Origin of the sequence: Vibrio sp. L5-1, from assembly GCF_021728315.1 — a bacterium.
Lineage (GTDB): Bacteria > Pseudomonadota > Gammaproteobacteria > Enterobacterales > Vibrionaceae > Vibrio > Vibrio splendidus_K.
On the sequence record NZ_JAKKCQ010000008.1, the window covers coordinates 57,672 to 162,726 of the forward strand.

Genomic DNA, 105,055 nt, shown 5'->3' on the forward strand with positions numbered 1-105,055 from the left:
CCCTAAATACAATTTCTTTTCAAACTGTTAAGCATGGCTTATTCCAGAAAGACATAACCTTCTTTATGAGATAGCACACGTAAAAGATAAGTGCCCAATCAAACCTAAGCCACATAACGGTTAGTACGAAACATGATTTAGTCACGACATGCCTACAGGTTAAAGAAAGCTGTGATAAAATCGGGACATTACAATTGATAAGGATTAGGCAATGTCTTCAGATTACACTGGCTCGAGTGCAGCGTACGCTCGCCAAGAGAAAGGCTACCGCGAAAAAGCACTGAAACTGTACCCTTGGGTTTGTGGTAAATGTGCACGTGAATTTGTTTACTCAAACTTGAGAGAGCTTACCGTTCACCACGTGGATCACGACCATACAAACAACCCTGAAGATGGCAGCAACTGGGAACTACTGTGCTTGTACTGTCACGATCATGAGCACTCAAAATACACGGATCATGACCGTTACGGTGTTGATGCAAAAGCCCGTTTAGACGACCATCAATCAGCAACGCACAATCCCTTTGCCGATCTAGCGAAGTTGATGAAGAAGTAACACGCGTTAAGAACTGTATTTGCTAGATGATAGCGGCTAGATAAATAACAAGAAACCCCAGTATGTCACCATACTGGGGTTTCTTTTATCTGCCTTATAGCTAGAGTTCACTCAAGTTAAGGCCAGATCAAAAAGAGCCTTCCGAAGAAGGCTCTTTATAGAATTCTGTATTAGGTCTGCAATTATGCAGCCGCTTGCTTGCGGGACTCTTCTACCTGCTTAGCGCGCTTTTTAAGCGTCAACTTATCGCGGTATGCAAACCAAACGTAAGACACAACCACTAAGAAGAACAGGTATGACAATGAGAAAATGAACGGCGATTGAATGATATCGTTCGAGATCCCCCAAGAAACACCGACAACTGTCACTGCAATTTTCGCGAAGAAGCCACACATTAATAGCATCAAAGCCAACTGTGGGAAGCGTGTGCTGCGGAATGCAAGCCAGTAACAACTACCCACCGCTAACGCAGCGATATAGAAGCCGAATAAGAAAGAGTGAATATGGTCAGCTGCCGCTAAACCACCAGAAATTGACATCAATAGAATTAAAAACAGTTTCATAATACTCGCCTCACCATAAGTTGGAAACGCATCCTTTCAAATTTGGAATCTTTGTTTGCGTACTATTTTCCCACTTTTCACGGACAACACAACCCCTTAAATCGAACAAAATGCAAGCAAAGGTGCTAACAAAAACCAACTGTAACAACTGGTTAACATTTTGTTTTTAATAGAACTCCGTTACTCCTTGTCTCATATGGACAAAGCTCCACTTAGATTTATTTTGTTACACAAAATTAACCTTAGAAAATAATTAAAATAATTCGTAACTCTGTGATATCCGCACGGAATACGTGGCAATTCAGAAATACTTATCGAAGAACACCTTAAAAAATAGGCTCGCCACGTTAAAAAGAACAAAACAGAAAGGTATTAAATACAATTGCAAAACCAATAAAAAACAATTTATTAACAAGTTTGAGTTTATTTACCAAAAATGGAAAAAGAGATTCCAATCACATTTTTATTGGTTATAATCCGCGCTCTTTTGCGCTGTCTGTTGATAAACGCAAACTAATTTTGAAGAAACAATCACAATAACCCGTCTTTAGTTAAGTGGCTCACCACTGACCAACGACAAAACTGAGAATAAAAATGAGCAAGATTGATAAAGCATCACGTATCCTGCTAGCAGGCTTCTGTATCAACCTTTGTCTTGGCATCCTGTATGCTTGGAGTGTATTTAACAAGGCGCTAGTCACCGAAGCTGGTTGGAGTGCTGCTGAAGCATCTGCACCTTACGCTATTGCAACTATCACATTCTCTGTTTGTCTTCTTGTTGCGGGCATCCTACAAGACCGTATGGGTCCACGTAAGATCCTTATCTTAGGTACAGCGCTTACTGGCCTCGGTATGATTGCTTCTGGTTTCGCTACGACTCCTATGATGCTAAATCTAACGTTTGGTGTGATGACAGGTGCTGGTATCGGCTTTGGCTACGCATGTCTTTCACCATCAGCAATGAAATGGTTCCATTCTTCTAAGAAAGGTATGGTTAACGGTCTAATCGCTGCAGGTTTTGGTCTTGCTGCTATTTACCTAGCACCACTCACTTCTGCGCTAATCGACAGCATGGGTATTCAAACAAGCTTTATGATTCTTGGTGCCGGCGTGCTTGCGATTGCAGTACCTCTAGCAGCAACAATCAACAACCCACCAGCGGATTACACGCCAGCTGAGCCTAAAGTAAAAGCAGGCCAAGCACCTAAGGCAGTTAAGAAGACTGAAGACCTAACGTGGAAAGTAATGCTGAAGACTCCTCAGTTCTACTCTCTATGGATCATGTACGCATTTGCAGCTTCTGTTGGTCTTATGATCATCGGTAACATCACTACGATTGCTAGCGTTCAAGCGAACCTACCAAACGCAGTTTACCTAGCGTCTATCCTTGCTGTATTCAACTCAGGCGGCCGTGTTGCTGCAGGTATGCTTGCAGATAAAATCGGTGGCGTACGTACTCTACTTCTAGCGTTCATCCTTCAAGGTGCGAACATGGCTCTATTCGCTACGTTCAACTCTGAATTCACGCTAATCATTGGCACGGCTATCGCAGCTGTTGGTTACGGTACGCTTCTAGCAGTATTCCCAACACTTACTGCTGAGTTCTACGGCCTGAAAAACTACGGTACTAACTACGGCGTGCTTTACACGGCATGGGGTATCGGCGGCGCTATCGGTGCAGCAGTTGTTGGTTACTCAATGACAAACGGCGAAGGTTACGGCCTAGCTTACACAATCTCTGCAGCTATGATGGCAGTGTGTATTGTTCTTGCAATCGTCACCAAGCCAATCTCTGAAGCTAAAGTTTCTGAACTAAAAGCATCTCAAGCTTAATCGTCAGAAAAGATTGAATTTGTTACTGAAGAGCTTAACCTTAGGGTTAGGCTCTTTTTGTATCAAGCGACTAACCCATTGACGATAGAAACCACTCCTCAGCTCTCCCCTACTTATTATCTCGACAACTTCAATCGACTGATTGAACACGCTCAAACACTCTATCCCGATCTTCTGAGTGACGATGAATGTCGTTGGTTGTCCGCATACAAACGTCTTTCCGTTTCAAGTCAATGCTTAATAATTCGTTTGCTTTCTCGTAAAGGCCGTTGGTTTCGCAGCGATAAACTCAACTATGTTGAGATCACTGATCTAAATACCGCACTACAAGAGCTCAGCACCGCAGGCTTTATTGCGTTGAGTCATCCCGCCGAGCGACATGACCTTGTCGTTAGCAATGTCGAACTCGGATTGCACTTGCTCACCAAACCAGAGCTGTTGAATTTATTCCCTGCCTTTAAGAGCAACAAAACTGCGAAGAAAGACGAACTCTTGGCGTTGCTCGATCACCAACCTTTTGATCAGTTCCAAAGCCTAGCATTCGATTGTATTTACGTTGTCGAATCTGAAGTTATTGATGTCTTGCTGTTACTGTTTTTTGCTAATACTTATCAAGACTTAAGCCAATTCGTCTTAAGCGATCTTGGGCTCAATACCTTTGAGAACTATTCATTAAGCAAGCAGCGCCGCTTCTTCACTTCCAGAGAGCAACTCAATCAATTGTTCCAGATGCGCGATGTTCAACGCTTGTATTCAGAAGGTGATCGCAAAGACAGTGAGTTTCTTGAGCAGCTTTTACAGTCGATACCTGCGGAATCAGAACACAGAAGCATTGCCAGAAAACGATCGCGTTTGATCAATGATATTGCTCGCGATCTTGAAAGGCTTAGCCTAAACGACCAAGCTGTCTTTTGGTTCAAGCAATCTACACTTCCACCCAGCAGAGAGCGACTTGCTCGCATCTACGACAAACAAAGTGAGCTAGACTTAATGTGTGACATTGTCACGCAAATGAAAGCTACTCCATCGGATGTGTCAGAGTTGGAAGTCGCTATTAAGCTTGAAGACAAGCTACTGCGGAAACAGGGGCACAAAGTTTCACGAACCATAAAACCGAGCTGCAAAGAGATAAAGCTGGAATTAGACCTCAGCCAAACGCGGGTTGAGCTTGCAGTAAAGCAACACTTTGAAAGCCAAGGATGGGATGTTTACTTCTCTGAGAACAGTTTTCTATGTGGCTTATTTGGTTTAGCCTTTTGGGAGGTCATTTTTGCAGATGTTGAAGGCGCCTTTATCAATCGATACCAACATCGACCACTGGATCTGTACCATTCCGATTTTGTAGACAAGCGAGCCGAACAGGTCGAAGCGGTGTTTCAGACTATATTCAAGCATGAGCTGAACCAGTTACTCAATATCTATGACCAGAAGCGCGGTATCGCCAATCCATTTGTTAATTGGAACTACTTCCCCAGATCACTCGTCGAGCACAGTATGGAGGCTATTCCCAACGCCTTGATTGTTGATCTTTTCAAAGTGATATTGAGTGATTTGAAGCTATTTAGAACTGGGATGCCCGATTTGATTACATTCAAGGACAAAGAGTTTCACTGGGTTGAAGTCAAAGGCCCCGGAGACAAACTGCAAGACAACCAATGGCGCTGGATCAAAGAGTTTGAGCGATTATCTGTCCCTTTCTCTGTTTGTTACGTCAATCAGTAAGCCTTAGTTCGACACTCCAAACTCGGGTGAGTGACTCACCTCGATAAGTTGCTCAGTCCCATCAAGAACTTATCTATAAGATTGTTAGAACATGAGCATTTTCAATCATTTTCGATATAATTAGAGAAAATGCTTAATATATAAATACGTATGAATTTGAAAAAACTCTTCATTTTAGCTTTTGTTAGCGTCTTCTCAGGTTGTGCCGTCTACGCGGGTTTAAACTTCGACGAACTGTTTGGTAAACAACAAGTTCGCGATCGCCAAGCGCCTATTCTGTCGGCTCAAGCACAGCACTTCATTGATGAAGTAAAGCCCATCATTGATAACCGATGTGTGGTTTGTCACGCTTGCTATGACGCACCTTGCCAGCTCAAAATGTCTTCGGTAGAAGGTATAGACCGAGGTGCGAGCAAAGCACTCGTTTATCAAGGCACCCGTTTAACCGCCTCAGCCCCTACTCGCTTGTTTGAAGATGCTTTAACCACACGAGAGTGGCGCGATGCGGATTTTCATCCAGTTCTCAACGAACGTATGCAGAACTCAACGGCTAACCTGGATGCTGGTCTTGTTTCTCGAATGTTGATCCAAAAAGAGAACCACCCACTTCCAGATCAAACCCAGCTTGAAGGTTTCGACTTTTCAACCGACCGCGACCAACAGTGCCCAACTATTGAGGAGTATGCCCAATACGAGAGAGATTACCCGACTTGGGGGATGCCTTATGGGATGCCGAACTTAGATAAAACAGAATACGCGACTTTAATGAGTTGGTTGGAAAATGGCGCGTTAATGAACGACCACATTCCACTGAATGATGCGGAGCAAGAGCTCGTTAATGTCTACGAAAGCTTTCTCAATAAGAGTGACAATAAAAGCCAACTTTCAGCACGTTACATCTATGAGCACCTGTTTCTATCGCATGTCTACTTCTCTGATTTGGCGCAGCCAACGCGTTTCTTCACACTTGTCCGCTCTGCAACGCCTCCAGGTGAAGCGGTGCAGCGCATCACGACTCGTCGCCCTTACGACGATCCAAAAGTAGAACGTGTTTACTACCGCCTGATTCCAGAACAAGGCACCATCGTCGACAAAACGCACATGCCTTTCGCACTCAATAAAGAGCGACTACAAAAGTGGAACACTTGGTTTGTCGATGCTAATTACTCTGTGAAACAACTCCCTAGCTACAACATTGATGTCGCAGCTAACCCTATGACTTCGTTTGAAGCGCTGCCAGTGAACTCGCGCTTCCATTTCATGTTGGACAATGCGCAAAACACCATCATGGCTTTTATCAAAGGGCCAGTGTGTCGTGGTCAACTTGCCTTGAATGTGATTAACGACCGTTTTTGGGTTTTCTTCATTGATCCAGAGAAAGCCGATTTACCAGAAATAAACGCTTTCTACGCCAGCCAGAAGAAAAACTTAAAACTCCCCAGTGAACTGAAAAGTAACACCGTACCAGCGACTAACTGGGTGCGCTACTCTAAGCAACAGGCTCGATACCTAAATGCGAAATCAGACTTCACCAACCAATGGTTCGATAGTGGCGTGAACCTAGACACCGGTATAATTTGGGATGGCGATGGCATCAACCAAAATGCCGCTCTCACCATCTTTAGACACTTCGATAGCGCTTCGGTAGTTCAGGGTTTAGTTGGTTCACAGCCTAAGACAGCATGGATCCTTGATTACGCCTTACTAGAGCGCATTCATTACCTTCTTGTAGCAGGTTTCGATGTGTACGGAAACTTCGGCCACCAGCTGATTACGCGCATGTTTATGGACTTCTTGCGCCTTGAGGGCGAGAGTAACTTCTTAACCCTTCTTCCTAAAGATGTTCGCCATATTGAACACTCAAGCTGGTACAAAAACCAAAGTGCACAACTGAGCGATTACTTGCAACGCAATATCGCCCCTTTCGACCAACCAACAAGTGTGGTTTACAAAACGGCCGATCCTAAGCGTGAACTGCTCAATATGATCAAAGATAAGCTCGCGCCTGTCCTCGATAGTCGTTTTGATATTGTCGAAACAGGTTTTGGTCGAAAGAACGAAGCACTGCTTAACCAAGTGAATTTGATAAAGGGAGTCGGCCTGCGTCATGTTCCTCAATTAGTGATGATCATGATTGAAGGCAAAAACGGCGAAGAACAACTGTTCACCATGATTCACAATAACGCTCACAGCAACATTTCAAGCTTGTTTAATGAAGAAGGTAACCGCGATTACGCCAATGATGACTTAACACTCGTACGAGGCGTTGTCGGTAGCTACCCTGCCGCCTACCTGTCTTTAACCGAAAGCGAGATACCGACTCTGGTGAAAACGCTGCAAAACTTAAACACAGAAGAAGATTACGTGGCGCTGCTGGATAAGTTTGCGGTACGACGCAGTTCTAGCGAGTTCTGGCCGTTCAGTGATCGCGTGCATCGTTGGTATCAACAAGACCAACCGATCGAGTTTGGCTTGTTGGATTACAACCGCTTTGAAAATAGGTAGTAAGCGATAAGCCTTGGTTAGCTTTGAATGGTTAGCCTTTCAGAAAGAACGCTGACTTGCGCGGTATAAAAAATCCTCTGACGAATATTCGTCCAGAGGATTTTTTTGACTTGTTGATTAGATCAAGTTTAAAGCAAGCTCACGTCATTAAGCGGAAACATAAGTTAGTAGCGACTCTAACGAGTCTTTAACCAATTCAGATAAAGCGTGGTCGTTATCTCGGTACTGTAACAATGGTTGTTCGCTAGCTTCAATACTCTGACACAAATTGTACAGCGCTAATAAACCCAAACTGCCCGCCGATCCTTTGAGCTTATGCGCCAAAGACTTCACTTCTCGTCCGTTATCAGCTTCGCTTGCCTCAACTAATTCATTCAAGGTAAGGTTACTGCTCTCCTCGAACAGCACAACGATCTGTTTCATTTTATCCAATCCAAGAATCGACAAGTCACCCTCTATCACTTTGGAATCAATCAGTTTCACTGGAGTGTCTCCTTCATCTTGGGAATCAGTTGTCGTCGTGTACTTGGCTAAAACATCTACCATCTGTGTCGAGCATTCATCACTGTTACCCTTAATCATACGGTTACCCTTAATCATACGGTTACCGTTTTGCTTACAAACAGCATCGTTTGGATCAGGCTGTGGCAACAATAGTGTTTTACCATCGAGTTGAGCAACAATGAGCTGAGAAAGTGCTTCCTTCTCTAGCGGCTTAGGCAAGAAGCCATCAAAGCCAGACGACAAGTAGCTTTCCACTTCTTCGTTAAACACGTGAGCCGATACTGCGATCATTGGTGGTACTTTGCGTGTTACGTTTTCTTCATGCTCATGCTGAAGCGCATCGTCTTTGAGTTGTTGAATTAACTCGACGCCATCGCAGTCAGGTAAATTGATGTCCACCAGCGCAATATCAAACTCTTGTTCACTGAATATTACTCTCGCTTCTTGTCCGGTTGTCGCTATCACAACATCGTGGCCCAGGTTATTCAAAAAGCCTTCGGCAACAATACAGTTCACAGGGTTGTCTTCAATCAGAAGTACCTTCGCTCGGATACAAGCTTCAATAACCATTGCTTTCGTTTCAATTTTCTCACCTACTTCAAGTGGCAATGAGAACCAAAACTGACTGCCCTCGCCTTCTTCGGAATGAACACCAATGTCACCATTCATTGCCAACATGATGCTTTTACTGATCGCTAATCCAAGCCCTGTGCCACCGGTTTTGTTGCGACCGCTATTGGTTTGAGTAAAGGCATCAAACAGACAAGCTTGTTCGCTAGCGTCAATACCGACACCGGTATCTGACACTTCAAACATCACTCGATTTTCATCTTCGATATCTAAGCTGATAAAGATATCGACCGAGCCACTTTCCGTAAACTTAATCGCGTTTCCGACTAAATTATTCAAGATTTGACTGATTCGCGTTACGTCACCACGCCAATAGCGTTGCACATCACTTTCAATGTGAAAATCAAAATTAAGCTTCTTCTCAGCGGCGCGCCCTTCCATTAACTGATAGGTATCTTGAACCATCTGGTAAAGGTCAAAAGAAGCCGCGCGTATTTCTAGATGTCCCGCTTCGATCTTTGAATAGTCCAGTACGTCATTCAAAATCGCGAGTAGATTCTTACCACTGCGGTTAATGATGTCCGCATAGCCTGATTGCAGCGGGTCTAAGCCGGTATCTTTAAGCAATCGAGCCGTGCCTAATACGCCATTCATTGGCGTTCGTATTTCATGACTCATCGTCGCGAGGAAAGCAGACTTGGCACGGCTTGCTTGTTCTGCCGCATTGCGAGCTTTAGCGTGGTTACCCACCTCGACATTCAACTTCTCATTGGTCTTTTGCAGTTGATAGGTTCGGTCTGTGACCAACTCTTCTAAGTGCTCTTTGTGCTCTTCCAGCTCACGTTTTGCCTTAGCTTCGCCAACCGCGACCACTTGTAATGCTTGCGCGGTGTTTCTGGCGGTGATGATTGCCTCGCCCATATGAGCTAACTCATCATTACCCTTAACCGAGATATCAATATTCAGGCGACCTTGTGCGATAGACATCAAGGCAGATGAGTATTCAGTAAGGCGTTTGACAACCGAGATATACACCACTCGCCAAACGATAAATGCGACGATAACCAAACCAATAACCGAAATCACAGACAGCGACCATTGAGCCAAGTTCAAGGTTGACGTTAGCTCATCAACCGCTTTTTTTGTGCTTCGGTTTGAATCATCAACCAGTTGGTTAACCGTTGTATTCAGCTGAGAGAACAGCTCCAACGTATTTTGCATCAGAAACTCTGACTTCTTGGTGTTCTCATATTGTTCTAGCGAGATATCGAACACGACCTGGCGTTTTCTCAACTCTTCAAGCAACTGAGACATCTGCGCAGAACGAGTCGGATCTTCCACCGCTTTGACGCGGCGCGCCATGATTCTTAGGTTGGATTCGAACTCAGACTGGATTTGATGAATACGTTCAACATTGGTGACGGTCTGAGTTTCTTCAATTTGATTGAGCATCTTGAACGCCAGCAAATGCAATTCGTGCAGGCGCTCAGACAAATCAAGATCAACTTCAACAAGTGCGTCTAAGGCTTGGTAGGCTCTATCGGTTTCTTTGGTTTCTAGCAGGTCGTAGATGTGCGTTACGTTAGCAACCGCAATGGTAGCCGTGTTCAAAACTTGGGTTCGCGTGAGCTGCTCTAACTCTTCTGCGAGTAGACGCATCTCTTCAACACGAGACGTCAATTCCTTGCTTAACCAAAGCTTACGTTCGACCGAGACACCCAGTTCAGCCAGTGTGTTAATAACGCTTTGAACATTGTTTTCGAGTTTATTGAGAAGTTGGGAATCAAAACTGTCGACACCAAGCTCTTTGATATGCTGAAGAAGTGCTTCAAGCTGGCCAAACAACACAGTGCCAGCCTCTTTCCGTTCGGCCTCGTTTCTCGCATTAGAAAGCGTTTGTACCGACGAAATAATACGGTTACTCAACTCAGAAACTTGACGAGCTTCGATCATGGCAGGAAGCGCTGAATCGACGACGTTTCTTTCCGTTTTTGCTACAAAGCTAAAACCAGAAACACCGATCAATGCAGACAATAGAACCAACAGTGCCATCACTAAGAATGAGGCCAGTAACTTGCGTCCAATACTCGCTGAGGCTAACAACATAAACTTTAAACCTTAAAACGTTCTTCTTTACCCATGCAGAATACGCTATATTTTGCAGTGTTTCTTATCTAAAACCAATAAAACGGCAATTCATGCTATCTAGACCTTTAGCTTCAAAAATCATTCTCTCACTACTGGCCTCAGTAACCTCTGTCGCGAGTGCTAGCGAGCCTTTGAGCCCAATAAAACCTGCCGAAGCCACATCACATAAAGAGAAAATTTGTGCCATTTATCCGCACCTAAAGGATTCTTACTGGTTGTCTGTTAACTACGGCATGGTCTCTGAAGCAGAAAAGCAGCAAGTTGAGCTAAGAGTATTAGAAGCTGGCGGGTACCCAAACATTGGTAAGCAAGCCTCACAGCTGGTGCTTTGCACACAATGGGGAGCCGATGCCATTATTTTGGGCACAGTTTCACCCGATGCTTACCATGACAATCTTACGGATTGGGTTGGCTCGACGCCTGTGTTTGCTACGGTGAATGAGTTAACCGTCAATGAAGAACAACAGAAGGTACTGAAAGGTACGGTCGGTGTCGACTGGTATCAAATGGGATTTCAAGTCGGAGAGTTTTTGTCGAAACGACATCCGAAAGGATCCGGCGAAACACCTATCGCCTTGTTACTTGGCCCACAATCAAGTGGCGGTACTAAGCCTGTAGCTCTTGGGTTTTATGATGCAATCAAATCGAGCGATATCAAAATTGCGATAAGCTATTGGGCAGACAACGATAAAGAACTGCAAAGAAACTTAGTACAACAAGTCATCGAGCAGCCGGATATTCAATATATTGTCGGAAGCGCAGTCGCGATTGAAGCTGCGATAAGTGAGCTGAGAGCAGCCGGTAAAACCAAAGAAATTGGATTAATTTCAAGTTACCTAAGTCACGGAACCTACCGTGGCTTGCTTCGTAACAAGGTGCTTTTTGCACCAACAGATAAAATGGTTGAGCAAGGTCGCTTATCGGTAAAACAAGCCACCAGTTACTTACGCGGTCAACCTTATGAACAACACAGTGCACCCATAATTGAAGCACTGACACCTGCAACACTCAAAGATCAAATTATCGCCGACTCATTGTCACCTTCTGAGTTTCGTCCGGTATTCAGTGTGAACCCTTAGTGCTATATTGGCTGAAGAACTCAAAACAATAAAAACGAAACAATCATTTAGGGAACATTCATGCAAAAAACGACGCGTACTATGCCAACGCATAAGAATATCGCTTTGGTCGCTCATGACCATTTCAAACCTGAGCTACTTAGATGGGTCAAAGAGAACAAAGAAAAACTACAAAAGCACTTCCTTTATGCAACGGGCACAACGGGTTCTCTACTCAGTAAAGAAACAGGCCTAGCAATTAAGAGCATGATCAGCGGCCCAATGGGCGGTGACCAACAACTTGGTGCGCTTATCTCTGAAGGTAAGATCGATATGATGATTTTCTTCTGGGATCCATTGAATGCCGTACCACATGACCCAGATGTAAAAGCACTTCTTCGTATCGCAAGTGTTTGGAACATTCCAGTGGCAACCAACCGCGCTACCGCTAACTTCCTATTTAACTCTTCACTGCTTGAAGAAGAAGTGATCATTGAGATCCCAGACTACGAAGCGTACCTAGCTGAGCGAACTTAATGGTTCAGCGCTCTTAACTAAGCAGATCGCTTCGTTAAGAACTAAGAAAAACGCTTAGTTAAGAACCAAAATAACGTCAAAGACTAAAAAGCCTGCTTCATCGCAGGCTTTTTGTTCACCAGAACCTTAACTCGCTACTTGTCACTCCATACCGCCATTTCGTTGCCACTTGGCTCTCTAAAGTGGAAACGTCGCCCGCCGGGGAAACTAAATATCTCACGATTTACCTCGCCACCAGCATCAAGCACGTCACGCTCGATTTGCTCAAGATCTTCGCTATAGAAAACCATCAGCGCTGCGCCAATTTCAGCATTCGACGCCAGATCCGCTAAATAGAACCCACCCATTAAGCCTTTACCTTCAAAAGCAGAATACTCAGGGCCATAGTCTTCGAAGGTCCAACCAAACACTTGGCTGAAAAACGCCTTAGTTGCGGCGATATCTCGCGCAGCAAATTCAATGTAGTTAATAGAGCCGTGTTCCATAGCGGATTCCTTCTGCTTTATGCCTTTTCCTAATGATAATATCTTACGCCCTAATAAGAATAGGTAGCGGGCTTGAAGATCTAATCTTAGACAACTACGCCAAGTGACATCACTTTTTACGAACGACGGGGTAATCAGATCCATGCAGTTCTTGTACAAAACCAGAACCGTCGCCACTGTGTGTGATCCATACTTTCTCTTTTGCTCGCGTCATTGCCACGTAAAATAAGCGACGCTCTTCTGCATAAGGGAAGGCGTCTGATGATTCAGTCAATGCGCCATCAATATGCAGCTGTTTCTTCTTCGTCGGGAACTGCCCTTCATCAACACAAAGAATAATCACAAAATCTGCTTCTTTGCCTTTACTGGCGTGGCAAGTCATAAAATTAATGTTGATGGATGTGAAGATTTTTTTCCAATCTTCCAGCAATTCTGGTTTGTGGTAATGGTTACGTCCAAGTAGCAATACTGACTTGCTGGCTTTACCTTTTACTTGCCTATTAATCTGATCCAGGATCTTCTCAACTTCTTTGCTTGGCGCACTGTACACCGCCTTCTGCTTCTGTTGTTTGAAGCTGTTCAGTTCTTTCGGAAGCTGAATCGGGTTTTCCTGCACAAAACGATTGGCAACTGCACCTAACTGATTGTTAAATCGGTAAGTCGTATCTAGGTGATGAATCGTCGAGCTCTCAAAACGATCCTTAAAGCCCGTCGTTAAATCCACATCTGCGCCCGCAAACTGGTAAATCGACTGCCAATCATCACCTACCGCAAAAATAGAAGCTTGGTGTTGCGCTTTCGACTGATTACACAGTGCCTCAACCAAGGCAAGGCGATCTGGCGAGATGTCTTGATACTCATCGATCATGATAAACTTCCAAGGCGAGATAAACTTGCCCTTTTCGACATACTGAGTCGCTCGGCTGATCATGATTGAGAAGTCGATGTGATTCTGTTCTTTCAGTTCTTTTTGCCATGCTGTCACGCATGGCCAACACAGTGAAAGCTCGCTGTTGAGACGCGTGTAGTCTCTGTGATCAATCAACTGCTGTTGCACTTCCTTCTTCGATAAACCCGATGCATTCAACTGCTCAAGCTGCTTTTCAAGCCAACCTATCAACTTGAGGTTTGAAACATGACTACCAAGTTCGTCATCACCGGTTAAATAAGCGATTGGCCACTTAGACAGGTGCTTTTGCCAGCGTTTGAAGTTAGTCGGCGTCATCCAGTGCTTTTTCAACCAATCAATGCACCATGCTTGGCGTTGATTGTCATCGAGCGCTAACGGAGAGATAACCACACGTTCAGGTTCAACCTGATTAAGGATCTTTAGACCCAACTGGTGGAAAGTACTCACTTGCACCTTCTCTGCTGATAAACCAATTTTGCTGTTAAGGCGCTGTTTCATCTCTTCCGCGGCTTCGCGACCAAATGCGAGCAATAACAACTCTTCAGCTTGAGCTTGATGACTTTGCAGTAAATACGCGACGCGAGCTGTAAGAACACTGGTTTTACCCGAGCCAGCGCCCGCTAATATAAGGTTGTGATCATCATTCATCAAGACCGCATATTGCTGAGATAAATTGAGTGGTGACGATTCACATTGAGCAAACAATACTTCCCAGTTTTGTCTTTCTGTTTCTAACCACTGCTGATTTCTTTCGGCTTGCTTAATTTCCGTCTCAGACAACCATGGCTGCATTCGAGCAATGCGGTTTGGCATACGCTGCGCCGCTTCTTCTAAAGTCATCGTCATGTTTTCTAAACTTGAGTTAACCATGTCGACCCAAGTCTTAACTTTAGAATGCGCTAGGAAAGCAGGAAGTTGCTCAAGACGTGTCAATTCAGCTTCCCATTGAGGAACGTGTTCAGCCAATTGTTCACATTGAGTGTCATGCCACTTCTGATAAGCAGCAACCGATGCGCGTGCAAATTGACGGCATTGTTCCCAAGGTAGACCTTGTACTAACCAGCTGCGCTGTTTGCCATCTTGTTGATTAGCAAAGAACTGTAACGATCCCCAAAACAATCCGCGTTTTATCGCGATCTTGCCACTCCAAATAGTAAACGGGATTCGTTCTTCACTGCCTACTGAAGATAACAGCAGGCGTGGACCATCAAGTTCGACTTGATGATATTCATTTTGAATAAAAAACTGTGCAGTCTTGTTAGCGCTTAGCTGCATTGGAGTGTGCTCTCTAATTGGGAATATTGAATTTATATCATGATGCTGTGAGAATTAATAATGTCTCACATCTTATCGATGCTTTCATGACCATCTAGGGGCAATTATGGATAAGTATCAAATTCTTGTGCTTGATTTCTGTTAGGATTATGGTTTTAGTGTGTCAAGTGAGCGACTGTGGACTTCTCAGCCAAATTGCGCCTCTATTGGGCGAATAAAACCATAAATTACAGCGTACTAATTCTCATCACTCTACTCGGTGTTGTGGTTCCTGCTTGGTATTATGGACAAAACACACTCATCACACCTTTGATCTTAGGTGTTATTGCTGCGGCTCTTGCTGAAAGTGACGACAGCTTTACCGGGCGTTTGAAAGCACTCACGCTAACCTTTATCTGTTTCGCTGTGGCCGCTTTCTCTATTGAGATCCTGTTCGATACACCGTGGCTGTTCGCGATAGGGCTTTTCGTTTCAACCTTCTCTTTTATTATACTCGGTGCAATAGGCCCTAAATACGCCAGTATCGCGTTTGGTTCGCTGCTTGTTGCTATCTATACCATGCTCGGCGCCCATGAGAGCACCAACCTTTGGTTTCAACCGCTTCTACTTTTAACCGGCGCCGCTTGGTACTACTTCATGTCGATGATTTGGCAGATTGTCTGGCCGATGCAGCCCGTACAGCAAAACCTAGCCACGGTGTTCGACCAAATCGGCAATTACATCGGATCAAAAGCGGAACTCTTCTACCCTGTATCTGACCTTATTCCTCAGCCACATCGCATTATTGAAGCTAAGTTAAACGCCAGTACCGTTAATGCACTCAACATGTGTAAAGCAACACTGCTTAACCGGTCTAAGCGCGGACACATTGATGGTCCGAGTGACCGATTCCTAAATACCTATTTCATCGCACAAGACATTCATGAGCGCGTGAGCTCTACCCACTACCGCTATCAAGAGCTGGCAAAGCACTTTGAACGCTCTGATGTGTTGTTTCGATTCAAGTATCTACTCGAAGCCCAAGCCACAGCCTGTAAAGAAGTGGCGAGCTCATTGAAAGTCGGAGCTGAATACCAGCATGGCGATAAATCTGTATTAGCACTTGATGAGTTAATGTCTTCGCTTAACCATCTTAACCAACAGAACAAGCCCGAGTGGAAATCACTGCTCAACCAATTGGATTACTTATTCAATAACCTCGCTACCGTCGAAAAGCAGCTCTCGAATATCAGTAACCCGGATGCGGAAAAGTTGGAAGAAGATGTATTGGACGATACCAACCCTCATACTTTGACGGCAATGTGGCACAAGATCAAAGCCAACCTGAATACCGACTCGATGCTGTTTCGTCATGCGATTCGTATGGCAATCACATTGACGCTCGGCTACGGGATCATTCAAGGTTTTGACATAGAGCGTGGCTATTGGATCTTGCTGACGACACTGTTTGTATGCCAGCCAAACTACAGTGCAACCCGTCAAAAGCTGACGGCTCGTGTCATTGGCACCGTCGCAGGCTTGTTGATTGGCGTACCACTACTGACCTTCTTCCCGTCTCAAGAGAGCCAGTTAGTTTTCATTGTGATCAGTGGCGTGATGTTCTTTGCATTCAGAATCAATAACTACGGGTTCGCGACCGGCTTTATCACGCTGCTTGTACTCTTCTGCTTTAACCAATTAGGGGAAGGCTACGCGGTGGTATTGCCAAGACTAGCGGATACCTTTATCGGTTGTGCCCTCGCCGTACTTGCTGTCATTTACGTGTTGCCTGATTGGCAATCAAAGCGATTGCACAAAGTCATGGCAGATGCGCTCGATTCCAATAAGAACTATCTCGCTCAGATCATTGGCCAGTATCGTGTAGGTAAAAAAGACACCCTTAATTACCGTATTGCGCGCCGCAGTGCACACAATAACGATGCCAACCTGACTGCGGCCATCAGTAGCATGTTGGTTGAACCAGGTAAGTATCGTACCTCTGAAGATGAGAGTTTCCGATTCCTAACCCTTAATCATGCTCTACTCAGTTATATCTCTGCTCTAGGTGCTCACAGAACGCGTATCGATGATGAAGCAACACATAAACTAGTATTAGATGCACACAGAGTAATACATGAACATCTCGACGCTCTAAATGATCAACTCTACTCCCACCAAGAACAGTGTGAAGTGAAAAACGCTTACGACCCTGAACTGGATAAACGTCTGAGTGAGTGGCGAGAAGAAGACGAGAGTTCTGTCAGAATGGTTCTACAACAGCTGCATTTGATCTATCGAATGCTTCCAGAATTGCATACCTTAGCGACCAAGTTTGCGGTTAAGGTAAAGATAGATAAGCCGTTTGAAACAGAAGCTTCTTGAACAACAAACAAAATACTGTAAAAACAAAAAGATACCGCCAATCGTTCACCTTTTGATCATTGAGTGTGTTTATACATTGCTCTATCCATACCCCAAACTGGGTAGAGCAATTGCTTACCTACCCTTTCATTACAAGGGATGCGGGGATTTTTACATTGTAGGAATTCTCTGACTTTGATTGACCCAACCATAACTTTGCCTAACATTTCTCGGACAAAAAACGACCACAGAAATTTATAGTTGTCTTAGTTTTAGGAAACTTCAAACTTCATTTAATATTCACTTAATCTTGTTTGATTTCCTGAATCAGTAGGCTATGCTCTATAGAGCATATGGATTTGAACAAAGGTCACATTATGAATACACAGCAATTTGAAGTATTTAAGCAGCAAATACAGCTTCTTAGCCCACAGCAATTGAAAGCACTTCAAGGTGAAATCGACGGCAACCTTGAGACGGACCAGCCTTCTCTGCTTACTGATGAAGAGTTAAACGCACTAAATGACCTGTTTAATTAATAGACAGACGTCACTATTTTAGCTTAAGTTCACCGTTTCACCGTAAATTTCACCTGTTAACCATTGCGCTCAAAATATCGTCCGCCTAGACTCATTCAATACGTCAATAAAAGGTTCTGCTATGTCGATATCTGGTATTCAATCTGGTTACGCCATTATTCAGCAGTCAACCAACATGGCTGAAGAAGCCGCAATTGAGCTCAACCAAGCCTCCAAACACTCTCTAGAGTCCGATGACGCTTTCCAAACTAGCGATTTCAGCTTTAACCAAATAGAACCTGAACAATCCATTTCGTTTAAAGAGAAAGAACCGGAACCATCTTCATCCTCAACTGATGCACTTATAAAACTGACTCAAAGCGCAAGTTATAACCGCGTTGGTGCGAGTGTGATTGATCGTCAAAACGAAGCCATCGGCAGCCTTCTCGATATCCATATCTAGTTCAATCTCATAGTGAGCATTTTTTGACGAAGTTGTCTTGCTTAGGCGAACAAATTGCTGCTAAACCCATACAAACTGTAACTCATTATATCAGGCGCTTGTTTCTGGCTTATTACTCGGTAGAATCAGCGCAAACCAATTTGCTGCACAAACTTTACTTCATACTATTTATGCCAAAACTAAATCTGCATCGCCGTGACTATGTTTCTATTTTAGGAGGCGACATCTCCGCAGACGCATTAGAAAAAAAGCTTCAGCCTCATTTTGAAAAGCCAGTAAATAAGCTGACACCTAGCCCCTATCTGACAGAAAAAAATCTAGCACGTCGCTGGACAGCTCTCGACAATTTAGATTCTCAACAAGAGCTCCTCGACCCTCATACACAAAGTCAGGTCCAAGCTTATGAGAAAAACATTGAGCACTTTATCGGCACAGTTAAAGTCCCTGTGGGAATATCTGGCCCTTTAAGAGTCAATGGCCTATTTGCTACGGGCGATTACCTCGTCCCACTCGCAACTACAGAAGCAGCGCTTGTTGCGTCTTACAATCGTGGTTCTAAGTTGATTACGGCATGTGGTGGCGCAAGTGCTATGTTGCTCAATGAAGGTGTAACACGTACTCCTGGTTTCGCATTCCAAGGATTAGTTGAAGCCGGACAGTTTGTGGCTTGGGCTGTGACCCAATATGACCAATTTAAAACCTTGGCTGAATCAACAACATCACATGGCAAGCTTACCGACATCAATATCAACATCGAAGGTAACCATGTTTATTTGGTGTTTGAATTTCTAACTGGTGATGCTTCTGGTCAAAACATGGTGACCATCGCCACCAATGCAGTCTTTGAGTACATCATAGAAAATACGCCGGTTAAGCCCGATCATGCTTTCTTAGATGGTAACTTGTCAGGCGATAAAAAAGCCAATACTCAAACCTTGCGCAGCGTTCGTGGTAAAAAGGTCACAGCCGAGGTTAATATCTCTGCCGAGCTTGTCGCTAAGCACCTCCACACCACACCAGAGAAAATGGTGCAGTTCGGACAAATGACCACAGTCGGTGGTGCTTTGAGCGGCACGATTGGTATTAATGCTCACTATGCAAATGCACTTGCTGCGCTCTACATTGCTTGCGGACAAGACGCAGCCTGTGTTGCTGAATCTGCGATTGGTATGACTCGTATGGAACTCAATAAAGAAGGCGGTTTGTACGCGAGCGTCACACTGCCTAACTTAATGCTAGGGACTGTTGGCGGTGGTACCAGCTTGCCAAGTCAAAAAGCATGTTTGGACTTGCTTGGGCTTCATGGCAACGGTAAATCACAAGCACTCGCTGAAGTTTGTGCTGCACTGTGTTTGGCGGGTGAACTATCGATTGTCGGTGCATTTTGTGCTGGCCACTTTTCACGAGCGCACCATAAACTAGCTCGTTAATAACCTTTGTCAGATTGGCTTGTTGTTTTGTGTGTTGCACCAAATATCAAGCCATTCTCAATGTATGAGTCATAAATGGATTACTTACACTTATCTAGAGTCAGCCTTAAGCACCTCACTGCGCTTCATATTATGCTGAATACCCACAGCGTTACTCAAACCTCAGAGCAACTCTGTGTAAGCCCTTCGAGTGTGAGCAAAACCTTGTCTCAACTACGTGACATACTTAATGACGAACTGTTCTATCGAGATGGCACCAAGCTGATCCCGACGCCATTTGCCTTGCAGGTAGCTCCGACTGTTCACGCGATTCTTTCAAGCATGAACGGACTGCTTCATCAGAAGAGCTTTACCCCTCAAGAATACCAAGGCAGCTTTTCACTTTCGATGCGCGAAAGTACCTTTGAAGTATTCGCGTCAAAGCTCAGCAAAATTACCACTGAACTCGCACCAAAAGCCAAACTCAACATCTATTCAAAGCAACAGCTGGGTTTTGATGCTTTGCTTAGCGGTAAGATCAACTTGATCTTATTGCCCCATGATATTTCCCAGCCACCGACCGATAATAAGGAGTTGGTTTGGGAAACGATTCTTCCAGACGAAATGGTTTGTTTGATGGGCGCAGACCACCCTCTTGCTCAGCAAGAACTGACGATTGAAGGCTACTTAGATTACAAGCACATTGGGATTTTAGATAACGAACTGTCTCAGCCTTACTTTGAGCAAAACTTAGTTCAATGTCATAAGCCAAGAGATATGGCAATATCGGTAGCGGACTTCGGTGCAGCGGCTGTACTGTGTCACCACACGCCTTTCCTATTCACCAGCTCTAAACAGTGGGCTGAACATGCTAAGCAAGCTCAGGGCTTAGTGAGCAAACCCTTGCCTTTTGATTACGGCAAAGTGGCGTATAGCTTGGTGTGGAACAAGCCCAACATGAATGATCAAGCGATCAAATGGTTGTGTGACCTATTTTTAGAGGCTTGATATTTTTAGAGACTTTACGTTCTTAGAAACCTGATTGACCGCAGAAGAAACTTAGAGGTTAAGTATAAACCTCTGGGGTTTGCATTGGCCTTTTAACGATCGTGTAGAGCTTATCGTGAAAGCTCTGCATCTGTTGTTCGGTACATTTAGGCCAATCTAACGCTTCACCAATCACACCATGATGTTGAAACGCATTCAGTCGAATTCGAACATCATTTGGTAGCGTCTTCAAGTAACGCCCCACTTGTTCAATTTCATCTTCAAGATCGCTTTTATTCGGAATATGCAGCAACCTAACTTCATGCAGCTTTCCTTTGCCTGCAAGATAATTGATGGTTTCAAACACTCGATGGTTTCCTCTGCCCACCAGCCATTGGTGCGTTTCAGATTGCCATGATTTTAGGTCAATCATCGCGCCATCAAGGTAAGGCAACACCTTGTCCCAGCCTTGCTGTGACAACGAACCGTTACTATCAATAAAGCACGTAAGGTGCGCTAGCTGCGGATCACTTTCAATAGCTTGAAATAGCTCAATGATAAACGGCAACTGCATGGTCGCCTCGCCACCTGAAATAGTGATTCCGCTTAAGAAAAATTGGTTATGCCTGACGAGTTCAAGCACCTCTGAGACCGTCATCGTGGTAATTTTCGGGCTCGACTTATGATCGCAGACATCAATGCACTGATCGCAGTTGGTGCAAACTTCTGGCTCCCACTTAACTTTGCCATCAATCATGCTTAAAGCATTGCTTGGACAGCCACTAACGCAGTCTCCACAATGGTTACAGTGATTGATTGTATGAGGGTTATGGCAAGTAATGCAGTCAAAATTGCAGCCCTGAAGAAACAGCACCAAGCGGTTTCCCGGGCCGTCAACACAAGAAAAGGTCAGCACACGGCTGACCTTCGCTTGTTTTTCTGTCTTATTATTTTTAACCCTAGCCATTTGAGTTGTTAGATCAGAAACTTTCATAATTCACATTGTTCGTATTCGAAACGCCTCACGCACGTTAGAGCTATTCGTATGTCGGCGACATCTCTAAGCTCGCTACACGTGGTTTACGCTCTAATATGCCCGTGTTCTTCGCAGCTTCAGCACCTAAGAAGGTGGTATTAGTACGTGAGCCTTGCTCATCGTATTTCGCAATATCAGACAGTTTGACCATGTAACCCGTCACACGAACCAAATCGTTTGATGCAACGTTAGCCGTGAACTCACGGTAACCCGCCTGAATCGCGCCTTTACACAGGTTAAACATCGCTTCAGGATTTGATTTCACTGTTTCGTCGATGGTTAGAATGTCACTGATACCCGAGGTGTAGAACTTATGGTGACCCGCGGTAGCACGAACGTAAGAGACTGGATCCGGTTCGGTGCCATAAGGAATACGGACACCAGGAGTCACATCTTCATCTAAACTAATACCGCCTTGAGCATGCAGCAGAGCTTTACCTTCCAGCCCATATTTCACTTCAGAGCTTTCGACGATCTCAGCCAGCTTTTCAGAAATGCAATGACCAAGCTGATTCGCCTGTTCATCGTGACCATAGCGCCCTGCTTGGCCCTCTTTCTCCAGCAAGATGTTGACGGCTTCCGCCATGCCATAAATACCAAACATTGGCGCAAAGCGGTCTTCTTCGATAAGGCCTTCTTTGGTCAGGAAGCCGTCAAAAAAGTTAGACTCTTCATGCAAGAAGCGGCTACGTGCGTTCATCAGTTCGATCATGATGTTGCTGTAGTTAGGCAACACTTGCTGCAAGAAATCTACGCTGTCCTCAGATTTTAGAGCCACTTGCTTAAGGTTCATACGCACCAAGGTGTTTGAACCACCCGCTAAAGGCAAAGAGTTATAGCAGCTCACAATACCAAAACGCTTGTCGCCGTAAGCCTCGGCATGCGCTGGATAGTTTGCGATATGTGGTTTACTGCACTCGCAGATATTGCTTGCCGCATGACGAAGTAGATCATCAGGTGTCACAGCAGGGTCATACATAAAGGTTAGGTTTGGTGCGATCTGCTTCAGTTCAGCATCTACGCGCAAAATCGTACGACACACAATGTTGTCGGTCGGGCCGATATTCACATGCATAAAGGCATCTGGCAGTGTGCGGTCCAACATAATCCAGAACAGCTTAAGCTTTTGATATACCTGCTCGTCAGTTAAATCACCAACAAATGGCATCAACACATCATCCAATTGACCTAAGTAAACCGGAATCGACGTCACTGAAGGAACGTGATGGTAGATAATGGTTAGCATGTTCAATGCTTCATCGAAATTGGTTGCCGCGCTAAGCTCTAAATACTCTGAGCCTTGATGTAAGTATTTAGAATAGTCGGGAAGTACATAGCGCGGCTTAAATGGGGCGTGCCCTTCAAACATGTCACATAGCACACCTTGTTGTAAGGCTTGCTCTACTTCATTGCTAACCGGCATATACGGTAGGCTGGCTTCAGCTTCTAAGGCAAGATAGCTCGACTTCTGTTTTGGTGACAGGTGAGCATCTGAAATGATATTGCTAAAGCGCTGTTGTTGCTCTGAAAGTTGTGGAGAAGCAGATTGGTGGCTCATGATGAAACCCTTAATATTATTATGGGCTTATTTTATATCTCACTGTTACATTTCCACTAATGAAATGTATGCAAGACTATATTTCCAAAATGGAAATGAGTGATTTGTTAATTGCCTGAAATTTGCTTATCCATGAACGAAATGGGAAGAAAGAAGCCAGTGTTGGCGTTGGTAGTGATAGTGATAGTGAAGATCTTGAAAGCACTCACTGGCTCGCCTGTTTGAAATACAAACGACTAAAAATAGAAAACCCACATAACTGACCTTAAGATCGTTGATGTGGGTTTCGTTATTTTAGATGAGCATTACCGAGGCTAGCTCTAGGCATACACACGATTACAGATAAGGAAGCACTTGTTTACGTCCAACACCCATCAATACCTTTAACTCTCCTTGTGGAGTGTTGATCGAGAACGGCGTTGACACTTCAACCACTGCAAAGCCAGCTGCACTCAATACATTCTCTGAGCGCTGTTGGCTTACACCGTAGTCTTCGCTGTCGTTCTCTAAGTACCAATCCCAGTGTACAAACGTGCCGTCGTTTTCAAGCAGCGTGTAAATCAGACTGACTGTGTCTTGTAGGTTCGGGATAAAACCACACACCGAAGAAGCTACCACTAGGTCAAACTGGTTTCTGAATGCTGGATGCTGCGCTGCAAGCCCGCGCGATAAAAGATCAACAACAGGTTCAACGTTGGGTAACTCTTTCTTATCTAACTCTTCAATCATCCCTTCAGAGATATCAAGTGCGATGATCTCTTTTGCTAAAGGAGATATTTTCTGGCTGAGTAGTCCTGTACCACAACCAAAATCAAGGACACGGGTTCCGTTTAAATCAACGAGCGGTGTTAACTGGTCAAATACGGACTGTGCGAATACTGCGGTCGCGGGATCTTTATCCCAATCAACGGCGTACTCGTCCCATTGTTTCGCCATCATGGCCTCCATCTTTACTTCTTGTAGGTTCGGAACTTCCCCAGAATAAACCAAATTAGTCAATTCGTCATAGAGTTATCATGCAAAGATGGACTATTTCTAAGATAGTCAGCACAATATTCAGATAATATGCACCGACCCCCGCTCAATATGGAAATGAAATGAACCTTTCTCAAGTCCAAGCCTTTTGTTCCGTTGCTGATTTAGGATCAGTGTCTGAAGCTGCACGCCAGCTAGAATGCAATCGAACCAAACTCAGCATGTCGATTAAAGCCTTGGAAAAAGAGTTAGATGTCGAGCTGTTCGTGCGCAGCGGAAACCACGTTGAACTTTCTGAAGCGGGCAAAGCCATTTACAAAGATTGCGAAGGCTTGTTGGTGACAGCAGCGCGTATTAAACAGACCTGCTTGCATGTTTCAGGTGAATTTAACGCGGAAATTTGGATTGCACGAGATGACTCCCTACCCGATGGAATGTGGCAGGATTTATCTCACGCCTTAAATAACAAGTACCCTTCTACCTCATTCAACTTCGTTCTCGCGTCGAGCGGCGACTTAGCTAACTTGGTTGAAACTCAGCAAGTCGACTTCGCATTTGGCGTCGATTACGAACGTGTCGATGACCCAAGAATTATCTACAATCCACTTGGTAAGATTCGAATGATGTCTGTGTGTAAGAAAGGACATGATCTAAGTGCGATGCGACGAGTGTCGGATGAAGTATTGAGAAATTCGATGCAAGCGACCATGGTTTATCTCAATGAGAAGGATAATCCTGAGCTTGAGCCCTTCTCTCGCCGTTATATTGGTTTCTCTAGCTTTGACTTCATGTTGGATACAATTTTGCGTGAAGAGGCGTGGGGCGTAATGCCAGAACCATTGATTCGCCATTTATTGCGTGAACAAGAGCTAGCAGTGATCAAACACACGTACGGCTTAACACAAGAAGACTATTGTATGTTTACCGCCGCTGGGATGGCTGAACACCCAGGTATGAATTGGTTAGCGGATCAGATCAGCGATTACTTGTTTGATTTTTAAAGTGTCAGATAATGTTCTATCTCGACACTTTAAATCATCTAACAGATAGAGAGCCCTCTCTTTAAAAGACCATCACGTGATCAACTAAATAGCGTCCGTCTTCTTCAACCAACACCATTTCAGCCACAAACTCGCCTTTCGCAATGGTATACGCTTGCTTCCACACAAAGGCGATAGAGTCTGAGCGTCTAAATAGTGCGACCTGCTTTCGTTCAGCAAAAAAGCCATTGCTGTGTTGATAATGGTGACATACCTTTTCTAAATATTCCGGCGTAACAATGTCTTTCATCCTTTGGGTAAAGTCTCGACAGTGCTGAGCATGATCAACCTTAGTTGAACCGTCCATCAAGTTATCCATGATCGGGTTAGCAATCACCCACAGTTCGTTATCATTGATATCGTCAAACTTCATATTGATCCATTCCTTGTCCATTCCAATCCGTGCAGTCTCAGTCTCAGCAGAGTCTAGGAAATCAATGAGACCCTAGCGACTAATGTGTTTTATTAATCATAAACGATCCTATTTCAGTTGCACACCATCCCCAAGAAACACTCAACGTCAATTTTACTGACACCTCAATTTATCAATAAGTAATTGAATAATAACAACTTGAATATAAAATGGGTTGCCGACATATAAACATCATCAGATAAAGTTTGTAAAGTTAGCTCAATATTAGAACAATGAAGTTATCAAAAACATCTGGAAAATTTTATGTGTGACAGGAAAAGCCAAAACGAAAATCGAGTACTATTGTTCTCAGCCCTTTTAGCATCAGGCTTCGCAGTTGGCGGATTGGTGTTGGGTCTTCTCGTTGGCTCTCTGGTCATAGTATTTGACGGTGTTTATTCTCTTATCAGCTTACTGCTAACTTTATTGTCACTAGCTGCATCGAAATACATTAACCGTCCTTCAGATACCGAGTTCCCGTTTGGTCGAGCTATCATTGAACCAATTGTGATTGCGATTAAAGCAATTGTGATTCTGCTAGTGGTTAGCTATTCACTTTACTCTGCGATTGGTGCGTTGATGACGGGTGGTCGTGAAGTCGATGCTTCTATCGCAACTCTGTTTGGTATTTTCAACGTATTGGGTTGTGGTTACGCTTGGTGGTACATCGCCAATAAGAGCAAACGTATTTCTTCAGGTTTGATTCAAGCTGAGTCTAAACAGTGGCAGATGGATACACTTTTGAGTGTGGCAGTTACGGCAGGTTTCGTTGTTGCTTGGTTGGTGGCTTACTCTCCGTTTGCTGAATACGCAGTATATGCCGACCCAATGATGATGTTACTGATGTCTTTCTACTTCATCAAAGTGCCGTTCGACATGTTACGTGAAGCAATGCGCGAACTGCTGATGATGTCGGCAAACAAAGATATTTGTGACGCGGTAGATAAGAACGTTGTCGCGGTAGACAAAGAAGCGGATCAAGATTTGGAGCTGATGGGTGTGACTAAGGTTGGCCCAGAACTAAGAATTAACGTTGATATTCATACCAACGACCAAGACGCGATTGCGGTCGATGATATTGAACGAACGCGCCGCCAGCTTAAGCGACGCCTATCTAAGATGCCTTATGAGCTTCAATTGAATCTCAATGTTGCGAGTTAAGTTTTCCATAGCAAGCGAGGACACACCTCACCTGAGTACATAAACTCAAATTAAGAGTGAGATTGAACCTTTTTAGAAGCCGACGCCTTTACCGTCGGCTTTTCTCTTGTTACCCACCAGCAAGCGAGTGAACCAACGGTTACCATACAAACGCCCTGCCAAAATGTCATGGTCAACGACAAGCCTAAAATCAACGAAGAGAGTACGGTTGCGAAGATTGGAGTAAAGTACGACATGGTCGCAAGAAATACCATATTCCCCCCCAGAATCGCCGTGTTCCAAAGCGCATAGCCTGCGCCCATACAAGCGCCAGCTAACGCTAAGTCAATCGCCGCACTCGTTGTCATCACCATGCCTGTTTCATCACTCAACGCGTATTTAATCCACAGAGTGATCGCCGTAGCGATAAAGAAAAGCACAATCGCATTCTGTCCTTTAGCAACGCGCTGTGTGTAGTTGCAGTAAACAGCCCAAATAATCGCACCAAAAAACGCCATAGAATAGGTTTTAGGATTAGTCGCAATGTTGGCAGCAATTTGATCAACAGATAGACCTTGATCACCACTGATGCTCCAAGCCACACCGAAGAATGCCAAAAAGATACTTGGATAAACCAACCAGTTAATCTTTTTGTCACTCAGCAGCACAGCAAACAACACCGTCAGTGCCGGCCATAGATAGTTGATTACTGCCATCTCTATGGCTTGATGTCGGCTGTTCGCCATTCCCAAAGCCAGAGCCAGGAAAATCTCATAACAAACGAACAAGGCGCCGCCAATCAGCAAGTAAGATTTAGAAAATCGTGACAGTTTTGGTAAACCCATAACACAGACCAACAAAAGCGCACTTACCGTATAAAGACTGGCTGCACCACCAATTGGACCTAGCTGTTCTGAGACACTACGAGACAGAGCAATCAAACAGCTCCATAATAAAATGGCGATAATACCGTAGCAGCTATAACGATGAGATTTCAGCACGCCTTTTCCTTCTCTTTATTGTAATTGGTTAATCAAAATGAGCTTAAAGCAAAGATAAGCTTAAACACCACTATCGATAAGTTGCAGTAAGTAAAAATAAGTAGCCGAGCACATAACTGTACTCGGCTATCAATCATTCACTCAAAAATCTAAAAGCAGTTAGCAGTTATGCCAACAAAAGTGCTTGCAGGTCAGCCAGAGACTTAACCTGATAATGAGGGTTAATTCCTGCTGGCGTCGCTTTCTCTTGGCTGTTCAACCAACAGGTCTCAATACCAAAATCCAAGCCACCTAAAATATCAGAGTGTGGGTTATCCCCGACCATCAATATTCTTTGTTTCGATGGCAATCCAATCAGCTTATGTGCATGTTCAAAAATTTCCGCGTCTGGTTTAGCAACACCGACTTCCTCAGAAATGATCACATGGTCAAAGTAGTCCGTCATTCCGGTACGCTCTAAACGGATAGACTGAAGCTCTGTAAAACCGTTAGTAATGATGCCCATATTCACTTTGCCTTTTAAAGACTCCATCAACTCTTGTGCACCCGGTAACAAAGAACAGATATCCGCCATTGCCGTTAAAAATGCACTGTTTAAAGCAGCGGTTGTTGTTTCAAGTTTTTCAGCCCAGCTTTCGAAGCGCGTATGTTTCAGTTGATCTGCAGTAATGCGGCCATCTTGGTAATCGACCCAAAGTGGTAAGTTAACCTTTTGATAAGCCGAATAATCTTGCTCGCTGAAATCCACACCAAAGCGAGAAAACATAAGCTTCATTCCTTGATAAGCATCAAAATGGAACAAAGTTTCATCTGCATCAAAGAATATCCAATCGTACTTCATTTTATGTCCTATTATTCGCGCTGTTGAGCAGTGCATGCACTGTTTTTGTCGTTGTTTTTATCGTTGCCTCAAAGGGCGGAGCATCACTTTACCCTCAATTTTGTGAGCCTGTATATAAATCTAATAATTTATAGAAAACAAGTCACAAGTCATGATGTATCGCAAATTTTGCCACATATTAAACCAATACCATACAAGAAATACACTTAGGTACCGGGAGGTACTATGAAGCACTTTTTACCGTCGTCTGTCATGCTCACCCCTTTTCTTGTCAAATACTATGACGAGGAGCCAGAAGACACGCTTGATTCTGAAGAGTCACAAGAGCCTCAAATTGAATGCGGTGACAACTCAGATAAAAAGTCGACACAAGCCTAACTAGAGCAGCTTTCAATGAAAAACCTTACTTTTCATTGTTATAGAACACCACTCTGCTCTTGGTTGAGTCAATTTATCACTATCCATTACTGACAAAGAACACAACCAAAAACCATGAAAACGATTGCTATATGAGCCCTATCACAACGACTAGCCACAAAGTGGTAGTTCGGAATCAAAGTTGTTCCAGATCAATGGTCAACCACTTGAATGCCGACAACATGTAGGAAATTAAAAATCATAATTAACGGAGTTTTCCAATGTCTACTGCATTTTACATCCCTACAATCAACTTCATGGGTACTGGCTGTTTGAAAGATGCTGCTGATAGCATTCAGTCTCAAGGATTCAAAAAAGGTCTGATCGTTACGGATAAGATCCTGAATCAAATTGGCGTAGTTAAGCAGGTACAAGATCTTCTTAGCCAGCGTGGCGTAGACGCAGTTATATTCGACGGTACTCAACCAAACCCAACCATCACTAACGTGAACGATGGCCTTGAATTGCTGACTGACAACAATTGTGATTTTGTTGTTTCTCTAGGTGGCGGTTCTCCACATGACTGTGCAAAAGGTATCGCTCTGGTTGCTTCTAACGGCGGCAAGATTGCTGATTACGAAGGCGTAGACCAGTCTGAAAAGCCAATGATGCCACTGATTGCTATTAACACTACGGCTGGCACTGCATCTGAAATGACACGCTTTTGCATCATTACTGATGAAGCTCGCCACATCAAGATGGCTATTGTTGATAAGCACACAACACCACTAATCTCAGTAAACGATCCTGAGTTGATGCTTGCTAAACCTGCATCACTAACGGCTGCAACAGGCATGGATGCGTTGACGCACGCAATCGAAGCTTACGTTTCTATCGCAGCAACGCCAATTACAGACGCTGTAGCAATTAAAGCAATCGAGCTTGTGCAAGCACACCTAAGAACCGCGGTAGCGCACGGCGAAGACATTGAAGCTCGTGAGCAAATGGCTTACGCGCAGTTCATGGCGGGTATGGCTTTCAACAACGCTTCACTGGGCTATGTTCACGCAATGGCTCACCAACTAGGCGGTTTCTACGACCTTCCTCACGGTGTATGTAACGCTATCTTGCTTCCACACGTTCAACGCTACAACGCACAAGTTTGCCCTGAGCGTCTACGTGATGTGGCAAAAGCAATGGGTGTAAATGTTGAAGGCATGACTGCAGAACAAGGCGCAGAAGCAGCAATCAACGCGATTGTTCAACTTGCAAACGACGTGAACATCCCAACAGGTATCGCTCAACTTGGTGCGAAGCTAGAAGATATCCCAACTCTGTCTGACAACGCACTAAAAGATGCTTGTGGTTTCACTAACCCTAAACAAGCAACACACGAAGAGATCTCAGCAATCTTCGAAGCGGCAATGTAATCTAGATACAAGTCACTTCTTATAGCTAACACAAACGGGCTCACCTTCTGAGCCCGCTTTCTTATTTCTGTACGATGCCTTTCAAATCTTTTCCTTTTCCACTAGCCACTAATCACTAATCACGAAAAAGTCGCATTGTTGCAATCGCTTAGTTATAGTTAAACTATTGATATATAGAATGACAAACAGGTTCCATTGAGTCGTAAGATAGCTAGCACCTCATTATTAGCATCACTTCTTGCATACTCCGCTCAAGCAGAGGAGCAAAATGAGTGCCACAGTCAGCCGTTAGAAGACGTCCCTGTCGAAAAAGCTTACCATTTCCTAAACAGTAAATTTTGCCAACCTGCTCTGTGGTTTGACAGCTTTTTTGTTGATGACCGCATTACCGAAGATGCCAGAGCTGGCACGTCCGTCCGTTGGTATAATGATTTTATTTACTCGGAAGGTGGCGAGGTCGACTACTCAACAAAACTCAAGGCGCGCCTGCATCTTCCCTTTGTGAGTAAACGCCTAAAGTTGATCTACGAGTCTGTCAGCGATGAAGAGTTCTTGGATTTTTTTCCGAATGATTCAGATGAATTGGAAAGTGCGTTAGGCCTGCGCTACGACGCCTATGCCAAGGGATATAGCAGCTTCAATATTAAGGCAACATTACGACCACGCATTGAAGCTCGCTATCGTTTTACCTACCCTCTCACAACCGATGTGGTATTCAGACTTACCCAGCGGGTATATCAAGAAAAACAAGAAACTGGCGAGATCACTGACGTCGATTTTGATCTTTCTTTAAGTGATGATTTCTTGGCTCGATGGTCAAGCTTTGCAGGGTACAACGACGATCTCAAAGGTTGGAACTATGGTACGGGATTAACCTTGTATCACTACCTTGCCCAAGACCAAGCACTTCAATATAGCGCTACAATTAATGCAACGGATGAGCCTCATAATCATTACGAATACGCTCAGGTTTCGGTTACTTACCGACAAAACGTATGGAAAGAGTGGCTGTTCTACGAACTCATTCCTCGTTATCAATGGGAACGAGAACCCCATGAGAAACATACCGAAGAAGCCAACATCACCCTTCGGCTTGAAGTCCTGTTCAATAATGTGTAGCTCTATAATGTTTAGTTCAACAACGTATAGTTCAACAGTCTCTAGCTCAACAACGCCTAGTTAGTGTTTGAGATATAAGCATCGAGAGATAAGAACAGAGGCACAAAAAAAGCACATCATACGATGTGCTTTTTCAGTTCGATCAAGGCTTAAACTGTAATCTTAACCTTTGTAATTTCTTACTCGCGCCGCTTCTGCTTCACGTTTATCGACAACTGTCTTACCGATTGGCGCTAGCGAGATAACCGCGAGCTTAAGATGTTGAATCGCGAACGGAATACCAATGATGGTAATGAAACACGCCACAGCTGACATGATGTGACCGATTGCTAGCCAGATACCCGCAAATAAGAACCAAATCACGTTACCAATCACGCCTAGCGGGCTCGTACCTATGTCCATTTCATTGGTCAGCTCATCACGAGATATGGCTTCCTGACCAAATGGGAAGAATGAAAAGTTACCCATAACAAAACACGCTCTACCCCATGGAATACCAACGATGGTAAGGAATGCGAGTAGTCCGAAGAACCACCAAGCTAGTCCCATAAATACGCCACCGAACAGAAACCAAATGATGTTTCCTATTGTTTTCATTCTGTATTCTCCAAATCTTGTAATACTGTTTATTTCATATGCCGAGTAAGGCAATACTTGTTCTAATAGGTTCATTATTGTTGAACCTTTATGAACCGTTTATGAATCACTTACATTTTATGTGATTGATACACGCCACGAAACGCCAAATCCACATAGGGCTCATCGATTTTATTTGATACCATGCTCTTAGATTTTTAGTACCACAAAGCTAAACAGCTACAACAACTAATTGAAGGCCGAATTTATGAACAACACTGAGCAACCTAAAAAGAAAATGAAAAACTGGGTGCCAATCGTCTTCTTCGGACTTCTCAGCACAGTCCCAGTGTTCATGTTCTTAGTCGACGTGTACATCAACCAGTATATGTAACAGAGCCGGACATCCTAGCTGTATAAATGGATATAAGAACCCTTTCCTGTATCCATTTCAGTTCCAATTAGATCAGTTCTTCTTCAGTCAGCTCTTCTGTAATCAATTCAACTCTTCTGCGATCAAATCAACTCTTCGTTAATTAAATCAGCTCTTCGTTAATTAAATCTAGAATGTCGATCAGCTCATGATCTGGCAAGTTTAATAAGTTATCACCCACATACCATTCAATCTTACATTGGGTTGGCAGTTCGCTGATCGCTGGGTTTCCTATCCAAACCTTGTGCTTCTTAGCTATATTGTCGCGCAGGATAATACCATCCTCAAAACTCACCGGTAAATAGAGGTGAAGCATGTTTACTTGGGGTTGCTGCGGGTTCACTTTGAACTGCGGGTAATCTTGTAAGATTTGATAGATTTGCTTGGTACGCTCATACAATGCTGGCATCAACTCGATCCGTTGATCAAACTGCATTGCTGCCGAAACCACGTAAGGCGTGCGATGATAAATATTTCCGCCCTGACGCTTCATCCACGCTGAAGCTTTTGCTACGAAAGCCTTGTCACCTAATAAGAGTGACCCACCAAGACCATTTAACCCTTTATAGAGCGAAACATAAGCCGTATCGAACCCCTTAGCAATCTCGCTATATGGCTTTTGATAATACGCGCCGCACTCCCACAAACGAGCACCATCCATATGCAGGTGAATCGATTGTTCTTTGCAGTACTGCTTTATAGCTTCAAGCTCTTCCCATTCAGGTAATTGCCCACCAATCTCTCGCATCGGTAGTTCATACAATGCCGCGGCAATCTCATCAGGCCAAGCCTTTAAGTCGTCGACATTCCAAGTGCGAAATACATTACCAACCGGAAGTACATTGAAACGGTTCTGGAGCTGATACCCTTGACGTTCATGGCGCATAATATGACTCGATTCATGCATCGCCACTACTGGGTTTCTCTTCTCTTGGCACGCAATTTCTAATGCTGTTGGTTGATTCATGGTGCCGGTAATCACAAATACAGCCGCTTCATAACCTAGCAGTTCCGCGACTTTGTTTTCGAAGCTCTCGATAAACTCACCATCGCCATAGCTATCATGGCTCACATTGTGTGTCTCACACCATTCAGCCATCTGAGCGAATGTTTGTGCTGGAGTCGGTTCTAGGTGGCCGGAAAGCAACAAATCACATTGTTGACGCAAGTCCATGCTCATAGTTTTTCCTTTATTCATTGTTGTTCTATGTAGGGTGATTGAATTATTTACGTTACACGCCAACGGTGACATAAAGTGCACCTATTCGCTTTTATTATTAGCGAATAATTAGTTTTACTTAGTCATCGGCGGCTTGTGCCGGAAATACTCAAATTGACGGATGTTTTATATAATTAAGTCCCTAAAAACACACGCATCTAAATAGATAAGTATGGGCTAATTCGTTGTTGTTCAACCATTCTTCTATTATTGTATATCTATAATTCCAATAAATATTATTCGTTAATGGACAAAGAGGGCTATATGTCGAAAAATCGAGTCTTGGTGCTATTCGCCCACCCTTCTCAGCATCGCTCTGAAGCTAATAAACCCTTATTTGAGCAAGACAAACGCATTAACGGGGTTACCTGTGTCGACCTCTATGCTGAGTACCCAACCTTCAAGATCAATATCGACCGTGAACAGAAACGCCTGTTGGACCATGACATCATCATTTTTCAGTTCCCACTATATTGGTACTCAACACCTGCGATTCTTAAAGAATGGCAAGACCTTGTTCTCGAATATGGTTTTGCCTACGGTACCGACGGTAATGAACTGCAAGGTAAAAGCTTGTTATGCAGTATCACCGCTGGCGGTAAAAAAGATGCTTATCAGACTGACGGTTATAACCACTTCACCATACGTGAACTGCTTCACCCAATCGAACAAACAGCATCTTTGTGCGGTATGAACTACTTGGCTCCATTGGCTTTATTTGGTTCACGTACTGCGTTGGAAGAAGGCCGAATTCAAGATCACGTAAATAGCTATAAAGTGCTTTTAGAAGCTTTTGTTACGGGCGAAGTCGACCTTAAAAAAGTAAGTAAGGCTGAAAAGCTAAACCACTACGTTGATGAACTGATGAGCAGAGGTTAGATCATGACAGGATATTTTCTACAAGCATTTATCTATTTGCTCGCGGCAGTCATCGCGGTCCCTATCGCCAAGAGGCTTGGCCTCGGTTCTGTGCTTGGCTACCTGATTGCAGGCGTTGTGATTGGGCCAATTATTGGATTAGTTGGCGAAGAGACCACGACCATTCAACACTTTGCCGAATTCGGTGTGGTTATGATGCTGTTCTTGGTCGGGCTTGAACTTGAACCTAAGATGCTTTGGGCAATGAGAAACCGACTTATGGGTCTTGGGGGTCTGCAAGTTGGCGGCACTACCGCGATTGTTATGGGTATTGCTCTGTTCTTTGGGCAGCCGTGGACGATCGCACTCACCATCGGTTTGATCTTCGCACTGTCATCAACCGCGATTGTTCTACAAACATTCAATGAAAAAGGGTTGTCCAAAACCGAAGGGGGCAAGAACGCTTTCTCTGTTCTACTTTTCCAAGATATTGCCGTCATCCCTATGTTGGCGTTCATTCCTCTATTAGCGTTGCCAGAATTAATTGAAGCAGCACAAAGCGCAGTCGCTTCCGCTTCTGATCACCATGAAGAGTTAAGTCTCGTTGCTGGCCTACCCGGTTGGGCTTATGGCCTTGTGATCACGGCATCTATTGCTATTGTTGTTGTCGGCGGACACTTCTTGAGTCGTCCACTGTTCCGCTTTGTTGCAAGCTCAGGCCTGCGTGAAATCTTCACTGCAACCGCACTAATGTTGGTGATTGGTATTGCTGCACTAATGAGCCTAGTCGGCCTATCACCGGCTTTGGGTACCTTCCTGGCGGGTGTGGTATTGGCGAACAGTGAATTCCGCCACGAACTTGAGTCTAATATCGACCCGTTTAAAGGGCTTCTACTTGGCTTGTTCTTTATTACCGTAGGTGCAGGCATCAACTTTGATGTTCTATTCAACGACTTTGGTTTGATCATTGGCCTAACCCTTGGCGTTATGCTACTCAAAGCTTTGGTGCTATTCACACTGGCGTTAATCTTCAAAATCAAAAACAGTGACCGTTGGCTGTTTACATTGAGCTTAGCGCAAGCCGGTGAATTCGGTTTTGTACTACTGAGCTTCTCAGCCCAAAACCATGTACTGCCCTCAGATATTGTTCAAACACTATCGTTGGTTGTCGCCCTTTCGATGTTCTTAACTCCTGGCTTGTTCATACTGTTTGATAAAGTAATTCTGCCTCGTTACGAGCAAAAATCTAACGACCGTGAAGAAGATACTATCGAAGAGAAAGGTACGGTCATCATTACTGGTATTGGCCGATTCGGTCAGATCGTTAACCGTTTATTGGTATCGAATGATGTCAATACTGTGGTTTTGGATCACCAAGCCAACCAAGTAGATTTATTACGCTCCATCAATATTAAATCTTACTTTGGTGATGCGACTCGTCATGACTTATTGCATACCGCAGGAATCGAAGAAGCCGCAATGCTTGTTGTCGCGATAGACAACCAGGACTCAAGCGTTGAACTGGTGAAGTACGTTAAACACACCTACCCTAAAGTGAAAATCTTAGCGCGAGCATTCGACCGTGGTCACAGCTATCGCCTAAGAGAAGCCGGTGCAGATTTTGTAGAATCAGAAACGTACCACTCGGCGCTTGAAATGGGCGCAGAAGCCTTGCGTTCTTTGGGTCATCACCCATTCTTTGTTGAACAACAAAAATCGACGTATCAACGTGTTGAAAGTCGTAAGTCTGAAAAGCTCTACCAAGCTTGGTCTGAGGCAGAAGAGAACCCGCGCTACGACAACAACTACCGACAAATCTTCATTCACCTTGAAGAAGCAATGAAAGAAGATATGAAAAAAGACCGTTCAGACAAGCACTCTCGATCTGAGCGAGGTTGGACACCGCCACCGAAAGGCTATGCAGATGGCTTTGAGGAAGAAGAGTCCTAAGCACAACTCTAAATAACGGCGCTAGATAACCATACTAGGCAACCATCAAAAGCGGCTATTTAGGCCGCTTTTTCTTTCATTGCCCCCCTACAAAACGTCAAATGAGCATGAGTAGCGGGTGCTAAAACTCGTAATTCAAAAGATTTATGTGATCTAGCTAAAATTTTTAATTTCTGACCACATGGCAAAAGTGAATTCACTTTTTACATTATTGAAACATTCCAACCTCGCATAAACCACACCATAAACATGGCTATATATGCACTCATTTAAGTCATTCAATCATCGCCCCAATTCATAGCGACCACCCTCTAAGGTTTGAGTTACATTGCATATATCTAAATACGCTGCACAAGCCCCAACCTAACCATTCACCACGCAAATATGTAACGCGCTACATTCACAAATTCAAACCGTTAAAATTAACATAAACATTTCAAAATATGTCTATCGTTACAATTTGTAACGAATAGCGGTTATCGGTATAGTCCTGCAATTCAAAAAGTGAGACCTTTGCGCTCACCTTAAAGGAGATATAATAATGATTACTAATGATGCTGTAATAATGGGCATGTTAGCTGTTATTCTTGGCGGTGTTTTTATCACGGAAAGTAGCCAAAATAGCGCACTGAAAAAATTCTACTCGTTCGTTCCGGGTCTATTGCTCTGTTACTTTGTTCCTTCTCTACTGAACAGTTTAGGCATCATCGACGCATCAAACTCTAAGTTATACTTCGTTGCAAGTCGCTACCTCTTACCAAGCGCACTCGTTCTACTGATCATCTCAGCAGACCTACGTAAAATTTTTGGGCTAGGTTCAAAAGCCGTCATCATGTTCCTGACAGGTACTGTCGGTATTATCATTGGTGGCCCATTGGCTATCTTGATCATCGACCAAATTAACCCTGACCTTGTATCTGGTGATGTATGGCGTGGCCTAACAACGGTTGCAGGTTCTTGGATTGGTGGTGGTGCAAACCAAGCCGCAATGAAAGAAGTGTTTGAAGTAGACGACCAACTGTTCTCTGCGATGATTACTGTAGACGTAATCTGTGCCAACATTTGGATGGCAATATTACTTATCATGGCTGGCCGTCAGAAGAAGATTGATGCGTGGTTAAAAGCCGATACTTCATCTATCGAAGACCTAAAAGAAACCGTTTCTAAGTACCAAGAAGAAAACGCTCGCCCGACGACGACGACTGATCTCATGAAGATCACGGGAATCGCATTTGGTCTTACGGGCTTAGCACACTTTTTCAGTGACATGATCGCACCATGGATCTCAACTAACGCTCCTGAGCTAGCGCAATACAGCCTGACTTCTGGGTTCTTTTGGTTAATCGTAATGGTGACTACGTTTGCGCTGATCGCTTCATGTTTCAAATCAACGCGCAGCCTTGAGCACAGTGGTGCATCTAAAGTAGGCTCAGCATTCATCTACATCTTAGTTGCAACCATTGGTATGCAAATGGATATCACGGCTATTTTGGATAACCCTGGTTACTTCTTCATCGGTATCACTTGGTTAACTATTCACGCGATTATCATGATTGTGATGGCAAAGCTAATCCGTGCACCATTGTTCTTCATGGCTGTAGGTAGCCAAGCTAACGTAGGCGGTGCTGCATCGGCTCCTATCGTAGCTGCTGCATTCCACCCAGCATTAGCTCCAGTAGGCATTCTAATGGCTGTACTTGGTTACGCACTGGGTACATACGGCGCTTACATCTGTGGCCTAATCATGCAGGCTGCTGCACTAGGTTAATAAGCCTCTTAAAACAAAGATGGCTAAAGCAACAACAAGAAAGGCTGAACGATGATCGTTCAGCCTTTTTCGTTTCTAAAACTGTATTTCAAATAACGGCTTAATCGAACAAAGACGCCAGCTTATTTTCCACAACTGGGCTGATATTAAAGCTCAATATAAAATCTGGACGCGTTTCTTCGTCTTTCTCAAGGTAATAATTCGCTTCAATTCCAAACTTCCAAGGACGCCCATTCAACACCGTTGTTTTAGTTACGCTTATATTTAACGGAATTTCCGCCTGATTATTATTCCAATCATACGAGAATGTCGGCGCAGAACCTATCGTCCAACCTCCTCCTAATATCTCCACCCAAAAGACTTGTGTCGATGTCTTGTTGATTCGAGTATCAGAATGGTCGGCTCCGTCTCCAGAAATACCATACAAGTGGTTGGGAAACATACCAACCACTCGCTCACTACTCGCCTTCCCGAACATAAATTCAGGCCCGACAGCAAATTGATCAGCCGTTAAGTCATTACTGCCCGTTGGCAAAGAAGCAAAGAGACCGAAAGCGACAATAGTGCCGCCCTCCATTTTAGGCGCATAAGCTAAATCAAATGAGATGTCTGTAACGCCTGACTGATCCATATGTTGGGAACTTGTCGGCGTATCCGTATTGAAATCATTCTGAACATAAGAGATAGCAGGGCGGAAGATGACTTTGTCGCCATTATCCATTGGAAACGGTAATGTCGGCTGTAATACGGTCGCGAAAGCATCCCCTCCACCATCGTAACCACCTGAATACTGAAGCTTTAAATTAAGGCTAGCGTAAGCTGTGTTTGGGTTTGCAAGTTCCTTTGCTGCCTGTTCTGCCGCTTGATCGCTTTCAGATTTCGAAATGTCGACCTTAGCGCTAGCAAAATTCGGCGTTAATAATAGTCCAGTTATTATCAGTGCAAGTGGTTTACAAGCCATTGGAGCCCTCTTTAAAAATTAAACGCAGTGTATTGCGCGTATTTTAAAGACTAATGAGAGACAAAATGGCCATTCAGTGACATCAATAATTAATCGATGTCCAGAAAACAAAAAATGCCCCAAATTTCTTTGGGGCATTTCATTTTGGAATAAACTAAGGGTCTCCCCTATTCGTTTATTCCCAATCTAGGGTTACTTTGCCTGACATACCCGATCGCATCATGTCGAAGCCTGAATTACATCACCTTGAATGCTCAAAGTACCTGAGTTAACTAGCTCCAACAATATTGATTCAGTTCGGGCTTTCATAGCCTTACTTGTACTCGAGAAGCCTAAAACTTCTGTGACTGACTTTACTAAATCATCGCTTGATATTGAGAAAGTATCTTTAACGGTATCTATTGCGGCTTTCGCAATCTCTCCGTCATAGATGAGGTCATACTTACGTTCATTTGATGGCAAATCAACTCGGCTACGAATCGTAATTTCGTCTTGGCTTTTGGCAACAATGAACTCACCATCTAATTCGACTTTACCTTGTCTATTGAGTAAGCCAACCCCATCTAGAATTGCTCGATTGATACGTGCGCCACTTCGTGAACTGCCAACCGCTGACAACAGACGAATGCTTAGTTGTTTAACGTGGATAGGAGATTCAAAATCGATCACTTTCAAAATATCTTCCGCCAAGGTTGCCGTGCTGACATCCGGGATCGCATCACCAAGCCCTAGGTACAATTTTTCTGTTGGTAAAACTTGATAAACAGCAGCAGATGCTTGATGTTCGACCTCTACCCTTTCAATGGCTGCCTTAGGTTTTGATTTTGTCACCTCTTCAGCAACAAGCTCAGAGTCATAGGCTTCATAATAAGCGATAGCGGACTTGATAGAATCACCTAGCCTTTCAGTCTCTTTGTGGCGATTGCGGAACCAATCAGTACTCCAGATACGGTGGAAACGCCAACCTAACCCTTCAAGCACACTCTGACGGATGCGATCTCTGTCTCGCGCACTCTTAGAGCTGTGATAAGTTGCACCATCACACTCGACTGCAAGCATATAGCGACCAGGTTTATGTGGATCTCTCACTGCAATATCAATATAGAAACCTGCACAACCGACTTGTGGTTGAACTTGATAGCCTAACGAACGAATTGAAGAGATAACTTCTTCTTCAAATGGCGAATCAGGCCCTTTACCTGTTTCTTCTCTCTTAACCAAGTCACCTGTCTCAGCGTAATGTAAGAAGTTTTTCAGCGCTCGTACACCAAATGGAGATGCGTCAGTGGTTGGCATCTCCTCACCTTTAAAGTTGCTGAATACTTCCATGCACATACGAGCACGTGAAATAAGAACGTTAAGTCTTCGCTCGCCACCTTCACCATTAAGTGGCCCAAAACTCATTGGTAAACGCCCTTCATTCGTCTTGCCATAACCGATGCTTATGTAGATAGTGTCACGTTCGTCACCTTGTACGTTTTCAAGGTTCTTAACGAAGAAGTCCTCTCCTTCTTCATGCTCTCCAAAGAAGTGTTCGAGATCTGGGTTCGCCTTTCTCAATCGTTCAACTTCTAGCAAGATTGCATCACGTTGGGCTGTACTGAATGCAACAACGCCCAGTGTTTGGTTTGGTGTTGTTTTAGCGTGTTTAATTACCGTCTCTGCAACGGCTGCGGCTTCATCTATGTTGCTTCTTGAACCACCTCGGTCATAAGTGGTACTCGGCAAGTAATTGAGGCTCAAGCCTTTTGCATTAGGGTTAATTCCAGATGACGGGAAAATCATCAGTTTGTTGTCATAAAATTCTTGGTTTGACACCGCGATTAACGACTCATGGCGACTACGGTAGTGCCATTTAAGCATTTTTTCTGGCGTACCTGACGCTAAGAACATCCCCAAAATACTTTCCATATCAGCCGTTAAGCTCTCTTCAGCCTCATCATCGTCAAGGACTAACTGCTTGCCAAAGAAGCTGGTTGGTGGCATCTGTTTCGTATCACCAACAACGATAACCTGTTTACCACGCAGAATGGCTCCAAGTGCATCGGCAACTTTAACCTGTGACGCTTCGTCAAAGATAACCAAGTCGAAATCAACAACGCCTGGCTCTAGATAGGTTGCAATCGACATAGGACTCATCATAAAGACAGGTTTGATCTGCTGGATCACTCGACCCGACTTATTGAGCAGACGTCTAATCGGCATTTGGCGGCGTTTCTTATTAAACTCACGTCTTAGCGTTTCTACCTCACCTCTTGCTGATGGGTTCGGTAGATTATCGTAAAGCTGTTTGACCAAAGATTCTTGCGAAAAATGGAACAATTGACCGTCAATATCACTGAACTGTTCAATTTGTTTTTCATGCTCAACACGATCAAAGTAGCGAATTTCATCTCGTGCATCATATTGGTAATCGACAAGCGAACTGTAGTAAGTGGATTTAAAGCAATCTTGAATAAGTGTGGACTCTTGCGTCCAAGTGAATGCCTGTTGTCTCCAATCAGAAAGTCCAACGGCATCAAGATCTGAGCCTAAACGATTAAAACGTGTTAATGGGTAGAACTTCTGAATATCACTCTCAATCGTTTCAACTTCCTCACATTGCAGGGCATCACATCGTTCAACAAAGGAACTGAGGTCCAATTCCAGCAGTGATGCGAGTTCATTGATTACGTTCGTGCGCTTTTCGATAAGTGCATTAACCTTATCAAGCTCTGTGGTAGTAAAAGAAATTTCCTTTGATGGGTCTAGGTATTGCGCTGCACTGTGGTCTAACGTTCCCGACTTAATGCCTGAGTGGCACTGCTGCACCCATTGAAGCGGCTTTAGTATCGCTTTCCAATCGGTACTCTCATTTTTAAAATGACTGCCGATAGTATCAATTGCCAGTTGTGCAGATTCAATAAAGCTTTTTTGAGTCGAGCGATACTCCAGTATCGCATCAATCTTCTCAATCCATTCACTTGCGCCACCAGCAAGCCCATGTTTACACATGCCTGCATAGGTGCTTTTTGCTTTACCGTAATCGCCAGATAGGAATCGCCACCACTTTTGACCTGTTGTAAGCAACGAGCCACGAATTGGCATCCAATCATAATCTAATGCAATATCGACAAAGTGCTCTGAAAGCTCGGATTTTTGATCTTGTAGCGTTGCACCTTGAAGCGCAAAATCGAGTATCGTATCGCCTTTCGACTCCCAAGCAGGAGCGTTTCCATCAACACTCTCAAGCTCGGGTCTATCTGCAATAAGGGATAGGCCACCAAGCACTGAAATACAATCTGTATAGGTAGCGATCGGTGAGACGTAACCAGCACAGGCATGAAGAGCTTTAACTTGGTCAATGATCTCTTGCTGTGTTTGCACGACTTCAGCAACAAGCTTTTGTGCCGACTTGTCATCTGATGGCGAATAATCTTTAAGATTAGTAGATGAAAACAGATTCAGGCTTGGTGCAGCGTGCTCAGTTAAGTAATCAACGACCTCCGTGATCTTAACAAGAGCTGACAGGTAGTAACTCTTATCCCAAACGTTTAAATCAAAGTCGATACGAGGCAGCTCATCTAACTCGATTGAAGCATCGGTAATGATTCGCTCTAACTGTGAGCTATAACCTAGAGCATCATGATAGCTGACATCTGTATTGCCGATGCTCTCATTCACCGACTGGCAGTAATCATCCAATTTATTACGAAGAGAAACCAAGCGGTCAATATCTTCACTCCTCTCAGGGGTAACAGGAGCATGCTGCATCAGTGTATTTTCTAATGAAGAAAGAACTGCCTTCTTGTTCGCCTTGTGTGAGTGAAGCTCTAAAACTGAATCACCAATGTGACAGTTATCTAATCGGCGTTTAACGACATCAAGCGCTGCCATTTTCTCAGCAACAAACAGCACCTTTTTATTGTCAGCTAAAGCTTGAGAGATGATGTTGGTGATGGTTTGAGATTTACCTGTACCTGGAGGCCCTTGAATCACAAGATTCGCCCCTGACTTCGCAGCTAGAACCGCCTCTGTTTGACTTGAGTCAGAATCTAAAACAAGTTGAACTTCTTCAACACGGTTTACGTCCATTGGTGTTGAATCAAGCAAGGTTGCATCACGCTCAAAACCTTCGGTGAACAGCTTTTGGATCAAGCTATTTTCCGATGGTTTCTTACCCTCAGGCCAAACATCATCTGATAAGTCTTGATACATCTGGAATTTACCAAACGAGAAGAAGCTCAGTACGATTTTATTGCTCTCGACTGACCAACGCTTTTCTCCTGCAATAGCCGCAGCAACCAGATCTAAGTACCCTTGGAAATCATAGCCATTATCTCCCTCTTCAAATTCGGGTAGAGCAATACCAAACTCCATCTTCAGTTTGGCTGCAAGGGTTAGGTTTGTTCCTAGCTCATTTTCTGTATAGCTAATTTTGTATGAATCACCCGCATCTTCTCGAAAAATTTCGACAGGAACTAGCACTAAAGGAGCGTATCTAGGCTTGTCTGAATTATCATCTTCAAACCACTTAACAAACCCCATCGCAAGATAAAGAAGATCAACCCCTTGCTCTTGCACAAATATGGTGGCTTCTGTGCTTAGTTTTAGTAATCGAGTGTCTAATGGCTTTCTAAATAACTGAGTTTGTAAGGCATTATCTGAGTGCCTCTTGTCACCATTCTGTTCTTCAAGATGAGTAGTCAAATCAGTTAAAGATATCGACTTGTTGTCCTCTGTATCCAGAGAGTCAGGAGCTGGTAGGAATGACATCATTTTTGACTCATCAACCAAGTGCTCAAACACCTGCTCAGACTTTTCGTCAACAATGTCTAGAATCTTGGCTCCCTTGCCGACATTAAGTAATGTATTCCCTCTAAGCCCCATATCAAGGAGTTCTTGACGGCTTTTATCGAATATATCTTTAAGGTTTGAATTCATATCGTATTAAAACTCGCAATTGTATTAACCGAATTCTATACCAAATGACAAAGTGATTTATATAAGCTGGATCAATTTAATTTTTATAAATGTTAGGGATGGATATGACATGAGGTTGGATGGACAGCTTGAGATAAAATTTAGACACAAAAAAGGCGACAGTAATAACTGTCGCCTTTCTAATATCTTGTTACTCAGTTAAAGATTATTCCCAATCTAGGATTACTTTACCTGACATACCAGAGCGCATCATGTCGAAGCCTTTCTGGAAGTCGTCCACTTTGTAGTGGTGAGTAATGATTGGTGTTAGATCTAGACCTGACTGAATTAGTGAAGCCATTATATACATTAGCGAAATAAGTTTTTTGAAAGCAAGTATTTAAAAAATTTCAGGAGAACAATGGCGACAAAGTGGCGACATATATAAAAACAGGTCACCCATATGTCTCTATTGGCATAAAGTGACGAAAAATTCGTTCACACTCAGCTAGCAGACACCGAGTTTGTGAAAAGCACAAAAAATACCCTCGAAAACGTCGAGCAACTTATCGATGAACTTAAAGCGATTAAGCTACAGCATTTTGGCGAAGATAATGAAGCACAAGAGCCAGGCTTACGTTGTATAGCAGCTCCAGTTTACGACCGTTTTGGTACCGTAATTGCCAGTGTCTCAATTTCATTTCCTACCATTCGATTTGATGAAGAGAAAAAAGCTCACTATGTGGAGCTACTGCATAAATATATCCAAGCAATTAGAGTTTAATGGTTACCCAAGCAAGTAACAATAAAGGTTACGGTGACAGTGACAATAAAGGTTACGGTGACAGTGATATCACGATAAAACTTGCATCGTTAGAAAGGTAACTTCTTTTACGTTACCGCAGAGTTCAATGGTTTTATGTAAGCAAGAGCGCGCGTAACTCTTGCCTTACATACTCTCAGCTAAAATCCACAATATTAAACAATTTCCTAACGTTTATAATTTTTATCTCGCTCCCCCCTCACTTAATCTCCAATTAATACCGATAAAAAATGCCTCTCTCCACATCAATAATTTAAAGAAAAATAAGTATCTCTAATAATAGTTTTAATATTAGATTTTATTCTATACGACTAGTTTCGTTCGTACCCACTTATCACTGTTTCATCGAAATGGAAAACAAAATCATCATGTAACTCAATATCCAACGAATTCGATGGATATAGTCCTCTATAAGCGATTATCACAATAAATCGAACTCCGTTATCGTTGCATTCATCAAACAAATAGAGAACAGAACCATGAACACAATGCCACATGAACTTGTGTGGGGTGAAGTCTACTTCCCACCGCTGTTATTGGTTATCGCACTGGCTTACATATTGACAATGCTAACAGGGTCAATCGCTACCAGGTTTGGCCTTCATAAGTACGTCGCCTTTCCTGCAATAGCAGAACTGAGCTTGATCGTGATTTTTACTGGCGCTATCGGCCATTTTATTACCATTTTTTGAGGCACTTACTGTGATCAAACGTTATCTCATCACACTTTTATTATTGGCTGCTGCGGGAACTGTGGTTTATAGCTATTACCAGTCGTACTCAAGTAACCCATGGACCAGAGACGGACAAGTGAGTGCTTATATTGTCTCGATTACACCTCGAGTCACGGGTCAAGTGATTGAAGTGCATGTCGAAGACAACTCGAAAGTAAAAAAAGGCGATCTTCTTTTTGAAATCGATCCGAGTATTTACAAAGCGACCTACAGAAAAGCACTTGCGACTCAAAAACAAGCGTTTGCCCTACTCGCCAAAGCCAAAAATGAAGAACAACGCGCGTTGAATTTAGAGAAAAGAACGCCCGGTGCTGTGCCCGTTCTTACTCTAAACAACTTAAACAACGCAGTAGAAACTAGCACCGCGAATGTGGAACTGGCAAAAGCTAACGTAGAAGAAGCACATCTAAATCTTGAGTACACCAAGGTATACGCGCCGACTAACGGCTACATCACTAATCTGAGCCTACGCGTGGGCTCTCAAGTTGTCGCGAATTCACCTGTGGTTGCGTTAATTGATGAAGATAGCTTTTGGATTGAAGGGTATTTCAAAGAGACAGATTTAGTCGGCGTCGACGCTCAGGATACAGCCTATGTCACCTTGATGATGCACAACAATGTTCAACTAGAAGGTCATATCAAAAGTATAGGTTTTGGTATAGCTAAGCAAGACGGCAGCACAGGTAATGATTTATTGCCAAACGTGAATCCAAACTTTCAATGGATACGTCTAGCTCAACGCATCCCTATCAAAGTGAAGTTAGACAACATACCAGAAGACTTACAACTGCGTGTTGGTATGACTGCCTCGATTAAAATAATCAAAAATAGCTAGGTGATTCTTATGTTCACTGCATCGACTAAAGACGCGCTTAAAGCCGCACTCTCTATCGTTATCGCAATCTGCCTAGCGTTGTGGTTTGGTTGGGAAAAACCGTATTGGGCTGCGATAGCCGTGGCAGTGATGGCATTGAATGAGAGTTTCGCCCATGCAATAAACAAAGGCCATAACCGGTTAATGGGAACCTTGTTAGGGACCGGTTATGCCTTTTTCCTTATCGCCATGTTTTCTCAAGATCGCTTCTTGTTTCTAACATTTTTCACCCTGTTCCTTGGGGTATGTATCTTCATGTCGAGCGACGAGAAATACGGCTATATCTTTTCAATAGGATTTGCCGTGTGTTCGATTGTTGCTTGTATGGGCGGGTTTGATAGCCAAACCACCTTTCACTTTGCTGTACTTCGACTTCAAGAAACACTATTAGGTGTTGTTGTGTTCTCGATTGTGTATCGCATCGTTTGGCCTGTGAATACTGAACTCAACTTTGTACAACGTTTCGAAACCAGTAAACAAGTGTTGTTAGATGCGATGGAAAAAACAGACGACATCGACATTGCCGGACTTGAAAGCAATACCGCAAATATTGATAAGTTGTATCAACTTTTAGATCTGCCACTGACCGGAAGTTACCACCTTAAAGAGAACATCCAAACATGGCGCTTGCGTATCGATGAAATGGCACATATCCAAGATACATTACTCAAACAAAGTAACAGCGAATCAGACGTGGGTATCCAATGGGCAGTTCTTACTCACAACTTGAAAACGTTTGATGTATTAACACCAGATCAATCTCTGGTTGAAGGTGAACTCAATGTAATGGGCGATCATAAAGAAGTGTCTTGGCATCATGCACATCGCACGTTTGTTGAACATTTGAATGAAGATGGGCGCAAAGTGCTGCAAGGCGTGTCGATGTTTATCACATCGCTGTTGATTTGGATTTATCTTCCAATACCAGGTGGTTTTATATTTCCTATGTTAGCCGGTGTATTCTCTTCTATGGTGCCGACCATGCCACCAAGCGTTATCAAGGACGCTTTTTATGGTGTGTTGGGAACAGGATCTGTGATTCTGTTGCAATACATCTTTGTGATGCCATTAATGACAGAACTATGGGAACTGGGACTATTCTACTTCCTTAATATTATGGTGATATGGAAAGTGTTCGCGACACCTAAGCTCATGATACATCGAATTTTAGGTATCAATTTGTTGGTTGTTCTTACATCTGGTGCGCTTAACCTCACTCCGGTTTATAGAATAGAAACACCACTGTTGATGCTGGTGAATATCTTGATCATTTTAATGATCGCGAAGCTGTTTACTGATCTATTCAGAGTAAAAGTAACCGCTTAGAACTGGATACGCTAAGTCTCTCATAACAGAACGGCCTGCCAAGTATTTTTACCTAGCAGGCCGTTTTGTTATCTGTTTTAAATCATTATAAATCAGTCGATTAGCGTTAATTCTTACTAAGTGAGGATAGCGTCCATCAAACGCGATTAACGCAATCTGCGACCTCCTCTTAAAATCCTCTCATTGATTGACGCAATACATATTTAGTCGCGACATTCACACGAACAATCCTAACGGATAAATACATAACAACTGAACACGACGTTCAGTATTACATCGACTGTTTGAGTCTCGAAGGTTTGAGGCCACTCAGCGTGGAAACCGTCATGAGTTTTTTTGAAATACGCACCAGCGCCTGTAAGGCCCATACTCTTTCTGTGTTAGCGAGCGCCCTATTACTTACCACACCCGCCTTTGCGTCTGCAGCAGAAACCAAGACTTACAGCGAAGTCATGGAAAAAGGTCGAGCACTGTTTGACAAATATGGCATCAGTCATGATTTACCAAAGCTAGCAATCAGTTCACTCGTACAGGGCGAACACCTAGTTGAACACGCACATCGTACTCTGCAAATTGGTGATGAAGTTCGTGACTCAAGCGTCTATCTCGTTAAGAACACCGACACTAAAGGCAACATCGATCTTCGTATCAAATATAACCCAGAAGAACTGGACGATAACGAAAACCTACTCGATGAAATAGAAGCCTTCACACGCACCGAATATCGTTTACGTGACTATGCAGAAAGCTTTGATTCATCTTCGGTTCGCGTAAAAGAAATCGACGATAACAAAGTAATCATCAGCTTCGATTATTCGAAGTATGGACTACCTCAAGACATCGCATATTTCCGTTTTTTGAATGTCAACATTGAGTTAGTCAACGGTGAACCAAAACGCATGCTGATCAGCAATGAAAAGCCGTTTAAACACCACATATACAAGGTAGAAAGCTATAAGCAAGAGATTGAGTTTCACACTTTACCGTCGGGTAAGTTAGTCATCGCGAGTAAAACAACTGAAGTCGTTGGTACAACCAAGAACAAACCAGTGAAGATGACAAGCATAATCGAGCCAGTCGCGTTTTATGAAGACGATAACGGCATACAGGTGCTTAACGAAGCAAGGCTTCAAGAAGTATCAGACCCAAGAATGTTAGAGGCAAGCGTAAAGCTAGACCGAGTCTTCCCTTTAATGGGTGATATGGTCCGTCGTAAAGGTATCGATATGCCACTTCCATTCGGTGTATCCGTAGCTTATCGCAACCAAGACATGGACATTCCAATGACTGATTACGTGATTGGTGGTGTGCGCTTGAATGACTTATTTGACCCGGAAGATAGCGTTGCGACGGTAAAAGCGGAAAGCCTTTCGATACGCGGTGACGTAAATATCCTGCCATTCTGGAATGTATTCGGTTATGTAGGAAAGGTAAACGTTGATGCGAACGTGGATGCCTCTTATACCGGCGCAGCAGGTGAATACTTAAGAGACAAGCTCAATGATCGATTTGATGGCGCAGGTGACCTACTTTGTAGCGAAGTTTCAGCTCTGTGCAACCGTGGTCGTTTAAATGTTCCACTTCATCTCGAGTATGACTTACGCGGTATGGGTACAACACTGTCCGTTGGTTACAAAGAGTTCTTTGCTTCTGTTACTGGCACTTATTCACAAACCCGTCTTAAAGGATTAGACGACTGGGGCGATGGCATTGTTACGGTTCAACCTATGTTGGGTTACCAATTAGTCGATTATCGAGCTCAGTTTTTCGTTGGCGCTGAATATCAAGGTTTAAATTCACGTATGCAAGGCACCGTAAAAACCGATGACATCGAATTTGATTATGACGTTGGTGTCGACATCGATCAGTGGGCATTCCTCACTGGCGTTAACAAACAGATCGGCAAGCATTACAACATGACTGTGTTGTACAACAAAGGCGAAACTCGTTCGGCTGTAACGCTGAATCTTGGCTACCGATTCTAGTCACCGAACTTTGATTACCAGCCCTGCTCTTAAAGCCAGGTTGTTCTTGATAAGAAACTTTGTAGCTCTGTTATCTAAGTAGATGACGATGAAACAGACTGCACCGAATACTATTGTGGAAACTCTTTTTATGACTATTGTATACCGTTCAATAATCGCTCTTACAATTGCTGCTGCCTTAGCAGGTTGCGATACTGATACTGCCCCTACTGTTCCATTACCAAACGAGCCAGAAGCGTTAATTCCTGCACCTGCTAAACCATTTGATGCTCAAATCGGTAACGTAACGATTAAAGCGACCAAAGAAGAACTGGTTGTAACTTCGAATACCGAAGACGACAAACTGGCTTCTGTTGAATCTTTCAAAGGGATTCAATACGCCGAGGCTCAGCGCTTTGAGCACAGTGAAATTGTAAACCTTGTTGAAGGTGCTTTGGATGCGACTCAGTTTGGTTATGCTTGTCCTCAACTAAAAACGACATCACAAACGCAAGATGAGAACTGCCTTAACCTCAATATCTGGCGACCAGCAGGCGTAGATTCTGATGCAGATCTACCGGTTTATGTATTCATCCACGGTGGTGACTTTGAATATGGCTCAGGTGCTGAGCCTCTGATTCAAGGCGATAATGTTGTGGCTCAAGGTGCTAGTGAAGGCAATCCTTTTATCTATGTAAGCTTGAACTACCGTCTTGGTCAGTTAGGTACTCAATGGATTAAAGGCGAGAACCAAGATGGCAACTATGGCTTAGGCGACCAAAAGCGTGCCTTGAAGTGGGTACACAATAATATCGTTGACTTCGGTGGTAATGCTCAAAACGTGACGGTTATGGGGCAAGGTTCTGGTGCTATGTCTATTGGTTTCTTACAGCAAGATGAAGATATCGCAGGTCAATATTTCCAACGAGCCATCATGCAGAGTAACCCTTATGGTTTTGAGTATCCTAGTTATGACGTGGCTAAGGACCGCAACAATGACTTTGACGTAGACACTTCGATCGACGAGATCATGACGTCACAAGAAACGGCTTTGAATGGTATTGAACAGCTTAAGAATTGGTTGTTAGGTTCTTTGCAAATCCCCATTCTGAGCCCAACAGCAGATGAGACTCCAATGTCAAACCTGATGCCTTTTGCTCCATACATATTGTGTGAAAAAACTAGTTTTCTTGGTAGCTGTAACGAATCAGCAGAATCACCAATGCAAGCAGGATTCTCAGTACCAACTGTCCTAGGTCAAAATGCACATGAAGCGAACAGCTTTGGCATGCTCTTTACCGCTACGTTCTTAATTCCGACGGTCATCGAGTTATTAACAAATGATGAAACTGAACTGCTTACTAATGAAGACCCAACAAAGCTTGCTCTAGCGATAGTTAATTGGTTAGAAGATAAAAACAACATCGTTCTTCTGCAGCAAAAACTATCTGAGCAAGCAAGTGATGAAGTTTCAGCGGAGCTTGTATTGCCAAGTAGTGCCTACAGTGCAGTAGCGGGTTTATTTTATGGTGCCAAACTAGAAGGAGATCTAGTAGAAATGACTAAATGCATTGATACCAATGACATTACGGGTACCGTCGGTTGTTTAGTCGACATTGTTGATATCACGAGCCACCAACAAACCCAAGATATTCTAGCTCTAACTGATTTCTACCCTAACTCAGAATCTAGCTTAGGTGGCGCTCTTGACAACATGAAGCAATTTAAAACCTTGCTAAATGACACTTTGTTCAATGGTCCAGCTCGTCATATGGCAGCAAACAACGAAGTAGAAGCAACGCTATACCACTTTGAGCACAAGCCAAGCTTTAACATGTGGAACTACAATACCTTGCCAAATGGTGAGCTATCTATTATCGATTTATTTAAAACTATTGGTTGTATCAGCGGTGCGTGTAACGGTTCAGAGTTGCCGTTTGTGTTTAACAAAGCCGTGCGTTTTGATGGAAGTGAAGTAAGACCATCAAGCAAGGATAAAGCACTAATGAACGAAATGTCGCGTCTTTGGTTTAGCGATAAATTGTTCGAAGTCCAACAGTACAGCGACGCTGCCGACAATGTGCTCGTAATTGATGGTGCAGGTTTCAGCGAAAACAGTACTACCTTAGACTGGGACTATGTCACAAACCCAGGTGTTGACCCTAAGCTTCGTGAAGGTCGCTTAACCGGTTTAGCAGAGGAAGGCCTTATGCCTTGGCAGTGGTACCTAAACTAAACATTCTCAACACACTTCCTACTTTACGGCCAGCTCGCTGGCCGTTTTTATATTCAAATTTTACGTTCAAACGCAGGTAGTTATGACACTTAGCAAACTAAAAACCGTATGCACAATGATGTTGATTACTGTGGTCACAGGCTGCGCCCAACCATACCCCGATGTTGAACCTGACTTTGAAGCAAACTGGCAAAGCACAGAACATCACACTGAGGTGTACCTGATCCCGACTGCACCAGAGGCCTTTGCTCGCCGTATCGAGCTCGTTCGCCAAGCACAACACTCAATTGATATGACCTACTTCTCTTGGGAGCGTGACACGCTTGGATTGATGCTTCTAAACGAGCTCAAGCAAGCGGCGGATCGTGAGGTTCATGTCCGACTGACCTTAGATGACCTACTGGTTTTTAATGATAAGTGGTTAGCGGAATTAGACTCACACCCCAATATTGAGATTCGACTGTTCAACCCTTTTGAATCACGTAAAGCTGGCTGGATTGGTCGTGCGTTCAACTTCTCCACTCATCAAAAACAACTGGATAATCGGCTTCACGAGAAGTACTTCAATGTTGATCATCACTCGATGATTTTAGGCGGAAGAAACATCGGCAATGATTACTTTGGCTATAGCGAGAATGCCAATTTCTTTGATATGGACGTTTTGTTTCGAGGTGATGTAATCGCGTCTTTCGACAACAATTACCAAACACTTTGGGAAAGCCAATATGTCGTGCCAATTCAAAAGCGAATCAAAGTCAAAGAACAAGGCCAATACAAAGCGTTTACCAAGGCTATAAATAAAGGTGAGAAGAATAAAAAGCCGATCACTTTCGATGTTGAGCTACAGATAAATCACTTGAACGAACCAAGATTTATTAAAGCATCGGTAACGCCTTTATTTGATTCATTAGAGAAGCTCAATGACAACAAGCCCTACTTTCGTCAGCGTACAGAGCATTTAATGAAGCAGAAAGTACCGACACCTTCTAAGGCTATGATTTCTACGCCTTACATGGTGCCAAGCGATAACCAGTTTGTATTCATCGATGCACTTAAAGAGCACCAAGCCGAAGTCACCTTGCTGACGAATTCATCGGCATCTAATGATTCGGGTTTTGTTCCTGCGTATTACGAAAAACACCGTGAGACTCTACTCGACAAAGGCATAAGTATCTACGAGTACAAAAGCCAAGCTATCAATGATGACCACTACTTTCATGTTGATACCTACTACCACAACAAGACTGTAATTTTAGATGAGCGTGTAACCTATATTGGTTCTTCTAACTTCGACCCAAGATCAGACTTTCTCAACGTTGAGTTTGGTGTGTTGATTGACAGTGAAGAGTTTGCGAAGCAAGTGACACACTACTTAACGCATCAGAAAGAGGATTTGTTCTGGGCCGTGTCGCGAGAACAATCAGGTGAGACGAGCTGGGCTTCAGGGGATCAAGTCCATACAAAGGATCCGAACTACAGTTCGTGGAACAAGGTGCCGGATTGGTTATTTCGAAAAATGAATGGCGAGTTCGAGCTTTAAGTGTCGAGCTTCGAATTTTCACTTTTAATTTTTAATCTTTCACCAATCCAAATGCAAAAAAGCCGCGTAATTCGCGGCTTTCTCATGTTTCAAATAGACGTATCTGAGCCTACAGACGGTAGGTCATCGCTCTCTTGGCTACGTAATTCACCATATCTAACGTTGTATAAATCGAATCGACATCGTTAATGTCGTAATCCACATGTCCACGCTCAACATACTGCTCAGCGAGACGATAAACATCAACGACACGCTCAGCTACGGCTTCCATAGGATCAATAAAAGTGACTGTTGGAAATGCCGTTTCAAGTTGCTTTCTAACCAAAGGAAGTTCCGTACACCCCAAAATAACCGTGTTAACGCCCTTCTCTACGATACTTTGAACCGCAACAGCTAAAAGTGCCGCATTACGGTCAAACTTGCCCGCTTTAATGCCGTTGGTTTCTCGGATTGCTTGTCCACACGCAGTCATCTCGCCCGTTACTTCGCCATAGATAGCGCTATGAACGTTATGTTCTTGCTCAAAAGAATCTGGCTTAACGAATACCAGATTGGCGTTAGTTAGGTAACGGTCATAGATTCCCGAATTGTATGTGCCGTTAGTACATAAAATACCGACAATAGATTCAGGATTCTGCTCTTTGATTTGATCAACCGTAGTTTGAAGCATATCGACGATATAAACATTGGTATGCTTTTGAACTTCAGGTCTGAAATAATGAGCGGTGTTGCAGGTCATAACGCCAAATTGAACGTTGGCGTGTTCTAAAATGCACGCGGATTCAATTAGCTCTGGAACAGGGTCGATACCGCCTTCGTTAATTGCTTCAGAGCGGTCTGGGATATCTGAATTTTTAACCACAATCATGGCCATGTGGTCTTGGTCTTTAAGCGCGCCGTGTTCAATCTCTTTCTTAGCGACGATATCTTGGAACAGAGCATCCGCTTCAGGGCCCATGTTACCAAATACACCAAATCGTACCTTTTTCATTGTGTTTACCTTTGTGTTTGCTAGAGCACAAAGGTTATTACGCTCTGTCGATTTGCTTGAATCCCATTGGATGGATCGCATCCTCGCGAGAGCTTAAACAACGTACAAATATTAGAATTGAGTCCCTAAAGAAAAGTGAATACGAAACTCATCGCCTTGAGGCGCATCTAAACCGTAAGCAAAATCGAGTTTCACAGGCACCAATTGCGAGTTCCAAATCAGACTAAGGCCTGTGCCGCGCTTCCAATCCGCTTCATCATCAAACGCATCACCAACATCCAGAAATGCACCCATCCAGATCGAGCGGTAAACCTGATGCTGGTACTCAAGCCCTGCTGTTAGCATATAGCGTGCACCTGTTAATTCACCGTTGTCATCTTTTGGAGAAATCGATTCATAACCATAGCCTCGTATGCTCCCATCGCCACCAGCAAAATAACGCAGTGACGATGGCACATCCGACAACGATTTAGCTATGTTAACGCCGACATTTGAACGGAAATGAAGCTTCTGGCTTTCGCTAATGTCCCACGAAAGTACACTGTTTCCTTCCAACCGCAACAACCTTGAATCAGAGAACAAACTAGGGTCAGAATACTCAACAGAATAGATGTGTCGATGATTGAGCTCCAATTGATCATTTTTACGATCAACCTGTGAAAAACTGATACCAGGTAACAGTAATTGCGATTGGTCTTCCTCAGAGGCCTGACGGTACTGTTCATGCAAGTATTTGACGTAAATGGTACTTTGCCAATCGCTGTCTAATTGCCAGTAACGTTGAAACTTAAGATCGTTTGAAAAGCTACTGGTGTCTCGATGATCAATTCGTTTCGATTCAAACTGAATACCAAAGTAATCGGTCGTGACTTTCTCTGTAGGGATTTTGTACCCTAATTGCAGTGATTGCTCTTGTTCAGACAAATATGCCTGTGTTTCAAAGCTGTGTCCTCTTCGGTTATACCAAGGCTTTGACCAGTTTAAAGACGCTCTTAAACCGAGATCGGTAGAGTAACCGCCACCCACTTGCACAATGTTACGAGAGCTTGGTTCAGCAATGATTTCGATTGGCACTTTTAGATTGTCATCAAGATGATTAAAGTCACCGTGTACCACGACACTGCGAAACCACTGAGTTTCAAACAAGTCAGACTGCAGCTCGCCCAACTTTATCGTGTCAAAGTCGTCCCCTTGTTTGAATGTGGGAATTTTCTCGATACGCGCAGGTTCAACACCATCATCAGGAATGCTGATAGCGCCAAACTTGTAGCGTGGGCCACTTGAAAAATGCAGGTGAATATTGGCGATGTTTTCGCTAGGAATCACTTCGATCATAGACTCGACAAACCTACCGTCGAAATAGCCTTTACGCTTTGCCAAAGAGAAGATCGCCCGTTTAGTTTGGTCGTATTCTTGATGAGATAATGGTGAGCCTGAATCTAACTGACTTTGCGTGAGTATTTTGATGAACTCTTCATCTTCAGTCGCTTCACCTGTGACTTTTACGACCGATTCTGCAATGTACATGACAGGGCCAGAATCGACGCTTAAGGTGAGGTTATCGCTGTCATCAAGTTCAATAGCTATCTGAGGATGATAGTAGCCATAAGGGTTGAGCGCGTCTTGAACCCGTTTCAATAATTTAGTATGTGATAGCTGTGCGGTTGGGACATCAACCAAAGGTTCTAAGTGCAACTCTACATTTTCAGTGAGAGTTTTGCTCAGCCCTTTAATATTGAAGTCTGCACCTATCGCTGCGGGGTGAGTAACCATGAAGAGTGAAGCTACCAATATTACTTGTTTAATCGAGGTCTTCACGCCGTTACCCAGTTGCTTAAAACCAAGACAGGTTATGAGCAAAACATGAAATCGTAGAATCTCTTATGGAGGATCTCGCCCTACAAACTGACAATCCGTACCCTAAGTGATGGTAAAATTACTTATACAGTGACCTAACCCCTTATGAGAGAACACAAACAAGGCGCTAAATTAGCGCCTTTTAAATGGAAAAAACCAAACTACTCTGTTTGTTTAGAATCCACTGCCTACATTAAAGTAAACGGCACTTTCTTCATGGCTTTGCGCGTAGTCCATTCCAAGGTGTAAACCGTAACGTCTTGCGATTTGGTATCGGAACCCCACACCTCCAGCATTGATGGTGCTATCGTGACTTACGATGTTATCTTGCTTTGCAGTACCAGAACCGTAGAACCCAGACACCTTCCAACGATGATTAATGCTATACGTGAGTTGCCCTTGTATTGTTTCAATTTCATCACCTTGGTAGCGGTAAGAAGACACTCCGCGTAAAGACACATACGGCTTCGCTGTTGGGGAGACAAGCCGATCTTGTTGGTCGAAGTTTTGATAATTCGCGGCTAACCCTAGCATCCATTTCTGAGTGATTGGGATATAGGCTTCGCCATCTATGTTCAAATTTCGGTAATTGTAATCACTGCCAATCGCATCGTCGTACACCATGTAATCTGCAGACAATTTGTAACCTTTGGTTGGATAAAATAGATTATCTCTTGTGTCATATTCAGCTTCCAAACCTAGACCAGAAGTAACCGATTCATTACCTAAAATTCGGTCTAAAACCGTATTATCAAATTCAATCTCAGACTTAGCTAGTAACTGTTTTATCCCCAACATCCAAGGCGACTGTCCGATCCTAAATTGTACCTTTTGTGAAAGAACGGCCACTGAAGTTGATGTACCTATTCTAAGATCATGGTCTATCGGTCCCCAGTTAATTGATGTGTACAAATCCAAATTCGCAACACCAAAGCCACCACCACCTGTATAACGGATAGAGTCATTCATCCATGAACGTCTGTGACCACCAAAAACAAACCAAGTCTCGTTTTCTGTACCTACCGCCCCAACCACTGACATTGCAGAAGGAACAAGCTGCGCACCACCATCAATAGCAGATAGCGCTGCCTGCTTTCGTTGTCGCTTTTCTTCATCTGTCTCGTGTAAAAACAAGCCAGCTACACCGCCACCGTAACCTACTGCAGGTTCGGTAATCAAAATCGGAATAGGCAAAAAGCCATGGGCATTTTCTGCAAGGTGATGCCCCATATCAAATTGACCATCAACAGGATCATAAAACGATGCTAAAGAAGAAGTGGTCAACAGAGAGCAGGAAAGAAGAACAAAGCCGCCGTAGCGAGTCATAAGATTGGCCTCATAAAAAAGGCCGGGCAATGAAACCCGGCCAAAAGTCTGCGTCCTTGCAGTAAACATAGAAATTAAACACTTATTGCCGATAAAGGGGGTCCTTAATCGACAGGACTAGAATAGGCCAAACGGTGGTATTGCCCGACTCTCATATAGAGGGTCAAACCCATCAAAATATGACCTTTCCAACGAGGTGAGGCTCAGAGCGCGGATACAAAAAAAAAGGCTCTAAGTGAGCCTTTTGGGGAAATAACTGCGTAAGTTACGGTCAAGAATTAATACATATAAACCATTGAAATGAAAAATTTATGGTCGGTAGTTACTGATTAATCGCTCTCGGTATTCTGAAATTACTGAAGTCAAAGAGCCCTTGATATCACTGACCTGTTTCGAATGAGGACACCATAATGCAAAACCAAATTTGAAACCTTCAACCATTTGAGCTGTTTGAATTGGTTCAATTTCGTGTTGAGAAAACTCTGGGTCAGAGAAAAATGATTTAGGTAAAAGTGCCCAACCCAAGCCTTCTTCCACCATTTTGATCACCAACGCAAGTTGATCGATCTCTTCGTGGTCTGAACTTACAACGATTTTTTCCGACATCCCTTCTTCAATCAGAGATCTCAGTACAAACTGTTTCGAGTTTCTTAAAGCAACCAGTACATCTTCTTTGTCTAAATTGGTAAATTCACCGCCCTTTTGTACGAACGGATAGAATTCAATATGGCCTAAAAAAGTTGCGTCTAAACTGTGCATCGCACGGCTATCGTGAACATTCACCAAACCGAAGTGATACTCACCGTCCTGTATCCCTTGCTTAATCACTTTCTTATTACGAACCAGAAAGTTAACTCGCATCATTGGGAAATCACGTTTGAGTTGCTTTCGAATATCGACAAGGACACGTTGAGGAATCACGCTTGAATAAGCGATTGTGATGTTTTCTAATCCCCCATAAGAAAGGCTCAATGCAAATTTGTCGAAGGTACGTGCTTGCTCAATGGTTTGCTTGGCATAGTGATAAAGAAGATGCCCGTCTTCAGTGGGCTCTACCGAGCGGCCGACTCTTTCAAAAAGGTTTACTGCGAGTTGGTCTTCAAGGTTTGTAATTACCTGTCCGATTGTCGTTCTGTGCTTGTTGAGCTTAACGGCAGCTTTACTGAAAGAGAGCTGGTCATAAACGGTAACGAACGCGAGAAGTTGTTCAATGCTAAAATTCATTTTGGTGTGCTTATTTTTAATCGTTATATATTTAAATTATCACAGACTGACGAAATATCTACTTTGTCAGATAATAATAGTGAGATGAATTCGTCTGGTTTAAGCAAAAAAAAACCTACTTAAGTCAGTAGGTTCTATCATTGATGTGTAATTAACAACTTAAATATATTCGATAACTCGTGCTAAGTAGTTAAAGTCGCCTGAATCACCGTGGTAATTGCGATAAACATCGACACTGAAATATCTAGGTTGATCCGCTTGAATATGTTCAGCAATACGCTGCTCAATGGACTCTAGAGTTTCACCCGTTTGCGAGTAAATGTATTTCTTGGTGCTCTTTTGAAGCTGGCGTTGCTTGGCTTCTTTGTGAGTGACGTAATTGTTCACTTCAACCCACTTTCCAATGTAATCAATCGCCACGTAGTCCGAATTCTCTTCAACCATGATCAAAGCCGCTTCTTGCTGAACATCGGCCAGTTGTAGCATGTCATTGTCGACTTTTTGCTGATCCATTGAGGTTGCATTTTGTGCCATTGCAGCGCTAGAGGTTGCTAAGATAAGTAGCGTTAATGCTGTTCTTTTCATTTGATAATATCCCTAATTAAGGTAATTCGGTTACCCAAGGTTTGCCTTGAGTTGCTTTGTGATAACCATATTTGTATATGGTTAATAGGTAATGTTCATCAAACATGTCTTTGGTGCGTTTTGCATAACCAAAGTCGTGTTCCATATAAGTAAATTGCATATCGATATTGTTGATTTCACAGATGTATTTCATTCGATATAAATCACCACGCGTTTGTGCAAGCGTCAGGCTTGAGACGCTCTTTGCTACCAAATCGAGTCCCTTATCTCTCAACGAGTGATACGGGGCTTTCAGCGCACCATTTCGAATAACATCGAGTTGTGGTGGTGTTTCTAACCCAAGTGAATCTGAGATCTGTTGATAGTCGAAGTTAGAGGGATTGAAGAATACTTGAGTCGCTAAACCGCCATCGACGTGTAGTTCTTCAAAGATTTCATCTTCATGCTCTACATCGATGAACTGCGGTGGGAACACGCCAGGAATAGACGCACTTGCGGCCAACACTTTATATATGAGTTCAGACTTATCTGGCATGTCGCTATTTGCTATTGCACCTACATTCCAAATGACAAGCTCACCAGAATCAAAATGAGTGCTACCAATAAACAGACGTTTGCCACTGCGATGTTGCGTTGCAATTTGTTCAATCATCGGTTCAGGGAAAGCCTCAGCAATAAACTGGTACAAGTTTTCTCCATCGGTAAACGCATCTTTAAAGACAGTGTTCAAAAAGTTCTTTTTTCCGAGCACTGATTTATCATTAATGTTCAACATTACTTCTTTCATCTTCGAAAACGCATCTCCCCCGATAAACACAAACGGTGCAATTAACGCTCCTGCGCTGATGCCAGTCACTATGGAGTAGTCCTTCAGCTGACCTGACTCTTCAAGCCCTATCAATATACCCGCACCAAAAGCTCCGTTTGCGCCACCTCCGGACAACGCTAAGATGTTCAGTTGATCACCTGATACAGTAATCGGTGTGGTTTGATCAGTTGGAGAGTATAAGAAGTCTGGCGACTCACTCGCCCAAATACGCAATGGCTCAGCGACTGATGATGCATCTTCTACAGTGACTTCTTTGTAATTGTCTTTGTTTACGCGTACGTCTAGCGTGTGAGGTGAACTACAAGCCACTACCAGGAATGACAAAGCAACGGTAAGACCCGAAGAGATTAGACGGTTCATATTTAGGCTCATTTAGTGTTCTCTAAAATGATTCAGAGACTCTGTTTAATAAATAAGGAACCTAAAAAACAGAGAGGTTAATAAATAGGGTAAAGTGAAGTCCATCTCTTTGTGGTCGTAATATAGCTAGTATCCGGCTTAATTCGTAATCTCGTTTGTAGGACGCTACCCATCGAATAGTCGCCCCCCTTAGCTTGACCTTAAGCACTGTTGGAGTTAATCGCTCTAGCCTATTTTGACCACGTTGAAATCGTGGGTCGGCTCAACAAATTCATATTGAGCATTAATCGTTTGTAATTCCCAAGTGCCATAACTCTTAGTCAGCTCCAACACACCATAGACAGCGTTGTTTGCATGACGAAATGCAGCCACCGGAGACATTCTTTTCATTAATCCCGCAGTAAATAGGCCAGAGATAAGGTCGCCAACACCAACTGGCTGTTTCTCAAATTCGATATTCGGTCGTTGGGCTAAATAGCATGCTTTTTTCGTTGCTAGGATCATGCTGAACGCATCATCGGATAATGAGTGCAGATGTTTCACGAGCACCATTTTTGGCCCAAGTTCCAGCGCTTTCTTACAGGCCGTAACCGCATCATAAAGCGAGTCGATTTTGGTATCGGTCAATTCGCTCAGCTCAAATTGATTTGGCACGATGACATCAGCTATGGGCAGCAAATGTTTGACAATAGCCGCTTTCACGCCATCATCAACAATGCAACCTTTGTCCGGGTCGCCCATTACAGGGTCACAAATGTAGAGTGCGCTATGGTTCTTTTCTTTAATGAGGTTAACCGCCTCGGCAACCGCTTTGCATTGGTCTGCACTTCCTTGATAACCCGAAAGGATTGCGCCACAGTCTTTCAATGCACTGATGTTGTCTAAGCCTCGAATTAAGTGTCGAATATCGTCTGAACTAAATGTTTGGCCTGTCCAACCTTGCTCATATTGAGTGTGATTCGAGAACTGAACAGTATGGATTGGCCACACATCGAGTCCCATTCTTTGGATTGGAAAAACCACAGAGCTGTTGCCTGCATGCCCATAAACCACGTGAGATTGAATAGAAATAATACTTTTCATACGCCGTTCTTCTGATTTTGTCGGAATGAATTTCGCTTGGATTTGGCGACTAAATAAACACAACGATTGCATCCAATAGATAGCTACTTGAACACTGTGCTTATTTGGTCGGAATAGCCTCGACATCGCCGAGGCTTATTCTTAGTGATTTGAACATCGATGACTTAAAATCATGTATTCACTTCTAAGCTTGATTAGAACTTATGCGCCTTGAAACTCAGAGAAGTGTTCGTCTAACACCTTGCGAGTTGCGCGGCCAATTAGTTCATACTCATGGTGAGTCAGGTTAGCCAGTGACACACGAACAGAAGCGTGAACTACATCGAAGCCTTTGCCAGGAAGCAAAATAACGCCTGTTTCGTGTGCAAGTCGGAACAGGAAGTCTTTGCCCTTTTCATTCGCTTTGAACCATTCAACGAAAGCTGGGCCGTACAATTTGCCGCCCAAAGTGTCGAGCTCAAGCAATGTGTAGTAGTCCACACGATCTTTGTTTTCTTCAATTTCTACACCCATGTTTTTGTACAACGTTTTGTAGCGCTCGCGAATGATACGTTTGCACGCTTCTTTGTAGTTTTGCTCTGAGTCCATTAGGCAATTCAATGAGAACAGTGCCATCTGAACTTGTTGTGGTAGTGAAAGACCTGCTGTGTGGTTGAGTGCAACACTTCGGCTGTCGGCAACGATACGGTCGATGAACTTAATACCGCGTGGTTCTGGGTCTAACGTCTTGTAACGCTCATCCAGTTCAAGTTGACGCGTTTCTGGTAGGCTACGCATTGCATCATCGAACACATTATTGTGTTGAATCGCAATCGAGCCAAGGCGCCAGCCTGTCGCACCAAAGTACTTAGAGAATGAGTAAACACAAAGCGTGTTGTATGGAAGTTTGGCAAACAGAGAAACGAAATCGTCTGCGAATGTGCCGTACACATCATCGGTGATAATGAACAGATCACTACGTTGTGTGTTCACGAAGTCTGATAGGTTATTCAGAGTCTCATCAGAGAACTTCACTGATGCAGGGTTTGCAGGGTTCACCACACACAGCAGTTTGATGTCTTTGTCTTCAAGCTTCTCGATTTCAGACATAGGTAACTGCCATGTTGTCTCATCTAAACGAAGCTCTACAATCTCTAGTTCGTATTCTGAAAGCTCAGGGATTTCTAAGTAAGGAGTGAAGATTGGTGTGATCAACGCAACCTTATCGCCTTTCTTTAGTAGACCGTTGTGAAACATGGTTTGGAACGTGTACGTCATTGATGCAGTGCCACCTTCCGTTGCAAACAGATCGAAATCCGTCGTCATTGGCATTGGACCGTACATCTCTTCTGCAATGTATTGTTTTACTACGCTTTCGATATTCGTCAACATGCGTGGTGGTACTGGGTAGTTACACGCTAAGTACGCATTCACAAGCTCATTTAAGAACACTTGCTTCTCAATACCTAAGCGATCTTTTGCGTAGCTCAGAGCTTTTTCAATGAATTGAACACCTGGGTTCTGTTGATTGTTGTTTGCGTAAGAATCAAAACGCTCAACAATACCAACACCATCTGGAATACCACCAAAGCTACCGTCTAAATATGAGTATGTACGCTCCGCTTCCATTACTGCGAATTCACCTAAACGAATAAATGCTTTACGTGGCAGCGTTGCTAGGAAGTTTGGATTACCACGGCCTGCATCTAATAAAGCACGGTCTGGTACTGTTTGCGCGACTTCAATTAATTTGTCTTTTAATTCAAACGGGCTTAAATTAGCGAATTTTGAAAAGTCGATAGTAGTATTTTTTGTAGTCATAATATTTACCTAATAATTTAATCTTAAACACTTCTAATTAAATAAAGTGTTTTACTTAAGTGTGATTATTCAGGCCTACCCTATTTTTTGATTGGGTAGGTCTGTTAATAAGTTGATAATTGTTTTAAATCTATAATGAGTTCGCGGTTTTAATTACATACCCGCATTAACGGTAATAATGCCGACGATAATTGGTCCCCATAGAGTCAGTAACACGTTGGCTACTGCGTAAGTCACAGTGAAAGAGAATACTGGCGTTGCATTTCCTGTTTTTTCCATCAATGCTGCGAATGCTGGGTTTGCACTTCGACCACCAGTCACACAACCTAACGCTTCTACTGGGTTCTTGATCTTCAATACAAAGTACGAGAAGAAGAATGAAATAATCTGTGGAATGATGGTGACTGCCATACCCAAGAACAGAAGTGACATACCGTGTTCTTTGATGGTATCAACCGCTTGGGGGCCTGCTTGTAGGCCAACAATACCTACAAATGCCGCTAGACCAAAGTCACGAATGAAGTTTGCTGCACCCACTGGGAACTGAGCGACATGTGGGTTTCGGCTACGTAACCAACCAACAAGTAAACCAGAGATCAAACAACCTGCACCAGAACCAATCGTTACGGGAATACCTGCAATCTTGAAGCTAATTAAGCCAATAAGAAGGCCCAACACCATACCGAAACCGAGTACGATGAAGTCAGTCATAGTCGCAGAACCCATTCGCTTACCGATGTATTTTTCAACTCGGTTGATGTCTTGAGCCGTACCCGTTAGCTGGATAACATCGTTCTTCTCAACAATAAGGTCTTGAGTAATGGCCACTGAAGTACCTGCACGCATGTAGTCTGTCACATACACGCCGCGGAATGAGCGTTGATTTGAGCTGTCTTTGATTTCTTTTAGCGAGCGACCTATTAGCTTGCGGTTATCAGCGATAAGTTGACGATTTTCTTCAATAACTTCATAGCTTTCCGGTAATGCTACTTCATTGCTTTGTGCCTCGCTCTGTAGCTCATGAACCGCATTTCTACGGCCGGTAACCACAACAAGGTCGCCTGCTTTAAGCGCTGTGAACTTGTCTGCACTTAGCTCTTTTCCGTCGCGCTCAATAAGTTCGATACACGCAGCAAGTGATGATTGATTCAATTGTGCTAGCGTTTTCCCAATCAGTTTATCGTCGTTAGTTACTTTAAAAGCACGTGTCACTAGAGCGGTTACCGCGTTAAATTCGCCGTCTGCTAAATCGCGTTTGCCGTTCGAGTTTTTCTCTTCTAGAGCGATAGCTTCAGATCGGATATCCCACTTCATGAGCGTTGGGAATACCCAAGTCACCATCAAGATTGGACCTAAAGAACCAAAGATATATGTTACGGCGTAACCAACAGCGACGTTAGTTTGCATTAGGTGTTTGGCTTCTTCGGATACGCCGCCTAAACGTGCAATCGCATCGCCTGCAGTACCAATGATTGCAGATTGAGTTAAGCCACCAGCCGCTAGACCTGCAGCAGTACCTCTATCTAGGTCAAATAACCACGCAGCAGCAAGCACACATAATAAGCCTGAAACCGTCATAACAACCGCAGAGAGCAGAATGTTAATGGTTCTGAAGTTAAGGGCTTTAAAGAATTGCGCACCGCCTTGATAACCCACAGCATAAATAAAGAGCGCAAAGAAAATACTTTTTACGCCGGGATCAATCTGAACACCAAATTGTCCAATAATTACGCCCATTAATAATGTTCCGGCTACCCCGCCTAAAACAAATCGGCCGATAGTAATTTTACCAACCATATAACCCAATGAGAGTGTAATAAATAATGCGACAAATGGTGCCATGTCAAACAGATTAGAAATAATGTCCATGACAAATTTACTCTTGTTACTAAATATAAGGAGTAAATAATCTAACGAATAACTTAATAATGATATTTGTTGGATTATTCAAATTAATACAGCGTCTCGCTGCTTCGAAGTGAATATTAGTTAGAAAAGTGTTTTTAATGTAATCCCATTTGATGGATCTGATCATCGCATCGTCAACTGTCATGTTCACATAACGAACAATTAAGAACTAAGCCTTTGTTTATATTGAAACTTCAATAGAGCCATCTTTGAAAATAATTTTGAAATTATTTCAGTTTATTTTGCTCTACGTAAAGCTTTGTAGCATAGTTCGATGACGCTAAGTCTCGAACCTACGATCTAATCAACTACACTCGTCATACGTCTTAATCATATACCTTAGCCTCATTATAAAAATCAACTTGAAGCAACACAATCAAGCGGCTATTAAACGAACTCTCTGACCTTTTAAATTAATGAAGAAACTAGAAGTGGATGGATCCGACTTAAACAAAGTAAGTGTGATAGTGCAGGTATATTCACTGATTTAGTCTTCACGAAAACCCTTATGGTGAAGAGAATCTTCTCAATACCACTGGGTGGGTCATCGACTTATATTTAGGTTAGAGCATAGTACGGATGGCCAACGTAGAGTGCAGACAAAACTGCATGTCGCAGTTAATACAAACACTCCAAGCATCATCGAGGTATATGGAGATAGTCCTTATGACACGAAAGCTTGTCGCTTTGGTCTGCCTTACGTTCAAAGTTGCCTTTCTGGTCTACCAACTGATATACACCTTTACCTTAGCTATCAGTTCTAAATGTTCTTGTAGCTTCTCAGGAGATTGAAAGGAAGCATGACAAATTTCATCAAATCTAATCATAGTAGATTTCAAGTAGATCATCACTCTTCCATTGAGTTACTAAATATTAGTAATACTTATCACAGAACATGTCTTGTTAGCGCACTATGATTTCGACTTAACGCCATTACATCATCTACCAACTTCTCGATTTGCTTTTGCTGCATTTGCATTCGGCCTTGGAAGCTTTGATATTCACTTTCATCCACTAATGCTAAACCATTCTCTCTAGCTTGTTGCTTAAGGAATTGTAGTTCAGGGGTTTGACTGCGCAACTCATTTGCCAAGTCTTGTTTTAATATTCTTTTTGCCAACGCATGTTCGAATCCATGCTCTTGGAACCAAGTATTGGTGTTGAATACGGCATTGTAGTACACATGAACATTTTGGCTTGTTACGTTTTTCGCCTTCGCCAACTCAAAAATTAAGTCGTTTAAGGAGAGGTCTTGCGGAACGGTTGGAGCTGGAAGAGCTGCAGCTGTGGGCATACTGTCGAACGCACGAATGACATTTAGATGGAACTTAGGGCTAACCCACATTGCATAAGAATAAACAAGTTCTTTGCATACCCAAGTCCCCGCATTACTACCGCCACGTTTGGTGTTTACAGCAAAGCAGGAATTACTGCTTTGCTCAATTTCATTAACCAGTTCTTGAGTTTGCTGATTCTTGATAAAAATACTTGGACGATGTCGATTGTGTCCACCACTCGCTTTATGCAGGTCATTTAACGAATACAAATTATCAAGTGTGCGGATGTCTTTAGAAAGGATTGTTAGATTTGGCATGATGGCCTCCTTGAGATTTAGCCTGCTAAATCACCACTCGGAGTTCCTACGCTTCGGGTGGTGAACTGAACAGGGGTAGGAATACCGCTCTCAAGGACACGGCCAGCCGAAGCTGCCCTGCCCAGCCCACCATAATTCAGATGCATTTTGCCTAATAGATAAGCAAAGCCACCATGTTTAGATGTGCCGAAGCCGCACATGAAAAAAACCAGCAAAAAGCTGACGTCCATGCGCCTTGAGAAAAACAAAACGGGTTCCTACGCCCGGCACTGGATTTTGCCAGTGCCGTTACAGATTAACGATGTGGGAGATCGGTGTCAAACGTTTAATAACGTTGCATATTGTATAGAGTACGACTCTTACAATCGGCTTGCCTTACCCATGAACGTAGACAGGATTGAGACAAAAAATTCCAGAGAAAACACGCGGTTCCAGATAGACAAAATGTTTACACGGTCCATTGATGAAGGAAAGTCCGCTGTTCTCGATGGGTATATTAAGATGACTAAACAATTAGAGCTCAATCTAGTAGCGGAAGGAGTTGAAAATAAACTCGAAGCTAAAGGGCTTTTATTCAGAGGCGTCTTTCAACATCAAGGTTACTATTACGCCAAACCTATGCCGATTGAAGATCTCCATCGCTGGGCTTTAGCTCATGGTTATACTCACGAGCGGGTTAGTGAGACGCTCACAAAAACGTCATAAAGCTTACCTTAATCCACAACGAAAAGATGTTGTTGCTAGTACTCCTGGTTTAGCCTATTGGAGCCCAACCAGGATAGCAGACCGTTTCCGCCTTATACATCAGAGCATGTTCTTCAGAAAACCCTTTTGGCCCCGTTCTTTCACGAGCTATCGAACACCAAGTCCATTGTGCGTTTCCGATGTTTTCAAACATTGTCTTCCCCATTAATGTTGATTAATACTGACTACGTTGATATCGCAGTCTTTGAACTCAAAGTCGAAAAACACATTCGTCGGCTTTTTATTCCATCTGCATACCAACACCCGCATCACCGTAAGAGTGGCTGCCTTCACTATTGCAAAAAGCGCCGCAGATGGGCGCAGGCCTGCGTAATATGCCTAAAAAGTTCAGGAGCCTTATCTGGGGCGACGTCCAAGGCTGTTTTTCTACTCAATTAAGCACGCTGGTTGAGTGGTTCAACAGAGTTACTTGGGAATACCAGACACCACACCCTTTGGGTGTGCGTATTCTACTACAAGAATACACAAGCCAGTTTGTAGCACGGCTCTTGAGAGAGAGCCCATTGTTTTGTTGTTTTAAAAGAGCAAAACAATGTCCTTAAAAGGAGTTTAAATAATGCAAATTGTATACGGATATTGTCGTGAAAATGAGGCGGGGAGTTTATTGGACCGCTTTGTTGAACAAGGGGATTTTGTCAGCTTCAAAGTACTGGGCTCGGTCGGGCGTGAATACATGGCATTTGCTGCTTTGTTGCCTTTTACTGACCGCCTCCCCTTTCCTTTCTATTGGAAAGGTGTTCATTTCGTTTCGGTTCAAAAACAAACCCAATCAGTCCGTCAACTCACGCCACCACCATCAAAGAATGCTCGCAAAAAACATTATCGTAAACTCAAGAATACGATCATGACCCCTCAAAATTGGAAACAACACGTCAGTCGCAATCGCGGTTTGAAGTATGTAAACGCTTCCTTGTTGCCTTTAATGTAATCGAGAAGAACCATGGGGCTCAACGGCAACACCTTCACTCATGCGGCCCAAAGCATTCCCCAAAATATGGGGAACTAACAACGTCCATTTTTCAACCCACCAGATGCACGACACCCCTTTTGATAAAGGCGGTGCGATGTCGTGCCTCTTTTATTTACATTTAAAGGTAACCACATGAAAGATAAAACCTCACGCTTCAACCTTCCTCTTATGTATTGGCGTCACTTTTGTACGCTCATGGCCGTCTACTTTGCCTGTGCGTCACCCGCTTACGCTGATGACCTTTTTGCCAGTGGTAAAGATACCGTGACCAACACGGTCGGAACGGGGTCTTCTGGCGAGTTCTACATTCTGGTGGCAGGCCTGATTGGCGGCATCATCGTTGGCATCATGCAAAAGAACTGGGTGGGTGGCATCATCGGCTTTTTCGTTGGCGTGGTGTTCTGGGAAGTCGGTAAAGGGTTTGTAGGCTTATAAACCACATAAGGAGAGCGCGAAACTATTCGCCTTATTTCACCATGGATCATCAAGACAAACAAACCCTCTTCGCTTTTCCAAACTACTTACAAACCGACGTCAAAATAGTCGGATTTCCAATCGATGAAATACTCCCTTCTATCTTGTTGTTTTTGATGTTGTTCAACATCAATCGGTTGGTCGCGGTCGCCGTGTGTATCGGATTTTTCCTCACCATTCGCAGCTTAAAAGTCCGACACGGCCCCAAATTCATCATTCACTTCATCCACTGGTATGGGGATGACACAGCGAATAAAACCATTTTTAAACGCACGCCCCCCGCCACAAAAAAATATTGGATTTACTGATGCTCAATGAACATAACGGCGAGGCGCTTAAAGCGGCTCGCTTTATCAATTACGTCCTCACCGCGGTGGTGTTGATCACCGCCTTAGGAACCGCTGGGTTGAGTTTTGCTTTATTAAGTCAAAACCAAGCGGAAAAGCGCACCTTCGTGCCACCTCATATCGACCGAGCGTTTACGATCTCAAGCGATGCGGTTGATGAAGCGTATCTTTCTATGATGGCCGATTGGTGGATACACCTAAAATTTAATGTCACGCCCTCTAACGTTAAACGTCAATTCAACTTACTCATTACCTACGTGCCGCCTAAATACTGGAGCGGCTTACAAGACAAGTTAATGCGAGAAGCCGAATTTATCATCGAGAACGACGTCACCAGTTTTTTTGAAGTTGACACGCTGTCCATCAATCTCAATGAAATGAAAATACGGGTCAGAGGCACACTCAACAAAACCATCGCGGGGCGCACACTCGACCCTGAGCCCGTGACGTATCTACTCCAAGCCAATTATTCAAGTGGCTTGATTGAACTTCACACCATAGCTAAAGAGATACCGTTATGAAAATACGCTTGATTTATGCTTTTGTTGGTTTGTTGTTACCCATCATAAGCCACGCCCATACGATTGACGCAAAGACCTACTATTTTGAGCAAAATGACACCATTGTGTTGCCCTTATCCTCAGTCAACACCAATCGTTTAGTGGTGAAAGACGACAAGATAGTAAACCTTCATTGCCCTAGAGGATTTTGTCTCGCTAAAGCCAATCAACGAGACCAATCGGGCTCTATTACCGTCAAACTCAACATCGCCTTGCCTTTTACCGCGCACGTCACCACAGAAAAAGGCCAAAATTTCTCGCTTTTTATTAATCCTAAAGCCGTCCCTGCGGTGGTCAGCGAGTTCATTTCGCTTCGCTCTACTGAAGAGAAAAGTGTCTTTGAAAAAGATCTCGAATACCCTTTGGCCTTGGGGCAACTCACCAAACAAATGATACATTGGCAGCGCTCCAAGACGCCTATCCCAGGGTTTCGTGTCCATCCGATTGACCCAGAGACACTCCCTAAAGACACGTCACCACTGGCCATTATTCCGCAAACCCTGTTTGTCGGTCGCCCTTTCTCAGGGCTTATTTATCAAGTTAAAAATCAATCCAGTGACACCGTGACACTGACCGAAGCGCAATTTTACAGTTACGCCAGCCGGAGCGCCTCGCTTGATCGTTATACCTTGGCCCCAGGTGAATCCACCCATCTGTACATCATCACAGGAGGACACTAATGAGACGATTTAAACAGTGGCTTTTAAGAGAGTCGGACTTAGAGGATGGAGTCAATGCCAATAAGCAAAGTAAGCAACGCAACCAAATACTCAGCTTATTGACCGTTGCGCTCTTGGTCGCGGTTTTTTTTGCATTTAAAGCCTTTAAACAACCTCGCTCCTCGCTTGATATTGCGCAAGAGGTCGTTGAGTCAGCCCCCAATTTTGGGGAAATCATTACTGATGATTTTACCGACAAAGACAACCGCTCAGCCTTGACCTTACAAGGTCAAGACATTGAAGACGTAAAAGAGAAGATGGAAAACCTCAATCGAGACGTCGAACGTTTGATAACGAGCAATGAAAATACGCTCACACAAATGAAAAAAGAGAACGAAACCTTACGCGATGAAATACGCCGCCATCAAGAAGTGCAGCGCACCGTCGCCTTGCCATCAACCCCATCACCAGCCTCAAAGGAAACCCGTCACCTCACCGTCATGGGAGAGCCTGCGCCGTTTGGATCGCGCCCACTTCCTCCCAAACCTTTGCCCTCTTACGCCACCAATGATCTGCAAAAAGAGAGCTTTCAATACAGCAACGCCGATAAGGCCTCGTTTGATGACCAAGGACAAGCGTTTGACTCGTTTGATTTTTTTTGGACAGCCTCCTCAGAGTCAGCGTATCAACGCACCGTCGACAATTACGTCCCGTCGGGCACTTTTGTGACCGCCAAAATCACCGGTGGCGCGGATGCCAATGCCGGAGCGTTCGGTCAAAGCGATACCGCGCCTATCGTGTTTCAAACCGTGCATGAAGGCGTGTTGCCCAATGGAGAAAAGAGCCACCTCAAAGACTGCACCATTATTGGGAGCGTGTACGGTGACCTCTCTTCCAATCGCGGCGTGGCGCGCACTCACACCCTCAGTTGCATTCGGGACGGTCGCATTTTAGACATTCCTGTACAAGGCACCGTCTTTAACTTTGGCCGCAATGGCATCCGTGGTACTTCGATTTTGCGTAACGGTAAAATCGTCCAAATGGCGGGCATCTCAGGCATCTTAACCGGACTGGGTGAGACGGGGGCGGGATTGGCCAGCACCACCTCAACCTCAGCGCTGGGCTCAACGTCGAGCCTCAACAGCAAGGATGTGGGATTAAGTTTATTGGGCAATGCCACCTCAGACGTGGGGAGTAAGCTTTCGGATTACTACATTGCCTTAGCCGAGTTATATCACCCCTTCATCGAAATCAATCCAGGGGGCATCGTGAATATCGTCTTTACGAAAGGGTTCCCTCTCGATGATGAGGAAGTAATCAAACGCTATGTTGATCATCAAGCAAAAGAGCAAGAGCAAGCAAAACCGGACACCCTTTTAGAAACCATCACCCTCAACCCTCTCGCGGCAGAAGTTAACCAACAACTAAATTAAGGTCGGCTTTTATGACTATCAAACTTTTCACCGCGCTGCTTATCAGCGCCCTCGCTGGCTGCTCGGCGGGCTTTCAAGATGAATTCAGCTGCCAAAAAATCGGCGGGACACCCGGCTGCGCCAGCATGGATGACATTCGCAACATCTCGACCCACCCAACAACCCAACAAGTCGTCGAGGCTAACGTCCTGGCTTCCCACCCTTTTGCCTTACTGCCAAGACGCACGCGTGAAGGCCACCCGATTCGAACCCAAGACACGGTTAGGAAGGTGGTGGTTTTTCCCTTTACTTCGGATGACACCACCACTTACCTCGACACAATGGATATTTACATTGTGTTAGACGAGTCTACCTGGACAGGTCGCCCTGTTCAGGCTATCAAAAAGGATTAACGTCATGGGCGTATCAAAATATTTAAAGGGTTTTTATCAAGAAGCCAAACGTGAATATAACCACCTGCATTCTGAGCTGCCTTACCGGACTTTTGATGCGCAGGACGGCCTCTTTCATAACAAAAAAGGCGTAGGATTTGGATTCAAATTAAGCGTCTTAGCGGGGGCGAATGACGATATGGTGGAGGCGTTTAACCGTCTCATCATGGATTTACCGACTGGCCATAAATGGGATTACCATTTTTCCATGATGGGCCACAACCGCGTGAGTCATTTGATTGAGCAAAATGCCGCGTTGAAATCCGCTCGTGCGGGTATTTGCGGTGAATTAGCAAAACAAGAAGCCGATTACGCCAACTTTGCGGCTCACCACGGCTTTTTTCATCGTCAGAAGCATTACTTTGACATCAAAGATTACAGCGCGTGGTTGTTTGTCTCCAGTACCGACGATGTTGACCAAGTGTTGGATTGCAAAGAGGCGCTCACCACGTCTTTATCCCAAATTGGACTGGAGCTCACGCCGCTTACCCCCGAAGGCTTAATCAACTACGTCGAAGGCATTCTCAATTTTGACCCCACACAAACCGCCCCTCGTGAATCTGACTATGCTCCCGAAGCGTTTATCTACAAACAAGCCCTCTCTCCTGATACCGAGTTTTTAACGCGCCGACATTACACCGACGTTCGCTTTAGTAACCGCCAACATCAAACGGTGACCTCGCGGATCATTTCCTTGGGCTTACGCAGTACGCCTCGCACTTTCCGCCTGTACGCTTTGCCCGATTGTTTTGCGTCCTTAAAGAGCGTGGCTAAAAATGTGCAATGTCCACACCTCATGACACTCAATTTTCGCCATCAAGAATCGGGCAGTTTTGCGACCAAAAATGGCGGGCGCATTGGAGAGTTGGAAAAAACGCTCAAGTCCCCGATGGCATTTTTCTTCCCTCAAGCGAAGAAAGAGCAGGCCGAACGTGAGCAAATTCGAGATGAAATGTCGGATGGCATCAACAGCATGGCATACATGCACCTGACGCTGACGTTATTTACCAACAAAAAATCCGAGCGGCTGCACCGCACTACGGCCATTAACGCCTTTCGCTCTGGCGGGATTGATTTACAAACCGTCTCGATGCTGCAAGGCCAAGCGCTCATGACGACCTTACCGTTCATGATGACCGATGGGTTTTGGGCCGATTGCGACCGTGCTGGACGCATTCAAACCGTAAAAACCGGCAATGTGGCCAACCTCTTGCCTCTAGTGATGGACGTAAAGAATTTCAGTGGCGGTATGATGCTGCCCACCATGCGCCAACAAGCCTTTTGGTTTAATCCGTTTAATTGTGGTTCAGATAACTACAACATCACCCTGACCGGAGGCTCCGGGGCAGGAAAATCCTTCTTTGTGCAAAAGCTCGCCGAAACCCTCTTTGCCATGAACGGCAAAATCTGGGCGTTAGACAAAGGAAAGAGCTTTAAAAAGCTCACCTTGATGCTTGGCGGACACTACATGACGGCTGAGAAGATTTACCTCAATCCATTTACTCACCTGGAACGCATTGCTATGGGGGATGACTATACCGATGAGAAAGGCGAACAGGTCAACCCTCTTAAGGAAACGCTGCACACCATCACCGGACTCTTTGCGACCATGGCCTGCCCCACGCATGAAATGGGGGATTTTGAAAAATCGGTTCTCGGGGATTGCATCATTACGGCTTGGCAGGCACACAAAAGCGAGACGTTGGTTGACCATGTTCAAGAAGCGCTGTTTGCGGCGGCCGAAAAACAAGGCGGTGATCGCCGCCTTTCTGATATCGCCATGCAACTGAATAAATACCGCTCAGAGGGGATCTACGGGGACACCTTCAATAAACCGTCCATGCTGGATCCCAATGTCCACTTTACCACCATTGAACTGGACGGATTTCCCTCGGACATCATGCGACCGGTGATTTTTGCGCTGATGTCGAGCATTACTCAGCAGATGTACCTGTCTGGCTCTCGTTCAACGCCGAAGATGTGCATCATTGAAGAGGCGTGGTCTCTGATGGCGGGCTCTAATGCACAGGCGCAAGAATTCATCAACACCGGTTACCGCACCGCCCGAAAATTTGGGGGATCGTTCTGCACCGTGACGCAAGGTATTGAGGATTTTTACAGCACACCCGAAGCGCTCGCCGCGTTCAATAACTCCGATATTCATATCACTCTGCGTCAAGGCAGTGGATTGACAAAATTCATCAAAGACAACCCTTCACACTTTTCGCCCTATGAGCAGTTTGTCATCAAGAGCTTTGAAAAGTCCTCCATCGCCGGTTACAGCTCTGTCATGCTAAAAACCGGGGATGTGACCACCTTTCATCGCTTGTTTGCCGACCCCTTTACCCGAGCATGCCTTTCAACAGAGCCGCATGAGTTTGAATACTGTGAAAACTTGATGAACCAAGGCCTATCACTGATGCAAGCAGTCAATCAAACCGCCGAGCATTTTTACGGAAAGGAAATTGAGACCTTTAATACCCTCATCTATGGCAAGGAGGCCAAATGAAATCCATCCGTCACCCACGTCTTATCTATGCCTTGTTGGCTATAGCCTTAATGATGTTCACCCTGATAGCCATCAAGCTCAATACAGCGCCTCAAATCGTGGTCTTCGATCTCGAACAAACGTTATCGCAATATCAAGACCAACTCATTGAAGCCAACCTCGACGATCAAGAGCACAGCGCGCAACTGGCGACCTTTGATACGGATCTCAGGCGACTCTTGAAAGAATACGCGCAAGTGCACCACCTCGTGATCTTCGTTCCAGGCGCGCTCATCAGCGGCGCGCCAGATAGAACCACTGAGATCCAACATTACGTTATCGAGGCGCTTAAAAAGGAGTCATGAGCTTATGATTGTTCCCAGTCATTCATCCCTCACACCCACCGCCCTCTTAAAAGTGGTCAGTGTCACTTTACTGACCATCGCCCCCACCGCGCTTGGCCAACAGTTTGGGCGTCAAGGTGAACTGTTTCCTATTGCAGAAGTGGACATGTTGCAATGGATCAACAACCGATTGACACACTTAGAAGCCACGGGAGAAACCGCAAAGATGCAACAACAGTTTGTGGAGAGCGTAGAAAATAGCGTGCGAAGGCCCACTCCCGTAAAAGGGTTGACCACCACCACCGCGCCCAACACCTTTTACATCGATCCATCATTAAAGCTGGCCACCGATATCAAAGATGCACAAGGCAACCTCCTTTATGCCAAAGGCGTCATCCTCAACCCCTTTGATACTGACACTTGGCCAGTCGACATTCCCAAACAATCATTCGATTACTCGCATGTGATTGTCTTTCTTGATGGTGACGACCCAAGACAGCGCGCTTGGGCCAAACAATACCGCGCAGATAAGCCGATAAAATGGACCCTCACCAACGGCAGTCCAGAAGACGTCGCCAAGGAGTTTGACGCCCGAATTTATTTTGACCAACAAGGTCACTACAGCCGTCAATTTCAAATCTCACACATTCCCTCTCTGATTGAACAAGACGGGGCGCGGTGGAAAATCACAGAGATCGATGTGACGCCGTTCACCACAGCCATGAACAAGAGTGAGACGGAAATAAAATAAGGAGAAAGACCTTGAGAACCCATGGGTTATTACTGTTTAGTTTGTTCCTATTTCCTTGGCAAACCCAAGCTCAATCCGCCGCTTGCACGGGGCATTTCTTAAATCCATTGTCTGACATTTGCTGGGACTGCCTATTTCCTATGACACTGGGCAGTGTGCCTCTCATTAGCTCGACATACCCTGACACCACCAATCCAAGTCTGCCTATTTCCTATTGTCCTAAGCCCCCGCCCATTTTTATGCAAATTGGCTTAAACATTGGGTATTGGGAGCCGTATTCCTTAGTGGACGTGACGCGAGTCCCTTATTGCATGGTCAACATGGGGATGCAGTTGAGTAATGACAATAGCCAACAAATAGGAGGCTCGCAGCACGACTCAAGCAGCAAAACCAGCGGCAATGCTTTCTATCACGTGCATTGGTACAAATATCCGGTGATTTATTGGCTACAACTGATGCAGTCGGCGGCCTGCATGGCCACGGATAATTTCGATGTGGCCTACCTCACCGAACTTGATCCCTTTTGGGATGATGATGAGATGTCGTTCCTTCTTAACCCCGAGGCGATTTTATTCGGTCACCCCATCACGCAGCTCTCTTGTATCACCGAAGCCATGGCGACCACCACGGGGCGCGTTTTGCCTTTTGATGCACTTTTTTGGTGTTTAGGCTCACAAGGCAGCGTCTACCCATTAACCGGTAACAGCGCTTATTCTCATACCGGTCCTCAAGTTGGCACTCTAATGTTAGAGCGTTTTAATTTTAAAATGCACAGGCAAGGCATTGTATGGGAGACCCGGGGCGAGGATGGTGCGGTCTGTTATCAGTGGCCAGAGCCTATCTTACCGAAAAGTCGTTATCGCTATCAATTGTCGGCGCCGATTGGTGATGCCGCTCATTGTTATCCCTACGGCACAACGTCATCACTTTGGGAGCAAGGCAAAGACAACCCGATAACTGGAGGAAACTTTGGTTTTGTGAACTGGCGTAAACGTAACTGCGTATTTTTATAAGGAAACGAGACGATGTCATTTAGCCCAAGAGCCTCTTGGCTGTTATTTATTCTGCTGGTTAGCCCTCTTGCATTGGCCGAAGTAGGTTACTCACAAGAAGAGCTCAAAGCCCTTGCCAAGCAAGAGCAGACCATTGCAGCGTCAGCCAATCAAAGTGAACTGGCTCCCCTCCTAGAGCGGAGTCAAAAACATAAGCAAGAAGCGTTGTCGATGAATCAACACCTCGATAACGCGTTGCAAGACTCGCCACTGGCGAGTGTTCTTGGGATGCCTCAAGTCAACCCAAACAAAAAGGCGCAAGGTGTGATGGTGTTTGTCTCACTTTCCATGCCAGATACCGCGCTCAAACAGCTCCTCAAACAAAGTCAGCAATATCAAGTACCTCTCGTGATACGTGGGGTACTGCCAGAAGGCATGGTCCCGACCGCCTCTCGAATACTGAGTTTGTTAGAAGCGGACGACGACGAAATGGCCATTGATGGCGGTTTTGCCATCAGCCCACAGTGGTTTCGTCAATTTAACATCACCCACGTCCCCGTGTTTGTGGCCATTGGCGAAGCGTGCAATGAAGCGTATTGCCCACAAAGTGATTACGACATGGTTCACGGCAACCTTTCCCTTCCCAACGCCTTAACGATTTTAAGCCAAGGCGATGTAGGCCACATCGCCAAACAAGTGCTCAATAGGAGTTCCCCTTGAATACGCCCTTTTCACTCCCTTTTGTCTTGCTCTCTTTCAGCACCCCTCTCTTACTCTCCCTTGATTCCCTGGCCGACTCTCAAGAAAACACGTTTTACGACAACGTAGAATGGGCGAAAAACGCCCAAAATGAGGCTTACAACCCCTCAGAGATGACGCTTAACCTGTCCGACTTCTGCAGCGACAATAATCCAGGGTGTGAAAGCCAAATCCGACAGCCTGATGAAGCGGGGATGACTGACGCACAAATCACAAACCAATCCACGTTGGAGTTTGGCAGCAACGAACACGCTCAAGCGATACAAGAGGGGTTTGACAATAATAGTGCCACCATTGACCCCAATGATGACACGTATCGATTCGCTACCCTTGGCATTGAGAACGCCTATGAAATCAGTCATGGTCAGTCTAATCAATACGTCGATTGCGACAACGCCACGCAATGCGTCATTGATAACATCGCAAAGCAATGTCATCGTCCAACGAACAACAACGTGCCTTGTACAAAAGTGCCCGTTGCCACCGTGAGCACCAGCGAGGTGATCTACCGCTGTCCATCCGGCTGGACAAAGCAAGGGATTGATTGCCAACGTCCCCTCCCACAATGCCGATACAATAATAAACATTATGTGAGTCAAACGGGAGGTGATGGCATTTTCTCATCGTCACGAACCACGTATTTATGGGGTGGGAAGCAAGTCTCTCCCAATCAAGGCTACACGCTTGGCGAGTTAAAACAGACCTATCACGTTAATTGGCAAGCGAGCGAACGCTGGGATAAACGCTACGAGATTTGTCGACCCACCACACAAACGAAAAAAGCCACGCTAAGCTGCTCAAACGGGTTCACCTTATCTGGTGGGAACTGCATTAAAAACACCATAACCTGGCGAACACAATGCAGCCTGATGAACTCGTGCAATGTCACTCGCCAGCAGTGTATTGAAGGTCGAGCCACCCGGACCATTAATGGCATTCCGACCACGCTCGATTGCTGGAAGTATCGGGTTGACCACCAATGCACTCGACCCAATACGTGCAACGTCCTGCCCGCCGATTGCACCACGACTTCGATCCATTGCAGCCTCCAGCAAAACGGTGTGTGCATTGAGGAGAAAGTCAATAAATCCTGCCCACAGCGGCGCTGCAGTGCCACCCAATTAATCTGTGGAGAAGAGAGCTTTTGTCTGGATGGCGATTGCTTTGAAGCCATGGCGACCACTTCAAACCGCTTTAATGAAAGTACCTCAGCCTTAGCCGCGCTCGCGGAAGCCGCTGACGGTATTGGCAACCCACCGAAGATATTTACAGGCAAAAGCATGAAATGCACAGACGCCGCCTTTGGTTTTGCCGACTGTTGCAAAGACGGCGGTTGGGGCACGAGTATTGGCATAGCCCAATGCAATGATGAAGAGAAAGCGCTCGGTCAAGCCAAAGAGCAAGGCATTACGATTGCCCTTGGCAGTTATTGCGCAGAAAAAGTCTTAGGCGCGTGTATCCGGAAAAAGAAGACCTACTGCGTCTTTGATAGCAAGTTGGCACGCATCATCCAAGAGCAAGGCTCGAAAGGCCAACTTGGGATCAGTCTGGGAACCGCCAAACACCCCATTTGCGGCGCCCTTACTCCCGAGCAGCTTCAAGACATAGATTTTGAACGACTCGACTTTTCGGACTTTTATGACGACATGCACAGCAACACCAACCTGCCTTCGGCCACAGAAATCCAAGAGCGATTACAAAGCGCTTATCGCCATTAACTTAATCTATGATGAGGACATGATATGGATCCCCTCCTACTCCCTTTACTTGTGGCCACCCTGTCGACAACCGGGTTTGCTACCACCCTGATCCGCCATCTTCTGTTCAAACGACAACTCCATCAGCTCAAGCAAGAAATGATGAAGCACCAACAAAAACACGGCAACGATGAAGCACTTTGGACGTTATTTCATACGCGCACCCACAAGATGCTGAGTTTCTGGCAATAATGAGGTCACACCATGAAGGACTTATCCACAAAAACGGTGAACAACTCAATTAACCGATTAACAATCAAATCCCTACCGTTGCTGTTGTTGTCTTTATTGGCTTTTCACAGTTTCGCCAATGAGCCCCCCAAAGGCTGGCGCTGGTATAACGAGGCCAAAGCGCTGAAAGCCCCACCCAAAGAGGAGGAGCGCCTCCCCCCCAATAGCGTGTCTACTGTGATGAGCGCCACCGAGCAGATGCAATGGTTCCACCGTACATTTGAGGAGGCGTTAAACGATGCCACGATTAACCCAACCGATGAAGAGAAAAATCTAAAATTGATGAAGCTGAAAAAATTCATCGATGGCAAAACCACTCAAACGGGCATGACCTTCAAAAAGCTCATCAACGATCACCCCGAATACTCGTACACCAAAGACCGCCCCACAGAGCAAGCCGCAAGAGCAACGTACTATCAAGGTATTCAACTCAAAAACGAAGCCACTGTGCGTCAATTGGTGCAAGAAGGTTGGGGCCTCTACTTCATCTACGAAGGGCAAGACGCCTTATCTCAAACTCTGGCGCCCTCCATCCAAGACTTTGCCCACCGATACCACATCGAACTGGTGGGGATCAGCAAAGACGGTCAGACCTTTGAGACTATTGATGAAAACCGTATTGATAAGACAGGGCAAGTACAGGTGCGCTACACACCGGCTTTAATGCTGGCCAATATTCACACCAAAGCACTCAAGCCCCTCGCCTACGGCTTCATTTCACAAAAAGACTTGCTCTCTCGCTTTCACAACATCGCGACCAATTACCAAGACAGCGACTTTTAAATTAAGGAGCCCCTTATGAACGCTTTTATCCGCACGTTATTGTTGAGTGCGCTGATGATGCTCGCCTCAACCTCATTCGCTCAAACGCAAACTCACCCTGTGATGACAGGTCAATACGCCTTGGTCTTCTTCCATTTCAGTCAATGCCCTGAGTGTCACCACTTTGCGCCGACCATGAAGCGACTAGAGCAAACCACTCAATTGCCTGTGTACGATTTCTCCTTTGACGGACAGCCTATACCCGGTTTCACCACCCCTATCCCGACCACCTCTGACATCACCGCCGCGTTTTTTGGTGAGCTCAAAAACGCCATTACGCCCGCCACGTTCTTAATCAACGTCAGCAATGGTAAGTATGTGCGTTTGAGTGAAGGCAATGTTCCATACCCCGCGCTGCTTAAGAGCTACCAAGCCTTGCGCGCCGATGTGGCCATAATGGAGAGTTTACAATGACAAGACCGACCCTCCTGGCTCTCTTAATGAGTGTTGCCGGTTCACTTCATGCCGGCGGCCTGGGCGACGCCATGGACAGCTTTTGGGCTGACAGCAGTTTTAACCGCAACATCACGAACCCAAGTGCCTATCAAGGCCAATCCGCCACCTATTACAATGCGGGTAGCTTGTTTGCTCGCACCAACATCAAAAATATTCAATTGGCCGCCATCACCCTGCCTTCTGTCAGCGCAGGATGTGGGGGCATTGATGCCTTTATGGGCGGTTTTTCTCACATTAATTCGGATCAACTGGTGTCTTTTGGTAAAGCCGTCATTGCCAACGCCGTGCCCTTCGCGGTGGATTTAGCGCTGCAAACTTGGGCGCCGAGCATCAAAGAGAATCGGGACAAACTGCAGGCGATTGCTGACCAATTCCTCACCACCTCGATGAACTCTTGCCAAGTAGCACAATCGGCGGTCTCAGGTTTAGCGGCCTTTACCGATGGGGAAGCCAAGCGCCATGCCTGCGCCACACTAGGCACGCAAAGTAATGCCTTTTCTGACTGGTTAGAAGCGCAACACGAATGTCGCCACGTCAGTACCAATCAGAGCATGCTGGCTGGCAACACCGATGACGCCACCGCGCACGCAGTGAAAGTGAACTTAAATGTGGTGTGGGATGCGCTCATGAAAAGCGCTTACCTTCAAGACAATCAAGAGGTCGCCGAGTTTATCGTAAGCCTCACTGGCACCGTCATTTACGACGCGCAGGGGACGCCAAGCTACATTCCGGCGATGTTAGTGGGTAACGACACCGCCATTAACGCCCTTTTGACCGGAGGGGATTTGGAGGTGTATCGATGCGAAAACACCGAGACCTGCCTTTCGATGAGCCTAAGCGCCATCCGCTTAAGTGAAAGCCAAGCCTTTAACGCCAAAGTACGCCACACCGTCGATACGCTCTACGCCCACTTACAATCTGACCAACCTATCACCGACTCAGAGAAAAGCTTTGTTGAACTCAGTGACATTCCTATCTTGGCGATGCTCATTGATGATGCGCACCTCAACCTGCAACCAGAAAGCCATTTATACGCTCAAAATATTGCCGCCGATCTCTTGCATGCCTATCTCAATAACATGCTGATGATCGTCAATCAATCCCTGACCAACCTCGCTTCGGTGAACCCAACTGACGTCAATCGCACTCTCGAAGGCATCAACCGTGCAAGAGATTACTTACAAACCCTTCGAGACCGTCACAAAACGAAATTGAACGCGTACTTAGCCCTCACTGAGCGCCTAAAACGCAAACGAAAGCTCCTTAGCCAATCGGCCAGTGACGCTACCTTATCGAACCTCACCTTTGGCCATTAAAGGAGATCCCCATGACCTTAGACTTTTATCTCTATGGCGCAGGCCCTCAATTACAACGAGCCTTGAACGCTGTCGCCACTTTTTTTACCACCAACACCTTTGGCTCGTTAATCGAAATCGCCTTACAACTGGCTTTTATCATCAGTGCCACTCTGTTTTTTGTGTCTCGAGACGCGAAACATGTGATGCGTTTTATGTTCATTTACTTGGCTATCCCCACTTTTCTTATCAGCATGAAAGCCACCGTCCATATCAATGACGCGCAAAATCCTATGCGCATTTATTACGTGAATAACGTGCCTTACATCGTCGCGATACCCGGTTGGGCGGCCACCACGTTCATGCACGGCTTAACCGAAGGCATTGAAATCGTCTTTAGCAGTACAGAGGATGAAAGCTACAGTTCCTCAGGCATGGTGTTTGGTTCGAATTTATACACGTTGCTTCGTAGCGCCAACGCCGAAACCATTGACCTGCAACGCTATTGGAAAGACTTTTATCACAACTGCATCGTCGGAGACATTCGAATTAACAAAAAATACACCATGCAAAACATCCTGCAAGCACCGGATTTACTCGGTTTTCTCGCCACAAAATCGATGTCCCCCATTCGTGGACTCTATAACCCCCAGGGTCAATACAGAACCTGCCGCGACGCGTTTCCTGAACTCACTCAACAATTTGATGAAGAGGCCAATCAAACCATGAATAAACTGGGCGCGTATATCTTGGGACGAGAGAGCAACATCCAATCAACGTTCTTAAGAAACGCCATCGAGAACAGTCACCAAGATTTAATTGGGGTCAGTAATAGCGCGGTCGATATTTTAAAACAGAACATGGTCATCAACATGACGCGATGGAACATCGAAAACACGCACCGAGGTATCGCGGCCAACTACGCCTACACCGCCAACCAAATGCAAACCACCACCATGTGGGCCAACATTGGGCTGCAAGCCAAAGAGTTCATTCCAATGATGCACTCAATCGGGGTCATTTTGTTTGTCTGCTTTGGGGCAATCATTGCCATCATTGCCTTGCTGCCACATATGGCGCTGCCTGTCCTTAAAAACTACGTTGGCAGTTTTTTCTATCTGGCCACTTGGCCGATGATATTCACCATCCTCAACGCAATCATGATGTGGTTCTTAGAAGGGGCGACCCAGGGCGCGACACAAGGGTTACGCGGCATCACCCTCTCGAACATGAGCGGCATTGATTACGTCAACACGCGTTACGCCGCCATTACCGGTTACTTGATGATGTCCACCCCCGCGATTGCTTTGGCGTTAACCAAAGGAGCCGCGGCCATGATGAGCAGTTTAAACTACCAACTAGCGGGAATGATAAACCAAACCAATGCCCGCACGTCAGCCGCGGCCTCAAGCGGTGACATCAGCCACGGTAATACGCAACTGCAGACCCACACGTTTAACAACGTCAATGGCAATAAGTTTGATACGTCGACATTGCTGAAACAACACGGCAGTACCACGCAAAGCGAAGACGGTATGCTTTCAACGCAATACGGTGATACAACCGTGTATGACACTAGCCCTACCGCGTCGAATTTCCAGTGGAACGTCGCCAGCTCTAGTCAATACAGCGAAGCGGTGCAAGACTTGCACACTCAAGCTCAATCCAACCTCTCGACACAACAAGCGGCCTTGTCACAAAGCACACAAAGTGGCACTCAACTGATGGCCGATTGGAAAGAGAATTATTCGTCAACCCAAGGTTACGGTTTAACTCATGGGCACGGTGCAACTGCGGCGGCTTCAAAAGGCTTAGAGCAAGTGAGTCAAGCGACAGAACAAGTCATCGCAGCAACCGGATGGGGCTATGAGAAAGCGAATGCCTTCTTACACTCAGCGTACGGCGGTTATGACGTGAACGCTGGACTGTCAAGTGGCGCTCTCGGTGACGCCGTAGGGTTTAATGGGAGTGTGAACGCGTCCACGGGACAAAAATGGACCAAGGAAGACCGCGAAACACTCAGCAGCATGAGCAACGAACAACAAACCCAAATGCAAACCGCCATCGAATCCTACCGCTCTGGTGCCAACCAAACCATCGAGGCGAGCAACCGCCTCACAGCCGACGAACGTAAGACAGAAATGGGCACTTACGCCACTGGCTTTACGGCGCACTTTGGTGAGACACAAGGCTTGATAACGTCCACGACACAAGCTCAGCAAGAGGTCGATACGCTCAGTCAAGTCAACAGCCAAGAGCATCGTCAAGTGGCCAGCCTGATTGAGAAACTGGAAATACCATTCCAAGCGTTTGTTGAGGAAAAATATGCTGATAAAGAAGGAAAAGCTCGACAAATCCTAACGGGCAATAATGATGACTCTCGCCAATCTCGAGCGAATGAATGGGAAGCATTTAAAACAACCGACACGTTTAAAGATTTTGTGCTCGCCAGCGTACCCACTCAAGAAGAGCACGAACAAACCTTTAATCCTGAGCCGACCCAAGCCGAGTGGCAAACGATGGTGGGCGAACAATACAAAGGTAAAGCTCTAGGCAACACCAGCCAAACGGTGATTGAGCAGCATGAACAGCGAGGCGGCACTGAGCGTTATTACAACCCAGACAACCACTCACAAATCGTGGATGAGACACGTGAACAATTTGAGGGCACCAGCAAACGTGTTGAGCCACCTTCCACCTTGGAGCCAACACAGAAGGAAGATAAAACCCGACCTTAACTATAAATAATGGTTAATTATTCAGCACCCAAGTAAAAAATCGTAACGACCTAGTAATATACAAAGTATAAAAATGGAGGATTAGCAATGAATAAATGGAGCGTCTTAAGCTTAACTATGTGGTGTTCTTTTGGGAGTTTAGCGGCAGAAGAGATAGACATTGATAAGTATGGCAGTAAACATAACCCTGCCTCTATGCGTTATTACGTTGAGCACTATCAAAAACCCGATAGCCCTCAGTATCAAGCTTTAATGATCGGTGTTCGTGTTGCTGCTTATACAGCGGATCTTTATACCACTCGCTTAGATGCTCGCAACCAACGTATCGACTACTGTTTACCAATGACAGATACAATCAATCGCGAAAGCTTAGATAATTGGAGAACCAAAGATTTGATGACAATCATCGACAAAAGGCTCAAACGCGATCCTAATCTAAAAAAATATGGGAAAGCAGGTATAGGTGTCGATATTGGAAGCTACCTTGTTGCCGCTCTCAAAGAGCAATACCCTTGCCCTGTACAAAAGCAATTTTAAGCTATTGATTTACCCTACCAAAAGTTATCCGTTCTTATCATGCTGTTCGCTGTACACCCCCGTGATATCTCACGGGGGTAAATTTAGACCAAGCTACTGACTTACCGCGTTTTTCAAGGTAATAATGACTGCGCCCTCTGCTATGTCCTAATAGGCTGATATACCTATAGGCTTTCAACCAATCCAAGTTCATTACTTGTAATCTGGTTTAATTTTTTGCTGAAACTCCCCCTGTTGATCCCTAAAATCCTAGCAGCCTTTGATTGATTGCCACGCGTATGAGTTATCAACTCAGTGAACAATGTTTCTATCACCGTAGGAGTAACCCAAGACATATCAGGGCTAGATGATTTATTATCAAACCATGTTAGCTCCAGTTCTGCTCGGATAAGTTTTTTCAAATGGTCTTTGTTGATTGGGGTTAGTTGGTCATTCATATAAATTGAAGGTTATTAATCGATTTTATCATGTTGGCAAATCTATCATGAAAGTGCCTTAAAATCTGCTGACTCCCAAATTTGATGTCATACAGGCTTGGGGTTGTAGTCGCTTGGTGAGCACAGTCATTTTGACTTGAGTATGTCGTCTACTCGACAACTATGAGTTAGAAGTGTTCGGATTCGGAACAAGGAATCCGAATTCAAGCGTTGCCTTCCCTGCCCTAGCTCATCAATAGCTATCACCATGACAAATATCACATTACAAACTATACCCATCATCTATCGCTTGTGTTTTAATGCATCTAAACGCTTATCAGGTAATCTGCAAATGGCACGAAAAAACGATGGAATCATATGGCACTTAATGGATGCTCCATGGTGGTTAAGCGTAGTGCTCTCTGCCTGTATTTATTTTGGGCTTTCATATCTATTGCCTAGCTTAGCCGTGGATAGCAATAATTTCATCTTTGAAGCTATTGCTCCAAACTTGCCCTTGATGGCTCCATATTTTACGTTCTTATTTCTTATCCCCGCACCGATAGCGTTTTTCAAGCAATATCAGAGAAAAAGAAGCTATCTCAAGACGAACACTCAGATTAAAATTCAGAGGAATACTTCCCCACTAAATCACCTAACTTGGATCGAATTTGAAAGTTACATCGGAGAATACTTTAAATCTCAAGGGTATGCGGTCAAACAGTCTTTCGTTCAAAAATCTGATGGCGGTGTTGATATTTGGCTTACAAAAGATAGTGAATTAAGTCTTGTACAATGTAAGCATTGGAAAACTCGCAAAGTGGGTGTGCAAATTCTAAGGGAAATGTACGGTGTCATGATCGGGAACAATGCCAGTAAGATGATTATCGTAACTTCAGGAGACTTTACTTCTGAGGCTGTCGCTTTTTCCCTAGATAAGCGCCTGTGGCTAGTCAACGGCAGCGAACTAGTACATATGATTGAAGATGGGCGCAGCTTTCAAAATAAACCATCAATATCGCCCCAAACACACAGGGCAGGCGTCGAATCTATGATTTGCCCTAGTTGCCAATCTAAGCTTGTAATGCGTGTTGCTAAGCGAGGAGCTAAATCTGGTATGTCTTTTTATGGTTGCTCTACGTATCCAAAGTGTCGTTATACTTGCGACTGCTGAGTTTTAATCTATTCGCAAAACACGTTTGTTGTAGAAAGTAATCTTTGATGGCCCGAAAGTTGCTGCTGGCATCTATGCTATTTGGCATGACCAACAACTGATTTATTGCGGTATATCTGGAAGACAAGGCTAAGTTTGGCAAGATATTGGAGCAATTGCCTCTTTTAAATGAGCCTTGTCCAGTTCTGAGTCAGCATGTCGTCGCGACTCATGTTCTCAATCTCTATTGTTATGCATCCTTGAAAGTGTAACATCTGTCTTAATGGTTAATATCTACGGTTGTTCCTCGTGAACAAAAATATGTGCTCAACACAAAACATCCAAGTTATCCAAAACTCATCAAAACGGCCAAAAAACACGAAAGTCTTTCGATACCCGGCTTCTATAAATCAGCGACTCCCACTGTAAATGTCCGAGGGCATTAAAGTCTGTTCATTTCCAATTTAGTTTGATCTGGTTTTGGCTACATCAAGTTAGACGGCGAAGATAAGTTAAAACACTTTCGCCCCGTTATTTTTCACAGAAAAAAAGCGGTTCAACACTCCTCAGCTGAGTTTAGGCGATTAAAACTAATGCAATCGCACAAAAATTCAGTCTTGTTTTTCATTAGATAGAGCTAAACGAAATATTGTAATTAACGGTTCTAAATCGAGTGATACCCCTGCAATATTTGCATCAATCCATTCTTGTTGAGTAATTTTAGGCCACTCGATGGTGTAGCCAAGGATAAATACGAGTTCTTCAAAGAAAAAACGTAAAGTTCGGCCATTACCTTCCCTAAAAGGATGTAACAAATTTAATTCGCAAAATAGACTGGCTAATTCTTCGATAAGATCAGGCAAAGCCAAATTGTCTAACAAAGGGATAATATCAAATAATTTTGAAGCTTCAGCTTCAATCCTAGAAACGGTACAGAATCGAGTGTAGCCTTTAGATATATCCACTTCTCGAACTTGACCTGCCCATTCAAAAATATCTTGGAATAGATGGTGATGTAGACATTTGAGGTGATTAAAGTCTAAATGCTTGATTTCAGAAACATTACTTTTGTATGAAAGGTACCTATAACTCGTAAACTCAACTTCGGCTTTTTCAAGTTCATCCGAGTCAAGTATATTCAATCTGTTAATTAAAACATCAGAATTTGAGTAACAGTATTTGTCCTGATCAGCACCATATTTATCTCGCATACTTGCGTTTTAAATCTTCAATGGTTTGAACGTTCGATTTCTTATTTATCGTCATGCCTTCATAACCCAAACTGGTTTTGAAGTTCTTTAAGCTAGGGGTAAATGTAGCTTTTTGGCGCTTCGAATTTGAGACATTGGCCATATCAATGTTCCTCTTGTTGGTTGCATTAATTGTACATGACTAATCAGCTAATGTCATGAAGTAGCGATTTTCGCAAAGCCAAGTGAGCCGCGCAGAAGCATCCTATTCTAGTAATGTCACTGGCAAAGTTTTGTCCAGAGGCTTCATTGGCCTGAAGTTTTACCCGTGGCACTTTTCTCTCAAAGTGCCAGCTAGCTCAGATCTGCCCCTTTTTAAGTTACACCTAATTAATCCACCGTCTTGCCGAGCCGTGATTTGACATACTTTTTCTCATTCTAAAAGAGGATATGATATTGATAGCACTTCAATGGCTATTTCAAATCAGCATAACTAATAATTCAATTTCCAGTTGGTATCGGCAGTATATGATTACACAAATAAACCTTAGTAACGTAGCAAGTTATCAAAATGCAACAATTCTCAACACAGATAAAAAAGTAAACATCATTTATGGCTTAAATGGTACTGGTAAAAGTACATTCTCCAACTACTTTTATGCACCAGACACCCCTAAATACAAAGACTGTTCTAACACAAATGATGGATGTAAGGTTCTTGTTTATAATCAGAAATTTATCCGAGATAATTTTTATTCCAAAGATTCTATTAATGGTATTTTTAGCCTATCCAAAGAGAACAAAGAAACCAAGGAACAGGTAGAGCAGCTTGGAAAAGATATCGACCAACTGAGTGAAAAAAGCAAGGGCTACCAAGCTGACATTAACAAAGAAAGTGACGCTTTGAAGAAAGCGACAGATACGGCAGAAAAAAAGGCCTGGGAAATAAAGACGAACTACTCTGGTGGTGATCGCGTTCTGAAATTTTGCCTTGATCGGTTAATGGGGAACAAAACAGTTCTGTTCAATCATCTTGTTTCTGTCCCTTTACCAGCCGTTAAACCAATTAAAACGATTGAACAGCTTAAAGAGGAAGTTGCTGCAATTGATGGTGATAAAGCCACGACTTACACCGCCTTACCTAAAATTTCATTGTCAGAGCTTTTGCCAGAAGAATTAGAACTACTCAAAGAAATAGTGATTGGTAATGAAGATAGCCCAATCGCAAAACTGATTAATCAGTTGAAAAATTCTGATTGGGTTAGTCATGGTTTACAGTACCTTGATGAGATTGAAGATGAAACTTGTCCGTTCTGCCAGTCTAAGACGATAACGCCTGAGTTAATCGCACAGATCAAAGACTACTTTGATGAGACATATGAAGAAAGTAAGCAGAACATAAGCAAAATACTTACCAAATACCAAAAGATAGTTGATTCTCTTACTGATTTAGACACCTACAAGACATCGCCTTTTTCTGCCGATTCCCTTGCCGAAATGACAGAGTCTTATGCGTCAATTGCAGGAATATTAAAGTCTAATTTACTCAAAGTTCAACAAAAAGAGCAAACTCCAAGCCTGAAAGTAGAGTTTGAAGAGCTTTGTGACCAAGTTACCTCATTTAATAAACATGTAGATGCAGTGAATGCCAGCATTGGTATCCACAACCAAAAAATTGCGAATTCAGCGCAAGAATTGAAACGCATTAAAGACGAGTTTTGGAAAATCATTCGTTGGGAACACGATCAGACGATAAAGACTTATGAAACAAGTAAAGCGGATTACAGTGAGAAAACGACCAAGTTAATAGAAGACAAGAAAGCTGTTGATGTAGAGATTACCACTCTCGAAGTTGAACGAACAGCGAAGCAAAAAGAAACAATTAACATTGAAGAATCTATTGAAAATATCAATAAGGGGCTGATTGATATTGGTATTACTGATTTTCATATTGAGAAGCACGAAGAAGACCTATATCGCCTTGTAAGAACTGGAACAGAGGGACCTATTTTCTTGTCGTTATCTGAGGGCGAAAAGATGATTATTAGCTTTTTGTACTTCCGAGAATTGTTTAAAGGTAAACAAACGGCTGATGAGGCACACGTTAAAAAGATTGCGGTAATTGACGACCCAGTTTCAAGCTTGTCTCATATCTTTGTTTACAATATCGGACAACTAATTAAAAACGATTTCTTCAATGGTGATGGGGCTGAGCAAGTTTTTGTTCTCACGCATAGTCTTTACTTCTTTTATGAACTTGTTGATTCAAATCACAAGCGAAGAAAAGAAAACCAATCTCTGTATCGGTTATCTAAAAACACGAAAGGTACAACGATTGAAACGATGAAGTATGAAGAAATACAGAATGACTATCAATCTTACTGGTCTGTTATTAATGACAAGGATCAACCTGCAGCTTTGATTGCAAACTGTATGAGGAACGTAGTTGAATACTTCTTCAACTTTGTGCAGAAATCAGACTTGAGTAACGTAATGCAAAAACAAGAGCTTCAAGACGTGAAGTATCAAGCTTTCATTCGATATATAAACCGAGAATCACACTCACTTGGTCAGAATATTATTGATTTTAAAGAGTTTGATTATGGGGCGTTTAGAGAAGGTTTAAGGTTACTATTCGAAATCACGGGTTATCCTGAACACCATCAGAAAATGTCTCAGATATAGATACGTTAAATAGTGTTCTTAACAATCGAGATTGACAGTGAATTAAGCGATTTTCAATACATAAAGTAATTTTCGAATTACTAATTTAGTAAAATCGCTATCACGGAACTGTCCAAAACCATCACAGGCTGAATTTTTACCCGTGGCACTTTCTAACTCTAAAGTGCCCCAAAGTGATTTAGAGTCACTTTTATCACACCTGTTTAACTCGTTACTTGCCCCAATTTTGGTAATGAATCAATATGTGCTTAGTTGAGCACTTTTTAGATTATTCTGTGTCTACTGATTTAGTGACTATTCATGGATAGTCACTATGTCACAGCACTACGGAGAGAGTTAGTAATCATGTCATTTGAACAAAAAGCATATCGAATACGTCGCTCGATTAAACAGTACACAACCGAGTCTGTAGTTCAGCACCTTTTGTCCCGCCTTCATACAGATTTTGGTAAGGGGGTAGATCGGGCCCGGTCGGCTCCATGGATTACATGTCTAGCTCTAGACTGGACTCTAGAATTAGAACCAGAAAGGTATGCAACGAAAGCGTCAAAGGAAGACGTTGGCAAGATTCTCGATAAACTATGGTCGTTGCAGTCAGTTGCCTCTAGCCTAGATGGGGCAGAAAACATTTGGCTTTCACTGAGGGCATTCTTGCTACCTCAGTTACTCTTCCAGCAAGACCAACGTCTACATCTTTATTTCTTCACACGCCTTTACACGATTATGTGCTCAGAAGGAGCAAGCGCATCGTTCAAAAATAACTTTAAACAAGAAGTTGGGGTCGAGTTACAAGACTTCCTAGTATTCTCACTGCACTTCGCTGCCATGTTTTTGGAGAGACCTTCTAGCTTCATTTCATATTCTGATCTTGTTTGTAGGTTTAACCCAGCGTTTGATATCGACTCAATACGCAAGATGCTAAAAATACTGGGGGCTAATCCGCTAGAGATGAGGAAGATCGCTCAAGATCAACGCACGAAAAAAGGCGAACTTCGAGCAGTAGAATACTTTTCTGAGCCAATGATGATCTCTCGCCCACTACTATTACTTCCTGATGGAGTATCTGCTGTCCACTCATACATAGCAACCATAGGTATCAGTGAGTTTGTTCTTCGAACACTCAAGAGAGCTGACGCTCAAGGGTTCAAGAATAAATTCGGTTCTGCTTTTGAGGACTACATTGCAGATCTTCTTACCTCGTACGGCAAAGATGCCGTACGTGAAACCATGTTAAAAGAGTTTTACCAATTAAAGGGTGTCAACAATAACGCTAAAGTGGCTGATTTTTTAATACGAGAAGAAGACAAGTGTATCCTTGTTGATGCAAAAGCGATTGAGCCAAATGAACGTATCTTAGTTACTGATAGCCCAAGAATGGTGAAAGATAGGCTTAAAGGAACGATTATTCATGCTATTAGCCAAACTGGGAAGTGCTCGAAAATACTCGAAGAAAACGGATATGACACCCTACCAGATAAGAAAAAAAGATACTCTCTAATAATCACGCACCAAGATTTTTACATGGGTAGTGCCATGAAGTTAGCAGAATATTTGGGAAATGAGTTTGAAAACAGGGTGCATGAAGCTTTAAATGATAAGATTCTAATCGAACACTCACACTTCTGCTGCATAACGTCCTTCGAGAGTATGCTTGATGTTTGTAATCAAGCAGGAACTCAATTATCTGCCTTCCTAGACTACTGTGCTGAAAAAGATGCACAGCAGGCCACTGCACGATTTGATATGCGACAGCATATCAATGAGTACGGAAAACTTCATAACGTTGAGAGAGCGAATCCCCTAGGTAGTGAGAGGCTGATAAACGACTTTAATAAATTACACGATGAGCTAATGGACAAAATCAATGCTTCTCAGCGGTATTGGAACAAGGGTATAGATAAAGTACCAGAGTTCTTAGCGAAGAAGTCTCAGGTCGAAACACTAGGGCATGAGGCTTAGTTTTTCAGCAATTGACTAGCCAGCACATTAATACCATTACTAATGTTAGATTCAAATTGGAAGTGCGTCAAATTAGGTCTAATAGATGGTCCACATAACCGAAATTTTCTGGTCGTTTGAAAACAGAGAAGATCATAATTGGCTTTAGAAAAAGTTAATAATTTCTGATGCAGAACATGTGTCCATGGACAAAACTAGTAGAAAAACAAGAACGTTAAGAGCTCGCTTTAGCGTATACCTAGGATTTAATAATGAATGATAGCTTGCCATACAGTTTACCTATAATTGATGCTATTCGACACGATTATGAACGTTTTAGATTTGATACTCATCAGTACTCTCACAAGGGGCTGTTTTCCGATGGCAAAGAGTTATTTGCAGTTGTTCTAGAGGTCAAAAATAATGAAGAATTGCTTAACGAGCTAGTAGATCAATATCATCGCTTTCATACACTTGGCATACCACCAGCAACTATTGTCGGCAAAGTTCTTGATACCTATCGTGCGATCGAGTCACGCAGCAAGTTTGAAAAAACTCAAACTCATGGTCAACCCATGACGATGGATGAGACTATAAATCAACTAGTTTTACATATCCCACGTAACTACCATCCATTTCATGTGGACTTCTTATGGGCCACCAATGAATTCAAGCTGACTCTTAAAACAGCGATAACTAAGGGTCAACAGCAAGACATTCAGTTAGTTTGTGAATCCTTAGGATATCAAGGGTATCATTACATTTTTGAAGTTGATCCTACAATTCCCGATTACTCTGGGGAAGTGGAGCACAAGCCGAATACTCATAACAATATGCAGCTTACAGCTAGTGGTTTGATTCAGAAACAGTTTTCTCGACAGCTATTAGCTCGCTATGAGGAAGACGAAGACTTTTGGATTCAAAATCGACATTCTGTTTTTAGTGGGGATGAAACAGAGCAACGAGATCGTTTTTTGCTACCAAACTTCGAGACAAAGCAAACAAGGTGCTTCGTCGATGCATCTGTATTTCCTAGACAAAATATAAGAGTCTATTTAACTCTGTACGAGCAGGTTGTCATCGCACTACCGTTGAAGAGCGAAGCTGAATACTTCTATAAAATGTTCAAAATTAACAAATATGAGTTCAAAGAGTTAGTAGCTCGTGGTCGTTTACTCTTTGCCGCTCCCCAAAATCTTACTCGGTATTCTCAAGAGATACTGCGAGACATTATTTCTGTAAACCCAAATGCAATAGTATTTTCGAGACGACTAGCTGCTGCTACTATTCAAGGCATTCAGAAGAAATCAGGCATAGTTGGGACTACGTTCTCAAGTGATGAGCAATACCATTTCTTACATCAGTGCTCTCGTATTGATAACCCCTATGTCCAAAGGTTTGCGCTAATGCTATCTGAGCAGTGGCAATTTGGTGAGTTCTTGGTAAACAAGGAAGGTGCAACTTCAGCTCACAGACTAGGTATTTCAAATTTAGCTGTGAAAAGTTTTCAAGATAAAGGACGGAACCTATTAATCGAACTGACGACAGCAGGCTCTAGCTATGAATATGCTCAAGGGCTTGGGGCACACCATTTTCCGTTCGACGGTGACAATTATTCTGAAGCAGTGGCTTGCCAGATCGTTAGCGGACTTTATAACGGTGTAACTAACTCACGACAAGTTCGCGAGTCTGAACTTCAAATATTACTCAGTGAAATATTTGCCGTTAATAACGATATGGACGTACTTGAACTTGATTCTGCATTATCTTCTAGTTTGATTCGTTCTTTACCAAATATTATTAGAGAATATGCAAACATGGATGAGGGCGAGTATTTCAACAAACTAAGAGCGCTCAAGCAGGAAATCAAAACGATAGAAAGTAACAAGGCTCGCTTATCAAAGCTAAATATTTCCGGGTTTGCTCCTACGTTGGTTGGTGCGGGCATGGAAATCGCAAACATCAAAGGTGGAGGTTTAGTAGCGCTAGGTGGCTGGCTATTGAACGCGATAAAGGTTTATGCGGGTGATTCAGAGTTAAACAATAATCCGATTTTTACTCGCCTTTCGAGTTTTAATCATTTCACAAGTCATGACGCTATTATCGTACAGCGAGTGAGAGATTCGCTTTCACGATAAGGTACCTAGGTATTGAACATGCTCTTTGGACTTAGTTTTACTAATCTACATGAGTACGTTAGAGCTAATAATCTAAAGTGTTTTTGTCCAGAGGCTTCATAGACCTGAAGTTTTACTCGTGTGATCACCAAGCGATTCTGTCGTACCTTAACCTTGGCACTCGTAATACACCTCCTTTGCAGCCTGTCACCTTATTTCTGATTTCATTCTACCGACCAAAAGCGCCGCACTCAGTGTGGGCGCTTTTTTTGTTTTCCTTCACAAGGAGTTTTTCTATGTCTACGACTCGTGGTGGTCAAATCACTTTTCACAACATCCGTATGTGGTGGCAAGTGAACGTGACCACAATCAAGTACCTCAATATCTTCGCGGCCTTGCTAGGGCTTCTCACCACGTACTTCATCACCTCGACTAACACATTAACGGGGGCCTACTACTACAGTCTATTTCAGCTTTTCAACAAGTTAGGTTTTAGCTTAGAGCGCAACGTGGTGGTCGAATGGGAAGAGCAACGCTACAGCAGCACCCTTGGCCAACAACTGCAAAACCCCATCTTGGCACAGTGCTACCAAGAATTGCTGCAAGCCCTGTTTGTTGGCCTACTGGTCTATGTGGCCGCTTCCACCGTGCTGTTTGTGATGATTAACCACTGGTTTAAGAGAAAAGGGCAGAAGCAGAGCGAAGATAATCACATTCGAGGCTTTCAATTGGCTGAGCCTAAAGCCGTCACCGCAGAGCTAAAAAAGAAGAAAAAACTCTCCCCTTTTGTGCTCGATGGTCACAAGCTTTTTGTTGATGGATTTGAAGTCAAACACCTGATGATTGACGGTACTACGGGGGCAGGTAAGTCCGTTGCGATTCGCAAACTCTTACGTTGGATACGAGCACGCGGAGACAAAGCCATTATTTACGATAAAGGCTGCGATTTTGTCAGTAAGTTCTATGAACCGCACAAAGACGTGATTTTAAATCCCTTCGATGAACGTTGCGCAGCGTGGGATATTTGGAGTGATGCTAAAGAGGCTCCGGACTTTGAATCCCTCGCGGCCGCACTCATTCCGCAACACGGTGAAGGCGACCCATTTTGGGTAGACTCCGCACGAACCATTTTCGCGGCAACCACCTATCAAATGATGCTCGATGACAAACACGAATGTACGATTGAAAATTTGCTGCACATTATCTTAACGTCGGAGCTTTCCACTCTCGGTGACCACTTAAAAGACACCGAAGCCAGCTCACTGGTCTCGAAAAGTATCGAGAAGACGGCTATTTCCATCAAATCAGTCCTAGCGACTTACATTAAGTCCTTACGTTACTTACATGGTTTGGATGAAAAAGACGCCCAAGGCCACCGTAAACGGGCGCCATTTTCGATCACAGATTGGGTACAAGACGAATCACAACAAGGGTTTCTGTTCCTATCCAGTAATGCCAGACAACACACCGCCCTCAGACCACTGATCTCGATGTGGCTTGCGATTGCCTCCAACGCCATTCTAGGAATGGAGCCCGATGACGACCGCCGAATTTGGGTGATCATCGATGAAATGCCTACGTTACATAAACTGCCTGAGCTCACGCACATTATTTCTGAAGTGCGTAAATTTGGGGGGTGTTATTTACTGGGGTTGCAATCTTACGCTCAATTAGAAACCACTTATGGGCGCAACGCGGCCAGAGTCATTTTTGATTTGCTCAACACGCGCTTTTTCTTCCGCGCCCCTTCAAAAGCGATGGCCGCCATTTCCTCGGAGGACCTTGGTGATCAAGAAATCGATATCTCACGAGAAAATATCTCTTACGGTGCGAACGCACTGCGTGACGGTGTCTCACTCGGCCATCAAAACAAAACGCGCCCTGTGGTTTCTCCAGCGGAAATCCAAGGTTTGGATGATTTAGAGTGTTACTTACGCACGCCTAACTCCATGCTCATCACGAAACTGCAACTGAAATACGATCGCATGAGCAATCTCCAACCCTCCTTCATCAAACGCAGCATACTCGGAGGGAAAGCAATGGAGAGTATCGATCAAGCCTTAATTTTTCATGAATTAATTGCTTTGCATGAACTCGATGAAACCCAAAGAAACCGATTACTTGCCATTCAGCAAAGTACGTACGAAAACGAAGAAGAGCAGCAGCAAACCAGAGCCCGTCAGAAACAAACCCTTGCCAAAGCTTCGAAAAAGAAAAACCCGACCAATAACGCAACCCAAAACCAACAGCTCGCAGAAGACACACAAAATGCACTTCAGCGAGAAACCGAAGAGGCGTCCATAACACAAATAGAACAGGGCGAGATGTACGATTAACCACACGAAATACAACATCAATGCTCACTGAGAGCAAAAACAATTTAGCCCTCCCCTGTAACAAGCCCTGCCCCCCTCTCATTCGCATCAACACCGTCGCTAACCCATTCGCACGGAATCCAAATCACCGGCATTTCGCTGACGTGGCGGCTTTGCTGCGCCCCAACAAAAGGAGAACACCTTATGATGTCTATTAGCCCTCTTAAATCCGCCTCTGGCGCCGCCAAGTATTACTTGAACGAAGAAAACACACCAAATACCTTTAATACGTCACTCGAGAAAGACAGTAACGACAACTACTACCTCAAAGAAAGCAGTACCAATGAAAACACTTTTTGGCACGGTCAGTTAGCCAAAGAAGCAGGCCTAATCGGTAAACCGGTTAACCAAAAAACGTTAGAGTCCGTTTTATCTGGACACTTAGGCAATGAAACCATCAAAGGTAAACGGGGCGACCATAAATGTGGTTTTGACCTGACTTTTTCAGCACCAAAAAGATTAAGCACGCTCGCACTCGTTGGCGGGGATACTCGCCTTATTGATGCACATAATGACGCGGTCAAATTCGCGCTATCGCAACTAGAAAAAGACGTGGCACAAGCCACGCACATCAATGACGAAGGCGCTCGTGAGTTCATCAATACCGAATCGATGGCCTTTGCGGTCGTCCGCCATAAAACCAGTCGTGAAAACGATCCACAACTCCATTCCCATGCCTTAACGGCAAACATGACCCGCGACAAAGAAGGGCAACTGCGTACACTCGCCTCTTCTCTCAAACAAAAAGGCGGCGTCATCAATGGGACAGGCGAGCGCATTTACCACTTCCAAAAATACTACGGTATTTTATACCAGAGCCAATTGGCTAAAGAAGTTATAGAGTTAGGCTATACAACGCGAGCCCTCGGCAATGGTCAATTTGATGTTGAAGGCGTTCCTCAAGTATTAATCGACACCTTCTCCACTCGCTCACAACAAATAGAACAACAAACCTTAGACTTAGGCTTTGAATCCCGCGCGGCAAAAGACGTAGCCAACCTTGATACGCGCAAGTCCAAAACCTACGAAAGTGAGGCAACCCTCAATGTTCGCTGGCAACAAACGGTGCGCAACGCAGGACATAAGCCCGAAGAACTGGTAAAAAACGCTCTGGGGATCACTCCACAAGAACAGAACCCTGAAGAAATCGCTAAAGACGCGTTTGGTCGCGCCGTTGAACACTTAGGGCAATACAACACAGCATTAAAACTGGAAAAGATTATAGAATTAGCCGCGGCCGAGTTTACCAAAGGCGGCGTACAAGCCAATGCGATTGACCTTAAAATGGTCGCTGACCAATGGGTGAAAAACGGTGCTCTCATCCCTCTTTCAGAAAAAGGTCAATACACCACTCAAGCCATGCTGAAAACCGAACAAGCGTTAATGGCGGCCAGCAAAGGGCGTACGCGCCATATGCGCACGCCAGTCAATGACGCCACGTTAGATAAACTGAACCTCACTCAAGGCAATCGCCAAAAGGTAGCGGACATTTACCAGTCCACCAAACAGTTTCATGTGGTCAATGTGTTTGGCAACAGTGAGCAAATCGCGCAAAACTTATTGAACGTCGGCAACCATGTCGGTAAACGTGTCCACTTAGTGTCACAAAACGCCAAAGACAAACACCGTCATAGCCAAACCATCCAACGTGAAAGTCATACGGTCGCCACCTGGATAAAACACCGATTTCAAGAAGAGCAGCGCCACTCTGTCCATAGTTTGTTGCACTCAGACGTCCCTATGACCAACAAAGACATCCTTCTTGTCGACAGCGCCCACAAAATGAGCGCCAATGAGTTGATGGCTTTAAACGCAAAAGCTAAGGGATCGGGTAGCAAAGTCATCTTGCTGAACAACACGTCCAGTCGCCAAGGTTTTAAATCTTATAACGCCATCGAGCTTTATCGCAGAGGCAACGTCGTCTCGCACTCTTGGGTAGACAGCAAACAGAAAGACAGTAAGGTTACCTTGCACAACAGCGATACACGCACCCTCGCTAGAGCGTATACCCACTTACCAAACAAAGAAGACACACAAGTGCTGGCGACTTCTCACCTTGAACAACGACGATTGACGGACGCGATCCGGACCTCTCTGCAGAACGAGGGGCAACTTGCCCGCAGCGGTATCACCTTGCTCACTCAGCAGCCTCATTATTTGTCTAAGCCCCAACAGGAGTTAGCGCAACATTACAAGCCAGGTATGACCCTTCGCCATTGGGAAGACGGACAACCTCAAGAGTTAGTGGTTTCAACCTCGGATAAGGCAAACAATCGACTCCATGTCCTGAGAAAAACCGATGGACAAGAATACACCCTCGATCCCGCTTCCGCCGGATTCAAAGCCCTCAACGTGCAGATCTTTAAACCTGCCTCGCTGCAAGTTAACCAAGGTGAACGCCTCATGACCACAGGTAAGCACTTTCCATCTGAGTTGAACGCCAATGAGCGTTACGTAGTCACGGATATTTCTAAAGAAACCCTAACGTTAACGGACACGCAGGGCGAATCGAACACCATCCCCGTTGAAGCCCTGAAAGACGCACCACTACAATACGACTATGTCCATACCGCCAGTCATATCGAACCAAGGGCGCACACCCTCCTTTCAGGCAAAGCCTTTACGCTCTCGAAAGCGCTCTTTCACGAGCTGACCGAGAAAAGCGCGCGCATCGATGTGTTTACCGACAACCCCGATAAAGCCCAGGCCGCGCTTGAGAAAAGCGAAGTGAAGCTTTCTGCCATCGAGCGAGTCATGCAGACTCAAAACGTCAACGACCGCTACCTCTCTGAAACCACCGCCGCCACAGTCAAAAGCGACATCGAGCAAGCCCTCACCCTCTTAAACAAAGAGCAAAATTCCCCCCTGCAAGAGAAAGCGTTGAACTTTGCCCTAAGACATCTTTCTGAAAAAGAAGCGGCGTTTACACAAAAAGAGTTAGTCATCGAAGCGATCCGTTACGCTTTTGAAGAGGCCAATCAACCGATAATCAAAGAGCAAATTGAAACAGAGCTCGCCAAACGCAGTGACGTCCTCTCTGCCGAATACAGCGATGGTACACGCTGGACCACCCAAGCGGCACTCGATACCGAAAAACACATTTTACGAAACATTGATCAAGGGAAAAATCAACACAAGCCGTTTGCCACCCACCAACAAGTCAGAAATTATCTCGCTGCACAGCCTCGCCTTACCCAAGGGCAAAAGGACGGCATCACCCTTATCTCAACGACCAAAGACAGTTTTGTGGCCGTGCAAGGTTTGGCGGGCACCGGTAAATCCACCCTGCTCGAATCTAACCTTGAATTGATTCAACACGCCACCCAAGCCTGTAACCAGGCACCTTCGCAAGTGATCGGTCTGGCGCCAACTCACGCCGCCGTCAGCGAACTGGAAAGCAAAGGGATACAAGCGCAAACGCTGGAAAGCTTACTGACCGACCTAAGACGTGGCCTCACCTTACCAGAGGACTACAAAAACACGCTGTTCTTCCTCGATGAAAGCTCCATGGTCAGCAACCAACAAGCCAAAGAGCTCACCGAGCTTGTATTGAAAAGCGGCTCCAAAGCCACCTTGCTTGGGGATAAAGAGCAGCTGCTTTCTCTTAATGCTGGTAAACCGTTTGAATTGAGCATAAGTCAGGGCCGTATCGATACGGCTTACATGACCGACATCGTTCGTCAGAAGAATGAAATACTGCTTGGCGCCGTACACAACATTGTAGATAAGCAGCCAGACAGCGCCCTCGATAAACTCTCTCAGCAAGGCCCTGATACACTCGGTAGCACGCAACATATCGTCTCAACCCTCGATGAGAATGCGAAAGACCAAAGCAAAGCGCAACTCATCGCCACCGAAAAGCTGCCTTACGCGGTGGCGCAGGACTACCTTGCCCGCACGCCCGAGACACGAGAAAACACGCTGATCATCGCTTACACAAATAATGAACGTGACCACATCACTGAGCACATTCGTGCCGGACTGATGAAAACACAGGAGATAGGCCAAGAAAACATCATCACCACCCGATTACGCTCTACCGGTGATAGCAAAGAAGAGCTGACCACCATGATGCCTTATCAGAAAGGGCTCATTTTAAGCACCAAGCCAGGAGAGTACGACATCATTACCCACGTTGATTCGGAGCACGGTGTGGTGACTCTTCAAGACGTAAATACAGGTAAGACAAAACCATTTTTGCCACGCAACAAAGACCACAAATACACGTCACTCTTCGTTCAATCAGAAAAGCCACTTTCAACCGGTGACAAAATCATGACCCGATTTACCGACAAAGCGCGAGGCATTAAAGCCAATGTGGAATACACCATCAGTCATGCCACCAAAGAAGAAATCACCGCACTGTCGAAAGAGGGGCAAACGTTAAGCCTTAATCCAAACCAACTGAAAAACGGGCATTGGGATTACGCTTACACCAGAACCGCAGATATGGCGCAAGGCGCGACGTATCAGAACGTCATTACCACCCTAAAGGGTAAAGGCGCACTGACGAACTTAAGACGCGCTTACATCGATTTAAGCCGGGCGAGTAGTCATGTGAAACTCTTTACTGACAGCCCAAAACAGATGATGAAGAGCTGGTTATCGAAAGAGGTCAATAAACACAGTGCCATTGAAACCATCGAGAACATTGCACCACACAGTACGCCTTACTTTAATGACAAAGCCCTATCTCATGAAGACGTGCGTTATCACAATAGAAACGGAGATTTTGACTACAACCAATTTAAAGAACACATCAGCCAAACGTTACCGAAATACACCGAAAGCTTAGCCATCAACCTCTTGGGGCAACCGAACCCATCTAAATCAGACCGTGATTATCTCACCTTTGGTATTGGAAAATCGGCAATAAAGGTATCGTTAACGGGGGAATATCGAGGGTATTTTAAAGACTATACCACCGGTAAAAAAGGCTCATTAATCAATTTAATGATGATTCATAAGGAAATATATTATAAGGAGGCAATGCAAGAAGCCTACAACATTCTTAATGATCCTGATAAATACCAACTCACCGCCAACCCCAAACATGACCAATTACTGAATACGACGCCAAAACACATGGCACAATTTGAAGAGAGAGCGAAAGAATATATACAAACCAGTCAGCCACTCACAGGCACATTAGCCGAAACTTACCTCAATAAATTGGGGATTGAACACCCTAAGAATGACCATGTTCATTTTCATCAAGCAGTATATTCCTCAGAGGACAAAACATTTCACCCGGCGATGATAACTAACATTCACGATAAAAAAGGAGAAACAAAAGCGATTGAAGTGACTTATTTAGACGGGCAAGGAAATAAAGATCCGGCACTCGACATCAATCCACGGATATTAGGCACGAAATCCAAACAAATAACGCAATTCCATCAAGGCCATGATTTGCACACCACCATCATCAGTACCTCAATCGAGAATGCTTTTATTATTAATCAAGCGCATCAAGGCCAATACGACATTATCAATGTCAATCATAAGAATGACATTCAGAATATCTCTACCGATGAACTCAGACAGAACATTGTGATTGTACTGAGTCAAGGCAATACGGATTTAAATCCCAACAACATTGAAAAAATCATGGCTAACTTTTCAGGGAGAAATATTCAGTTTGTTTCGCCTGACAATATGCTTGAGGAAATCAAACAGGGTATTGAACAATACCATCAACAAACGCATCAACAAAAAGAGGAATTCGACACACCCACTCAAGACCATGATTCATTAACCAACAAGCAGGACACTGATATTAATCAACACACAAAAGAAATCAAAGATAAAGAGCTTGAACACTTCGACAGCAAAGAACCCTCCCCTCAAAAAACGTTTGATTTTAATCAGGAGCGTGACAACAACAATGACCAATATAATAAACTAGATAGAGAGTTAGAGCGGTAGAAAAAGGGGTGTCCAATGGACTACCCTTTTTTTTTGCCTGCCAGAAACTCATCGACTTTATTATCGATATCAGATTTCACCTGTTGCCTAAAGGGTTTGGATTCTTTTTGTTCTCGGAATAATTTTTCACCATCAAAGGTTTGTCCATGAACCACATCAGTGATCGCAGATGAACCACGAACGACACGATAAATCTCTTCCATCAACGCACGATTCGATGGACTATCATCCTCACTATCATTGAGTTTAATGCGCAGTGCCAACATCAAAAGTTGCCGCGTGGCCTCGGCATCACTTAACGCTTCCTTATCCCTAAACGTCTTAAAATCTTGCGCTAACTTTCCACGTAATGAGCTTTGTAATGGATAAGAACGTGTCATATTGCCCTCCTCAATCCCAATTAAAAGCATTGTTATTCCAATGAAATTTCAATCAATTAATTTTATAAAACACCCATTAAGCCTTGTCAATAAAGGGCTCAATCAACATTCAATGATTTCCAATTAAAATAACATTGAAAACGCTCTCATCGCTTTACATATAAGGGATCAATCAATATTCATTGAAAATATATATTTATCCATTGAAATTTAAGCGGCTAATTAGTGTAATTTTTGAAAATTTTTCCACGTTACTTTAAACGACTATTATATCTTTAAATTCTTGTTTTTATTGTCTTTATGTTTTTAACAGACAACCATTTGCATTGATTTCAATGCGCCGTGGTGTGTGGATGATTCCCAAGCGGTAACAATGACCTCCAATGAGTCTGCATCAAGTTTGTGTTTTTTGGACTTGTTTTAGGAACGTCGAGAGCAAAAGCCGAACCGTTGGCGATTGAATCTAGGGTGATTGAGACCATTAGGGAAGGAATGTAAAACGGAAAAAGAAGATCGTGACACAACTAGCGCCGCACCGTTATGGTGCAAGAAAGGTTATTTTAATGGCGACTGATAATAGACTTTTTGAACTTTTTTGATGTATATTTTTCTGGCGCTTTCGGTACGTTTAAGAAATCCTGCATTATAAGCGCCTACGCTATTCCAGTTATAACCATGGCTGGCAAAGTTAGAGCTTAATACCCACGCACCTAATGAAACATTAAAACAAGGTTCGTAGACATTGGTTTCATTGACATTAAATTCAGCCAGTCGAGGAAACCAACTAGAGTTAATTTGCATGAGTCCAAAATCACGACTGGTTACTTGACCTTTTTTATTTTTGTTTTCGTTATAAGCATTAGGATCAAGACTGCTTTCAACTTGAGCTATCGATCGCAGCAGATCTGGATCAACATTATAATATTGTCCTGCTTCATCAAAACAAAACGAATACCCGACACTTGGAAATACCGACAATAATAAGATTAGTTTTTTCATAAGCTAAAAAATGGAGTCCAAAGGAACTCCATTATATCGCGTGAATTGACGT

The 105,055-nt window shown here is 44.1% G+C and carries 82 protein-coding genes and 2 pseudogenes; 53 read left to right on the forward strand and 31 right to left on the reverse strand.

What is annotated here, in order from left to right:
* Window positions 1-211 precede the first annotated feature (211 nt).
* Complete coding sequence (locus tag L3V35_RS21435; RefSeq protein WP_004730279.1) at window positions 212-556, forward strand: YajD family HNH nuclease; 345 nt, start codon at window positions 212-214, stop codon at window positions 554-556.
* A 182-nt stretch (window positions 557-738) separates the two neighbouring features.
* On the opposite strand, the gene L3V35_RS21440 is transcribed toward L3V35_RS21435, so the two are convergent.
* A complete protein-coding gene (locus L3V35_RS21440) occupies window positions 739-1,119 on the reverse strand; it encodes a hypothetical protein (protein ID WP_054547036.1) in 381 nt (126 codons plus the stop codon).
* A gap of 594 nt (window positions 1,120-1,713) precedes the next feature.
* On the opposite strand from L3V35_RS21440, the gene L3V35_RS21445 reads away from it, so the two are divergent.
* The 3 genes from L3V35_RS21445 to L3V35_RS21455 all read left to right on the forward strand — a co-directional run bounded on the left by L3V35_RS21445 (window position 1,714) and on the right by L3V35_RS21455 (window position 7,179).
* Complete coding sequence (locus L3V35_RS21445; protein WP_017079765.1) at window positions 1,714-2,952, forward strand: OFA family MFS transporter; 1,239 nt, start codon at window positions 1,714-1,716, stop codon at window positions 2,950-2,952.
* A gap of 57 nt (window positions 2,953-3,009) precedes the next feature.
* The gene (locus tag L3V35_RS21450; protein ID WP_237300615.1) at window positions 3,010-4,674 is read left to right on the forward strand and encodes a VRR-NUC domain-containing protein; all 1,665 of its coding nucleotides are present in this window, start codon (window positions 3,010-3,012) and stop codon (window positions 4,672-4,674) included.
* A 150-nt stretch (window positions 4,675-4,824) separates the two neighbouring features.
* Window positions 4,825-7,179, forward strand: a complete 2,355-nt coding sequence (locus L3V35_RS21455; RefSeq protein ID WP_237300616.1) for a fatty acid cis/trans isomerase — start codon at window positions 4,825-4,827, stop codon at window positions 7,177-7,179.
* A 147-nt stretch (window positions 7,180-7,326) separates the two neighbouring features.
* Here L3V35_RS21455 and torS read toward each other — a convergent pair whose 3' ends face one another.
* Both torS and L3V35_RS21465 read right to left on the reverse strand, forming a co-directional pair.
* Entirely contained in the window at window positions 7,327-10,359 is a 3,033-nt protein-coding gene (gene torS / locus L3V35_RS21460; protein WP_237300617.1) for a TMAO reductase system sensor histidine kinase/response regulator TorS, read from the reverse strand.
* Between the two features lie 64 nt (window positions 10,360-10,423).
* Complete coding sequence (locus L3V35_RS21465; RefSeq protein ID WP_228010435.1) at window positions 10,424-10,588, reverse strand: hypothetical protein; 165 nt, start codon at window positions 10,586-10,588, stop codon at window positions 10,424-10,426.
* Between L3V35_RS21465 and torT the strand changes: the two genes are divergently transcribed.
* Both torT and L3V35_RS21475 read left to right on the forward strand, forming a co-directional pair.
* Window positions 10,533-11,480: a TMAO reductase system periplasmic protein TorT gene (gene torT / locus L3V35_RS21470; protein WP_237300618.1), complete on the forward strand. Its 948-nt coding sequence runs from the start codon at window positions 10,533-10,535 to the stop codon at window positions 11,478-11,480. The two genes, L3V35_RS21465 and torT, sit on opposite strands and share 56 nt — an antisense overlap.
* 60 nt (window positions 11,481-11,540) lie before the next feature.
* Complete coding sequence (locus L3V35_RS21475; RefSeq protein WP_009844869.1) at window positions 11,541-11,996, forward strand: methylglyoxal synthase; 456 nt, start codon at window positions 11,541-11,543, stop codon at window positions 11,994-11,996.
* A 134-nt stretch (window positions 11,997-12,130) separates the two neighbouring features.
* Here L3V35_RS21475 and L3V35_RS21480 read toward each other — a convergent pair whose 3' ends face one another.
* Together L3V35_RS21480 and helD are read right to left on the reverse strand one after the other, a co-directional pair.
* Window positions 12,131-12,481, reverse strand: a complete 351-nt coding sequence (locus tag L3V35_RS21480) for a VOC family protein (RefSeq protein ID WP_237300619.1) — start codon at window positions 12,479-12,481, stop codon at window positions 12,131-12,133.
* Between the two features lie 109 nt (window positions 12,482-12,590).
* A complete protein-coding gene (helD, locus tag L3V35_RS21485; RefSeq protein WP_054547042.1) occupies window positions 12,591-14,666 on the reverse strand; it encodes a DNA helicase IV in 2,076 nt (691 codons plus the stop codon).
* A 177-nt stretch (window positions 14,667-14,843) separates the two neighbouring features.
* Here helD and yccS point away from each other — a divergent pair, with 177 nt between their 5' ends.
* From yccS to L3V35_RS21510, 5 genes are all read left to right on the forward strand, one after another.
* The gene (yccS, locus tag L3V35_RS21490) at window positions 14,844-17,027 is read left to right on the forward strand and encodes a YccS family putative transporter (RefSeq protein ID WP_004730255.1); all 2,184 of its coding nucleotides are present in this window, start codon (window positions 14,844-14,846) and stop codon (window positions 17,025-17,027) included.
* A gap of 332 nt (window positions 17,028-17,359) precedes the next feature.
* Window positions 17,360-17,545 (forward strand): hypothetical protein, encoded by a 186-nt coding sequence (locus L3V35_RS21495; RefSeq protein ID WP_004730253.1) that lies wholly within the window; start codon window positions 17,360-17,362, stop codon window positions 17,543-17,545.
* 121 nt (window positions 17,546-17,666) lie between these two features.
* Entirely contained in the window at window positions 17,667-17,987 is a 321-nt protein-coding gene (locus tag L3V35_RS21500) for a hypothetical protein (protein ID WP_004730251.1), read from the forward strand.
* Between the two features lie 170 nt (window positions 17,988-18,157).
* Window positions 18,158-19,417, forward strand: a complete 1,260-nt coding sequence (locus L3V35_RS21505; protein ID WP_237300620.1) for a hydroxymethylglutaryl-CoA reductase — start codon at window positions 18,158-18,160, stop codon at window positions 19,415-19,417.
* Window positions 19,418-19,492: 75 nt separating this feature from the next.
* The gene (locus tag L3V35_RS21510) at window positions 19,493-20,404 is read left to right on the forward strand and encodes a LysR family transcriptional regulator (RefSeq protein WP_065205943.1); all 912 of its coding nucleotides are present in this window, start codon (window positions 19,493-19,495) and stop codon (window positions 20,402-20,404) included.
* 58 nt (window positions 20,405-20,462) lie between these two features.
* On the opposite strand, the gene L3V35_RS21515 is transcribed toward L3V35_RS21510, so the two are convergent.
* The 3 genes from L3V35_RS21515 to L3V35_RS21525 form a co-directional block, all read right to left on the reverse strand.
* Complete coding sequence (locus L3V35_RS21515) at window positions 20,463-21,377, reverse strand: YjjW family glycine radical enzyme activase (protein ID WP_237300621.1); 915 nt, start codon at window positions 21,375-21,377, stop codon at window positions 20,463-20,465.
* Between the two features lie 43 nt (window positions 21,378-21,420).
* Window positions 21,421-22,977, reverse strand: coding sequence for a YjjI family glycine radical enzyme (locus L3V35_RS21520; protein WP_237300622.1), 1,557 nt, complete (start codon window positions 22,975-22,977; stop codon window positions 21,421-21,423).
* A gap of 336 nt (window positions 22,978-23,313) precedes the next feature.
* Window positions 23,314-23,913 (reverse strand): methyltransferase, encoded by a 600-nt coding sequence (locus L3V35_RS21525; protein WP_065205939.1) that lies wholly within the window; start codon window positions 23,911-23,913, stop codon window positions 23,314-23,316.
* 161 nt (window positions 23,914-24,074) lie between these two features.
* Here L3V35_RS21525 and L3V35_RS21530 point away from each other — a divergent pair, with 161 nt between their 5' ends.
* Window positions 24,075-24,953: a LysR family transcriptional regulator gene (locus L3V35_RS21530; RefSeq protein WP_004730238.1), complete on the forward strand. Its 879-nt coding sequence runs from the start codon at window positions 24,075-24,077 to the stop codon at window positions 24,951-24,953.
* A gap of 61 nt (window positions 24,954-25,014) precedes the next feature.
* Here L3V35_RS21530 and L3V35_RS21535 read toward each other — a convergent pair whose 3' ends face one another.
* A complete protein-coding gene (locus L3V35_RS21535; RefSeq protein ID WP_065205938.1) occupies window positions 25,015-25,365 on the reverse strand; it encodes a hypothetical protein in 351 nt (116 codons plus the stop codon).
* Window positions 25,366-25,668: 303 nt separating this feature from the next.
* Between L3V35_RS21535 and L3V35_RS21540 the strand changes: the two genes are divergently transcribed.
* Window positions 25,669-26,565, forward strand: coding sequence for a cation diffusion facilitator family transporter (locus tag L3V35_RS21540; protein ID WP_237300623.1), 897 nt, complete (start codon window positions 25,669-25,671; stop codon window positions 26,563-26,565).
* A gap of 50 nt (window positions 26,566-26,615) precedes the next feature.
* Here the strand turns inward: L3V35_RS21540 and yddG are convergent, their stop codons facing one another.
* Together yddG and yjjG are read right to left on the reverse strand one after the other, a co-directional pair.
* Window positions 26,616-27,545: an aromatic amino acid DMT transporter YddG gene (gene yddG / locus L3V35_RS21545; protein WP_019825760.1), complete on the reverse strand. Its 930-nt coding sequence runs from the start codon at window positions 27,543-27,545 to the stop codon at window positions 26,616-26,618.
* Window positions 27,546-27,711: 166 nt separating this feature from the next.
* Window positions 27,712-28,386, reverse strand: a complete 675-nt coding sequence (yjjG, locus tag L3V35_RS21550) for a pyrimidine 5'-nucleotidase (protein ID WP_102449787.1) — start codon at window positions 28,384-28,386, stop codon at window positions 27,712-27,714.
* A gap of 225 nt (window positions 28,387-28,611) precedes the next feature.
* Here yjjG and L3V35_RS21555 point away from each other — a divergent pair, with 225 nt between their 5' ends.
* The 3 genes from L3V35_RS21555 (at window position 28,612) to L3V35_RS21565 (ending at window position 31,292) form a co-directional block, all read left to right on the forward strand.
* Entirely contained in the window at window positions 28,612-28,764 is a 153-nt protein-coding gene (locus L3V35_RS21555; protein WP_162838725.1) for a hypothetical protein, read from the forward strand.
* Window positions 28,765-29,024: 260 nt separating this feature from the next.
* A complete protein-coding gene (gene yiaY / locus L3V35_RS21560; protein WP_004730228.1) occupies window positions 29,025-30,173 on the forward strand; it encodes an L-threonine dehydrogenase in 1,149 nt (382 codons plus the stop codon).
* Window positions 30,174-30,368: 195 nt separating this feature from the next.
* Window positions 30,369-31,292, forward strand: coding sequence for a hypothetical protein (locus L3V35_RS21565; RefSeq protein ID WP_237300624.1), 924 nt, complete (start codon window positions 30,369-30,371; stop codon window positions 31,290-31,292).
* Window positions 31,293-31,454: 162 nt separating this feature from the next.
* On the opposite strand, the gene L3V35_RS21570 is transcribed toward L3V35_RS21565, so the two are convergent.
* On the reverse strand, window positions 31,455-31,889 hold the full coding sequence (locus L3V35_RS21570) for a YccF domain-containing protein (protein ID WP_004730224.1): 435 nt from the start codon (window positions 31,887-31,889) through the stop codon (window positions 31,455-31,457).
* Window positions 31,890-32,136: 247 nt separating this feature from the next.
* Here L3V35_RS21570 and L3V35_RS25490 point away from each other — a divergent pair, with 247 nt between their 5' ends.
* Window positions 32,137-32,262, forward strand: a complete 126-nt coding sequence (locus L3V35_RS25490; protein WP_017060906.1) for a hypothetical protein — start codon at window positions 32,137-32,139, stop codon at window positions 32,260-32,262.
* Between the two features lie 142 nt (window positions 32,263-32,404).
* Here the strand turns inward: L3V35_RS25490 and L3V35_RS21575 are convergent, their stop codons facing one another.
* Window positions 32,405-33,481, reverse strand: a complete 1,077-nt coding sequence (locus tag L3V35_RS21575; RefSeq protein WP_237300658.1) for a beta-eliminating lyase-related protein — start codon at window positions 33,479-33,481, stop codon at window positions 32,405-32,407.
* 303 nt (window positions 33,482-33,784) lie between these two features.
* Here L3V35_RS21575 and L3V35_RS21580 point away from each other — a divergent pair, with 303 nt between their 5' ends.
* The 3 genes from L3V35_RS21580 to L3V35_RS21590 all read left to right on the forward strand — a co-directional run bounded on the left by L3V35_RS21580 (window position 33,785) and on the right by L3V35_RS21590 (window position 38,096).
* Entirely contained in the window at window positions 33,785-34,399 is a 615-nt protein-coding gene (locus L3V35_RS21580) for an NAD(P)H-dependent oxidoreductase (RefSeq protein ID WP_237300625.1), read from the forward strand.
* 3 nt (window positions 34,400-34,402) lie between these two features.
* The gene (locus L3V35_RS21585; protein WP_237300626.1) at window positions 34,403-36,328 is read left to right on the forward strand and encodes a monovalent cation:proton antiporter-2 (CPA2) family protein; all 1,926 of its coding nucleotides are present in this window, start codon (window positions 34,403-34,405) and stop codon (window positions 36,326-36,328) included.
* 541 nt (window positions 36,329-36,869) lie between these two features.
* Window positions 36,870-38,096 (forward strand): DUF819 family protein, encoded by a 1,227-nt coding sequence (locus tag L3V35_RS21590; RefSeq protein WP_171307935.1) that lies wholly within the window; start codon window positions 36,870-36,872, stop codon window positions 38,094-38,096.
* Window positions 38,097-38,196: 100 nt separating this feature from the next.
* Here the strand turns inward: L3V35_RS21590 and L3V35_RS21595 are convergent, their stop codons facing one another.
* The 3 genes and pseudogenes from L3V35_RS21595 to L3V35_RS21605 all read right to left on the reverse strand — a co-directional run.
* Complete coding sequence (locus L3V35_RS21595) at window positions 38,197-39,057, reverse strand: transporter (RefSeq protein WP_237300627.1); 861 nt, start codon at window positions 39,055-39,057, stop codon at window positions 38,197-38,199.
* A gap of 219 nt (window positions 39,058-39,276) precedes the next feature.
* Window positions 39,277-43,980 carry a DUF3320 domain-containing protein gene (locus L3V35_RS21600; RefSeq protein WP_237300628.1) on the reverse strand — a complete coding sequence of 1,568 codons (4,704 nt, stop codon included), beginning with the start codon at window positions 43,978-43,980 and terminating at the stop codon, window positions 39,277-39,279.
* A 205-nt stretch (window positions 43,981-44,185) separates the two neighbouring features.
* A pseudogene (locus L3V35_RS21605) lies at window positions 44,186-44,326 on the reverse strand (L-threonine 3-dehydrogenase); the annotation flags it as partial.
* Between the two features lie 102 nt (window positions 44,327-44,428).
* On the opposite strand from L3V35_RS21605, the pseudogene L3V35_RS21610 reads away from it, so the two are divergent.
* The 7 genes and pseudogenes from L3V35_RS21610 to L3V35_RS21640 form a co-directional block, all read left to right on the forward strand.
* Window positions 44,429-44,762, forward strand: a pseudogene (locus L3V35_RS21610) (IclR family transcriptional regulator C-terminal domain-containing protein); the annotation flags it as partial.
* Window positions 44,763-45,261: 499 nt separating this feature from the next.
* Window positions 45,262-45,474 carry a DUF1656 domain-containing protein gene (locus L3V35_RS21615; RefSeq protein WP_010429574.1) on the forward strand — a complete coding sequence of 71 codons (213 nt, stop codon included), beginning with the start codon at window positions 45,262-45,264 and terminating at the stop codon, window positions 45,472-45,474.
* A gap of 10 nt (window positions 45,475-45,484) precedes the next feature.
* Window positions 45,485-46,351 (forward strand): HlyD family secretion protein, encoded by an 867-nt coding sequence (locus tag L3V35_RS21620; protein ID WP_237300629.1) that lies wholly within the window; start codon window positions 45,485-45,487, stop codon window positions 46,349-46,351.
* Window positions 46,352-46,360: 9 nt separating this feature from the next.
* Window positions 46,361-47,716 (forward strand): FUSC family protein, encoded by a 1,356-nt coding sequence (locus L3V35_RS21625; protein WP_237300630.1) that lies wholly within the window; start codon window positions 46,361-46,363, stop codon window positions 47,714-47,716.
* A gap of 326 nt (window positions 47,717-48,042) precedes the next feature.
* Complete coding sequence (locus tag L3V35_RS21630) at window positions 48,043-49,701, forward strand: hypothetical protein (RefSeq protein ID WP_237300631.1); 1,659 nt, start codon at window positions 48,043-48,045, stop codon at window positions 49,699-49,701.
* A 130-nt stretch (window positions 49,702-49,831) separates the two neighbouring features.
* The gene (locus tag L3V35_RS21635) at window positions 49,832-51,916 is read left to right on the forward strand and encodes a carboxylesterase family protein (RefSeq protein ID WP_237300632.1); all 2,085 of its coding nucleotides are present in this window, start codon (window positions 49,832-49,834) and stop codon (window positions 51,914-51,916) included.
* An 82-nt stretch (window positions 51,917-51,998) separates the two neighbouring features.
* Window positions 51,999-53,456: a phospholipase D family protein gene (locus tag L3V35_RS21640; RefSeq protein WP_237300633.1), complete on the forward strand. Its 1,458-nt coding sequence runs from the start codon at window positions 51,999-52,001 to the stop codon at window positions 53,454-53,456.
* Window positions 53,457-53,565: 109 nt separating this feature from the next.
* On the opposite strand, the gene L3V35_RS21645 is transcribed toward L3V35_RS21640, so the two are convergent.
* The 10 genes from L3V35_RS21645 to L3V35_RS21690 all read right to left on the reverse strand — a co-directional run bounded on the left by L3V35_RS21645 (window position 53,566) and on the right by L3V35_RS21690 (window position 67,013).
* Window positions 53,566-54,447: an amino acid racemase gene (locus L3V35_RS21645; protein ID WP_237300634.1), complete on the reverse strand. Its 882-nt coding sequence runs from the start codon at window positions 54,445-54,447 to the stop codon at window positions 53,566-53,568.
* A gap of 111 nt (window positions 54,448-54,558) precedes the next feature.
* Complete coding sequence (locus L3V35_RS21650; RefSeq protein ID WP_237300659.1) at window positions 54,559-56,277, reverse strand: autotransporter assembly complex family protein; 1,719 nt, start codon at window positions 56,275-56,277, stop codon at window positions 54,559-54,561.
* Between the two features lie 201 nt (window positions 56,278-56,478).
* Entirely contained in the window at window positions 56,479-57,630 is a 1,152-nt protein-coding gene (locus L3V35_RS21655) for a BamA/TamA family outer membrane protein (RefSeq protein WP_237300635.1), read from the reverse strand.
* 309 nt (window positions 57,631-57,939) lie between these two features.
* The gene (locus tag L3V35_RS21660; protein ID WP_102332929.1) at window positions 57,940-58,854 is read right to left on the reverse strand and encodes a LysR family transcriptional regulator; all 915 of its coding nucleotides are present in this window, start codon (window positions 58,852-58,854) and stop codon (window positions 57,940-57,942) included.
* A 159-nt stretch (window positions 58,855-59,013) separates the two neighbouring features.
* Entirely contained in the window at window positions 59,014-59,439 is a 426-nt protein-coding gene (locus L3V35_RS21665; protein ID WP_102332930.1) for a hypothetical protein, read from the reverse strand.
* Window positions 59,440-59,455: 16 nt separating this feature from the next.
* The gene (locus tag L3V35_RS21670) at window positions 59,456-60,628 is read right to left on the reverse strand and encodes a patatin-like phospholipase family protein (protein ID WP_102332931.1); all 1,173 of its coding nucleotides are present in this window, start codon (window positions 60,626-60,628) and stop codon (window positions 59,456-59,458) included.
* Window positions 60,629-60,853: 225 nt separating this feature from the next.
* Window positions 60,854-61,711, reverse strand: a complete 858-nt coding sequence (gene pdxY, locus L3V35_RS21675) for a pyridoxal kinase PdxY (RefSeq protein WP_102332932.1) — start codon at window positions 61,709-61,711, stop codon at window positions 60,854-60,856.
* A 201-nt stretch (window positions 61,712-61,912) separates the two neighbouring features.
* Complete coding sequence (locus L3V35_RS21680) at window positions 61,913-63,511, reverse strand: bifunctional aspartate transaminase/aspartate 4-decarboxylase (protein WP_102332933.1); 1,599 nt, start codon at window positions 63,509-63,511, stop codon at window positions 61,913-61,915.
* 153 nt (window positions 63,512-63,664) lie between these two features.
* Entirely contained in the window at window positions 63,665-65,380 is a 1,716-nt protein-coding gene (aspT, locus tag L3V35_RS21685; protein ID WP_154723770.1) for an aspartate-alanine antiporter, read from the reverse strand.
* 925 nt (window positions 65,381-66,305) lie between these two features.
* Entirely contained in the window at window positions 66,306-67,013 is a 708-nt protein-coding gene (locus tag L3V35_RS21690) for a KilA-N domain-containing protein (protein ID WP_237300636.1), read from the reverse strand.
* 198 nt (window positions 67,014-67,211) lie between these two features.
* Here L3V35_RS21690 and L3V35_RS21695 point away from each other — a divergent pair, with 198 nt between their 5' ends.
* From L3V35_RS21695 to L3V35_RS21790, 20 genes are all read left to right on the forward strand, one after another.
* Complete coding sequence (locus L3V35_RS21695) at window positions 67,212-67,718, forward strand: EAL domain-containing protein (protein WP_237300637.1); 507 nt, start codon at window positions 67,212-67,214, stop codon at window positions 67,716-67,718.
* 616 nt (window positions 67,719-68,334) lie between these two features.
* Window positions 68,335-68,706, forward strand: coding sequence for a hypothetical protein (locus tag L3V35_RS21700; RefSeq protein WP_237300638.1), 372 nt, complete (start codon window positions 68,335-68,337; stop codon window positions 68,704-68,706).
* Between the two features lie 174 nt (window positions 68,707-68,880).
* On the forward strand, window positions 68,881-69,183 hold the full coding sequence (locus L3V35_RS21705; RefSeq protein WP_237300639.1) for a type IV conjugative transfer system pilin TraA: 303 nt from the start codon (window positions 68,881-68,883) through the stop codon (window positions 69,181-69,183).
* Window positions 69,184-69,224: 41 nt separating this feature from the next.
* Window positions 69,225-69,530 (forward strand): type IV conjugative transfer system protein TraL, encoded by a 306-nt coding sequence (traL, locus tag L3V35_RS21710; protein ID WP_016800278.1) that lies wholly within the window; start codon window positions 69,225-69,227, stop codon window positions 69,528-69,530.
* On the forward strand, window positions 69,530-70,090 hold the full coding sequence (gene traE, locus L3V35_RS21715; RefSeq protein WP_048663622.1) for a type IV conjugative transfer system protein TraE: 561 nt from the start codon (window positions 69,530-69,532) through the stop codon (window positions 70,088-70,090). The genes traL and traE overlap by 1 nt, the downstream gene beginning before the upstream one ends.
* Window positions 70,087-70,809 carry a type-F conjugative transfer system secretin TraK gene (gene traK, locus L3V35_RS21720; RefSeq protein ID WP_237300640.1) on the forward strand — a complete coding sequence of 241 codons (723 nt, stop codon included), beginning with the start codon at window positions 70,087-70,089 and terminating at the stop codon, window positions 70,807-70,809. The genes traE and traK overlap by 4 nt, the downstream gene beginning before the upstream one ends.
* A complete protein-coding gene (locus tag L3V35_RS21725) occupies window positions 70,809-72,221 on the forward strand; it encodes a TraB/VirB10 family protein (protein WP_237300641.1) in 1,413 nt (470 codons plus the stop codon). Before traK ends, L3V35_RS21725 begins: the two co-directional genes overlap by 1 nt.
* 11 nt (window positions 72,222-72,232) lie before the next feature.
* Window positions 72,233-72,613, forward strand: a complete 381-nt coding sequence (gene traV / locus L3V35_RS21730; RefSeq protein WP_080967503.1) for a type IV conjugative transfer system lipoprotein TraV — start codon at window positions 72,233-72,235, stop codon at window positions 72,611-72,613.
* Window positions 72,614-72,617: 4 nt separating this feature from the next.
* Window positions 72,618-75,161, forward strand: coding sequence for a type IV secretion system protein TraC (traC, locus tag L3V35_RS21735; protein ID WP_237300642.1), 2,544 nt, complete (start codon window positions 72,618-72,620; stop codon window positions 75,159-75,161).
* Complete coding sequence (locus L3V35_RS21740) at window positions 75,158-75,505, forward strand: TrbI F-type domain-containing protein (RefSeq protein ID WP_048663628.1); 348 nt, start codon at window positions 75,158-75,160, stop codon at window positions 75,503-75,505. The genes traC and L3V35_RS21740 overlap by 4 nt, the downstream gene beginning before the upstream one ends.
* Window positions 75,506-75,509: 4 nt before the next feature.
* The gene (gene traW, locus L3V35_RS21745) at window positions 75,510-76,235 is read left to right on the forward strand and encodes a type-F conjugative transfer system protein TraW (RefSeq protein ID WP_237300643.1); all 726 of its coding nucleotides are present in this window, start codon (window positions 75,510-75,512) and stop codon (window positions 76,233-76,235) included.
* A gap of 41 nt (window positions 76,236-76,276) precedes the next feature.
* Window positions 76,277-77,248, forward strand: coding sequence for a conjugal transfer pilus assembly protein TraU (gene traU / locus L3V35_RS21750; protein WP_237300660.1), 972 nt, complete (start codon window positions 76,277-76,279; stop codon window positions 77,246-77,248).
* A 12-nt stretch (window positions 77,249-77,260) separates the two neighbouring features.
* A complete protein-coding gene (gene trbC / locus L3V35_RS21755) occupies window positions 77,261-77,947 on the forward strand; it encodes a type-F conjugative transfer system pilin assembly protein TrbC (protein WP_237300644.1) in 687 nt (228 codons plus the stop codon).
* Window positions 77,944-79,704, forward strand: a complete 1,761-nt coding sequence (gene traN / locus L3V35_RS21760) for a type-F conjugative transfer system mating-pair stabilization protein TraN (protein ID WP_237300645.1) — start codon at window positions 77,944-77,946, stop codon at window positions 79,702-79,704. Before trbC ends, traN begins: the two co-directional genes overlap by 4 nt.
* A 24-nt stretch (window positions 79,705-79,728) precedes the next feature.
* A complete protein-coding gene (locus L3V35_RS21765; protein WP_102333068.1) occupies window positions 79,729-79,935 on the forward strand; it encodes a hypothetical protein in 207 nt (68 codons plus the stop codon).
* 12 nt (window positions 79,936-79,947) lie between these two features.
* Window positions 79,948-80,757 carry a type-F conjugative transfer system pilin assembly protein TraF gene (traF, locus tag L3V35_RS21770; protein WP_237300646.1) on the forward strand — a complete coding sequence of 270 codons (810 nt, stop codon included), beginning with the start codon at window positions 79,948-79,950 and terminating at the stop codon, window positions 80,755-80,757.
* 15 nt (window positions 80,758-80,772) lie between these two features.
* Entirely contained in the window at window positions 80,773-81,210 is a 438-nt protein-coding gene (gene traF, locus L3V35_RS21775; protein ID WP_171388373.1) for a conjugal transfer protein TraF, read from the forward strand.
* Window positions 81,207-82,568 (forward strand): conjugal transfer protein TraH, encoded by a 1,362-nt coding sequence (locus L3V35_RS21780; RefSeq protein WP_237300647.1) that lies wholly within the window; start codon window positions 81,207-81,209, stop codon window positions 82,566-82,568. The genes traF (L3V35_RS21775) and L3V35_RS21780 overlap by 4 nt, the downstream gene beginning before the upstream one ends.
* 11 nt (window positions 82,569-82,579) lie before the next feature.
* Window positions 82,580-85,285: a conjugal transfer protein TraG N-terminal domain-containing protein gene (locus tag L3V35_RS21785; protein ID WP_237300648.1), complete on the forward strand. Its 2,706-nt coding sequence runs from the start codon at window positions 82,580-82,582 to the stop codon at window positions 85,283-85,285.
* A gap of 87 nt (window positions 85,286-85,372) precedes the next feature.
* Window positions 85,373-85,822 (forward strand): hypothetical protein, encoded by a 450-nt coding sequence (locus tag L3V35_RS21790; protein ID WP_237300649.1) that lies wholly within the window; start codon window positions 85,373-85,375, stop codon window positions 85,820-85,822.
* A gap of 164 nt (window positions 85,823-85,986) precedes the next feature.
* Here the strand turns inward: L3V35_RS21790 and L3V35_RS21795 are convergent, their stop codons facing one another.
* Window positions 85,987-86,259, reverse strand: coding sequence for a helix-turn-helix domain-containing protein (locus L3V35_RS21795; RefSeq protein ID WP_237300650.1), 273 nt, complete (start codon window positions 86,257-86,259; stop codon window positions 85,987-85,989).
* 331 nt (window positions 86,260-86,590) lie between these two features.
* Here L3V35_RS21795 and L3V35_RS21800 point away from each other — a divergent pair, with 331 nt between their 5' ends.
* Window positions 86,591-87,412, forward strand: coding sequence for a restriction endonuclease (locus tag L3V35_RS21800; protein ID WP_237300661.1), 822 nt, complete (start codon window positions 86,591-86,593; stop codon window positions 87,410-87,412).
* A 590-nt stretch (window positions 87,413-88,002) separates the two neighbouring features.
* On the opposite strand, the gene L3V35_RS21805 is transcribed toward L3V35_RS21800, so the two are convergent.
* Both L3V35_RS21805 and L3V35_RS21810 read right to left on the reverse strand, forming a co-directional pair.
* Window positions 88,003-88,602 carry a Fic family protein gene (locus tag L3V35_RS21805; RefSeq protein ID WP_237300651.1) on the reverse strand — a complete coding sequence of 200 codons (600 nt, stop codon included), beginning with the start codon at window positions 88,600-88,602 and terminating at the stop codon, window positions 88,003-88,005.
* Window positions 88,592-88,744 (reverse strand): hypothetical protein, encoded by a 153-nt coding sequence (locus tag L3V35_RS21810; protein WP_165901749.1) that lies wholly within the window; start codon window positions 88,742-88,744, stop codon window positions 88,592-88,594. The genes L3V35_RS21805 and L3V35_RS21810 overlap by 11 nt, the downstream gene beginning before the upstream one ends.
* A 293-nt stretch (window positions 88,745-89,037) precedes the next feature.
* Between L3V35_RS21810 and L3V35_RS21815 the strand changes: the two genes are divergently transcribed.
* From L3V35_RS21815 to traI, 5 genes are all read left to right on the forward strand, one after another.
* On the forward strand, window positions 89,038-91,266 hold the full coding sequence (locus L3V35_RS21815; protein WP_237300652.1) for an AAA family ATPase: 2,229 nt from the start codon (window positions 89,038-89,040) through the stop codon (window positions 91,264-91,266).
* A gap of 345 nt (window positions 91,267-91,611) precedes the next feature.
* Window positions 91,612-93,225 (forward strand): hypothetical protein, encoded by a 1,614-nt coding sequence (locus tag L3V35_RS21820; protein WP_237300653.1) that lies wholly within the window; start codon window positions 91,612-91,614, stop codon window positions 93,223-93,225.
* A 251-nt stretch (window positions 93,226-93,476) separates the two neighbouring features.
* A complete protein-coding gene (locus tag L3V35_RS21825; protein ID WP_237300654.1) occupies window positions 93,477-95,342 on the forward strand; it encodes a hypothetical protein in 1,866 nt (621 codons plus the stop codon).
* Between the two features lie 275 nt (window positions 95,343-95,617).
* A complete protein-coding gene (gene traD, locus L3V35_RS21830) occupies window positions 95,618-97,657 on the forward strand; it encodes a type IV conjugative transfer system coupling protein TraD (protein WP_237300655.1) in 2,040 nt (679 codons plus the stop codon).
* 183 nt (window positions 97,658-97,840) lie between these two features.
* The gene (gene traI / locus L3V35_RS21835; RefSeq protein WP_237300656.1) at window positions 97,841-103,624 is read left to right on the forward strand and encodes a conjugative transfer relaxase/helicase TraI; all 5,784 of its coding nucleotides are present in this window, start codon (window positions 97,841-97,843) and stop codon (window positions 103,622-103,624) included.
* Window positions 103,625-103,644: 20 nt separating this feature from the next.
* Here the strand turns inward: traI and L3V35_RS21840 are convergent, their stop codons facing one another.
* Window positions 103,645-104,004, reverse strand: coding sequence for a hypothetical protein (locus L3V35_RS21840; protein ID WP_029224421.1), 360 nt, complete (start codon window positions 104,002-104,004; stop codon window positions 103,645-103,647).
* Window positions 104,005-104,559: 555 nt separating this feature from the next.
* Window positions 104,560-105,003 (reverse strand): lytic transglycosylase domain-containing protein, encoded by a 444-nt coding sequence (locus L3V35_RS21845; RefSeq protein WP_048663649.1) that lies wholly within the window; start codon window positions 105,001-105,003, stop codon window positions 104,560-104,562.
* Window positions 105,004-105,055: the final 52 nt, after the last annotated feature.

Bases quoted from the DNA above. Each gene is read 5' to 3' on its own strand.
- L3V35_RS21435 (WP_004730279.1), top strand. From the start codon at position 212: ATGTCTTCAGATTACACTGGCTCGAGTGCAGCGTACGCTCGCCAAGAG.
- L3V35_RS21440 (WP_054547036.1), bottom strand. From the start codon at position 1,119: ATGAAACTGTTTTTAATTCTATTGATGTCAATTTCTGGTGGTTTAGCG.
- L3V35_RS21445 (WP_017079765.1), top strand. From the start codon at position 1,714: ATGAGCAAGATTGATAAAGCATCACGTATCCTGCTAGCAGGCTTCTGT.
- L3V35_RS21455 (WP_237300616.1), top strand. From the start codon at position 4,825: ATGAATTTGAAAAAACTCTTCATTTTAGCTTTTGTTAGCGTCTTCTCA.
- torS (WP_237300617.1), bottom strand. From the start codon at position 10,359: ATGTTGTTAGCCTCAGCGAGTATTGGACGCAAGTTACTGGCCTCATTC.
- L3V35_RS21465 (WP_228010435.1), bottom strand. From the start codon at position 10,588: ATGGCACAAATTTTCTCTTTATGTGATGTGGCTTCGGCAGGTTTTATT.
- L3V35_RS21475 (WP_009844869.1), top strand. From the start codon at position 11,541: ATGCAAAAAACGACGCGTACTATGCCAACGCATAAGAATATCGCTTTG.
- L3V35_RS21480 (WP_237300619.1), bottom strand. From the start codon at position 12,481: ATGGAACACGGCTCTATTAACTACATTGAATTTGCTGCGCGAGATATC.
- helD (WP_054547042.1), bottom strand. From the start codon at position 14,666: ATGCAGCTAAGCGCTAACAAGACTGCACAGTTTTTTATTCAAAATGAA.
- L3V35_RS21495 (WP_004730253.1), top strand. From the start codon at position 17,360: ATGGATTTGAACAAAGGTCACATTATGAATACACAGCAATTTGAAGTA.
- L3V35_RS21500 (WP_004730251.1), top strand. From the start codon at position 17,667: ATGTCGATATCTGGTATTCAATCTGGTTACGCCATTATTCAGCAGTCA.
- L3V35_RS21505 (WP_237300620.1), top strand. From the start codon at position 18,158: ATGCCAAAACTAAATCTGCATCGCCGTGACTATGTTTCTATTTTAGGA.
- L3V35_RS21510 (WP_065205943.1), top strand. From the start codon at position 19,493: ATGGATTACTTACACTTATCTAGAGTCAGCCTTAAGCACCTCACTGCG.
- L3V35_RS21515 (WP_237300621.1), bottom strand. From the start codon at position 21,377: ATGAAAGTTTCTGATCTAACAACTCAAATGGCTAGGGTTAAAAATAAT.
- L3V35_RS21520 (WP_237300622.1), bottom strand. From the start codon at position 22,977: ATGAGCCACCAATCTGCTTCTCCACAACTTTCAGAGCAACAACAGCGC.
- L3V35_RS21525 (WP_065205939.1), bottom strand. From the start codon at position 23,913: ATGGCGAAACAATGGGACGAGTACGCCGTTGATTGGGATAAAGATCCC.
- L3V35_RS21530 (WP_004730238.1), top strand. From the start codon at position 24,075: ATGAACCTTTCTCAAGTCCAAGCCTTTTGTTCCGTTGCTGATTTAGGA.
- L3V35_RS21535 (WP_065205938.1), bottom strand. From the start codon at position 25,365: ATGAAGTTTGACGATATCAATGATAACGAACTGTGGGTGATTGCTAAC.
- L3V35_RS21540 (WP_237300623.1), top strand. From the start codon at position 25,669: ATGTGTGACAGGAAAAGCCAAAACGAAAATCGAGTACTATTGTTCTCA.
- yjjG (WP_102449787.1), bottom strand. From the start codon at position 28,386: ATGAAGTACGATTGGATATTCTTTGATGCAGATGAAACTTTGTTCCAT.
- L3V35_RS21555 (WP_162838725.1), top strand. From the start codon at position 28,612: ATGAAGCACTTTTTACCGTCGTCTGTCATGCTCACCCCTTTTCTTGTC.
- yiaY (WP_004730228.1), top strand. From the start codon at position 29,025: ATGTCTACTGCATTTTACATCCCTACAATCAACTTCATGGGTACTGGC.
- L3V35_RS21570 (WP_004730224.1), bottom strand. From the start codon at position 31,889: ATGAAAACAATAGGAAACATCATTTGGTTTCTGTTCGGTGGCGTATTT.
- L3V35_RS25490 (WP_017060906.1), top strand. From the start codon at position 32,137: ATGAACAACACTGAGCAACCTAAAAAGAAAATGAAAAACTGGGTGCCA.
- L3V35_RS21575 (WP_237300658.1), bottom strand. From the start codon at position 33,481: ATGAGCATGGACTTGCGTCAACAATGTGATTTGTTGCTTTCCGGCCAC.
- L3V35_RS21580 (WP_237300625.1), top strand. From the start codon at position 33,785: ATGTCGAAAAATCGAGTCTTGGTGCTATTCGCCCACCCTTCTCAGCAT.
- L3V35_RS21585 (WP_237300626.1), top strand. From the start codon at position 34,403: ATGACAGGATATTTTCTACAAGCATTTATCTATTTGCTCGCGGCAGTC.
- L3V35_RS21590 (WP_171307935.1), top strand. From the start codon at position 36,870: ATGATTACTAATGATGCTGTAATAATGGGCATGTTAGCTGTTATTCTT.
- L3V35_RS21595 (WP_237300627.1), bottom strand. From the start codon at position 39,057: ATGGCTTGTAAACCACTTGCACTGATAATAACTGGACTATTATTAACG.
- L3V35_RS21600 (WP_237300628.1), bottom strand. From the start codon at position 43,980: ATGAATTCAAACCTTAAAGATATATTCGATAAAAGCCGTCAAGAACTC.
- L3V35_RS21615 (WP_010429574.1), top strand. From the start codon at position 45,262: ATGAACACAATGCCACATGAACTTGTGTGGGGTGAAGTCTACTTCCCA.
- L3V35_RS21625 (WP_237300630.1), top strand. From the start codon at position 46,361: ATGTTCACTGCATCGACTAAAGACGCGCTTAAAGCCGCACTCTCTATC.
- L3V35_RS21630 (WP_237300631.1), top strand. From the start codon at position 48,043: ATGAGTTTTTTTGAAATACGCACCAGCGCCTGTAAGGCCCATACTCTT.
- L3V35_RS21635 (WP_237300632.1), top strand. From the start codon at position 49,832: ATGACTATTGTATACCGTTCAATAATCGCTCTTACAATTGCTGCTGCC.
- L3V35_RS21640 (WP_237300633.1), top strand. From the start codon at position 51,999: ATGACACTTAGCAAACTAAAAACCGTATGCACAATGATGTTGATTACT.
- L3V35_RS21645 (WP_237300634.1), bottom strand. From the start codon at position 54,447: ATGAAAAAGGTACGATTTGGTGTATTTGGTAACATGGGCCCTGAAGCG.
- L3V35_RS21655 (WP_237300635.1), bottom strand. From the start codon at position 57,630: ATGACTCGCTACGGCGGCTTTGTTCTTCTTTCCTGCTCTCTGTTGACC.
- L3V35_RS21660 (WP_102332929.1), bottom strand. From the start codon at position 58,854: ATGAATTTTAGCATTGAACAACTTCTCGCGTTCGTTACCGTTTATGAC.
- L3V35_RS21665 (WP_102332930.1), bottom strand. From the start codon at position 59,439: ATGAAAAGAACAGCATTAACGCTACTTATCTTAGCAACCTCTAGCGCT.
- L3V35_RS21670 (WP_102332931.1), bottom strand. From the start codon at position 60,628: ATGAACCGTCTAATCTCTTCGGGTCTTACCGTTGCTTTGTCATTCCTG.
- pdxY (WP_102332932.1), bottom strand. From the start codon at position 61,711: ATGAAAAGTATTATTTCTATTCAATCTCACGTGGTTTATGGGCATGCA.
- L3V35_RS21680 (WP_102332933.1), bottom strand. From the start codon at position 63,511: ATGACTACAAAAAATACTACTATCGACTTTTCAAAATTCGCTAATTTA.
- aspT (WP_154723770.1), bottom strand. From the start codon at position 65,380: ATGGACATTATTTCTAATCTGTTTGACATGGCACCATTTGTCGCATTA.
- L3V35_RS21690 (WP_237300636.1), bottom strand. From the start codon at position 67,013: ATGCCAAATCTAACAATCCTTTCTAAAGACATCCGCACACTTGATAAT.
- L3V35_RS21695 (WP_237300637.1), top strand. From the start codon at position 67,212: ATGAAAAAAACCAGCAAAAAGCTGACGTCCATGCGCCTTGAGAAAAAC.
- L3V35_RS21700 (WP_237300638.1), top strand. From the start codon at position 68,335: ATGCAAATTGTATACGGATATTGTCGTGAAAATGAGGCGGGGAGTTTA.
- L3V35_RS21705 (WP_237300639.1), top strand. From the start codon at position 68,881: ATGAAAGATAAAACCTCACGCTTCAACCTTCCTCTTATGTATTGGCGT.
- traL (WP_016800278.1), top strand. From the start codon at position 69,225: ATGGATCATCAAGACAAACAAACCCTCTTCGCTTTTCCAAACTACTTA.
- traE (WP_048663622.1), top strand. From the start codon at position 69,530: ATGCTCAATGAACATAACGGCGAGGCGCTTAAAGCGGCTCGCTTTATC.
- traK (WP_237300640.1), top strand. From the start codon at position 70,087: ATGAAAATACGCTTGATTTATGCTTTTGTTGGTTTGTTGTTACCCATC.
- L3V35_RS21725 (WP_237300641.1), top strand. From the start codon at position 70,809: ATGAGACGATTTAAACAGTGGCTTTTAAGAGAGTCGGACTTAGAGGAT.
- traV (WP_080967503.1), top strand. From the start codon at position 72,233: ATGACTATCAAACTTTTCACCGCGCTGCTTATCAGCGCCCTCGCTGGC.
- traC (WP_237300642.1), top strand. From the start codon at position 72,618: ATGGGCGTATCAAAATATTTAAAGGGTTTTTATCAAGAAGCCAAACGT.
- L3V35_RS21740 (WP_048663628.1), top strand. From the start codon at position 75,158: ATGAAATCCATCCGTCACCCACGTCTTATCTATGCCTTGTTGGCTATA.
- traW (WP_237300643.1), top strand. From the start codon at position 75,510: ATGATTGTTCCCAGTCATTCATCCCTCACACCCACCGCCCTCTTAAAA.
- trbC (WP_237300644.1), top strand. From the start codon at position 77,261: ATGTCATTTAGCCCAAGAGCCTCTTGGCTGTTATTTATTCTGCTGGTT.
- L3V35_RS21765 (WP_102333068.1), top strand. From the start codon at position 79,729: ATGGATCCCCTCCTACTCCCTTTACTTGTGGCCACCCTGTCGACAACC.
- traF (WP_237300646.1), top strand. From the start codon at position 79,948: ATGAAGGACTTATCCACAAAAACGGTGAACAACTCAATTAACCGATTA.
- traF (WP_171388373.1), top strand. From the start codon at position 80,773: ATGAACGCTTTTATCCGCACGTTATTGTTGAGTGCGCTGATGATGCTC.
- L3V35_RS21780 (WP_237300647.1), top strand. From the start codon at position 81,207: ATGACAAGACCGACCCTCCTGGCTCTCTTAATGAGTGTTGCCGGTTCA.
- L3V35_RS21785 (WP_237300648.1), top strand. From the start codon at position 82,580: ATGACCTTAGACTTTTATCTCTATGGCGCAGGCCCTCAATTACAACGA.
- L3V35_RS21790 (WP_237300649.1), top strand. From the start codon at position 85,373: ATGAATAAATGGAGCGTCTTAAGCTTAACTATGTGGTGTTCTTTTGGG.
- L3V35_RS21795 (WP_237300650.1), bottom strand. From the start codon at position 86,259: ATGAATGACCAACTAACCCCAATCAACAAAGACCATTTGAAAAAACTT.
- L3V35_RS21800 (WP_237300661.1), top strand. From the start codon at position 86,591: ATGGCACGAAAAAACGATGGAATCATATGGCACTTAATGGATGCTCCA.
- L3V35_RS21805 (WP_237300651.1), bottom strand. From the start codon at position 88,602: ATGCGAGATAAATATGGTGCTGATCAGGACAAATACTGTTACTCAAAT.
- L3V35_RS21810 (WP_165901749.1), bottom strand. From the start codon at position 88,744: ATGGCCAATGTCTCAAATTCGAAGCGCCAAAAAGCTACATTTACCCCT.
- L3V35_RS21820 (WP_237300653.1), top strand. From the start codon at position 91,612: ATGTCATTTGAACAAAAAGCATATCGAATACGTCGCTCGATTAAACAG.
- L3V35_RS21825 (WP_237300654.1), top strand. From the start codon at position 93,477: ATGAATGATAGCTTGCCATACAGTTTACCTATAATTGATGCTATTCGA.
- traD (WP_237300655.1), top strand. From the start codon at position 95,618: ATGTCTACGACTCGTGGTGGTCAAATCACTTTTCACAACATCCGTATG.
- traI (WP_237300656.1), top strand. From the start codon at position 97,841: ATGATGTCTATTAGCCCTCTTAAATCCGCCTCTGGCGCCGCCAAGTAT.
- L3V35_RS21840 (WP_029224421.1), bottom strand. From the start codon at position 104,004: ATGACACGTTCTTATCCATTACAAAGCTCATTACGTGGAAAGTTAGCG.
- L3V35_RS21845 (WP_048663649.1), bottom strand. From the start codon at position 105,003: ATGAAAAAACTAATCTTATTATTGTCGGTATTTCCAAGTGTCGGGTAT.